79 protein-coding genes are annotated in these 84251 nt (G+C 66.6%); 38 read left to right on the top strand and 41 right to left on the bottom strand.

Translation table 11 applies throughout. From position 1 onward, the window contains the following. Positions 1 to 445 precede the first annotated feature (445 nt). Both WG921_RS11155 and WG921_RS11150 read right to left on the bottom strand, forming a co-directional pair. Entirely contained in the window at positions 446 to 1396 is a 951-nt protein-coding gene (locus WG921_RS11155; protein WP_340109308.1) for an acetamidase/formamidase family protein, read from the bottom strand. Between the two features lie 10 nt (positions 1397 to 1406). Then, positions 1407 to 2342: a ketopantoate reductase family protein gene (locus WG921_RS11150; protein ID WP_340109307.1), complete on the bottom strand. Its 936-nt coding sequence runs from the start codon at positions 2340 to 2342 to the stop codon at positions 1407 to 1409. A gap of 151 nt (positions 2343 to 2493) precedes the next feature. Between WG921_RS11150 and WG921_RS11145 the strand changes: the two genes are divergently transcribed. The 7 genes from WG921_RS11145 to WG921_RS11115 all read left to right on the top strand — a co-directional run bounded on the left by WG921_RS11145 (position 2494) and on the right by WG921_RS11115 (position 10823). Then, positions 2494 to 3957, top strand: coding sequence for a xylulokinase (locus tag WG921_RS11145; protein ID WP_340109306.1), 1464 nt, complete (start codon positions 2494 to 2496; stop codon positions 3955 to 3957). Between the two features lie 72 nt (positions 3958 to 4029). Beyond that, the gene (locus tag WG921_RS11140) at positions 4030 to 4971 is read left to right on the top strand and encodes an ABC transporter permease (protein WP_340109305.1); all 942 of its coding nucleotides are present in this window, start codon (positions 4030 to 4032) and stop codon (positions 4969 to 4971) included. A 40-nt stretch (positions 4972 to 5011) separates the two neighbouring features. Beyond that, positions 5012 to 5956 (top strand): sugar ABC transporter substrate-binding protein, encoded by a 945-nt coding sequence (locus WG921_RS11135; protein WP_340109304.1) that lies wholly within the window; start codon positions 5012 to 5014, stop codon positions 5954 to 5956. A gap of 57 nt (positions 5957 to 6013) precedes the next feature. Next, positions 6014 to 6808 (top strand): ATP-binding cassette domain-containing protein, encoded by a 795-nt coding sequence (locus WG921_RS11130; protein ID WP_340109303.1) that lies wholly within the window; start codon positions 6014 to 6016, stop codon positions 6806 to 6808. Between the two features lie 4 nt (positions 6809 to 6812). Continuing rightward, positions 6813 to 7736, top strand: coding sequence for a nucleoside hydrolase (locus WG921_RS11125; protein ID WP_340109302.1), 924 nt, complete (start codon positions 6813 to 6815; stop codon positions 7734 to 7736). A 139-nt stretch (positions 7737 to 7875) separates the two neighbouring features. Next, the gene (gene alaS, locus WG921_RS11120) at positions 7876 to 10539 is read left to right on the top strand and encodes an alanine--tRNA ligase (protein WP_340109301.1); all 2664 of its coding nucleotides are present in this window, start codon (positions 7876 to 7878) and stop codon (positions 10537 to 10539) included. After that, entirely contained in the window at positions 10536 to 10823 is a 288-nt protein-coding gene (locus WG921_RS11115; protein WP_340109300.1) for a DUF1330 domain-containing protein, read from the top strand. Before alaS ends, WG921_RS11115 begins: the two co-directional genes overlap by 4 nt. A gap of 26 nt (positions 10824 to 10849) precedes the next feature. Here the strand turns inward: WG921_RS11115 and WG921_RS11110 are convergent, their stop codons facing one another. Then, positions 10850 to 11596: an MBL fold metallo-hydrolase gene (locus tag WG921_RS11110; protein WP_340109299.1), complete on the bottom strand. Its 747-nt coding sequence runs from the start codon at positions 11594 to 11596 to the stop codon at positions 10850 to 10852. Positions 11597 to 11790: 194 nt separating this feature from the next. Here WG921_RS11110 and WG921_RS11105 point away from each other — a divergent pair, with 194 nt between their 5' ends. After that, a complete protein-coding gene (locus WG921_RS11105; RefSeq protein WP_340109298.1) occupies positions 11791 to 12429 on the top strand; it encodes a hypothetical protein in 639 nt (212 codons plus the stop codon). A 93-nt stretch (positions 12430 to 12522) separates the two neighbouring features. Here WG921_RS11105 and WG921_RS11100 read toward each other — a convergent pair whose 3' ends face one another. Next, entirely contained in the window at positions 12523 to 12978 is a 456-nt protein-coding gene (locus tag WG921_RS11100; RefSeq protein ID WP_340109297.1) for an Lrp/AsnC family transcriptional regulator, read from the bottom strand. Positions 12979 to 13094: 116 nt separating this feature from the next. On the opposite strand from WG921_RS11100, the gene WG921_RS11095 reads away from it, so the two are divergent. Further along, positions 13095 to 13307 (top strand): DUF6356 family protein, encoded by a 213-nt coding sequence (locus tag WG921_RS11095; protein WP_340109296.1) that lies wholly within the window; start codon positions 13095 to 13097, stop codon positions 13305 to 13307. A 6-nt stretch (positions 13308 to 13313) separates the two neighbouring features. Here WG921_RS11095 and WG921_RS11090 read toward each other — a convergent pair whose 3' ends face one another. Continuing rightward, a complete protein-coding gene (locus WG921_RS11090; RefSeq protein WP_340109295.1) occupies positions 13314 to 13991 on the bottom strand; it encodes a 5-formyltetrahydrofolate cyclo-ligase in 678 nt (225 codons plus the stop codon). A gap of 168 nt (positions 13992 to 14159) precedes the next feature. On the opposite strand from WG921_RS11090, the gene WG921_RS11085 reads away from it, so the two are divergent. Further along, positions 14160 to 14858, top strand: coding sequence for an ATP12 family chaperone protein (locus WG921_RS11085; protein ID WP_340109294.1), 699 nt, complete (start codon positions 14160 to 14162; stop codon positions 14856 to 14858). An 18-nt stretch (positions 14859 to 14876) separates the two neighbouring features. Here the strand turns inward: WG921_RS11085 and WG921_RS11080 are convergent, their stop codons facing one another. Then, the gene (locus WG921_RS11080) at positions 14877 to 16115 is read right to left on the bottom strand and encodes a LysM peptidoglycan-binding domain-containing protein (protein WP_340109293.1); all 1239 of its coding nucleotides are present in this window, start codon (positions 16113 to 16115) and stop codon (positions 14877 to 14879) included. 156 nt (positions 16116 to 16271) lie between these two features. On the opposite strand from WG921_RS11080, the gene WG921_RS11075 reads away from it, so the two are divergent. The 5 genes from WG921_RS11075 (at position 16272) to WG921_RS11055 (ending at position 21596) form a co-directional block, all read left to right on the top strand. Further along, positions 16272 to 16751, top strand: a complete 480-nt coding sequence (locus WG921_RS11075; RefSeq protein ID WP_340109292.1) for a PaaI family thioesterase — start codon at positions 16272 to 16274, stop codon at positions 16749 to 16751. A gap of 329 nt (positions 16752 to 17080) precedes the next feature. Continuing rightward, on the top strand, positions 17081 to 18097 hold the full coding sequence (locus WG921_RS11070; RefSeq protein WP_340109291.1) for an amino acid ABC transporter substrate-binding protein: 1017 nt from the start codon (positions 17081 to 17083) through the stop codon (positions 18095 to 18097). 103 nt (positions 18098 to 18200) lie between these two features. Then, positions 18201 to 19436, top strand: coding sequence for an amino acid ABC transporter permease (locus tag WG921_RS11065; protein WP_340109290.1), 1236 nt, complete (start codon positions 18201 to 18203; stop codon positions 19434 to 19436). 1 nt (position 19437) lies between these two features. After that, entirely contained in the window at positions 19438 to 20781 is a 1344-nt protein-coding gene (locus tag WG921_RS11060) for an amino acid ABC transporter permease (protein ID WP_340109289.1), read from the top strand. An 11-nt stretch (positions 20782 to 20792) separates the two neighbouring features. Further along, positions 20793 to 21596, top strand: a complete 804-nt coding sequence (locus tag WG921_RS11055) for an amino acid ABC transporter ATP-binding protein (protein ID WP_340109288.1) — start codon at positions 20793 to 20795, stop codon at positions 21594 to 21596. A 30-nt stretch (positions 21597 to 21626) separates the two neighbouring features. On the opposite strand, the gene WG921_RS11050 is transcribed toward WG921_RS11055, so the two are convergent. Continuing rightward, positions 21627 to 22412 carry a sterol desaturase family protein gene (locus WG921_RS11050; protein WP_340109287.1) on the bottom strand — a complete coding sequence of 262 codons (786 nt, stop codon included), beginning with the start codon at positions 22410 to 22412 and terminating at the stop codon, positions 21627 to 21629. Positions 22413 to 22695: 283 nt separating this feature from the next. On the opposite strand from WG921_RS11050, the gene WG921_RS11045 reads away from it, so the two are divergent. Together WG921_RS11045 and WG921_RS11040 are read left to right on the top strand one after the other, a co-directional pair. Beyond that, positions 22696 to 23268: a TRAP transporter small permease subunit gene (locus WG921_RS11045; protein WP_340109286.1), complete on the top strand. Its 573-nt coding sequence runs from the start codon at positions 22696 to 22698 to the stop codon at positions 23266 to 23268. After that, a complete protein-coding gene (locus tag WG921_RS11040; protein WP_340109285.1) occupies positions 23268 to 24659 on the top strand; it encodes a TRAP transporter large permease in 1392 nt (463 codons plus the stop codon). The genes WG921_RS11045 and WG921_RS11040 overlap by 1 nt, the downstream gene beginning before the upstream one ends. Positions 24660 to 24771: 112 nt before the next feature. Here the strand turns inward: WG921_RS11040 and WG921_RS11035 are convergent, their stop codons facing one another. Then, complete coding sequence (locus WG921_RS11035) at positions 24772 to 26244, bottom strand: pyridoxal phosphate-dependent decarboxylase family protein (protein ID WP_340109284.1); 1473 nt, start codon at positions 26242 to 26244, stop codon at positions 24772 to 24774. A gap of 137 nt (positions 26245 to 26381) precedes the next feature. Between WG921_RS11035 and WG921_RS11030 the strand changes: the two genes are divergently transcribed. Next, positions 26382 to 27668 (top strand): NAD(P)/FAD-dependent oxidoreductase, encoded by a 1287-nt coding sequence (locus WG921_RS11030; protein ID WP_340109283.1) that lies wholly within the window; start codon positions 26382 to 26384, stop codon positions 27666 to 27668. A 65-nt stretch (positions 27669 to 27733) separates the two neighbouring features. On the opposite strand, the gene hflX is transcribed toward WG921_RS11030, so the two are convergent. The 9 genes from hflX to dusB form a co-directional block, all read right to left on the bottom strand. Next, positions 27734 to 29047 carry a GTPase HflX gene (gene hflX / locus WG921_RS11025; protein ID WP_340109282.1) on the bottom strand — a complete coding sequence of 438 codons (1314 nt, stop codon included), beginning with the start codon at positions 29045 to 29047 and terminating at the stop codon, positions 27734 to 27736. Further along, entirely contained in the window at positions 29025 to 29264 is a 240-nt protein-coding gene (hfq, locus tag WG921_RS11020; RefSeq protein ID WP_340109281.1) for an RNA chaperone Hfq, read from the bottom strand. The genes hflX and hfq overlap by 23 nt, the downstream gene beginning before the upstream one ends. 78 nt (positions 29265 to 29342) lie before the next feature. Continuing rightward, a complete protein-coding gene (locus tag WG921_RS11015; protein WP_340109280.1) occupies positions 29343 to 30872 on the bottom strand; it encodes a potassium transporter TrkG in 1530 nt (509 codons plus the stop codon). Further along, a complete protein-coding gene (trkA, locus tag WG921_RS11010; RefSeq protein ID WP_340109279.1) occupies positions 30873 to 32249 on the bottom strand; it encodes a Trk system potassium transporter TrkA in 1377 nt (458 codons plus the stop codon). Positions 32250 to 32312: 63 nt separating this feature from the next. After that, on the bottom strand, positions 32313 to 33716 hold the full coding sequence (gene ntrX / locus WG921_RS11005) for a nitrogen assimilation response regulator NtrX (protein ID WP_340109278.1): 1404 nt from the start codon (positions 33714 to 33716) through the stop codon (positions 32313 to 32315). Next, the gene (locus tag WG921_RS11000; protein ID WP_340109276.1) at positions 33709 to 35931 is read right to left on the bottom strand and encodes a sensor histidine kinase NtrY-like; all 2223 of its coding nucleotides are present in this window, start codon (positions 35929 to 35931) and stop codon (positions 33709 to 33711) included. The genes ntrX and WG921_RS11000 overlap by 8 nt, the downstream gene beginning before the upstream one ends. 33 nt (positions 35932 to 35964) lie before the next feature. After that, complete coding sequence (gene ntrC, locus WG921_RS10995) at positions 35965 to 37419, bottom strand: nitrogen regulation protein NR(I) (protein WP_340109275.1); 1455 nt, start codon at positions 37417 to 37419, stop codon at positions 35965 to 35967. 1 nt (position 37420) lies between these two features. Next, positions 37421 to 38491, bottom strand: coding sequence for a two-component system sensor histidine kinase NtrB (locus tag WG921_RS10990; RefSeq protein ID WP_340109274.1), 1071 nt, complete (start codon positions 38489 to 38491; stop codon positions 37421 to 37423). Further along, positions 38491 to 39486 carry a tRNA dihydrouridine synthase DusB gene (gene dusB, locus WG921_RS10985; protein WP_340109273.1) on the bottom strand — a complete coding sequence of 332 codons (996 nt, stop codon included), beginning with the start codon at positions 39484 to 39486 and terminating at the stop codon, positions 38491 to 38493. The genes WG921_RS10990 and dusB overlap by 1 nt, the downstream gene beginning before the upstream one ends. Before the next feature lie 125 nt (positions 39487 to 39611). Here dusB and WG921_RS10980 point away from each other — a divergent pair, with 125 nt between their 5' ends. From WG921_RS10980 to WG921_RS10970, 3 genes are read left to right on the top strand one after another with little or no spacing between them, the layout of a single operon-like run. Further along, the gene (locus WG921_RS10980) at positions 39612 to 40757 is read left to right on the top strand and encodes a bifunctional 2-C-methyl-D-erythritol 4-phosphate cytidylyltransferase/2-C-methyl-D-erythritol 2,4-cyclodiphosphate synthase (RefSeq protein WP_340109272.1); all 1146 of its coding nucleotides are present in this window, start codon (positions 39612 to 39614) and stop codon (positions 40755 to 40757) included. Then, on the top strand, positions 40754 to 41212 hold the full coding sequence (locus tag WG921_RS10975; RefSeq protein ID WP_340109271.1) for a phosphatidylglycerophosphatase A: 459 nt from the start codon (positions 40754 to 40756) through the stop codon (positions 41210 to 41212). Before WG921_RS10980 ends, WG921_RS10975 begins: the two co-directional genes overlap by 4 nt. After that, positions 41212 to 41691, top strand: a complete 480-nt coding sequence (locus WG921_RS10970) for a CinA family protein (RefSeq protein WP_340109270.1) — start codon at positions 41212 to 41214, stop codon at positions 41689 to 41691. Before WG921_RS10975 ends, WG921_RS10970 begins: the two co-directional genes overlap by 1 nt. A gap of 51 nt (positions 41692 to 41742) precedes the next feature. On the opposite strand, the gene WG921_RS10965 is transcribed toward WG921_RS10970, so the two are convergent. After that, entirely contained in the window at positions 41743 to 42195 is a 453-nt protein-coding gene (locus tag WG921_RS10965; protein WP_340109269.1) for a type II toxin-antitoxin system RatA family toxin, read from the bottom strand. Positions 42196 to 42276: 81 nt separating this feature from the next. Here WG921_RS10965 and hpt point away from each other — a divergent pair, with 81 nt between their 5' ends. Next, a complete protein-coding gene (gene hpt / locus WG921_RS10960; protein ID WP_340109268.1) occupies positions 42277 to 42810 on the top strand; it encodes a hypoxanthine phosphoribosyltransferase in 534 nt (177 codons plus the stop codon). A 7-nt stretch (positions 42811 to 42817) separates the two neighbouring features. Here hpt and WG921_RS10955 read toward each other — a convergent pair whose 3' ends face one another. The 4 genes from WG921_RS10955 to WG921_RS10940 form a co-directional block, all read right to left on the bottom strand. Beyond that, positions 42818 to 45097: a GAF domain-containing protein gene (locus tag WG921_RS10955; protein ID WP_340109267.1), complete on the bottom strand. Its 2280-nt coding sequence runs from the start codon at positions 45095 to 45097 to the stop codon at positions 42818 to 42820. Further along, the gene (locus WG921_RS10950) at positions 45090 to 45641 is read right to left on the bottom strand and encodes a hypothetical protein (protein ID WP_340109266.1); all 552 of its coding nucleotides are present in this window, start codon (positions 45639 to 45641) and stop codon (positions 45090 to 45092) included. Before WG921_RS10950 ends, WG921_RS10955 begins: the two co-directional genes overlap by 8 nt. A gap of 135 nt (positions 45642 to 45776) precedes the next feature. Beyond that, positions 45777 to 46733, bottom strand: coding sequence for a lipoyl synthase (gene lipA / locus WG921_RS10945; RefSeq protein ID WP_340109265.1), 957 nt, complete (start codon positions 46731 to 46733; stop codon positions 45777 to 45779). A gap of 85 nt (positions 46734 to 46818) precedes the next feature. Then, positions 46819 to 47763, bottom strand: coding sequence for a LysR substrate-binding domain-containing protein (locus tag WG921_RS10940; protein ID WP_340109264.1), 945 nt, complete (start codon positions 47761 to 47763; stop codon positions 46819 to 46821). Positions 47764 to 48260: 497 nt separating this feature from the next. Here WG921_RS10940 and WG921_RS10935 point away from each other — a divergent pair, with 497 nt between their 5' ends. Further along, entirely contained in the window at positions 48261 to 49001 is a 741-nt protein-coding gene (locus WG921_RS10935; RefSeq protein ID WP_340109263.1) for a VIT1/CCC1 transporter family protein, read from the top strand. 42 nt (positions 49002 to 49043) lie between these two features. On the opposite strand, the gene lpdA is transcribed toward WG921_RS10935, so the two are convergent. The 8 genes from lpdA to uvrA all read right to left on the bottom strand — a co-directional run bounded on the left by lpdA (position 49044) and on the right by uvrA (position 58402). Beyond that, a complete protein-coding gene (lpdA, locus tag WG921_RS10930; protein ID WP_340109262.1) occupies positions 49044 to 50438 on the bottom strand; it encodes a dihydrolipoyl dehydrogenase in 1395 nt (464 codons plus the stop codon). Positions 50439 to 50515: 77 nt separating this feature from the next. Then, the gene (locus WG921_RS10925; RefSeq protein ID WP_340109322.1) at positions 50516 to 51067 is read right to left on the bottom strand and encodes a DUF924 family protein; all 552 of its coding nucleotides are present in this window, start codon (positions 51065 to 51067) and stop codon (positions 50516 to 50518) included. Between the two features lie 220 nt (positions 51068 to 51287). Beyond that, positions 51288 to 52583, bottom strand: a complete 1296-nt coding sequence (locus WG921_RS10920) for an MFS transporter (RefSeq protein WP_340109261.1) — start codon at positions 52581 to 52583, stop codon at positions 51288 to 51290. Positions 52584 to 52654: 71 nt separating this feature from the next. Continuing rightward, on the bottom strand, positions 52655 to 53704 hold the full coding sequence (queA, locus tag WG921_RS10915) for a tRNA preQ1(34) S-adenosylmethionine ribosyltransferase-isomerase QueA (RefSeq protein ID WP_340109260.1): 1050 nt from the start codon (positions 53702 to 53704) through the stop codon (positions 52655 to 52657). A gap of 69 nt (positions 53705 to 53773) precedes the next feature. Continuing rightward, positions 53774 to 54274, bottom strand: a complete 501-nt coding sequence (locus tag WG921_RS10910; RefSeq protein WP_340109259.1) for a peptidylprolyl isomerase — start codon at positions 54272 to 54274, stop codon at positions 53774 to 53776. Positions 54275 to 54392: 118 nt separating this feature from the next. After that, entirely contained in the window at positions 54393 to 54887 is a 495-nt protein-coding gene (gene coaD / locus WG921_RS10905; protein WP_340109258.1) for a pantetheine-phosphate adenylyltransferase, read from the bottom strand. Positions 54888 to 55045: 158 nt separating this feature from the next. Continuing rightward, positions 55046 to 55480: a CBS domain-containing protein gene (locus WG921_RS10900; RefSeq protein WP_340109257.1), complete on the bottom strand. Its 435-nt coding sequence runs from the start codon at positions 55478 to 55480 to the stop codon at positions 55046 to 55048. Positions 55481 to 55543: 63 nt separating this feature from the next. Continuing rightward, a complete protein-coding gene (gene uvrA / locus WG921_RS10895; protein ID WP_340109256.1) occupies positions 55544 to 58402 on the bottom strand; it encodes an excinuclease ABC subunit UvrA in 2859 nt (952 codons plus the stop codon). A 191-nt stretch (positions 58403 to 58593) separates the two neighbouring features. On the opposite strand from uvrA, the gene ssb reads away from it, so the two are divergent. The 7 genes from ssb (at position 58594) to WG921_RS10860 (ending at position 65734) form a co-directional block, all read left to right on the top strand. Beyond that, positions 58594 to 59076: a single-stranded DNA-binding protein gene (gene ssb, locus WG921_RS10890; protein ID WP_340109255.1), complete on the top strand. Its 483-nt coding sequence runs from the start codon at positions 58594 to 58596 to the stop codon at positions 59074 to 59076. 65 nt (positions 59077 to 59141) lie between these two features. Further along, on the top strand, positions 59142 to 59945 hold the full coding sequence (mazG, locus tag WG921_RS10885) for a nucleoside triphosphate pyrophosphohydrolase (RefSeq protein WP_340109321.1): 804 nt from the start codon (positions 59142 to 59144) through the stop codon (positions 59943 to 59945). Positions 59946 to 60092: 147 nt separating this feature from the next. Further along, positions 60093 to 61370 carry a phosphopyruvate hydratase gene (gene eno, locus WG921_RS10880; RefSeq protein ID WP_340109254.1) on the top strand — a complete coding sequence of 426 codons (1278 nt, stop codon included), beginning with the start codon at positions 60093 to 60095 and terminating at the stop codon, positions 61368 to 61370. A 162-nt stretch (positions 61371 to 61532) separates the two neighbouring features. Continuing rightward, positions 61533 to 61835 (top strand): FtsB family cell division protein, encoded by a 303-nt coding sequence (locus tag WG921_RS10875; RefSeq protein WP_340109253.1) that lies wholly within the window; start codon positions 61533 to 61535, stop codon positions 61833 to 61835. A 179-nt stretch (positions 61836 to 62014) separates the two neighbouring features. Continuing rightward, entirely contained in the window at positions 62015 to 63004 is a 990-nt protein-coding gene (pdhA, locus tag WG921_RS10870; protein ID WP_340109252.1) for a pyruvate dehydrogenase (acetyl-transferring) E1 component subunit alpha, read from the top strand. A gap of 12 nt (positions 63005 to 63016) precedes the next feature. Continuing rightward, positions 63017 to 64393: a pyruvate dehydrogenase complex E1 component subunit beta gene (locus WG921_RS10865; protein WP_340109251.1), complete on the top strand. Its 1377-nt coding sequence runs from the start codon at positions 63017 to 63019 to the stop codon at positions 64391 to 64393. Between the two features lie 12 nt (positions 64394 to 64405). Further along, positions 64406 to 65734: a pyruvate dehydrogenase complex dihydrolipoamide acetyltransferase gene (locus WG921_RS10860; protein ID WP_340109250.1), complete on the top strand. Its 1329-nt coding sequence runs from the start codon at positions 64406 to 64408 to the stop codon at positions 65732 to 65734. A gap of 31 nt (positions 65735 to 65765) precedes the next feature. Here the strand turns inward: WG921_RS10860 and cysE are convergent, their stop codons facing one another. Together cysE and WG921_RS10850 are read right to left on the bottom strand one after the other, a co-directional pair. Next, positions 65766 to 66605 (bottom strand): serine O-acetyltransferase, encoded by an 840-nt coding sequence (gene cysE, locus WG921_RS10855; RefSeq protein WP_340109249.1) that lies wholly within the window; start codon positions 66603 to 66605, stop codon positions 65766 to 65768. Between the two features lie 140 nt (positions 66606 to 66745). Further along, positions 66746 to 67504 (bottom strand): sulfite exporter TauE/SafE family protein, encoded by a 759-nt coding sequence (locus WG921_RS10850; RefSeq protein WP_340109248.1) that lies wholly within the window; start codon positions 67502 to 67504, stop codon positions 66746 to 66748. Between the two features lie 456 nt (positions 67505 to 67960). On the opposite strand from WG921_RS10850, the gene dctP reads away from it, so the two are divergent. The 7 genes from dctP to WG921_RS10815 all read left to right on the top strand — a co-directional run bounded on the left by dctP (position 67961) and on the right by WG921_RS10815 (position 75329). Further along, entirely contained in the window at positions 67961 to 69058 is a 1098-nt protein-coding gene (dctP, locus tag WG921_RS10845; RefSeq protein ID WP_340109247.1) for a TRAP transporter substrate-binding protein DctP, read from the top strand. Between the two features lie 86 nt (positions 69059 to 69144). Further along, entirely contained in the window at positions 69145 to 70452 is a 1308-nt protein-coding gene (locus WG921_RS10840) for a TRAP transporter small permease subunit (RefSeq protein WP_340109246.1), read from the top strand. Between the two features lie 5 nt (positions 70453 to 70457). Beyond that, entirely contained in the window at positions 70458 to 71813 is a 1356-nt protein-coding gene (locus WG921_RS10835) for a TRAP transporter large permease (protein WP_340109245.1), read from the top strand. Positions 71814 to 72154: 341 nt separating this feature from the next. Further along, positions 72155 to 72289 carry an aa3-type cytochrome c oxidase subunit IV gene (locus tag WG921_RS10830; protein ID WP_340109244.1) on the top strand — a complete coding sequence of 45 codons (135 nt, stop codon included), beginning with the start codon at positions 72155 to 72157 and terminating at the stop codon, positions 72287 to 72289. 58 nt (positions 72290 to 72347) lie between these two features. Next, positions 72348 to 73484 (top strand): Re/Si-specific NAD(P)(+) transhydrogenase subunit alpha, encoded by a 1137-nt coding sequence (locus tag WG921_RS10825; protein ID WP_340109243.1) that lies wholly within the window; start codon positions 72348 to 72350, stop codon positions 73482 to 73484. A 4-nt stretch (positions 73485 to 73488) separates the two neighbouring features. After that, positions 73489 to 73917: a proton-translocating transhydrogenase family protein gene (locus WG921_RS10820; RefSeq protein ID WP_413788582.1), complete on the top strand. Its 429-nt coding sequence runs from the start codon at positions 73489 to 73491 to the stop codon at positions 73915 to 73917. A gap of 11 nt (positions 73918 to 73928) precedes the next feature. Beyond that, a complete protein-coding gene (locus WG921_RS10815; protein ID WP_340109242.1) occupies positions 73929 to 75329 on the top strand; it encodes an NAD(P)(+) transhydrogenase (Re/Si-specific) subunit beta in 1401 nt (466 codons plus the stop codon). Positions 75330 to 75595: 266 nt separating this feature from the next. Here WG921_RS10815 and WG921_RS10810 read toward each other — a convergent pair whose 3' ends face one another. Both WG921_RS10810 and rpsU read right to left on the bottom strand, forming a co-directional pair. Beyond that, positions 75596 to 76513 carry a LytTR family DNA-binding domain-containing protein gene (locus WG921_RS10810; protein ID WP_340109241.1) on the bottom strand — a complete coding sequence of 306 codons (918 nt, stop codon included), beginning with the start codon at positions 76511 to 76513 and terminating at the stop codon, positions 75596 to 75598. A 172-nt stretch (positions 76514 to 76685) separates the two neighbouring features. Beyond that, the gene (gene rpsU, locus WG921_RS10805; RefSeq protein ID WP_165102485.1) at positions 76686 to 76892 is read right to left on the bottom strand and encodes a 30S ribosomal protein S21; all 207 of its coding nucleotides are present in this window, start codon (positions 76890 to 76892) and stop codon (positions 76686 to 76688) included. A 95-nt stretch (positions 76893 to 76987) separates the two neighbouring features. Here rpsU and WG921_RS10800 point away from each other — a divergent pair, with 95 nt between their 5' ends. Then, complete coding sequence (locus WG921_RS10800) at positions 76988 to 77716, top strand: COQ9 family protein (protein WP_340109240.1); 729 nt, start codon at positions 76988 to 76990, stop codon at positions 77714 to 77716. 143 nt (positions 77717 to 77859) lie between these two features. Here WG921_RS10800 and WG921_RS10795 read toward each other — a convergent pair whose 3' ends face one another. The 7 genes from WG921_RS10795 to WG921_RS10765 form a co-directional block, all read right to left on the bottom strand. Continuing rightward, positions 77860 to 78549, bottom strand: a complete 690-nt coding sequence (locus WG921_RS10795) for an ABC transporter ATP-binding protein (protein ID WP_340109239.1) — start codon at positions 78547 to 78549, stop codon at positions 77860 to 77862. Continuing rightward, complete coding sequence (locus tag WG921_RS10790; RefSeq protein ID WP_340109238.1) at positions 78549 to 79298, bottom strand: ABC transporter ATP-binding protein; 750 nt, start codon at positions 79296 to 79298, stop codon at positions 78549 to 78551. The genes WG921_RS10795 and WG921_RS10790 overlap by 1 nt, the downstream gene beginning before the upstream one ends. Beyond that, entirely contained in the window at positions 79291 to 80271 is a 981-nt protein-coding gene (locus tag WG921_RS10785; protein WP_340109237.1) for a branched-chain amino acid ABC transporter permease, read from the bottom strand. The genes WG921_RS10790 and WG921_RS10785 overlap by 8 nt, the downstream gene beginning before the upstream one ends. Beyond that, positions 80268 to 81188: a branched-chain amino acid ABC transporter permease gene (locus tag WG921_RS10780; protein ID WP_340109236.1), complete on the bottom strand. Its 921-nt coding sequence runs from the start codon at positions 81186 to 81188 to the stop codon at positions 80268 to 80270. Before WG921_RS10780 ends, WG921_RS10785 begins: the two co-directional genes overlap by 4 nt. Positions 81189 to 81253: 65 nt before the next feature. Then, positions 81254 to 82393 carry an ABC transporter substrate-binding protein gene (locus WG921_RS10775; RefSeq protein WP_340109235.1) on the bottom strand — a complete coding sequence of 380 codons (1140 nt, stop codon included), beginning with the start codon at positions 82391 to 82393 and terminating at the stop codon, positions 81254 to 81256. 33 nt (positions 82394 to 82426) lie between these two features. Then, complete coding sequence (locus WG921_RS10770; RefSeq protein ID WP_340109234.1) at positions 82427 to 82663, bottom strand: Lrp/AsnC ligand binding domain-containing protein; 237 nt, start codon at positions 82661 to 82663, stop codon at positions 82427 to 82429. Between the two features lie 256 nt (positions 82664 to 82919). Further along, on the bottom strand, positions 82920 to 84143 hold the full coding sequence (locus WG921_RS10765) for an MFS transporter (protein WP_340109233.1): 1224 nt from the start codon (positions 84141 to 84143) through the stop codon (positions 82920 to 82922). Positions 84144 to 84251: the final 108 nt, after the last annotated feature.

The raw sequence follows: 84251 nt of genomic DNA, 5'->3' as shown, positions 1-84251 counted from the left end.
TCAAATACGCGCCATGGTTGAGCATCGGCCCCTCTTCCACCCCTCTCGAGCCAGCCCACAAACGAGCCGGACAGCCATCGCGCTATGCAAAAGAAACCTCCCGCAGTCAACCGGGAGAGCGGGGAGGGGCCCCGCCGGGCGCCGCCGGCGGCGGCGCTGGCGGGGGCCGCGCCGCGGCGGGCCGCCGGAGGGCGCGCGCGGCGCCTGATATGCGGCAAGTTTTTGATTAAATGGAGTTATCAGCGCGGCGCGGCGCGCGCGGGGGAGCGGGCGGGCGACGGCGCCGGCCCGGTTTAGGCGCGGGGCGGATCGGCGGCCGGGATGAGGAGGGCGGGCCGGCGTCTCCGGCGGGCGAGGGCGCGCCCGGCCCGCGCCCAGCCGTCAGCCCCGCCACCCCAAACGGTTGTCCGGCGGGGTCGATCCGGGCCCCGGCGGGGGCGGGCGCTCACGAATCGCGGCCTCCGCCGGCGAGCGTCTTCTCCAGCATGCAGTGGACGCCTTTCGCGCCGTTCACGGTCTGGGTGATGCGAAGATCCGCCGCGAGCGAGCAGAGCGTGTAGGCGTCCTCCGGCCCGAGCCCGGCGGTCTCCCCCAGCAGCGCGATCATGTCCCGGAGCGCCATCACCGCGCACTGGTCGAGATCGGGGTCCATGCCCATGGTGATGAGATGGGTCTCGGTCTCCGCGCGCGGATAGGCGAAGCCGAGATCCTTGCGGAGCACGAACTCGAAATCGCCTTCGAGCGCGGTCTCGATCGCGGTGACGTTGACCTCGCCGTCGCCCTGCGCGCCGTGGCCGTCCCCGCAGGAGAACAGCGCCCCCTCGACCATGACCGGGAGATAGAGCGTGGCGCCGGGGCCGAGCTCCTTGTTGTCGAGGTTGCCGCCATGCGCGCGCGGGATCAGCGTGGTGATCCGCCCCCATTCCGGCGGCGGCGCGACGCCCATCACCCCGAAAAACGGCCGCAGCGGCAGATCGAGCCCCCAGGGCAGCCGGGCGGTCTTCGCCTCGAGATCGAGCGGGATGGTGAGATGGCGCGGCTTGGGAAAATCGTCCTGCAGCGTCCCCATCAGCGGCTTGATGAAATTATAGCCCCAGTCCTGCCGGAACCGGATATCGCCGATCCTGACCTCGAGCACGTCGCCGGGCCGCGCCCCCTCGACCCGGATCGGGCCGGTGAGGATATGGCCGGGGGTCATCCGCTCGGAGCGGGCGTGAACCTCGAGAAGCTCGGGCGGGACGTGAAAGCCGTCCGGCGGCAACACGTCCGGGCCGCCGGAGATCGACGCGATCGTCACCCGGTCGCCGCTCCGGATCGTGAGGGCGGGGGGGATCGTCGCCTCGAAAAACCCCCAATGGCAGGTCTCGACGCTCGGTTTCAGGTGATGATGGGTCATCGGCGGCTCCTCATGCGCCGGCCCAGTCCTGCGCGCGGCGGATTTCATAGGCGACGAGGTGGCTGTGCGCGAGCGCGAGATAGGGGGTCCTGACCTCGTTCTCCTTGGCGAGGCCGATCAGATGGCCGATGATATGCTCGCTCTCCGTCGGCGCCCGGCGCTCCACGTCGCGCATCATCGACGCGGTCGATTTCGAGTCCTCGTCGAACAGCATCCCCCGGCAAGAGGCGACGGCCTCCATTCCGGGTTTGCGCCCTTCCGACGCCGCGATCGCGGTGGTCTCGGCGAGGAGCCCCTCGATCAGCGCGCGGCCCTCTGGCGTCTTGAGAATGACGCCGACGCTGGCGCGCATCAGGCAGGTCGCCGCGGCGATGCTGGCGAGGAACACGTATTTGTCCCACATCGCCTGCACCACGGCGGGGGTGTGGATCGCGTTCACCGTGGTCCCGGAGAAGGCCGCCTTCAGCGCGTCGCAGGCCGGGGACTGGCCGCCGTCGAGCCGGCCGAAGCGGATGTCGTTCAGCCGGTTCATGTGGATGATCGCGCCGTCGTCCCGGAGAGTCCCGCCGATGTGAACCGCGCCGCCGAGGATCTTCTCCTCGCCGAATTTCACTTGCAGGTAATCGAGATGCGAGATTCCGTTGAGAAGCGGAACGATGAGCGTGTCGGGGCCGACATAGGGCGCGATATCCGCCGCCGCCGCCTCCAGGTCATAGGCCTTGCAGGTGAGGATGACGATGTCGAAAGGCGCCGCCTTCTCTCCGGCGGTGATCAGGTTCGGCTCGATCTTCAGGTCGCCGAGCGGGCTGACGACCTGAAGCCCGTTCTTCTTCAAGAGGTCGCGCCGCTTCGGGCGGACCAGAAAGGTGACGTCCGCGCCGGCCGCCGCCATTCGCGCCCCGTAATATCCGCCGACCGCGCCGACCCCCAGAACCAGATACCGCATCGCATTCTCCTTCGCTTGCGGCGGGAGAGTTTCGCCGCGCCGCGCGCATGTCAATGACGCCCGGTTGTTTTCAAGCGCCGGGTTTTGAGATATCCGCCATCTCCGCGACGGCGGCGTGAAAAGCGCGGCGCCGGGCCGCCGGGGGGCTGCGATGAAGCAAACGGTTCTCGCCTGCGATCTGGGCGGCGCGACCTTTCGCGCCGGGCTGGTGGACGCCGCCGGCGCCGTCACGGCCTTCGCCGCCGAGCCGAGCGGGAGCGCCGCCCATGAGCGCGCCCCCGAGGACTGGTGGCGCGGGCTGGAGCGCCTCGTCGCCGCGCTGGCGGAGCGGGACGCGGAGGGGCTGAGCGCCGTCGCCGCCGTGGCGATCACCGGCTTCACCCGGACCCAGGTCCTGCTCGACGCGGCGCTGCGGCCGGTGCGCCCGGCGATCATGTTTTCCGACAGCCGCGCCGAGGCGCTGATGGAGGAGATCCGCGCGCGCGCGCCCGCCGCGCATCCGGAGACGGCGGGGCTGAACGCGTTCCACCCGCTCGCCCGGCTCTTCTGGCTCGGCCGGCGTGAGCCGGACCGTCTGGCGGCGGCCGTCGCGGTGGTGGACCCGAAAGATTATCTCAACGCGATGCTGACCGGGCGCGTCGTCAGCGACCCGATCTCCGCGGCGCGGCTCTCCGCCTCGGCAGGCCTGTTCGGCGCGCTCGGGCTTCGCGGCGATCTCGCGCCGGAGATTCTGGCGCCGGGCCGGATCATCGGGCCGGTCCGCGCCGACGCGCCGGGCGCGCTCGGGCGGCTGGCGGGGGCGCCGGTGGTTTCCCTCGCGCATGACACATGGGCGGCCGCGCTCGGCCTCGGGGCGATGCGGGCGGGGCGCGCCTATGACCTCTCGGGGACCACCGAGGTCTTCGGCGTCTTCTCGCGCGAGCCCGCCGCCGCGGACGGGTTGATGAGCGTCGCCTGGGGGCGGGGGGCGCATCAGCTCGGCGGGCCGAGCCAGTGCGGCGGCGACACGCTGCTCTGGGCGCTCGGCCTCCTCACCGGTGGCGCGGTCGCGCCGGGCGAGGCGGGCGCGGCGGCGGCGCGGATTCTGGCGGGGCCCCGCAGCGAGGCGCCGCTTCTTTTTCTGCCCTATCTCAACGGCGAGCGGACGCCCTGGTGGGACCCGGCGCTCCGCGGCGGCTTCATCGGCCTCGACCGCGCGCACGGGCCGGCCGATTGCCTTTACGCGGTGATGGAGGGCGTCGCCTTCCTGAACCAGATCGTGCTGGAGCGAGCCGAGGCCGCGATCGGGCGGCCCGTCTCCGAGATCCGCTTCGGCGGCGGCGGCGCGGCGAGCCCGGTCTGGGCGCAGATCAAGGCCGATATCTGCGCGCGCCCGGTGCTGACCACCCGCGCGGCGGAGCCGGGGCTGATCGGTTGCGCCGCGGCGGCGCTGACCGCGCTCGGCCGCTTCGCGTCGCTGGACGCGGCGCAGGACGCCATGGTCGCGATCCGCCGCCGCCACGCGCCGGACGCCGGAGCCCGCGCGCGCTATGAGCGGCTCCGCCCGCTCTTTCTCGCGGCCCATCATGCGCTGGCGCCGATCTCGGCGGCGCTCGGGCGGAGCGGGGCGCCCTGAAATCGGGCTTGCGGCGCGGCGCCGCTTCGTGGATGCAAGGCCGCTGAGTGCGGCGAAGATGGCGGACCCGGAATGCGACGCGTGATCGAGACCTATGGAACCGCAATCGCCGGCGCGGCGATGATCCTGTTTTTCGTGATCTTCGCGCCGAAATTCGCGACGCCGTCCAATCTGGCGAACGTGCTGAAGGACACCAGCTTTCTCGCCATACTGGGGCTCGGCTTCACGCTGGCGCTGGTGGTCTCCGAGCTGGATCTCTCCATCGCCGACGTCGCCAGCCTCGCCGCCGTCGCCTGCGGCGCGCTGGTTCATGGCGGCTGGCCGCCCGTCGTCGCGGTCGGCGCGGCGCTGGCGATCGGCTGGGCGGCGGGGGCGTTCAACGGCTTCGGCGTCACCCGGTTGCGCATTCCGTCATTGATCATGACGCTTGGAGTCGCGGCGGTGGCCAAGGGGCTCGGCTACATGCTGACCCAGGGCGTCGCCTTCGTCGGGCGCTGGCCGGCGGAGTTCACCGGCATCGCCCGCGGCGCGGTCTTCGGGGTGCCCTATCTCGTGCTCTGGATGCTCGGCTGCGGCGCGCTCGCCTATGTCCTGATCGGCTGGACCCGGACCGGCGCCCACATGAAGGCGACCGGCGAAGCGGTGGAGGCGGCGCGCCTCGCCGGAATCCGGACCGCGCGGATGAAGCGGCTCGGCCTCACCCTCTCCGGGGTGCTGGCGGCGGTGATGGCGGTGCTGCTCGCGGCCAGCCTCTCCTCGGCCGCGCCGAGCATGGCGGGGGATTATTTCCTCTACGCGATCGCGGCCGTGCTTCTCGGCATGACGATGTTCCGGCCGGGCCATCCCAACGTTCCCGGCACGCTCTTCGCCGCCTTCGCGCTCAAGGTGCTCGGCAACGGCCTCGTCCTCCTCGGCGTCGCCTATTACTGGCAGGACATCATCCTCGGCCTGATCATCATCGGCTCGGTCGCGTTTTCGGCCAGCGTGACGAAGAAGGTGGCGTTCACGGTGTGACGCCGCGTAAAACCAGACCCGACAACAGGAGGTTCAAGCGATGACGACATGGAGAACTCTCGCCGGCGGCGCGCTCGCGCTCCTTCTCGGCGCGACAGCGGCGGGCGCGTTCGAGATCGGAGTGATCGGCTTTCAGTTCTCGTCCGAGACCCACGCCCGCGTCGCCAACGCGGCCGCGGCGGCGGCGGAGGCGAAGGGCTGGGACGTGACGCTCCTCAACTCCGAAGGCGCGCTGCCGAAACACGCCGAGCAGTTCGACGCGCTGATCGCCAAGGGCGTCGACGCGATCATCGTCGCCATGGGCAAGCCGGTCGAGGCGGACGCCCAGTTCCTCGCGGCGAAGGAGGCCGGGGTGCCGGTCGTCACCGTGCAGTCCGGATCGAGCCCGCACGCGCTGCTCGAGGTGCAGAGCAACGAATATCAGGTCGGCGCCGAGGCGGCGCTCTATCTCCTCGGGCGGATGGGCTATCAGGGGAACCTGCTGGAGTGCCGCTTCGAGATGAACGTCGCGACCCGGATCCGCGGCAAGATCCTCGATCAGGTTCTCTCCGAGAACACCGGCGTCGCCGTCGCCGGCGCCTTCTCGATGGCGCGCACCAAGAGCTGGCGCGACGAGGTCCGCAGCGGCATGCGGGCGCTCCTGCTGCAGAATCAGGGCGAGATCGACGGCGTCTGGGCCTCGTTCGACGGGCAGGCCTACATCATCGACGATCTGCTGGTGGCGGAAGGCGTGAAGAAGGGCGAGATCCCGCTCGTCTCCGTCGATGGCGGCGAGGAGACCTACCGCCGGATCGCCGACCCCGAGAGCACGCTGCTCGCCAGCGTCTCGATCCCCTACGAGACGATGGGCGAGCGGGCGGTCGATGTGATCGACCGGGTCGTGGTCAAGGGCGAGCCGGTCGAGGAGATCGCCGCCGGCCCCTATCTCTTTGTCGATTCGGTGCTGGTCGATCAGAGCAACGTGGCGGATTTTCTGCCGAAATGACCTCTCTCGCCGGGCGCGGCCGGTTCCGCGCCCGGCCCATCCCCGGAGCCGAGCGCCATGTTCGATGAATCGCCCGCCCGCCGCCCGCTGCTCGAACTGACCGGAATCGGCAAGAGATACGGCGCCGTCACCGCGCTCGAATCGATCGATCTCGCGGTGATGCCGGGCGACGTGCTGGCGATCTGCGGCGACAACGGCGCCGGCAAGTCGAGCCTGATCAAGATCATCTCCGGGGCGGAGCCGCCGACCGCCGGCGCCATGACCCTGAACGGGGAGGCGGTCTCGTTCCGCTCGCCGCATGACGCGCTGACCAAGGGCGTCGCCACCATCTATCAGGATCTCGCGCTGGCGCCGCGGCTCTCGATCCATGAGAACGTCTTCATGGGGGCGGAGCTCCGGCGAAGCGTCGGGCTTCCCTTCATCCGGATCCTGGACAAGCCGCGGATGGCCCGCGAGGCGCGCGGCTATCTGGAGCGCCTCGCGGTGAACATCGACGACATGCGCCGCCCGGTCGAGGGGCTCTCCGGCGGCCAGAGGCAGGCGGTGGCGATCTCGCGCGCGCTGCTCTGGGACGCCGGGATCATCATCATGGACGAGCCGACCGCCGCGCTCGGCGTGAAGGAGACCGCGCAGGTGCTCGGCCTGATCGCCCGGCTGCAGGCCGAGGGGCGCACGATCATCCTCGTCAGCCACAACATGGTCGACGTGGCGAAGGTGGCGACGCGGGTGGCGATCCTCAAGGCGGGCCGCAAGGTGGCCGACCGGCGCGTCGCGGGGCTGACGCCGGCGGATCTCAGCGAGATGATCATGACCGGCGAGCGCGGAAAGGCCGACGAAAGTGGAAAGGGCTGAGCGCATGCGCCTTCCCGTCATCATCGACACCGATCCGGGGCAGGACGACGCGGTGGCGATCCTGCTGGCGCTGGCGTCGCCGGAGCTGGATGTCCGGGCGATCGTCACCGTCGCCGGCAATGTCGATCTGGCGCGGACCACCGCCAACGCGCTCCGCGTCGTCGAGCTGGCGGGGCGGGAGCGGGTTCCGGTCCACGCCGGCGCCGACCGGCCGCTTCTCTTCCCGCTCGAAACCGCGAGCGCGGTCTGCGGGCCGGACGGGCTGGCGGGGGCGGGGCTGCCGCCGCCCGCCGGCGCCCCGGCCAGCGGGCGCGGCGTCGAGGCGCTGATCGCGGCTCTCCGCGACAGCCCGGAGAAGCTGACGATCTGCGCGCTCGGCCCGCTCACCAACATCGCGCTGGCGCTCCGGCTCGCGCCCGACGTCGCCGGGCGGATCGAACGGATCGCGCTGATGGGCGGCGCGCGGGATCTCGGCAACGTGACGCCGGCCGCGGAGTTCAATTTCCATGTCGATCCGCACGCCGCCGCCATCGTCTTCGGCGCCGGGGTTCCCATCGTCATGTTCGGCCTTCAGGTCACGCAGGCCGCCGTCCCGACCGGGGCCGAGCTCGAACGCCTCGCGGCGCTCGGGACCGCGTCGGGGCGCGCGGTTCACGGCATGATGGCCCGGCCCCGCGCCGGGCGCCCCGGCCCGGGCGCCTATCCGATGCACGACCCCTGCACGGTCGCGTGGCTGCTCGCGCCGGAGCTTTTCTCGGGGCGCGATTGCTTCGTCGAGATCGAAACCGGCCCTGGCCCGCTCCGCGGCCGCAGCACGATCGACTGGAACGGCGCGCTGAAGCGGGATGCGAACGCCCATGTCGTCGGCTCCCTCGACGCGCGCGGGGTCTTCGCCCTCCTGACCGACAGGATCGCCCGGCTTCGCTGACCCGAAGCGGGGGCCGGGCCCGCGCCCGCCATCCGGCGCGCGGCGTCCTGTGGACAGCGCACCCTCCGCTCGCTAGAACGCCGATCCGGTTCAGAGAAGTGGCGCGGCCCGCGTGCGCCGCCGAGGGAGCAAGCGGCAGATGGTCAGTCTCAACGAAATTCGGTCCACCTTCTTCGACTATTTCGAGAAGAACGGCCACACCCACGTCCCGAGTTCGCCCCTCGTGCCGCGGAACGATCCGACGCTGATGTTCACCAACGCCGGCATGGTGCAGTTCAAGAACGTCTTCACCGGGCTTGAGCATCGCGACTACAGCCGCGCCGTGACCAGCCAGAAATGCGTGCGCGCCGGCGGCAAGCACAACGACCTCGACAATGTCGGCTACACCGCCCGCCATCACACGTTTTTCGAGATGCTGGGGAATTTCAGCTTCGGCGACTACTTCAAGGAGCAGGCGATCCCGCTCGCCTGGGATCTCCTCACCAAGGAGTTCGGCCTGCCGAAGGAGAAGCTCCTCGTCACCATCTATCACGACGACGAGGAGGCCGCGCGGATCTGGAAAAAATACGCCGGCCTCTCCGACGACCGGATCATCCGGATCGCGACCTCGGACAATTTCTGGTCGATGGGTGCGACCGGCCCCTGCGGGCCCTGCTCGGAGATCTTCTACGATCACGGGCCGGAGGTCGCCGGCGGCCCTCCGGGCAGCCCGGAGGAGGACGGCGACCGGTTCATCGAGATCTGGAACCTCGTCTTCATGCAGTATGAGAGCCACGAGGACGGCTCGCGCACCGATCTGCCCAAACCCTCGATCGACACCGGAATGGGGCTGGAGCGGATCGGCGCGGTCCTGCAGGGCAAGCATGACAATTACGACACCGACCTCCTGCGGAGCCTGATCGAGGCCTCCGCCGCCGCGTCGGGCGTCGCGCCGGACGGGCCGGGCAACATCCATCACCGGGTGATCGCGGACCATCTCCGGTCCACCAGCTTCCTGATCGCCGACGGCGTGCTCCCTTCGAACGAGGGCAGGGGCTATGTGCTGCGCCGGATCATGCGCCGGGCGATGCGCCACGCGCATCTTCTCGGCGTCGAGGCGCCGCTGATGCACCGGCTGGTGCCGGCGCTGGTGCGGGGAATGGGGCAGGCGTTCCCCGAGCTCGGCCGCGCGCAGTCCATGATCGAGGAGACCCTCGCGCTGGAGGAGACCCGGTTCCGCAAGACGCTGGACCGCGGGCTCGGCCTGCTGGAGGAGGCGGTGGAGACGCTGCCGGAGGGCGCGGCGCTGCCGGGCGAGACCGCGTTCCGGCTCTATGACACCTACGGCTTTCCGCTGGACCTGACCGAGGACGCGCTCCGCGAGAAGGGCCGCGCCGTGGACACCGCCGGCTTCGACGCCGCGATGGCTGAGCAGAAGGCGAAGGCCCGCGCGGCCTGGGCCGGCTCCGGCGAGGCCGCCGACGCCGCGATCTGGTTCGACCTCGCGGAGGCGCACGGCGCCACCGAATTCCTCGGCTACGAGACCGGGACCGCCGAAGGCCAGATCCTCGCATTGGTGCGCGAAGGCGCCGAGGCGACGTCCCTCGCCGCCGGCGAGACCGGCGCGCTGGTGCTGAACCAGACCCCGTTCTACGCCGAGAGCGGCGGCCAGGTCGGCGACAGCGGCGAGATCCGCACCGATTCCGGCGCCGCGCGCGTCACCGACGTGAAGAAGATGCAGGGCGTCTTCGCGCATATGATCGAGGTGACCGAGGGCGAGATCCGCGTCGGCGCCGGCGCGGAGCTGGCCATCGACGGCGCGCGCCGCGCCGCGATCCAGGCCAACCACTCCGCGACCCATCTCCTGAACGAGGCGCTTCGCGGCCATCTCGGCGCGCATGTGGCGCAGCGCGGCTCCCTCAACGCGGAGGACCATCTCCGCTTCGATTTCAGCCACGCCAGCGCGATGACCCTTGAGGAGATCCGCGCCGTCGAGCGCGAGGTGAACGCCTATATCCGCCAGAACGCGCCGGTGACCACGCGCCTGATGACGCCGGACGAGGCCCGCGCGCTCGGCGCGCAGGCGCTGTTCGGCGAGCGCTACGGCGACGAGGTGCGCGTCGTCTCCATGGGCGAGCGCCCCGAGGGCGAGACCGGGCCGACCGGGCGGATCTATTCGATGGAGCTTTGCGGCGGCACTCATGTCGGCGCGACCGGGGAGATCGGGCTTTTCGTCATCACCGGCGAGGCCGCGTCCGCCGCCGGCGTCCGGCGGATCGAGGCGCTGACCGGGGAGGCCGCGCTCGACTATCTCTCGGCGCGCGACCACGCTCTGTCGGAGGCGGCGCTGACGTTGAAGACCCGCCCCGAAGAGGTGGCGGCGCGGGCGCGCGCGCTCCTCGATGAGCGCAAGGCGCTTCAGGCCGAGATCGCGGAGCTGCGCAAGACCATCGCGCTCGGCGGCGGCGGCGGCGCGGCGCCCGAGACGCGCGAGATCGGCGGCGTGACCCTGCTGGCGCAGACGCTGAGCGGCGTCTCGCCGAAGGATCTGCGCGGGCTGGTCGACGAGATGAAGGCCCGCATCGGCTCCGGCGTCGTGCTGCTGGTCGCGGATTCCGGCGGCAAGGCCGCGGCCGCGGTCGGCGTGACCGAGGATCTGACCGGGCGCGTCTCCGCCGTCGATCTGGTCCGCGCGGCGTCGGCGGCGCTCGGCGGCGCCGGCGGCGGCGGGCGGGCGGATCTCGCCCAGGCCGGCGGCGCCGATCCCTCGAAGGCGCCCGAGGCGATCGCCGCGGTCGAGCGGCTGCTGGAGGCGGTGAAATGAAGGCCTACTGGATCGCCCATGTCGAGGTGACCAACCCCGACCTCTACGCGAAATACGCCGGGATCGCGACCGAGGCGATCGCCGCGCATGGCGGCGAGTTCCTCGCGCGCTCGGGCCGCCACCGGCAGCTCGAGGGCGCCGAGCGCGCGCGCAACGTCGTCGCCGTCTTCCCCAGCTTCGAGGCGGCCTGCGCCTGCTATGACAGCCCTCGCTATCAGGAGGCGCTGGTCTTCGCCAGACAATCGTCGAAGCGCGACCTCGTCGTCGTCGAAGGGGTGAGATAGGCGCCGGTCAGGGCGCCCGGCCCGCGTCAGTCGTACCAGCCGCCCATCTCCACCTCGATTCCCGGGCCGACCAGGCGCGCGAACGCCGCCGGGTCCTGCGTGCCGCCGTCCCGGCCTCGGTAGTGATAGGGATAGACATGGCGCGGCGCGAACGCCGTCACCGCGGAGGCGGCGGCGGCGGCGTCCATCGTGAACGGCAGGTTCATGCAGACGAAGGCGATGTCGATCCGCTCCAGCGCGCGCATCTCCGGGATATCCTCGGTGTCGCCGGAGATGTAGACCCGCCGCCCCGCGAGATCGAGCACATAGCCGTTGTCCCGCCCCTGGGGGTGAAACTTCATCCGCTCCGGCGTGGTGTTGTAGGCGGGAACGGCGCCGATGCGGAACCCGTCATGTTCGGCGGTCTCGCCATTGGCCATGGCGGCGGCGCGGGCCTGGAGCGGGGCCGGCAACATGCCGTGAACCGCCGGATTGGTGATCAGCCGCGTCTTCTCGCCGAGGAGCGCGGTCAGCGTGTCCGGGTTGAAATGGTCGCCATGCTCATGGGTGACGAGGATGAAATCGGGCGCCGGAAAGGCCGCGTAGGCGCCCGGCTCGCCGACCGGATCGACGTGAAAGACCCCGGCCGGAGTCTCCATCACGAAGGACGCGTGCGCGACCGGACGCACGGCGATCTCGCCGCCCTCGGCGGCGAACGCCCCGTTCGCGGCGCGCGCGGCGCAGGGAATGGCGGCGGCGGCGGCGGCGATGAAATGGCGTCGGGACAGGGTCATCGGGCTTCCTTTCGGCAAGGCGGTGAGCGGCGGATTCTCTGGATCGACGGATGGATCAACTGTGAGTTGTAATTTGCGTTTACCCGATAATTAAATCGACATTGAATGAATTTTATCCTATTTCACCGAAATGTGTAAGCGGGACGTGTGGCGCTCCGCGGAATGAAGTCGACTTTGCTTTTGGGGAATCCAGCATGAACGTCTCTCTCAAGACCGCCGCGCTTGCGGCCGGCCTCCTCGCGCTTCCTTTCACGGCGAGCGCCTTCACCATCACCCAGGCCAACGTCACCGCGACCGGCGATGTCGCCGACGGCGTCGCGGCGCCGGCCTCGCGCTTCGACGTCGACAACATCTATGACGGCGACACCGCGAGCTTCTATTCGCTCGGCGACGGCGGCAGCCTGACGATCGACGTCAGCCCGCTCACCCTTCTCAGCCCGGCGACCGTGCTCGAGGTCACCTTCGGCACGCCGAACTCGGCGTTCCCGGAATCGGCGCAGGTGTTCTTCGGCGCTGATCTGGCCGGCGAGCTGTTCAACGACGGCAGCTTCTCCTCGGAGAGCGGCTTCACGATCAGCAACCCGTCGAGCGGCGCGAACGGCGCGGCGTTCGAGATCGCTTTCTCGGGCGGCCCGTTCTCCTCGCTGACCTTTCTCGACACCACGATGACCAACTTCGCCGGCAGCTACAACGCCAACAAGGTGACGGACGGCTTCGACATCGCCGAGATCAGCGTGAACGCGGTTCCGCTTCCGCCGGCGCTGGCGCTGTTCTTCGCGCCGCTCGCGCTGCTCGGCCTGATCGGCGCCCGCCGCCGCCGCGCCGCCGCCTGAGCGGTCGCGCGGGCCCAGGCTCGCGCTCAAGACAGACCAGCCCCCCGCGCGGCGCGCCCGCGCGGGGGGTTTTTGCGTCTGGCCGCGCGCGGGTCAGAGCGGGAGCGCCGTGGTCTCCTTGATCTCCTCCATGACGAAGCTGGCGGAGACGTCGGCCATCGGCACGCGCCGGATCAGGCGCTGATAGAGCGCGTCGTAATCGGAGATGTCGGCGACGCGGGCCCGAATCAGGTAATCCAGATCGCCGGTCATCCGATAGGCGCCGATGATCTCATCCATGTCCCGGACCGCCTTCGCGAACCGCTCCAGCCAGTCCGGCTCATGCGCGCTGGTGCGCACCGCGATGAAGACCTGAAGCCCGCGCCCCACCGTCTCCGGCGCCAGCAGGGCGACGCGGCGCCGGATGATCCCGGCCTCGTCCAGCCGCTTCACCCGCCGCCAGACCGCGTTCCGCGACAGGCCGATCCGGGCGCCGAGCTCCTCGAGCGGAAGCGCGCAATCGCGTTGCAGCTGGCGCAGGATTCGCCGGTCTATTTCATCAATATCCATCAGACGCGCAGTATCATGGGAAATATTCTCGATCTCAAGCCCGATCGCCCTGAGAATGGGAGGAACGCCTGCGCCGAACCGGGCATGATCGCCTCCGCACCCGGATGGAGACCTGAATGAGCCGCATCGTCACCCTTTTCACCGCGCACCCCGCGTCCGTAGATGAAACCTTCGGCGAGCATTTCATGTTCGCGCTGAAATTCTCGGGGATGCTGTTCGCGGCGGCGGGCGCCGCGCTGGTCCATTCGATCCTGCCGTTCCTGTTCCAGAAGACGGCGAGCCGGATCGTGGCGCGGCTCTACGAGAAGACCCATAACCGCGGCGCCTGAGCGCCGCTAGCCGACCGGCCCGTCCTCGGTCAGGATCTCGTCCATCGGGATGTCGTAGCTCTGCGGATAGATCGTGGCGATCGCCTGCGCCGCATAGCCGACGCCGATCAGCCGGGTCCCCTCCGGGGCCGCGGCCATGGTCCGGTCGTAATAACCGCCGCCATAGCCGAGCCGATAGCGCTCCCGGTCGAAGCCGACCACCGGCGAGATGACGATGTCGGGCGCGATCTCCGGCCCCTCAGACGGGATCGGAATGTTCCAGACCCCGCGCTCCATCGCCGCGCCGGGCCGCCAGGGCCGGAAGATCAGCGGCGCCGCCTTCTTCACCACCACCGGCAGCGCGCAGGCGCCGCCCCGCGCGATCACCCGCTCCATCCAGCCGCGCAGATCGGGCTCGCCCCGGAACGGCCAATAGGTGGCGACGGTCTTGCCGCGCACATCGCCGAGCGCCGCGTCGAGCGCCGCGCCGATCCGCGCGTCGAAGCCGCGCCGCGTCTCGACCGAAAACGCGAGGCGAAGCGCGATCAGGCGCTCCCGCTCCGCCTTCCGCCAGCGCGCCACGTCGCGGCGCGCCTGCTCGTCGGTCACGGTGAGGCCGGCGTAGCCGGGGTCGATCTCATGCATGAAACAGGGCGGCGAGGCGTAGCCGACGGGAGAGTCGAGATCATCCGGTTCATCCGCCATCATGCGGTCCTCCTGCGCGCGCGAGTCGCGGGACGGTGAATCTTTTGCGCCCTCTTGTCCAGCGGGGCGGGTCAGAACGTGATGGCCCGCGCGCCGGCGCGGGTTTCGCCGCCCGCCGGCGGCCTGTATGTGTCCGGGCGCGCGTATGATGGAGCGAAGAGGACTGGCGTGAAACGATTCTACAAGATTGCGGAGGCGGCCCCGGCCGAGGCCGGATGGACGGTGACGCTGGACGGCAGGCCGATCCGCACCCCGGCGAAGGCGGGCTTTTTCGCCCCGACCCGCGCGCTCGCCATCGCCGCCGCCGAGGAGTGGATGGCGCAGGAAGAGCGCGTGAACCCGGCCGAGATGCCGATCACCCGCGCCGTCAACACCGCCATCGACCGGACCGGGCCCGAACATGGCGCGGTGGTCGAGATCGTCGCCGCCTATGGCGGGACCGACCTCGTCTCCTACCGGGCGGAGGCGCCGGAGGCGCTCCGCGCGCGCCAGGCGGCGGCCTGGGACCCGCTGGTGGACTGGGCCGCGTCGACGCTGGACGCGCGGCTGGTGGTCACCACCGGGGTGATGCCGACGCTCCAGCCCGAGGACGGGCGGCGCAACCTCGCGGCGGCGGTGGCGGCGCATGACGCCTTCCGCCTCACCGCGCTTTACGACCTCACCGCGCTCTCGGGCTCGCTCGTCATCGCGCTGGCGGTGGCGGCGGGGCGGCTCCCGGCGGCGGAGGGCTGGCGCGCGAGCCGGATCGACGAGACCTGGCAGGAGGAGCAATGGGGCAGGGACGCCGCCGCCGCCGAGATCGCGGCGCGAAAGGAGCGGGACTTTCTCGCCGCCGTGCGGCTCCTCGCGCTGCTGGACGACGCCTGATCCCGCGCCGGGCCCGACCTAGCGCCGGGCGCTCCGGCGCGCATGCGCGGTGAGGCCGCGCCGGACGATCTCCAGCCAGGTTCCGTCCTCCCGGATCCGGCGAAGCCCCTCGTCGATCCGCGCGAGCGCCGCGTCGGCGCGCGGATTGTCGGCGGCGCTCACGGCGTGAAGCGTCGCGGCGGCGGCGAGCTGCGGCTGCTCCGCCACCTCGTCATGGGCGGAAAGCCGGCTCAGCGCCTGATCCGCGACCGGGGTGGCGACCACGACCACATCGACCTCGTTGTCCAGCAGCATCGCGAAACAGGCCTCCGCCGTCGCCGGCGTCTTCAGCGCGATCGCGGGCGGGGTGAGCCCGGCCTCGTCCATCATGAAGGTGGAGAAGCCGGCCGGCCGGCAGAACCGGCGGCCCCTGAGCGCCGCGTGCGTCGCCGGCGCGGCCTCCGCGGCGCGGGTGTAATAGCCGACCACCTGCTCGAAGAGCGGCGCCGACCAGGCCAGCTGGGCGCAGCGCGCGGCCTCCGCCGCCGCCAGCGTCGCCGCGCGCCCGCAATCGGGGCGAAGCCACGCGATCGAGAGATCATAGGCGTGATCGGCGAGGAGCGGGCGGAGATGCGCGGCGCGGTCGTTGATGAAATCGATGCGAAACCCGTCCTCGCCGATCTCGCGCGAGAGCGCCGCGCTCAGAATCTCCGCGATCATGCCGCCGCCGGGAAGGGCGCTGTCGAGGAACGGCGCCCAGCCCGTGGCGGCGAGGATCAGGAGCGGGCGCGCCGGCGCCGGCGGGGCCGGGGCGGCGGCGCTCTCGGGCGCAGGCGCCTCGGCGCCCTCCGGCGCGTCGGATCCGGCGCTGGCGGCGCCGTCCAGGGGGGCGTCGTCCAGGGCGGCGCCGGGCATGGGCGCGGGCGCGGGCCCGCCCATCGGCGGCTCCTCCCGCGCGTCCGGCTCGGTTGGCGTCGGCTCGGGAGCGGAGGGGAGCGCGGATGGCGCCTCGGCGCCGTCAGCCTCCGGGTCGGGGCAGGGGATCCGCAGCACCATCCCGACTTCGATCAGCGAGGAATCGCGGCCGATCACGGCGCGGTTGACCTTGTAGAGCGGATAATAGGACGCCTCCGGCCCATAGACCTCGGCGGCGATCTTTTGCAGCGTGTCGCCCCGCGCGACGGTGTAGGGCTGACCGCAGACCGGCGTGTCGGCCGCGGCGAACGGCGCGGAGGCCGCCAGCAGACCGGCGGCGAAGATCGGCGCGCTGAGACGCATCGGTGGCTCCTCGATCCTGTGAACGGCGCGGAGAATGGGCGAGCGGGCCCCCGGTTTCAAGCGCGCGCCGCGCCCATGGCCGAAAGCCGCCCCAAGGCTTGCCACGCCGGGCGGATTGGTGGGAGATACCGGCCCGGCAATCGTTCAGGAGCCGTCATGAGGCAGTCACCGCAAGCGCCCGCCGCCCGTTTCGATTCGGACGTTCTGCGCCGCATGAGCGGTCTCGAGTTCATCCGCGGGATCATGGAGGGCGCCGTCCCCCCCGCGCCGATCGCGGCGACGCTGAATTTCAATCTGGTCGAAGCGGAGGCGGGGCGCGTCGTCTTCGCCGGCGCGCCGACCTTCGAGACGTACAACCCGATCGGCTCGGTCCATGGCGGCTGGTTCGGCACGCTTCTCGACAGCTGCATGGGCTGCGCCGTGCAGACGATGCTGCCGGCCGGGCGCGGCTATACGACCCTCGAATACAAGATCAACATCCTCCGCGCCGCCACGATCTCCACCGGGATGATCCGCGCGGAGGGGACCGCGATCCATGTCGGCCGGCGCACCGCGACCGCCGAAGGGCGGATGATCGGCGAGGACGGCAAGCTCTACGCGACCGGGACGACCACCTGCCTCGTCTTCGAGATCTAGCGCCGCCGCAGGGCGCGGGCGCCCGGCGCCGCCCGGCCCTCATCACAATCTTGAGAGCCGCGAATCCGGCCCGGCCCCGCGCGCCCATGCGCGCGCCGCGCCGCGCCGCGCGCAACCTCAGGGCCAGACGCGCTCCGGCGCTTCCTTCCGTGATTGCGCGGAGCGCCGAAAGTAGCGGTCTTCTCCGGCGCCGGGGCGCGAACGCCTTGACGAGGCCGTCTCAGGATGCATGACTCGTGTGGATCGACCAGATCAGTGTTATGCTACATTGGCTGGACGGCCTTTGCCGCCCATTACAGCGGCCATGTGACAACAGGGAAGGTTTGACCATGAAAACTACTTACGTATTAGGCGCGCTGGCGGTCGGAGCGCTCGCGGCGGGCGCGGCCTCCGCGGCCACGCTCGACGACGTCAAGGCCGCAGGCGTTCTGAGCTGCGGCGTCACGCCGGGGCTCGCGGGCTTTTCCGCGCCGGCCGCGGACGGCAAATGGGGCGGCTTCGACGTCGCGTTCTGCCGCGCCGTCGCCGCCGCCGTTCTCGGCGACGCGGAAAAGGTCAAATTCGTCCCGACGACCGGCAAGACCCGCTTCACCTCGCTCGCCTCGGGGGAGGTGGAGCTTCTGGCGCGGAACACCACCTGGACCTTCAGCCGCGACACCGATCTCGGCTTCGAGTTCATCGGCGTGAACTACTATGACGGTCAGGGCTTCATCGTGCCGAAGGCGCTCGGCGTCACCTCCGCGACGGAGCTGGACGGCGCGACCGTCTGCATCCAGACCGGCACCACGACCGAGCTGAACCTCGCGGATTTCTTCCGCGCCAACAACATGAGCTATGAGCCGGTCCCGATCGAGACCAACGCCGAGGCGCAGCAGAAATACCTCGCCGACGCCTGCGACGCCTACACCACCGACGCCTCCGGCCTCGCGGCGACCCGCGCCACCTTCGAGAACCCGAAGGACCATATCATTCTCCCGGAGATCATCTCCAAGGAGCCGCTCGGCCCGCTGGTGCGGCACGGCGACAATGAATGGGGCGATATCGTCCGCTGGACCCTGAACGCGCTGATCTCCGCCGAGGAGTACGGCGTGACGCAGGCCAATATCGACGACATGAAGGCGAACTCCCAGAACCCGGAAGTCCGCCGGATGCTCGGCGTCGAGGGCAATCTCGGCGAAATGATCAGGATGGACTCCGACTGGGCCTATCGCGCGATCAAGGCGGGCGGCAATTACGGCGAGATCTTCGCTCACAATCTCGGCCCCGACACCGCGATCGGGCTGGAGCGGGGGCTCAACGCGCAATGGACCGATGGCGGCATTCTTTATTCGCCGCCGTTCCGTTGATCGCCGCGTGACGATGATGTGATCGGGGGGCGCGCTTTTCAAACAAAGGCGCGCCCCTTGTGCTATATAGAAAAAAAGAAGCTTGGCCTGATAGGGAGGCCTTATGTCATTATCCGCCTCGGAACCGCAGAAAGCCGGTTTCCGTTTAAGTCAGCTCATCTATGACACCCGCTACCGGTCGGCGACGATTCAGGTGGTGGCGATGTTCGCCTTCATGCTGGCTGTGGGCTGGGTCGTCAGCAACGCGATCCAGAATCTCGCGGCCCTCGGCAAGACCTTCAGCTTCGGCTTTCTGTTCGAGACCTCCGGCTACGACGTCAATCAGCGGCTTCTGGAGTACAGCTCCCAGTCGACCCATGGGCGCGCGGCCGTTCTCGGCATCCTGAACACGCTGGTCCTGGCCGCGGCGGGCTGCGTCACCGCGACGATGCTCGGCGTTCTCGCCGGGGTCGGGCGGCTCTCGAAGAACTGGATCGTCGCGCGGCTGATGACCTTCTATGTCGAAGGTTTCCGCAACGTGCCGGTGCTGCTCTGGATCATCATGATCACCGCGGTCGTGAACGAAAGCCTGCCCTCGCCCCGCGCCTATCGCGGCGAGGAGACCGGCGCCTTCGTCCTGACCAATCGCGGGTTCTATGTTCCGGAGCCGATCTTCTCGCGCGGCCTCGGCGACCTCGATCTGGGGCTGTTCAAGATCTCTCTCGACCTGATGGCGATCATCGCGGTGCTGCTGGCCGGGCTCTATCTCGCGCGGCGGATCGGCCGGGCGGCCGACGCCAAGCAGGCCGCGACCGGGGTGCGCCCGCACGTCTTCTGGTACCGGGCCGCCGCGATCTTCCTGCCGCTGATCGCCTATCTGGTCGCGGTCGGGTTCGAGCTGAAATACCCGGAGCTGAAAGGATTCAACTTCCAGGGCGGAACCTTCTTCCGCGACAGTTTCATCGGTCTCTGGCTGGCGCTCTCGCTCTACACCGGCGCCTTCATCGCCGAGAATGTGCGCGCCGGCATCCAGGCGGTGCCGCACGGGCAGAGCGAAGCCGCGTTCGCGCTCGGTCTGCGGCCGGGGCGGACGATGAAGCTGGTGATCCTGCCGCAGGCGACGCGGGTGATCGTCCCGCCGATGATCTCGCAATATCTGAACCTGACGAAGAACACCTCGCTCGCCATCGCGGTCGGCTACATGGACGCGACCGGCACGCTCGGCGGCATCACGCTGAACCAGACCGGGAAAGAGATGGAGACGTTGCTCCTGCTGATGGGGTTCTATCTCGTGATCTCGCTTTCGATCAGCTTCGTGATGAACGTCTACAACGAACGCATGAAGCTGAAGGAGCGGTGACATGAGCGATCTGCACGCCGAAACCGCCGCCGCGCGAGCCGCGTCGGTCGCCTTCGTCGCCGAAGCGGAGATCCCGGAATCGCCCGCGCCGACGAGCGCGATCGGGCCGGTCAGATGGGTGCGGGACAATCTCTTCCCCGGCCCGGTGAATTCGGTTCTCACCCTGCTGTCGCTCGCGCTCATCGCGATGCTCGCCTACGAGATCCTGCCCTGGCTGATCGACAGCTCCTGGGCGCCGGCGGAGATGTCGTTGCATGGCTGCCGGGCCGAGGCGTCGGGCGCCTGTTTCGCGGTCATCAACGAGCGGTTCCCGCAGTTCATCTTCGGGTTCTATCCGGCCGAGGCGTATTGGCGCCCGTCGCTGGCCTTCGGCCTCCTGCTGCTGGCGCTCTGGCCGGTGCTGTTCGACAACGCGCCGCGCCCGCTGCTGGCCTTCTCGGCGGTCTATCCGCTGGTCGGGTACTGGCTGATCTGGGGCGGCGCGATCTGGGGGCCGCTGGCGGCGCTCGCGGCGCCGCTCCTCGGGATCCTGATCGCGACCCGCGCCGGCGGCCTGTTCGAAAGGCTGGTCGGGGAGGCGTTCGGGCCGCTGACGACGATCCTGGCCGCGCTCATCGCGACCCTGTTCTGGCTCATGTTCATCTTCGATCCGCTCGTGACCGAGCTGAGCCGCGTCGCGCCGATCGGCCTCTCCGAGGTGCCGAGCAACAAGATCGGCGGCTTTCTCCTCTCGCTGATCATCGGCGTCGTCGGCATCGCCGCCTCGCTTCCGCTCGGCATCGCGCTGGCGCTCGGGCGGCAGTCGCATCTGGTGATCGTGAAGGCGATCTCGGTCGGCTTCATCGAGGCGATGCGCGGCGTGCCGCTGATCACGCTGCTCTTCGTCGCCTCCACGCTCCTGAACTACTTCCTGCCGCCGGGCTCCAATTTCGACCTGATCCTCCGGGTCTGCATCATGGTGACGTTCTTCGCCTCCGCCTACATGGCCGAGGTCGTGCGCGGCGGCATCGCCGCCCTGCCGAAGGGCCAGTACGAGGCGGCGGACGCGATGGGCCTGACCTATGCGCAGTCCATGCGTCTGATCATCCTGCCGCAGGCGCTGAAGATCTCGATCCCGAACATCGTCTCCACCTTCATCGGCCTCTTCAAGGACACGACGCTGGTGATCGTGATCGGGCTTCTGGATCCGCTCGGCCTCTCCTCGGCGATCCGGGCCAATTCGGCCTGGAACGGCATCGTCTGGGAGCTCTACGGCTTCATCGCGCTCTTCTTCTTCATCTTTTGCTTCAGCATGTCCCGCTACGCTCGCTATCTCGAGCGGAAGCTGGCGACCGATAACCGCTAAGGAACCCGACCATGGCCGAACCCACGCACGCGACGACCATCGACCGGAAAATCGACCGCAGCCGGATGAAGATCTCCGACGAGATCGCCATCGAGGTCAGGGGAATGAACAAGTGGTTCGGAGACTTCCACGTTCTCCGCGACATCAACCTGACCGTGAACCGCGGCGAGCGGATCGTGGTCTGCGGCCCGTCCGGCTCCGGCAAGTCGACGCTGATCCGCTGCATCAACCGGCTGGAGGAGCATCAGAAGGGCGACATCATCGTCAACGGCACCGAGCTGAACTCGGACCTGAAGAACCTCGACAAGGTGCGCGCCGAGGTCGGCATGTGCTTCCAGCATTTCAACCTCTTCCCGCATCTCACGATCCTCGAGAATTGCACGCTGGCGCCGATCTGGGTCCGCAAGGTCCCGAAACGCGAGGCCGAGGAGACGGCGATGCATTTCCTGACCAAGGTCAAGATCCCGGAGCAGGCCGACAAGTATCCCGGTCAGCTCTCCGGCGGCCAGCAGCAGCGCGTCGCCATCGCGCGCTCGCTCTGCATGAAGCCGCAGATCATGCTGTTCGACGAGCCGACCTCCGCGCTCGACCCGGAGATGATCAAGGAGGTGCTCGACACCATGATCGAGCTGGCCGAGGAGGGGATGACGATGATCTGCGTCACCCACGAGATGGGCTTCGCCCGGCAGGTGGCCAACCGCGTCATCTTCATGGACGCCGGCCAGATCGTGGAGCAGAACGAGCCCGAGGAGTTCTTCGACAATCCGAAAAGCCCGCGCACGCAGCTCTTCCTCAGCCAGATTCTCGGGCATTGAGGCGCGGGGCGCCGGCCGCGGCCCGCCGCGTCACTTCCGTTTGCGGAACGGCAGGACGAGCGACCAGATGAACCCGGCCGTGCGCCCATCCCGCCATTCGGGGAGGCCGATCCGCATCTTCTCGTGCCCTTCGGCGGGGTCCTTGGTGTAGACCCTGAACATGCGGTCCCAGATCGACAGGAGAAACCCGAAATTCGTGTCATGCTCCCGGCGGTGGATCGAATGATGGCTTCGGTGCATGTCGGGGGTGACGATCACGCGGCGCAACGCGCGCTCCACGCGCGGGCCGAGGCGCAGGTTGGAATGCGAAAACATCGCTGCGGCGTTGAGCGCGATCTCGAACGCGACGACCGCGAGCGCGGCCGCGCCGAGCAGATAAACCAGCCCGATCTTCACCGCCATCGAGATGGCGATCTCCCCCGGATGAAAGCGGAATCCCGTGGTCACGTCCATCGCCTCGTCGGCGTGATGGACCTGGTGCAGCCGCCAGAGCGCGGGCACATGATGAAACACGACATGCTGCGCCCAGATCGCGAAATCGAGGGCCAGAAACACGATCGCGCCCTCCAGCCAGACCGGCCAGTCGAGCGCGTTGAACAGCCCCCATCCCTTCGCCGACGCGTCGAGCGCGGCGCCGACCGCCGCCGCCGGAAACAGCAGCCGGACGACCACCGTGTTCAGCGCGGTGAGCCCGAGATTGCCGACCCAGCGCCGGCCGCGCGCGGTCGGCCGCAGCGGCGCGCGCCATTCCCAGAGCGCCATCGCCGCGAAGACCGCGATGAAGAAAATCAGCCGGAGCGCCGCTTCGCCGATCATGGCGCGGCGCTCCGGCCACGCGCCGGCGCGCCCGCGTCCGGGCGGAGCCGACGGGGGCGGGAGGCATGATTCGACTGACCGACGCGCGCCATGGGAGAGATGTAGCAAGTTTCGCCGCCGGGCGCCGCACCGTCCCGGCCCGCTCACGCGAATGCGCAGGGCTGGCGCCCTCCGTGATCGAACACGCCTTGCATTTTCGTCAGGGGCCACTATGCGTGCGAACCGGGAAGGCGAAAAACAGACCGCAAATCCTGAGAGAAGCGGGCAGGGGGGCAGGGGGCTCATGACACTGATCGCGGCCGTGATCCGGCTGATCTGCGCGCTGAACGTTTTCGTCGGCCGCGCGTGCGCATGGCTTTCCCTCGGCGTGGTTCTGGTCTGCTTCACCGTCGTCGTGCAGCGCTACGTCTTCGCCATCAGCTATGTCTGGATGCAGGATCTCTACATCTGGCTGAGCGGCGCGATGTTCACCGCGGTCGCGGGCTTCGCGCTCCAGCGGGACGATCACGTCCGGGTCGATATTTTCTACCGGCCCGCGCCTCTGCGCAGGAAGGCGCTGATCGATCTTTTCGGGGTGGCGTTCTTTCTGCTGCCCTTCACCTGGGTCGTCTACGAATACTCGACGCCTTTCGTCGTCAGGGCGTGGTCCTATCACGAGGCGTCGGCGAATGTGGGCGGGATGCCCGGGCTCTTCATCCTCAAATCCTTCATCATCCTCTTCGCGGCGCTGATCGCGCTGCAGGGGGTGGCGATGGCGTTGCGCTCCGTTCTGGTTCTGGCCGGGCGGGAGGCGCTGCTGCCTGAGAAATTGCGCTATCGGGACGATGCGGCCGGCGAGCCGACGGGCGCGGCCTGATGGATCCGGTCGCGATCGGGGAGTTGCTCGCCGGGCTGATGTTCTTCGGGATCATCGGCTTCCTGCTGCTCGGCTTCCCCGTGGCCTTCACCCTCGCCGGCGCGTCGCTGATGTTCGGCGCCGTGGGGATGTGGTTCGGGGTCTTCGATCCGTCGAATTTCGGCAGTCTGCCGAACCGCTATATCGGCTTCATGACCAACGAGGTGCTGGTCGCGGTGCCGCTCTTCATCTTCATGGGCGTGATGCTGGAGCGATCGCAGATCGCCGAGCAGTTGCTGATGACGATGAGCAAGCTCTTCGGCAATCTGCGCGGCGGCCTCGGGATCTCGGTGGTCCTGGTCGGGGCGATGCTCGCGGCCTCCACCGGCATCGTCGGCGCGACCGTGATCACCATGGGGCTGATCTCGCTGCCGGCGATGCTGCGGGCGGGGTACGACCCGAAGCTCGCCAGCGGCGTCATCTGCGCGTCGGGCACGCTGGGCCAGATCATCCCGCCGTCGACGGTGCTGATCTTCATGGGCGACATGCTCTCGGGCATCAACAGCCAGGTCCAGATGGCGAAGGGCAATTTCGCGCCGCTGCCGGTCTCGGTCGGCGATCTCTTCGCCGGCGCGCTCCTCCCCGGCTTCATCCTGGTGGGGCTCTATCTCGGCTGGATCATCCTGAAGGCGATCTTCGACCCGGACTCCTGCCCGGCGACGCCGGCGCCGCCGGAAGAGCGCGGGACCCTGCTCCGGGAGGTCGCGGTGGCGCTGGCGCCGCCGCTGCTGCTGATCGCGGCGGTTCTGGGCTCGATCCTCGGCGGTGTCGCGACCCCGACCGAGGCCGCGTCGGTCGGCGCGGTCGGCGCGATGATCCTGGCCGCGCTCCGCTGGCGCCTGTCGTTCCACATCCTGTTCGAGACCGTGGTCACCACCGCCACCATCTCCAGCATGGTGTTCGTGATCCTGTTCGGCGCGTCGGTGTTCTCGGTCGTGTTCCGGCTCATGGGCGGCGACAATCTGGTTCATGAATTCCTGAGCCAGCTTCCCGGCGGGCCGCTGGCGGCGGTCGCCGTGGTGATGCTGATCATGTTCTTTCTCGGCTTCATCCTCGACACGTTCGAGATCATCTTCATCGTGATCCCGATCACCGCGCCGGTGCTTCTGGCGTTGGACGTCAACCCGGTGTGGCTCGGGGTTCTGGTCGGGGTGAACCTCCAGACCAGCTTCCTGACCCCGCCCTTCGGCTTCGCGCTGTTCTATCTTCGCGGCGTCGCGCCGCCCGAATTGCCGACCTCGGCGATCTACCGCGGTATCCTGCCGTTCGTGGCGCTGCAGATCATCGGAATCGCGATCCTCTTCGCCTTCCCCGAAGTGGTGACCTGGCTGCCGAGCGTGATCCTGAGCTGAGCGCCGCGCGCCGCCCGAAATCCGCGGGGCCGCGCCCATTCTCCGCGATATCGCGGCGCCTTATCGCACACGAGTTTTTGGGTTATTCAATTATTACAATGAGTTAGGTACCTTATCGCGTGCGATAACGCGCCCCGGCCTCCAGAACCGCGTTCACCAGCACGTCCATATCCGCCATCCGGGTCCGGTGATTGGTGATGTTGACCCGGATCGCCGCCCGCCCCCGGATCAGGGTCGTGGACGGCGCCGCGACGCCGCCTTCATGGAGGTCCATCACGATCTCCCGCTGCACGGCGTCGATATCCCCCGCCAGCCCCTCCGGCGCATAGCGGAAGCAGACGATGTTCAGCGCCGCCGGCGCCAGCCGCTCCAGATCCGGGTGGGCGTCCACCAGCCCGGCCAGATAGCGGGCCTGCGCGACATTGTCCTCCACCTTCTCCCCGATCCGCTTCAGCCCGTGCTCCTTCAGCGCGAACCAGACCTTGAGCGCCCGAAACCCCTGCGAGAGCTCGATCCCGTAATCCGAAAACCAGGGCTTTCCGCCGCCCAGCCCGCGCGGGGAGCCGGTCAGATAATCCGCGCCATGCGCGAACGCCGAAAGCTGCGCCTCCCCATCCCGGATCAGCACGCAGCCGGCGGAATAATTCACATGCATCCATTTATGGAAATCGAAGGCGATGCTGTCGGCCCGCTCGATCCCCTTCAGCCGGGGCCGGAGCGCCGGAGAGAGCGCCGCGACCGCCCCGAACGCGCCATCGACATGAAACCAGAGCCCTTCCTCCGCCGCGAGATCGGCCAGCGCCTCCAGATCGTCCGTCGCTCCGGTGTTCACCGTCGCCGCCGCGCCGACGATGATGAAGGGCAGGGCGCCCGCCGCCCGGTCCTCGGCGATCATTCGGCGAAGCGCGCCGATATCCATGGTGAAATCCTCGCCCACCGGCGCCTTGCGGAGCGCGTCGATCCCGAGCCCGGCCTGGTCGAACGCCTTGGCGATGCAGCTATGCCCCTCCGTCGAGGTGTAGCCGACCATCGGCGCGCCGCCCTGGCTCAGCCCCTCGCGGCGCACGTCATGACCGGCCTTCGCCGCACGCGCCGTGATCAGCGCGATCAGCGTCGCCATCGACGTCCCGCTGACCACCAGCCCGCTCGCCTCCTCGGGGAAGTCGAAGATCTCCTTGCACCAGTCGACCACCTGTTTCGCGACCAGAACCGGCGCATGGTCGCGCCCGCCGAGATTGGCGTTCATCGCCCCGGCCATCATCTCCGCGATCAGCCCGCCGGCGGTGCCGGTCCCGTGCACCCAGCCGAAGAAGCGCGGATGCGTGTTTCCGGTGGGGTAGGGGAGGATATGCTCGAGAATCTCCGCCGCCGCCGCCTCCGCCCCTTCGGCCTCCATCGGCGCGCCGGCCCGAAGCGCGGCCCGCGCGGCCTCCGGCGTCGGCCGCCAGACCGGGCGCTCACGGGCGCCTTCGAGATGATCCAGCGCCTGATCGAGCATCCGATGCGCGAGCGCGCGGTAGCTCGGCCAATCCTCCGGGTCGAGCGAGGTCTCCAGGCGCGCATCGTCAGGCTGCATCTTTTTCATCATGTCCTCATCACCGCCGCGCGGCGAGTTTCCACGGGCCGGCGGCAAAACGCAATCCGGCGCCGCCGCGCTCTGATTGACAAGCCATCCGCGCGCCCGGACTGTGGCGCGATCGTGCCGGAGGGAGATCAGCGACCATGACCGACGAGCGCGCCGCGCTTCATGCCGTCCCCGCGCCTCACGTCGTCATCGTCGGCGCGGGCGTCGTTGGCGCCGCGACCGCGATCTGGCTGCAGCGCTCGGGCGCGCGGGTCACGCTCATCGACCGTGAAGGCCCGGCCGCGGGCGCGTCCTGGGGCAACGCCGGGGTTCTGGCGGCGGCGTCGGTCGCGCCGGTGACGGTTCCGGGCCTGCTCGCGAAGGCGCCCGCCATGCTGCTCGACCCGATGAAGCCGCTCTTCCTGCGCTGGTCCTATCTGCCGCGGCTGTTGCCGTTTCTTCGCGCCTATCTGTCACACGCCGATGACGAGAAGGTCGAGCGGATCTCGATCGCGCTGACTGAGCTTCTGGGCGACGCGGCCGAGCAGCATCTCGCCCTAGCGGCCGAAACCGGGGCGGAGCGCTTCGTGAAGCCGGGCGACTACCTCTTTGGATATGCGTCCCGCGCCGCCTTCAAGGCGGACGCCTACGCCTGGCGGCTCCGGGCCCGGCGTGGATTCGCCTTCGAGGAGCTCGACGCCGAAGCGCTCGCGGCGTTCGACCCGGCGCTGGACGGGCGGCTCGGCTACGCCGTCCGCTGCCCGGGCCATGGGATGATCTCGGACCCGGGCGCCTATGTTCAGGCGCTTCACGCGCATGTCGTCGCGTCGGGCGGCGCGGCGCTGACCGCGACGGTGACCGATATTCGCGTCGAGAACGGACGCGCGACCGGCGTGGTCGCCGACGGCGCCCTTGTCGAGGCGGATGACGTCGTCCTCACGTCAGGCGCCTGGTCTGGTTCGTTCGCGAAGACGCTCGGCGTGCGGATGCCGCTGGAGACCGAGCGCGGCTATCACATCGAATTCCACAACCCGTCGATCCGGCTGCGCGCGCCGGTCATGGTGGCGGCGGGCAAATTCGTCGCGACGCCGATGGAAGGCCGGTTACGCTGCGCCGGCGTCGTCGAATTCGGCGGGCTGGCCGCGCCGCCGCGCGACGCCCCGTTCAGAATGATCGAAAAACACGCCCGCGCGCTTTTCCCGGACCTGAAATTCGATGAGATGACGCGCTGGATGGGGCACCGCCCGGCGACGGCGGACAGCCTGCCGGTGATCGGGCGCGCGCCGGCGGCCGCGAATGTCTGGCTCGGATACGGGCATCAACATGTCGGCATGACGGCTGGCCCCAAGACCGGCCGATGGCTCGCGCGGATGATCCTCGGCGACCGGCCGAATATCGACATGAGGCCCTTCGCGCCCGACCGGCCCGCGCGGATGAAGCCGTGAACAGGCGGTCTCGGGTGAATTCCAATTCACCATGACCTTATTCCAATAATCAATATTATGTTAAATCAGAGGATGTCGTAATCTTGGCCGAACCGCTGCGCGAGGCGCTCGAACACGGCGTTCGACGCCGCCGCCTCGATATCGATCCCGTCCTTGTGATCGCGCCGCTCACGCACATCGCAGTTCCGGTAAATCCAGGCCAGCGCTTCGCCGGCTTCCGAATGCAGCCTGAACCGTCGGACCTTGTCGGCGGCGCCAAGGCGCGCTGAGATCGTCCTCAGCGCCAGATCGACGCCATCGCCGTTCATCGCCGAAATCGCGGCCTCGTTCTCGCGCCGCTGGCATTGCTCACGCAGCGCCGCGCGCGCGTCGGCGGGCATCAGGTCGATCTTGTTGTGCAGCGTGATCATCGACTCGAGGCGCTCTTCACTCAGCCCGAGCGCGGCGAGCGTCTCCATGACGTCCCGATCCTGCGCGGCGCCGTCCGGATGCGCCGCATCGCGGACATGGACGATCAGATCCGCCTCCAGGACCTCCTCAAGCGTCGCGCGAAACGCCGCGATCAGCTGCGTCGGCAAATTGGCGATGAAGCCGACAGTGTCGGAAAGAATGGCGCGGCGCGCGCCCGGAAGCTCCATGATGCGCATCGTCGGGTCGAGCGTCGCGAACAGCATGTCCTGCGCCATCACCGTCGAGCCCGTCAGCCGATTGAAAAGCGTCGATTTCCCGGCGTTCGTGTACCCAACCAGCGCGATGACCGGATGCGGCATCCGCCGCCGCGCCCGCCGTTGCAGGCCCCGGGTGCGCACGACCTTGTCGAGCTGCCGGCGAATGCGCACCATCCGCTCATCGAGCGCGCGCCGGTCCGCCTCGATCTGCGTCTCGCCGGGCCCGCCGATGAAGCTCAGGCCGCCGCGCTGCCGTTCGAGATGGGTCCAGCTCCGGACGAGCCGGCCGCGCTGATACGCGAGATGCGCCAGCTCGACCTGAAGCACGCCTTCACGAGTCTGAGCCCGCTCGCCGAAGATCTCGAGGATCAACCCGGTCCGGTCCAGGATCTTGACCTTCCAGGCTTTTTCCAGATTTTGCTGCTGTTTGGGCGTGACGCCGCTGTTGATGACGACGATCTCGGCCTCGGCGGCCGTGATCTCCGCACCGAGTTCGGCGATTTTTCCCGAGCCGAAAAGCCAGCCGGCGCGCGGCTCGGAAAGGTTAACCGCGACGGCGCCGACGATTTCGAAATCGAGCGCCGCCGTCAGGTTCAACGCTTCTTCGAGTTGCGCTCCCGCCGATCGCGCAGCCGGCCCGCCCGATGCGATCTCGGGGTGGATGACGAAAGCGCGCGTCCGGGAGAGATCAGTCAGCTTCCTCGCCCTCATAAAGCGAAATCGGCTGCGACGGCATCACAGTCGAAATCGCATGTTTGTAGACGAGCTGAGACTGGCCGTCCCGGCGCAGAAGAACGCAGAAATTATCAAACCAGGTGATCACTCCCTGCAATTTCACGCCGTTTACAAGAAAAGTCGTCACCGGAATTTTATTCTTTCGAACGTGATTCAGGAACGCATCCTGCAGGCTTTGTCTATCTGAGGCCATTTCTTGGGTCCTTCTTTTTTACTATTTCGTCCCGCGTTCGCGCAGAGTCCACAACTCGACGGTGCGATGAGCGGTGTCTCACCGACGCCAGTTATCCGTGTTCAGCATCGCGATCAACGCCAGAATCTCAACCCTGCCGAGCACCATGACGACGACAAGCACCCCCCTGCCCTCCGCGGAAACGGATGTCAGCCAGCTTCGGCCCGTCGTCGCCGGGAAAAGCGGGCCGGTGTTCGACAGCGCGGCGACGGCGGCGGAGAGCCCGACCTCGAAGCTCATGCCTGTGAGACTGAGCGCCAGCATGGCGAGCGCGAGCGTCACCAGAAAGAGCATGACGAACACCCAGGCGATCTCGGCGCCCTCGCGGCGCAGGCCCCGCTTGCCCGCGCGCGAGCTGCTGACCGACGACGGGCGCACCAGCCGCTCCATCTCCCGGGCGCTGTGCTTGAATAGCGCATAGGCGCGCAGAAGCTTCACGCCGCCGGTGGTGGTGGCGATTCCTCCGCCCATGATCGCCAGGCCGATGAAGATCAACGACGGGTTGTCCAGCCCGCTCCACGCGCGCGCGGATTCCCAGTCGGCCGAGAGGTAGCCCGTGGTCGTCGCGAAAGAGAGCGTCGTGAAAAGGCCGCCCCAGAGCGCGCGAAGCGAGCCCGCGCCCGCGCCGTCCTCCAATTCCAGAACCCCAAGCCAATGTCGAACGTAGATCCAGCCGCCGGTGCCGATAACGACGATGAAAAGGATCCGCATCTCCGGATCTTCGGACAGTCCCGTCAATCTCAGCGGCCGCTGTCCGGTGCCGCCATAGGTATGGCGCGTGGCCGCGAGAACCAGGAAAACCGCGATCGTCAATTCGCCGGCGAAGCCCGACGAGATGAACGACGCGTTCGCGCCGGTGCTCACGCCGCTTGTCGAGAGGGTGCCGGCGGCGAGCACCGCCGCATTGAGCGGCGCATGGCCGAGCATCATGAGAAGAAGCATCAGACAGAAGGACAATCCCGAATAGACCGGCAGAACCGAACGGATCGCCGCCGTCAGACGGTCTCCAGCCGCCTCGACCGGCGCGCCGCCGGCCCATACCGGCGACCCGACGAGCCGGCCGAGCGCCGCGCTTCGGCCGCGATCGCCGCGCACCTCGAAGCCGCCGAGCCCGCGCGGAGCGAGCAGCGCGTAAGCCATGACCAGCGCCACCAGACCGCCGAGCCATGCGATGATCCCCCGCCAGAGGAGGATCGCGGGGTGCACCTCATCCAGCCGCTCGAACACCGTCGCGCCCGTCGTGGTGATCATCGAGACCATCTCGAAATACGCCGCCTCGAAACTCAGGAGCGGCGCCGCGGCCGCGACCGGGATCGCCGCCGCGACCGGAGTGAAGGCCAGCGTGGCGATGAGAACCGTGAACTCCCCGACCGCGCTGGCGTGATCCAGCCGACGAAACAGCGCCGCGATCAGGAGGCAACCGACGATGGCGGTGACGCCGGCGCTGTAACCGAAGGCCGCGGCGACGCTCCAGTCGCCCCGCAAGGCGGCGAAAAGCGCTGGCCCCAACATGAGCACCGCGAGGGTGACCAGCACCCCGCCGAAAACTGGAACGCCGCGCCAGCTCATCTAGAAAAAGTCGACGGAAACGCGGAAAAGCTGTTCGATCTCACGGACCTGTTTTGACAACACGAAGACGACGACCCGGTCGTCGGGGTTGATCACAAGATCGCCGCTCGGCAGCTTCACCTTGCCGTCGCTCAGAACCGCGCCGACGACCGCGCCTTCCGGGAATCCGGCGTCCCGGATCCGTTTGCCGGCGATCGGCGACGTGGAGAGGATCTGCGCTTCGACCACCTCGCCCTCCCCCTCGCCGATGACGTGCACGGCGCGGACGCGCCCCCGCCGGACATGACGCAGGATCGTCGAGACGGTCGTGGCGCGCGGGTTGAGCGTGACGTCGACGCCGATCTTCTCGGCGAGGTTGGCGAGGACGGTGTCCTTGGTGAGGGCGATGGTCAGGCCGCACCCCGCCTGCCGACAAAGAGCGGCGGACAGAAGATTGACGCGATCATCGTCGGTCAACGTGATCACCGCTCCGGCGGAGCCGACGCGCGCCTCCTCGAGAAGATCGGCGTCCAGACCGTCGCCATAAAGGACGACGGTGTCGTTCAATTGATCGGCGACATATTCCGCCCGCCGCCGGTTCTGTTCAATCATCCTGAGCCGAATGTCCGGCGCGGTCGTCTCCAGCAGGCGCGCCACCTCGAGCCCGACATTTCCCGCGCCGATGAGGACGACGTCGCGCACCGGTTTACGTTCTCCGACGAAGATCGCGATGGTGCGGTCGAGATCGGCCGCGGTTGAGAGCACATGGATCTGATCGCCAGCCTCGAGCTGGTCGCCGGGATCGGCGATCCGCAACCGGCCGTCCCGACGAATTGCGAGCACCTGGGCCGACAGCGTGCTGAAGAGCTCCGTGAGTTGGCGAAGCGGCGTGTTCAGCACCGCGCAGTCCGCGCGCAACGCGATCGCGACGATGGAGACCGCGCCATCGAAGAAGGACGACAAATCGAACGCCGCCGGCTTTTTCAGGCGGCTGACGGCGACTTTGGCCACCTCGTTCTCCGGCGAGATGATCACATCCACCGGCATGTGATCCCGGCGGAAGAGGTCAGACCACCGGGTCTCCAGATACGCCTTGGCGCGGACGCGCGCGATTTTCTGCGGCACGTTGAATTCGGAATGCGCGACCTGACAGGCGATCATGTTGACTTCGTCGATCTGGGTCGCAGCGATCAGCATGTCGGCGTCCATCGCGCCGGCGCGGTCCTGCACATCCGGATGCGCCGCATGGCCGACCACCCCGGAGACGTCCAGCCGGTCAGTCATGCGCCGCACGAGATCGGGATTGAGATCGATCACGGTGACGGAATGTCCCTCCTGAGAGAGACGCAACGCAATCTGCCCGCCAACCTGACCCGCGCCGCAGACGATAATCTTCATTGGTCGCTCCCCATCGGCCGCGGACTATGGGCTGGGCGCGAATTCCGGTCAATCCGGGCGCTGTCAGCCCTCCTCTCCCTCCACCTTCGCGATCCGCGCGCCGTCGAGCGATGTCGTGATGATGTTGAGCGACTTGAGTTTCCTGTGCAGCGCGGAGCGCTCCATGCCGATGAAGCTTGCGGTTTGGGAGATGTTTCCGCCGAATCGATTGATCTGGGCGATCAGATAATCGCGCTCGAACAATTCGCGCGCCTCGCGAAGCGGCAGGCTGACCTGGATCGCGCTCAGCCCGCCCTCCATCGCGGCGCTGCCCCTGCCCCGGTCCGAGGAAAGCTCATCGGCGGATATGTCTTCCCCCTCGCCGCCCAGAATCATCAACCGTTCGATCAGATTCCGGAGCTGACGCACATTCCCCGGCCATTTGAGGGTCTGAAGCGCGGCGATGGCGGGGGCGGTGAGTTTCCTGCGGATCAGGCCCTGCTGCTCCGAGATCGTCTCGATGAAATGCTCGGCGAGCAACGGGATGTCGTCGCGCCGGGCGTCCAGCGGCGGGACGCTGATCGGCACCACGTTGATGCGATGATAGAGGTCCTCGCGGAAGCGGCCCTCCGCGATCTCGACCTTCAGATCCCGCGTCGTTCCGGAAATCAGGCGGACATCGACCCGGACGACCTCCCCGCCGCCCGGGCGGGAAAACGACTGGTCGACCAGGATCCGGAGAATCTTGGCCTGCGTGCCCAACGGCATCTCCGCCACTTCGTCGAAAAACAGCGTGCCGCCGTGAGCGCGGTCGAAGAGCCCCTTCTCGCTTCGGCCATCGTCGTGACGCCGGCCGAAGAGCACCTCCTCCATCAGGTGCGGCTCCATCGTCGCCGCGTTCGAGACGATGAACGGTTGCTGCGCGCGGACGGAGTTGGCGTGGATATAGCGCGCCGCGACCTCCTTGCCCGCCCCCGGCGGCCCGGTGAGCACGACACGGCTCGCAGAGCGCGCGACCCGGTCCAACTGGCCGCGCAAAGTCGCCATCGCGCTGCTGGCGCCGATCATTCTGTGCTCGCGCGCCTCGGCCGCTTTCAGGGCCGCATTTTCGCGGCGAAGACGATTGGCTTCAAGCGCGCGGTGAACAACCACCAGCAACTGATCTATATTAAACGGTTTTTCTATAAAGTCGTATGCGCCTTGCTTGATCGCCGCGACCGCAATCTCGATATTGCCGTGACCGGAAATGATGACGACGGGAACATCCGGGTTATCCCGCTTCACGGCTTTCAGAACCTCGATTCCGTCCATACGGCTGCCCTGCAGCCAGATGTCGAGAATGATCAGATCCGGCGGCGCGTCGCTCACCGCCGCCAGCGCGCCGTCCGCATCCATCGCGTCCCGCGTGTCATGCCCTTCATCACGGAGAATATCGCCGATCAGGTCGCAGATATCCGCCTCATCATCAACGATCAGAATGTCACTCATGCCGCCCCGTTCTTTCATCCACGTCGATTATTCGCCCTTGCAACGGGAGCGTGATGATCACGCGCGCGCCGCCCATGTCAGGATCCTCCCATTCCGCGCTCTCAAGACGTAACGCGCCCCCATGTTGTTCCGCTATCTTCTTGACGATTGCGAGGCCGAGGCCAGTACCTTTGTCACGCGTCGTCACATAGGGCTCCGTCAGGCGCATGCGGTTCGTCTTCGGCAGGCCGAGGCCATTGTCGTCGACAATGATCGAAAGCACTGACTCATCCACCGCGATCGTTGCGCGAATGCGCCCTGGCGCCGCCGGCCCCGTGGATTTTTCCAGCCTTGAATCAATCGACTCGAGCGCGTTTTTGAGAACATTGGTCAAGGCTTGAGTGATCATGCCCGCGTCGCACCGCAGAATCTGGGGCGCATCCGCGTCAACCACCTCATAGGAGATATCGGCCCGCGCCGCGCTCTGCAGGAGCACCGCATCGCGCGTCAACGCCGCAATATCCTCCGGCTTGGCCTCCGGGCTCGGCATCCGCGCAAACCGGGAAAATTCATCGACCATTCGCCGGATCTCGCCAGCCTGGCGAATGATCACGTCGGTGTATTGCTCGAAATTCGGGCGCTCGTCGCCGGCCAGCGGCCCGAACTTGCGCCTGAGCCGTTCGGCCGAAAGCTGGATCGGGGTGAGCGGATTCTTGATCTCATGCGCGATCCGGCGGGCCACGTCCCCCCACGCCGCCTCTCGCTGGGCGGAGACCAATGCGGTCAGATCGTCCAGCGTCATCACGAAGCCGCGCTCCAGATCGTCGGGGGAGCGCGCGGCGACCCGGACGAGATATTCCCGAAGCGCGTCGCCGGCGGTCAGCGTCACCTGCCCCTGCGCTTCGCCGCTGAGGGCGCCGCGGGCGATGGTGAAGATCTTCTCCATTTCCGGCGGCACCCGCTCCGGGTCTTCCGAGCCGGTGTCGAGCATCCTCCGCGCCGCGGCGTTCATCATCTCGACCCGCCCGGCCGAGTCGAGGCCGATCACGCCGGCGGAGACCCCGGAGAGAACCGTCTCGGTGAAGTTTCTTCGCTCCTCGCTTTCGCGGTTGGCCGCGACCAGCGCGTCGCGCTGGCCTTTCACCTGAGCCGTCATCCTGTTGAATACGCGCGAAAGAAGCGCGACCTCATCGCCGGATTTCTCTTCGGGCACCCGGATATCCAGGTCGCCTTCTCCGACCCGTTCCGCCGCGGCCGCCAGAACGCCGATCGGCCGGGAGAGCCGCTCCGCCAACCAGAGACCGAGCCACGCCGCCGTGGTGATGACCAGAAGCGCGAAGCCGAGATAGATCAGCGCGAATACGGACAGCAGCCGCCCGCGCGCCGCCTCCGTCTTGTTGTAAAGCGCGACCGTTTCCGCCGTATCATCAAGAAGGAGAAGGACATTTCCGTCCACCTGACGGGTGACGTAAAGGAACGTGTCTATGTAGTTGTTAAGGTAGACCAGAGCGCGCAGCTCATTGTTGATCTGATCCTCCAACACCACGACGCGGCCGAGGCGCGCATCCGCGATATCGACCTCGCTCGGCGGATTATAGGTGAAGGTGTAGCTGAAATCGCCGCGGTGCAGGATGTTCCGCGCGCCGTCGATCAGATACGCCTCCGGGAACCGGCGGAGCGCCTGCTGCCGGCGAAGAAGCTCCACAAGCGCCGGCTCGGATATGCCGAGCGCGCCGGCGCGGTTCATGTCGTTCGCCATGTTCAGCACCTCCCGCTCGATGGAGCGGCGATGTTCGTCGGCGTAGGCTTGCGCGGTGATCAACGAATTGCGCACGACCGTCCCGACCTGCCCGGAGAACCAGGTCTCGATCCCGACATTGATCGACAATGTCGCGAAAGCGGCGATGATCACCGTCGGGGCCAGGGCGACGACGGCGAAAATTCCGGTAAGCCGCAGATGCAGCCGCGCGCCGGCCGCGCGGAGGCGGCGCGCCCTGAGCAGCGACCAGACCCGCCATGCGATCATGGCGAGCAGCGTCGCGATGTAGACGAGATCGACGATCAGGATCGCGTTCACGGAATCGGGCGTCACGCCGTTCCGGTTTATGAGGACCGTCGTCGTCCCCGCCAGGGCGAGCCCGAACATCGTCATCACGACGATGGCGCCGCCGCTGCCGCGGCCGCCGGGAACCATGGCGGCGAGACGCGAACGTAAGGGGACTGCAAGGCCAGTCATATCTACGCTCGCCGGTCTTACACTGTTGCGCGGTTACATCAGTTTCTTGCCGCGCGTCACCGGAATGTCAAGCTCGTGGATCTTCTTGCGAAGGGTGTTGCGGTTGATCCCCAGCACATCCGCCGCCTTCATCTGGTTGCCCTGGGTCGCCGCGAGCGTGAGCGCGATCAACGGCAGTTCGACCTCCCGCATGATCCGGCCATAAAGACCCGGCGGCGGCGGCGTGTCGCCATGGAGAGAGAAATACCTGTCGAGGTGATGCTCGATCGCCGCGCCGAGGCTCTCGCCCATCACCGGGCGCGGCCCTTCCGCCGAGGAGGGCCGCGCCGCCAGTTCGCGCCCGATCGCGTCGGCGTCGATCAGGTCGTCGGCCGACAGCGCCGCGAGACGTTTGACCAGATTCTCCAGCTCACGAACGTTCCCCGGCCATCTTTGAGCGGCGAGAACCCCCAGCCCTTCCCGGCTGATGGCCTTGCGCGGCAGGCCCTCGCTCTCCGCTCGCAGCAGGAAAGCATGGACGAGATCGGGGATATCCTCCACCCGCTCACGCAGCGGCGGCAGCCGCAGCGGCACCACATTGAGCCTGTAGAACAGGTCCTCGCGGAACCGGCCTTCATGGATCAGATGCCGAAGATCGCGCTGCGTGGCGGCGATGATCCGCACGTCGCTTCGCACCGGGGTCTCGCCGTCGCCAGCGATGAACTGGCCTTCCTGCAGGACGCGAAGGAGCCGCGTCTGCGCGTCATGCGGCATGTCGCCTATCTCGTCCAGGAAAAGCGTCCCGCCCTGCGCCTGTTCGAGCTTTCCGACGGGGCGCTCCGTCGGCCCGGCGAACGCGCCGCGTTGCTGGCTGAAGAGCGTGGATTCGATCAGATCGTGCGGGGTGGTCGCCATGTTGACGGTGACGAAAGGGCGCCTCTTTCGTTGGCCGAAATCGTGAAGGGCGCGCGCGACCAAACCTTTCCCGACGCCGCTTTCACCGGTGATCATGACCGAAAGATTCGTGTTCATCAGCCGCGCCATGATCCGATAGACGTCCTGCATCACCGGCGAGCGGCCGATCAACGGCAGGCCCTCGTCCCGCACCCGCGCCTGGCCCGCCTCCGATCCGCGGTCGGCGTCGCGGCCGTCGAGCGCCTTTCTCACATGATCGAGCACCTCCCGAAGATCGAAAGGCTTTGGCAGGTACTCATATGCGCCGGCCTCGGCGGCGCGGATCGCGGTCAGGATCGTGTTTTGCGCGCTCATCACGATGACAGGCAATTCAGGCCGCTTGCGCCGGATCGCAGGCAGAAGATCGAGCGCGTCCCCATCCGGCATCATCACGTCCGTGACGACGACATCCCCCTCTCCATCCTCCACCCATCGCCACAGGGTGGAGACGGAGCCGGTGGTCCGCACGTGGCAGCCGATCCGCGTCAACGCCTGATTCAGCACCATCCGGATCGACCGATCGTCATCCGCCAGCAAGACCGTTCCGGTCGTCATATCAGCCCCCCTCAGACCCTATCTCCCGCCAGACCGGCAGACGCAGGCGAAACGTCGTCCGCCCCGGCCGCGACACGCAGTCCACCATGCCGCCATGGTCCGCGATGATCCTCGAGACGACCGACAGGCCAAGCCCGCCGCCTCGGGTCTTCGTCGTGACGAACGGCTCGAAGATCTCTTGCTGCATCTCTGCGGGGATGCCGGCGCCGTTATCCGTGATCTGAACCAGAAGCGGCAGACCGGTCCGGTGACCTGACGGGCCGGCCATCGCGAAACCCGGGCGAAACGCCGTCCGCAGGGTGATCGCGCCTCCGACAGGCGGCGCCGCTTCCGCCGCATTTTTCAGGAGGTTCAGCATCACCTGCACAAGCTGATCATGATCTCCGGGAACTTCGGGGAGCGACGGGTCGTACTCCTCCCGAAACTGGATTCCCCGCGCGAACCCGGCTTCCGCGGATCGCTTCGCGCGGTCGAGCACGTCATGAATGTTGACCGGTTCGCGGCGAAGCGACGTGACGGCGCCGAACGTCTCCATCCGGTCGATCAGATCCGCGACCCGCCGGGTTTCGTCGCGGATCAGCCGGGTCAGCTGGAGTTCCTCATCCGACGCGCTCAACTCCAGGAGCTGCGCCGCGCCCGAGATTCCGGCCAGCGGATTCTTGATCTCATGCGCCAGCATGGCGGCCATTCCGCTCATCGAGCGGGCCGCGTGGCGATGATTGAGGCTGCGGTCGAAATCTTCGGCGAATGAGCGGATCTGAAACAGCAGCAGAACCTCGCCCGCGTCTTCGGTCGCGACAGAGAGCAGGTCTATCTTCTCGGGGGCGCGGCCAAGCCGGGTGAACGCCACATCGCGATCCGAGGTGACATTGCCGAGCTCTCTGGTTCGCCGGACCAGCGCGACGATGCGGTCCGTCTCGCCGAAGATCGCCTCGATCGACCGGCCGACGATCTGCGCCCCGCCCGCGCCGAGGAAGCTCTCGGCGGCGATGTTCACGGACTGGATCCGATCTTCGGCGTCGATCACGAATGCGGGAAGCGGCAGAAGATTCCAGAGATGGTCCGGCGTCATCAGGCGGCGCGCCGCGCGAGGGGCGCCTCGCCCGGCGACTCCCAATCCCGGAGAGCCGCGATGACGGAGGCGGGCGCCGTCATGCGCATCAGATCGGCGCGAAGCGGCTCCGCGCCCGGAATCCGGGCGAGCCACCAGCCAAGATGCTTGCGCGCGACGCGCAGACCCAGCGCGACGCCGTAAAAGTCCAGCATCGCCTCATAATGCTCGATGATGAGTTCGGTGAGCGCGCCGCCGGACGGGATCTGCGGCGGGGCGTCGCCAGCCAGCGCGGCGCCGATGACGCCGGGCGTCCACGGCGCGCCTTCGGCGCCTCTGCCGATCATCACGGCGTCGGCCCCGGACAACTCCAGCGCGCGGCGGGCGCTGGCGAGATCGATGATGTCGCCATTGACCACAAGCGGAATGTCGATCGCCTCGCGGACCGCCGCCACCGCGGCCCAATCCGCCCTGCCCTTGTAAAACTGCGCGCGCGTTCGGCCATGGATCGTGACCATCGCGACCCCGGCCGCCGCCGCCCGCCGCGCGAGGTCGGGCGCGGTTATGGCGCTTTCATCCCAGCCCAACCGCATCTTCAGCGTGACGGGGACCCCCACCGCGCCGATCACGGCCTCGATCAACCTGATCGCATGGGCGGGCTCGCGCATGAGCGCGGCGCCGGACCAGCCGGACGTGACCTTTTTCGCGGGGCACCCCATGTTGATGTCGATCAGCCGCGCGCCGGCGTCCTCGGCGATGCGCGCCGCTTCCGCCATCGGCGCGGCGTCGCGCCCCGCGATCTGGACGGCGGAGACATCTGCGGCGAGGTCGATCTCGGCCTTGGCTTTCGCAGCGGCGCCGCGGGAGAGAAGCTCTCCGCTCGCCACCATTTCCGAAATCGTCAGGCCTGCGCCGAATCTCGCGGCGAGGCGGCGAAACGGCAGATCGGTGATCCCGGCCATTGGAGACAGGATCGCCCTGTTTTTAAGCACGACATCGCCGATCGCAAGAGTCATGGCGCCCACATTTGATGCAAGAGAGTGCGGATGCTAGCGTCGCGCACACCAGCGCACAAGCGACAGGCTTGTCGCGCCGGCGGGGCGGCCCTAGGGTCCGCGAAACACGCCGGAGGAACATGAGAATGCAGGTCGCCGCTCTGATCGTCGCCGCCGGGCGCGGGCTGCGCGCGGGCGGCGGAACGCCGAAACAATATCGGGAGATCCGGGGCGAATCGCTGTTGGCGCGCACCATTCGCGCCGTGCTCCACTCCGACCTGATCGATCGCGCGATCGTCTGCATCCGCCCGGAGGACGCCGAACGATACGCGGCTGCGGCGCCGGCCGACCCGCGCCTTCTGCCGCCCGTCCACGGCGGAGCGGAGCGCGCGCTTTCGGTGCGCGCGGGGTTGGAGGCGCTCGCGGCGGACCCGCCCGATCTGGTGTTGATCCATGACGCGGCCCGCCCGTTCCTCTCCCGGCGCGTCATCGCCGAGATGCGCGACGCGCTGACCGCGCATGACGGCGCGATCGCGGCGATCCCTGTCGTCGACGCGTTGAAGCGCGCGGACCATGGGCTTTGCGGCGAGCCGGTTTCGAGGGAAGGCCTCTGGCGCGCGCAGACGCCGCAAGGCTTCAGGTTCGCGGCGATCCTCGCGGCGCATCGGGCCAACACGGAGCCGCGCGCGGCGGATGACGCCGAGGTCGCCAGAGCGGCGGGACTCTCCGTCACTATGGTTGAAGGCGATGACGATAACTTCAAGATCACCACGGAGCAGGATTTCGAGCGGGCGGAGAGGCGCTTGGACATGAATGAGACGCGGATCGGACAGGGCTATGACGTTCATGCGTTCACCGAGGGCGCGGAGGTCATCCTTTGCGGCGTGAGGATCCCGCACGACAAGGCGCTCTCGGGGCATTCCGACGCCGACGTGGCGATGCACGCCCTCACGGATGCGCTTTTCGGCGCGATCGGCGAAGGCGACATCGGGCGCTGGTTTCCGCCCTCCGACCCGCAATGGAAGGGCGCCGATTCCTCCATCTTTCTTGAAAAGGCGCTGGAGCGCCTGCGCGCGCGGCGCGGACGATTGATCAACGCCGACCTGACGATCGTCTGCGAGCGGCCGAAGATCGGCCCGCATGCGGAGGCGATGACGCTGTCTCTCGCCCGGATCATGAAGGTCGACCCCGGCCGCGTCAGCGTCAAGGCGACCACATCGGAGCGTCTCGGGTTCACCGGGCGTGAAGAAGGGATCGCGGCGCTGGCGGCGGTGATGGTGGCGCTCCCATGAACATGGCGAGCCTCGTGGCGGGAATGTGCGGCCTCCATCGGCTGCATCCGGACGCCGGGATCTTCGCGGCGCTGCTCGCGCTGCCTGCGGCCTGGGGGCTGCATTGGCTTGGAGGGTTTCCACTCCTCGCCGCGATGACGGCGGCGGGCGCGGCGCTGACGCTCTGGGCCGCGCCCCGGACCGACACGCCGATGATGCTGGACCGGGTGGTCGGCCAGTGGCTCGCGCTCTGGCCGCTGTCGGGCGGGCTCTGGGCGGCGGGCGCGGCGCCTTTCCTGTTTCCGTGGCCGGGCTGGATCGGCGGTTTTCTCGTCTGTCAGGCGCTGACTCTTTTCTGCGGACCGATCCGCCGCCTCTCGACACGCGGGCCCCTCTGGGATGATCTGGCGGCGGGCGCGGGCGCGGGCGTTCTGATATTGATCGGGGCGGCGATCGCACATGGGTGGCTGATGTGATGGAATTCGAGACCGAAGCGCGCGCGACCCTCGCCGCGCTCGCCGCGACCGGGCGGATGGCGGCGACGGTGGAAAGCTGCACCGGCGGCATGGTCGCCGCCGCGCTGACCTCGATCCCCGGATCTTCGGCGGTCGTCGAGCGGGGGTTCGTCACCTATTCGAATGAGGCCAAGACCGAACTGGTCGGCGTGCCGCCGGCGTTGATCGAGAAATTCGGCGCCGTCTCTCCCGAGGTCGCGCAGGCGATGGCGGAGGGAGGGCTCGCGCAGTCCCGCGCCGATATCGTCGTGGCGATCACCGGCGTCGCGGGGCCCGGCGGATCGGAGCAGAAGCCGGAGGGGCTTGTCTGCTTTCACGCGCTGCGCCGGGGCGGGCCGGCGGAGGCGCGCCGTCTGGAGTATGGGCCGATCGGCCGGAGCGCGGTGCGCGCCGCCGCGGTGCGCGAGGCGCTCACCATGATTCGGGCGGTGAACCAGTGATTTGAGGGAGCCGCGCTCCCGGATGGCGGAGTTCGACCGTCCGGCCGCGGCTCACCGAGCGCCGTAAAGCGCCGCCGCCCGCGCCTCGAACGCCCGCACGATCCGGACCATCGCTTCGTGAAAGACCAGCCCGATCAGGGCCTGAAGCGCGCGGGAGCGAAACTCGAAATCGACGAAGAAATCCACTTCGCATGAAGTTTCCGTCAGCGGAGAGAATTTCCAGTGGTTGTTCAGGTATCTGAAAGGTCCGTCGAGATAGGCGACGTCGATCTCCCTCGGTTCCGGCCTCAGCGTTACGCGGCTTCCAAAGCGTTCGCGGAACAATTTGAAGGAAATGACCAGATCGGCGTCGATGATTTCCGCCTCGGGGGTCTCCTGACGGGAGCGAATACGCGCGGCGGAGCACCACGGCAGAAATTCGGGATATGACGGCACGTCGGCGATCAGCGCGTACATCTCATCGGCGCTATATGGCATTTTGCGTTTTTCGCGATGTGTCGGCATCCTGCCTCGCCTGCTCCCTGTTGCGGTGCGGCGCACCCTGTCGGATTGTCGTCCCGAGGACAAGATGAACGGAGATCCAGCATGAGCGGGTACGATATCGAGATCATGATCTCCGAAGCGGAGATTTCGGCCCGGGTCGCGGCGTTGGCGGAGGAGATCTCCGCGCATTTCGCCGGAACGAAAAAACTCGTCCTGATCGGGCTGCTCCGCGGCTCCTTCGTCTTTATCGCCGATCTCGCCCGGCAACTGGAGCTTCCGGTGGAGGTGGATTTCATCGAAGCGTCGTCCTATGGCGACGCCGCCACATCGAGCCGCGAGGTCCGGATCCTGAAGGATCTTCGCGCGCCGATCGAGGGGGTCGATGTTCTGGTGGTGGAGGATATCGTCGACACCGGACACACCCTCGCCCACGTGACGGCGTTGTTGGCGTCGCGGAATCCCGCGCGGCTGGAGATCTGCGCGCTGCTGGACAAGCCGGCGCGGCGGGAGAAGCAGGTCTCGGCCCGGTTCATCGGGTTCGAGATTCCGGACAGGTTCGTCGTCGGCTACGGCATCGACTTCGCGCAGGCGAACAGGAACCTTCCCTATATCGGCCGCGTGATTCCAGAGACGTAACGGCGGGCTATTTTGACTTCATGACCCAGACGCCGTCCCAGTCGTCGCCCGGCGGCGCCGTTTTCATGATCCGGCACCGCTCGATGTAATCGGTGGCGATGCGGTCGTCGGGATTCGCCTTCAGCGCCTCCTTGAAGGAGCCGATCGCCCGCGTCCATTCCTGCTTCCGGTAGCGATGGATTCCCTCCCGGAAATGCCCTAGCGCATCCATCATGTTCGGGAACGTCGTCTCGGAGTGATAATCGAGACATTCGAAGATATCGACGGGCTCGGTCTTGCCTTTCACCTGAACGCGGTCGATCTCCCGCAGCCGATAGATGCCTTTGAGGCGTTTCACGGTGCGGTCCGACAGAAGAATGCGGGCGTGGTACTGCTTGCACGCGCCTTCGAGCCGGGCGGCCAGATTCACGCCGTCGCCGATCATCGTGTAATCCATCCGCTTCTGGCTGCCGATATTGCCGGCGACGACGCTGTCGGTGTTCAGCCCCACGCCCATGTCGAGCGGCGCCTCCCCGCGCTTCACGCGCGCCTCGTTCCATTCCCAGAGCCGCGAAATCATGTCGATGGCGGCCCGGACGCCGCGATCCTCATCGTCGCCATGCGCGATCGGAATGCCGAAGGCCGCCATGGTCGCATCGCCGATGAACTTGTCCAGCATGCCGCCATGCTCGATGATGCAATCGACCATCATCTCGAAATACTCGTTCAGCAACCTCACGGTGCCCTGCGCGCCGAGGGTCTCGGTGATGGTCGTAAAGCCCCTGATATCGGAAAAGAGCACGGTCGCGATCGTGTCCTTGCCGCCCATGATGTCTTCGGTTCGGCCTTCGGCCAGCATCTGATCGGCGAGCTTCGGATCCATGTAGCGGGCGAGCGTCGATTTGACCCGCTTCTCAGCGGTGATGTCCTCGATCATCACCATCGCGCCCAGAAAGTCGCCCGCGCCCGATTTCAGCGGCAGCATGGTGAGGTTGGTGGTGATCGCGTTGCCGAAGAAGCTGAGCTCGACCTCCATCAGAATGTCGCCCTCCCCTTCGAGCAGCACCCGGCGCAGACGCTCAACCAGCCAGATGTTCTCCGCGCCGATGGATTCGCCCGGCTCCCCGATCACGAGATCGGGCGTGCGGCCGAGAAGACGCGCAGCGGCCGCGTTGCAGGTGCGCACGGTCATGTCGTTGTCGACGGTGATGACGCCGTTCGTCATGCTTTGCAGCATCGAGTCGGTGTAGTTCTGCATCGCCTGCACGTCGTTGAAGAGCTTGGCGTTCTCCAACCCGATGGCGATCTGAGCGGTGAACGCCTTCAGGCGGCTTTCATCTTCGCTGTCGAACGGGCCGCCGGCCTTGTTCAGGACCTGCGTCACCCCGATCACCTTGCCTCGCTTGTTCACCACCGGAACGCACAGGATCGAGCGGGTGAAAAAGCCGGTCTGCTTGTCGAAGTCCGGATTGAAGCGCAGATCGGCGTAGGCGTGCGGGATATTGATCGTCTTGCCCGAGGTGAAGACCGTGCCGGCGATGCCGACATCGTTCGGCAGCCGGATCTCGAAACTGTCCAGCCCTGCGCCCACATGGGAAAACAGCTCGCCCGTCTTCTCGTCGTTGAGAAAGAGGGTCGAGCGTTCAGCGTCCAACATGCGCGTCGCTTCGGTCATGACCTTGTTCAGAAGCTTGCCGAGCTCCAGCTCCGAGGTCATTTCGGAAATGATGTTCAGAAACTCGACTTCGCGTTCGCGGCTCCGCTCCACCCGTTCGACCAGTTGCATCGACTGGAGCGTGATCGCGCATTGCGTGGTCATGCCCTGAAGAATGTCGAGATCGGTTTGCGTGAACCGCCCGGTCTTCTTGTTGAGCATCTGGGCGACGCCGATGATTTCGTTCCGGGCGGTGCGGATCGGCGCGCAGAGCAGCGATTCCGTGCGAAACCCGGTTTCGCGATCCACCGTCACGTTGAATCTCGGGTCGTCATAGGCGTTCTCGACGATCTCGCCCCGGCCGGTCTGGAAGACGGATCCGGCGATCCCTTCGTCGTTCATCAACCGGATCTCCCGGCTGCGCATCCCCAGCGCGACCCGGCTGAACAATTCTCCCGTCGCCGGATCATTGAGAAAGAGCGTGCCGCGAACCGCCCCGGTTTCCTGACAGGCGAGGTCGATCAAGGTCTCCAGAACGGTGTCGAGCGTATCCTGAGCCGCCACCTTGCGAGACACGTCGAGCAACATGCGCAGATGCGTAAGCTGCTCCTCATGGGTTTCACCCACCTGGATCGATAGCGCGTCCTCAGGCACGGGATCGCTCCCGGCCGGCCCTGTCGACCCTGTCGCGAAGTTCGGTGATCGTGGCGATCAGCTCCTGAACCTCGGCCCGGTGATTGTGCGCGGTCTCCCGCATCATCTCGGCGTGCCGAAACGTCTGGCGGTCCATCTCGTCGCGGATCGCATGAGCCGCATCGCGCATTTCCGCCAGCTCCCGGTTCGACGTGGAGCGCGCCTCCCGCATGCGATCCTGCGCGCGGGCGCGCTCCTCTTCCATGCGTGTGCGGAGCGCCTGGATCGCATTCCGGAACTGCTGGGTCTGTTCGGCGAATTCGCGGCGCATCTCCTGGATCCTGGCTTCGTTCGCCGCGCGCTCCGTCTCGAGCGCGGCGCGCATCTCCTGCGCCGTCGCCTTCAGTTGCTCGATCTCGCCCGCCGCGGCGGCGGCGGCGGCGCGAACCTCGCGCAGGCGCCTGTCCTCCGCTTGCTCGAGCGCGGAGCGAAGCGCCGTGATCGTCTCACGCAAGGCGCGCGGGTCCATGTATGCGGGATCGGGACTCTCGAATGCTCCGGTCACGACTCCTCCCCCCTGGTGCGCGCCGTCATCATAACAGTATCGAAGAAAAATGCAGCGCCGAAACGCGCCCGCCTCCATCTTCGCCTGCGGATGCGGGGCCCCGGCGCGCGCCGGACGACGAGGCGGCCGCCGCGCCTACCCCTCGGCCAGCCGCGCCCGCCGCGCCTCGCGGAGGCGGGTGAAGTCGTCGCCCGCGTGATAGCTTGACCGGGTCAGCGGCGACGCCGAGACCATCAGAAAGCCCTTCGCGTAGGCGATCCGCTTGTAGCCCGCGAATTCATCGGGCGTCACGTAGCGGGCGACGACGTGATGCTTCAGGGTCGGCTGCAGATACTGGCCGATCGTCAGAAAGTCGACATCGGCGGCGCGCATGTCGTCCATCACCTGAAGAACCGCCTGACGGTCTTCGCCAAGGCCGACCATCATGCCCGATTTGGTGAACATCGACGGATCGAGCTCCTTCACCCGCTGCAGGAGCCGAAGCGAATGGAAATAACGCGCGCCCGGCCGCACCGTCGGATAAAGGCCTGGAACGGTCTCGACATTGTGGTTGAACACATCGGGCCGCGCCGCGACGACGATCTCCAGCGCCTCCGGCCCGCATTTGAGGAAATCCGGGGTGAGGATCTCGATCGTCGTCTCCGGAGACCGGCGGCGTATCGCGCGGATCGTCTGCGCGAAATGCTCGGCGCCGCCATCCTCCAGGTCATCGCGGTCGACGGAGGTGATCACGATATGGCTGAGGCCCAACGTCTCCACCGCGTGCGCCACCCTGCCCGGCTCGAATACGTCGAGCGCGTTCGGGCGGCCGGTGGCGATATTGCAGAATGTGCAGCCGCGGGTGCAGATCTCACCCATTATCATCATGGTCGCGTGGCCTCGCGACCAGCATTCGCCGACATTGGGGCAGCCGGCCTCCTCGCAGACGGTGACGAGCCGGTTGCTCCGTATCGTGTCGCGCGTCTCGCGATAGCCGGCGGAGGTCGGCGCCTTCACCCTGATCCAGTCCGGTTTCTTGGGTGAAATATTGTCGGCGCGATGCGCCTTCTCGGGGTGCCGCTGCGCGCGGTCTGTGAGGTCGCGTGTGGTCATGCCGGGAACTATAGTCCCCGCCGCGCCCATTGTCCCGTCCGATAAGACCTCCCGGCTGCGATAAAATGCACCGCTCCAGCTCCTCTTATCGCGTCAGGGCCCGGGCCGCGGCGCGCCGCGCGTTCAAAAGCCGGTCCGCGCCGGCTTCCGCCAGAATGTTGGAGAGCGCGGCGTAAGGCGGCGCCATGTCGCGGCTGCGATGCGAGAGGAACCATATCTCGCGCTCCGGCTGCGGGTCCGTCAGCCGGATGAGCTGCAATTGGTCCAGTGAGCGGCTCTCGTCATATGCGGTTTCCGGCGCGAGCGTCGCTCCGTAACCACCGGCGACAAGCCGCAGAATCGTCGCCATGGACGAGGCGCCCATCTGCTCCGTCGCGTCACGCGCAGTCAGATTGCAGACCGATAGCGCCTGGTCGCGGAGGCAATGCCCCTCATCGAGGAGCAAGAGCCGCATCTTCGCCACCTCCTCGATTCTGACCGCGCCATCCATCAGCCCCTTCTCCGCCGCTTCGCGGCGATTGACCGCGAGGAGAAAGCGGTCCCGGAACAACAAGCGGCCGGAAAGATCCCGCCCCTGCGGCGGGGAGGCGACCACCACCGCGTCCAGCCGCCCGTCCTTCAGTTCGGCGATCAGCTCATCTGTCTTGGCCTCGCGCACGCGAAGCTCCAAGAGCGGCAGACGCCGGGCGATCAGGTCGAGCGCCAACGGCAGAAGATAAGGCGCGATCGTCGGGATCAGCCCGAGCGAGAACGGCCCCTCGACGCCGCGTTCCGCCCGCGCGATCCTGACGAGCGCCTCCGCCTCCTGAACCACACGCCGCGCCTGAGCCGCGATTTCATGGCCGAGCGCCGTCGGCGCGACGCCCTTCGCGGCGCGGTCGATCAACGCGCCCCCTAACGCCGCCTCGAGCGCCTTCACCTGAACCGAAAGCGCGGGCTGGCTGACGGCGGAGGCGTGGGCGGCCTTGCCGAAATGCCGATGCTCATAGAGCGCGAGAAAGTATCTGAGCTGCCGCAACGTGATCGCCATAAGGATCACCTATCAAATAATGAACAAGATTCAATCGACAATTATCCCTGACCTGAGGTAGTTTAGAATGACTCTAGATACTGAAGCAGGATGCCCATGATGACCGCTCCACCACGCCTTGCGACAACCGCAGGCGCCCCCATCTTCGCCCCCCCGGAGCCGCCCGACCGCCGGGCCGCGCGGCTCCATCTCGATGCAGGACCGGCATGGGATCGGCAGGCCCGCGCGCCAGAACCCGGACCGCACCCCCGAACGCGCTCTCCGCAGGAACGGCCGGGGCGCGCATGGACCGCGGCTCACACGCAGCACAAGGACGGATCGATGACGGTCCTCGGCCAGAGGTCCGGCGCCGAGCAGCGGGCCGGGCGGCGGAGAAAATTGAACGCATGGCCGTTGGGAGAAGCGGCGGAGGGCGCCCTTCCCTGTTCACGCAAAAAGTGCGATGCCGGCGGCCCGCCTCAACCGGTCCCTGGCGATAGACAGACACGGAGAGCCGAATGACGACCGCACGCCCCGCCGCGCTGAAACTCCATGTGGAACAGGAACACCGCATCGGCAAGACGCAGGAATTCCTGAAAGAAATCGTATATGGCGGCAATGACGGGATCGTCACCACGTTCGCGATCGTCGCCGGGTTCGCCGGCGCCCACGCGGACGGCGTGGCGGTGATCGGCGGCGTCGCGGTTCTTCTCTTCGGGCTGGCCAACCTCTTCGCGGACGCCACAGCGATGGGGCTCGGCGCGTTCCTTTCCGTCCGCTCGGAGCAGGACGTCTACCGTGCGACGCGGGCGACCGAGCTGCATGAAATCAAGCATCATCCCGAGATGGAGCGCCTGGAGACCATCGAGATCCTGCTGGCGAATGGCCTGAGCGAGCAGGAAGCCGAAACATTCGCCGATATCCTCGCGCGCCATCCGGAGTTCATGGCCGATTTCATGATGAATTATGAGATCGAAATGGCCGACCCGACCGGCGACAGTCCGGCGATGAAGGGGGCGGCGACATTCATCGCTTTCGTCGTGTTCGGCTCCGCGCCGCTGCTGCCCTATTTTTTCACGGCGCCGAGCCCGGGCGTCTTTCAGGCGTCGCTCGCTCTTTCGATCCTCGCGCTGGTGGCGCTCGGCATGCTGCGCTGGAAGGCCACGAACGAGACCATCGCCCGCTGCGTGGGCGAGAGCCTGCTGGTCGGCGGCATCTGCGGCGCCGTCGCGTTCGCGGTCGGGCTCGCATTCGCCTGACCGCGGAGCGGCGCCCGCCCGCTCATATGGCCGCGTCGCGGATCAGAAGTGGATTGCGCGCCCATAGGCGTCGAGCACCGATTCATGCATCATTTCGCTCAATGTCGGATGCGGGAAGACGGCGCTTATCAGGTCCTCTTCGGTCGTCTCCAACTGTCGGCCGATCACATAGCCCTGGATCAGTTCGGTGACTTCCGCGCCGACCATGTGAGCGCCGAGCAATTCACCCGTTTCGGCGTCGAAAACCGTTTTGACCATTCCCTCCGCCTCGCCGAGAGCGATGGCCTTGCCGTTGCCGATGAACGGAAAACGGCCGACCTTGACCTTGTGGCCCTTTTCCTTCGCCCGCGCCTCGGTCAGGCCGACGGACGCGACCTGAGGCTGGCAATAGGTGCAACCGGCGATGCTTTCCGGCCTCACCGGATGAACGCCGGATCGGCCGGCGATGAGTTCGGCGACCATCACCCCTTCATGGCTGGCCTTGTGCGCGAGCCACGGCGCGCCGGCGATATCGCCGATCGCATAGATCCCGTCCACGCCGGTGCGGCAGAATTCATCGGTCTGGACATGCGTGCGGTCGATCTTGACGCCGAGCGCCTCCAGCCCCAGCCCCTCGACATTGCCGACGATGCCGACAGCCGAGATGACGGTGTCGAACTCGATCTTCTGAACCGCGCCGCCGGTTTCGATATGCGCCGTCACCTTGTCCTTGGCGCGCTCCAGCTTCTTGACCATGGCTTTCTCCATGATCTTCATGCCCTGCTTTTCAAACTGCTTTTTCGCATGGGCGCTGATCTCCGCATCCTCGACGGGCAGAATCCGGTCCAGGACTTCGACGACCACGGTCTCGGCGCCGAGCGTGTTGTAAAAGCTGGCGAATTCGATGCCGATGGCGCCGGAGCCGATCACCAGAAGCTTTTTCGGCATATGCGGCGGTTGAAGCGCGTGCTTGTAGGTCCAGACGCGGACGCCGTCCGCCTCCAGGCCCGGCAACTCGCGCGCGCGCGCGCCGGTCGCGACGATGATGTTCTCGCCGGCGAGAGTCGTCTCGCCCTTCTCGGTCCTGACCGCGACCCGGCCCTTGCCGGAGATCGTGGCTTCGCCCATCAGGACGTCGACCTTGTTCTTCTTGAGCAGATGCCCGACGCCGGAATTGAGTTGTTTGGCGACCCCGCGCGAGCGCTTCACGACCGCGTCGAGATCGTACCCTACGCCGTCGGCTTTCAGGCCGAATTCCTTCGCCCGGTTCATCAGGTGAAAGATCTCGGATGAGCGGAGCAGCGCCTTCGTGGGGATGCAGCCCCAATTGAGGCAGATGCCGCCGAGATGCTCCCGCTCGACGACGGCGGCCTTGAGGCCGAGCTGCGCGGCCCGGATCGCCGCGACATAGCCGCCGGGCCCTGCGCCGATCACGATCACATCATACGTCGTGGGCATGCTCAATTCTCCTCAAGGCTCATCGCGGAGAAGACTAAAGGAAGAAAAGCGGCGGCGCCACAGTCCTCGCCGTCGTCTCAGACCGCATAACCGCCGTCCGCCAGATAAGTTTTCTCTTCCATGGTCGACGCCCGCCCCAGCGCGTCGTTTCGGTAGGGAAAGCGGCTGAACCTGCGGATCACGTTCCGATGCTCGCGGGCGTGCGCCAGCGTCTGCGCGCCGGTCTTCGGCATCCGCGTCAGCACCAGCCGGACGCAGCGGTCCTGATCGACAAGACTCTCGGAATGCATGAGCGGCAAGTAGAAGAACTGCCGCTCGGGCTCCGGGACGCGGAGATCGTGACCGAGGTCGATGGCCGTCTTCGCGAGGGAGAGCGCCTTGCAGTCGCTGCTGAACGCGCGGCGGCCGCCGCGGAACATGTTGCGAGGAAACTGATCCAGCGTGATCACGAGCGCCAGAGCGCTGTTCGGCCGCGCCAGCCACGAATCCAGCTGGCCTGCGCGGGCCGCCCGCCATGTCGGCGCGAATCTGGCGCGAATCTTCCCATCCACCGCGGCGCTCACCTGGTACCAGCCCTTCGGTCCGACTTCTTCGAGCCAGAAGCTCGTAACCTCTTCAGCCGTCGCCACGGACATTTCTCTCTCCATTCAGTTGCGCGCCCGCCTCCGGCGCCGTGCTCGACAGGATTCGACAACCGGATGCGCGTCGGACGGCCGGCTCGCCGCGGCGCGACTCCGGCTCCTATTTGCGTCTGATGTTCATTTCGCGCCCCTGTATCGGATTCAGCTCCGGATCCGGAGAGACTCAACGGTCCGCCCCGTCTCTAGGCTGAGGGTATCCAACAAGGTGTCAAGCGTTTGGCGCCGCTTCGGCCAATTCCTCGGAGCTATCCGCGTCGGTGGGCTCTTCAGGCATCTGCTCGATCGCGTGTTCCTGCGCGATCTCGGCCGCGACGGTCCCCACGGCCGGGCTGATGACGGCGAAGGGCCCGGTCTCCTCGACCGAAGGCGCCGCGCGGCGGGTCATCCGGTAGACGCCATAGACGACGATCGCGCCCATACAGGCCAGGATATAGGCGAAATACGCCCAGCCGCCGAAGAATTGCATCAACTGACCGACGATCAACGGCCCGCCGATCGCTCCCACGCCGCCGATGAACACGAGCCCGCTGGAGGCGGAGGGCATGTCCTTGCGCTCAAGAAAATCGTTCGTGTGCGCGATCAGAAGCGCATAGAGAGGATTCGCCATGCCGCCTATCATGAACGCCACGATATAAAGCGTGACGGTCGAGTGCGCGGCGCTCATTCCGACGACGCAGGCGACGCAGGCCACGGCGGACACGATGATGATCAGGCGGCGCCGGTCCACCCGGTCCGAAATCCAGCCGATCGGCCCCTGAAAGAACAGGCCGCCGACATAGATCGCGGCGACGAACGCCGCGATCTGCGCGACGGTGAGGTGGTGGACCGTCCCAAAAACCGCCGACATGCCGAAAAGCGCGGAGTAGACCGCGCCGATCAGCAGGGAGCCGACGAATCCCAGCGGCGACGATTGAAACAGGCGGCGAAGCGTCATCGGGGCGGTATGCTCGACGATCGGAGCCGGGCTCGCCGAAAGCAGGATCGGCGTGAAGGATATCGAAACCAGAACCGAGATGGCGACGAACAGCTCATAGCCCGCCGGATCACCGAAATTCAGCAGGCCCTGCGCGGTGACGATCCCGAACATCTGCACCACCATGTAGACGGATAGCGACTTGCCGCGCGTCGTGTTGTCGGATGCGTCGTTGAGCCAGCTTTCCGCCACGACATAGACCGACGAGTAGCAGAATCCGACAAGCAGCCTCAGGAGCCCCCAGACCAGGAGGTTCGGAACCGCGGCGTATAGAATGAAGGCGGCCGAAATCAGCGACGCCATGGCGGCGAACACGCGGACATGGCCGACATTGCGGATGAGCGCCGGCGCCAGCCATGAGCCGCCGAGAAAGCCGGCGAAATAGGCCGATATCACATATGAGAGAACGGCCGGATCGAACCCCTCGATATCGCCGCGCACGCCGATCAGCGATCCTTGCAGACCGTTGCCGATCATCAAGAGAAACATCCCGAGGAGAAGAGCCCATGAGTGCCGTAGAACGTTGATCATCAGGCGCTCCTTTGTCACCAGCCGGTGAAACAGCCGCGTCGATCAGGGAACTTGGGATGTAACACAATGGGTCATGGCGCGCCCGCGCGCCAGAGCAGCGACGAGTCGCCGTAAGAATAAAACCGCATCCGCGCCTCGATCGCCTTCGCGTAGAGCGCGCGCATCCGGTCGACGCCCATGAAGGCGGAGACGAGCATGAACAGCGTCGAGCGCGGCAGATGGAAATTCGTGATCAGGCCGTCGACGACCCGAAACCGGTGGCCGGGCATGATGAAAATATCCGTCTCCCCCCGCCATGGCGCGACGACGCCGTCCGGCGACGCCGCGCTTTCGAGGAGGCGGAGCGCGGTCGTGCCGCTGGCGATGACCCGCCCTCCGGCGGCGCGCGCCGCGTTGATCGCGGCGGCGGCGGCCGGCGTGATCTCGCCCCATTCGGCGTGCATTCGATGCTCCGCCGGGTCCTCGACCTTCACCGGAAGAAACGTTCCCGCCCCGACATGAAGCGTGAGACGCGCCCCGCCGACGCCGGCGGCGTCGAGCGCGGTCATGACGTCCGGCTCGAAATGCAAGGACGCGGTGGGCGCGGCGACGGCGCCCGGCGCTTTGGCGAAGATGGTCTGATAATCCGCGACATCCGCCGCGTCCGCCGCGCGCCGCGCCGCGATATAGGGCGGCAGCGGCGGCGCGCCGACCCTGGCGATGGCCGCATCCAGCGCGGGGCCGGTCTCCTCGAATTCGATCTCGACCAGACCGCCCTCTCCCTTGGCCGCCAGCACCGCCGCCAGCCCGTCAAAGTCCAACGCGTCTCCGGGGTGAAGGCGCTTGCCCGGTCTCGCCAGCGCGCTCCACCGGGAGGGGCTCAGCCGCTTCAGCAGAGTCGCCTCCACCGCCACGTCGCTGTCGGCGCGGACGCGCCGGCCGCTCATCCGCGCCGGAATAACCTTCGTGTCGTTGAAAACGATGATGTCGCCCCGGCGAAGATGGCGCGGGAGGGTCTCGAACACGCCGATCTCGTCCTCCGTCGCCGTCGCGACCAGGAGCCGCGCGGATCTCCGGGGCCGCGCGGGGCGAAGAGCGATCAGCGCTTCCGGCAAGTCGAAATCGAAATCCTTCATCCGCATTTCGACCACCCCCTCCAAAAACGCAAAGCGCGGCCCTTGGGCCGCGCCGGATTCACTCCCGCCCTGTCGTCAGCCGCCGACGCGAACCGAGATCATCCTGTCCGGGTCCTCGACGGAGCCGTTGGCCGCGCGCGATCCCTTCTTGATGTTGTCCACATGGCCCATGCCGCTGACCACCCTGCCGACCACGGTGTACTGGCCGTTGAGGAACGCGCCCTCGTCGAACATGATGAAAAACTGCGAGTTGGCCGAGTTCGGGCTCTGCGAGCGCGCCATGCCCACCGTTCCGCGCTCGAACGGCAGCTTCGAGAACTCCGCCGGCAGATCGGGAAGGTTGGAGCCCCCCGTGCCGGCGCGGGACATGTCCGCGCCCTTGCCGTATTTCACGTCGCCCGTCTGCGCCATGAAGCCTTCGATGACCCGGTGAAAGGCGACGCCGTCATAAGCGCCATCTTTCGCCAGCGTCTTGATCCGCTCGACATGCTCCGGCGCGACATCGGGCAGAAGCTCGATCGTCACGTCACCGGTCTTCAGTTCAATGATCAGAGTGTTTGCGTCGTCCACGGCCATAGCCTCCGTTGATGCGAGAGACAGGACAGCTGCGAACAGAACCGTAAGAAACCGAAACGGCATCCTGATATCTCCTTAACATGATTCAGCCCGCACCTAAGCAGCCGGGCGCGTCGGGTCAACGGCGATACTTCTCGAGAAGAGCCGATTTCACCCGCGGCGTGACGAACCGCGAGACGTCGCCGCCGAGATGGGCGATCTCCTTGACCAGCCGCGAGGCGATCGCCTGATGCTGCGCCTCCGCCATGAGGAACACCGTCTCGATCTCGTCGTTCAAGGCCCGGTTCATGCCGACCATCTGATATTCGTATTCGAAATCGGCCACGGCCCGCAGACCGCGGATGATGATCGAGGCGCCCACCCGCTCCGCGCGGTGCATCAGCAGATCCTCGAACGGCTCCACATCGACGCGCGCCGCGTCCTCGCCGCAGATCGCGCCGATATCGGCGCGAAGCAGCTCCACGCGCTCCTCCAGGCTGAAGAGCGGCCCCTTGTCGCGATTGACGGCCACGCCGATGACCAGGCGGTCAACCAACCGGAGCGCGCGGCGAACGATGTCGCCGTGCCCGCGGGTGACGGGGTCGAACGTCCCCGGGTAAAATCCGATCCGCATGCGCGCTTTCTCCCATTGCTGACGCCGCGGAAGGCAAACAGCATTGTTGCGGGTCGGGTCAAGGGCGGATTGGCCGAAACGCTCTTCTCACGCGTTTCCGCCGGCGCGATCGGGCGAAAATCGGCTCCGGGAGCGCTCGGGATCGGAGGACGCGACGGTCAGATCCCTCTGATCATGTCTTCCATCGCCCGATTCTCCATCTCGATCTGATCCATCCTCGCCTTCAGGACGTCGCCGATCGAGATCACGCCGACGAGCCGCCCGCCATCCATCACCGGCATGTGGCGGAACCGGCCCTCGGTCATCTGCTGGGTCACGGAGGCGACGGTGTCCGTCGGCGCGCAGATCTTCACCGCCTTGGTCATCGCCGACGCGACCGGACTCGTCAGGCAGGTCGCGCCCTCGGCGGCGACCCGCCACACGATGTCGCGCTCGGAAATGATGCCGGCGACCCCGCCGCGGCGGTCCAGGACGATCAACGCGCCGATCTTCTTCGACGCAAGACTTGCGGCCGCGGCCGCAAGCGTCTCCTGAGCCGATATGATCTCGACCGACTGTATCTTCTTGCCGGAAATGACCTTCTGCACATTCATGGCGTGGCCTCCTCGGGAATACCACTAGGAAGCGTAACACAGAACCACTTGCGCGCGGAGCGTTTATTCGGCGGCGACGCGCGCGCGCTTCAGGAGCGGGCGCAAATAGCGGCCGGTATGGCTGTCTTTCACCGCCGCAACCGTCTCGGGCGTTCCGATTGCGATGACCTCGCCGCCGCCGTCCCCGCCCTCGGGGCCGATATCGATGATCCAGTCCGCGGTCTTGATCACGTCGAGATTGTGCTCGATCACGAGTACGGTGTTGCCGGCGTCCACCAGTTCATGCAGCACTTCAAGAAGCTTGCGCACATCCTCGAAGTGAAGACCCGTCGTCGGCTCGTCTAGAATATAAAGCGTCCTCCCCGTGGCGCGCTTCGCCAGCTCCTTCGAGAGCTTCACGCGCTGCGCCTCGCCGCCGGAGAGGGTCGTGGCTTGCTGCCCGATCTTGATATAGCCGAGGCCGACCCGCTCCAGGGTCTCCATCTTGTCGCGGATCGTCGGGATGGCGGAGAAAAATTCGACCCCATCCTCTACTGTCATATCAAGCACTTCGGCGATGGATTTGCCCTTGTACTTCACCTGAAGGGTCTCGCGGTTGTAGCGCGCGCCCTTGCAGGTTTCGCATTCGACATAGACGTCCGGCAGGAAGTGCATCTCGATCTTGATGACGCCGTCGCCCTGGCACGCCTCGCAGCGCCCGCCCTTCACGTTGAAGGAAAAGCGCCCCGGCTTGTACCCGCGGGCCTTCGATTCAGGCAGGCCGGCGAACCAGTCCCGGATCGGCGTGAAGGCGCCGGTATATGTCGCCGGGTTCGAGCGCGGGGTGCGGCCGATCGGCGACTGATCGATGTCGATCACCTTGTCGAGATGCTCGAACCCCTTGATCGAGCGCGATGGCGCCGGAATGGCGCGGGCCCCGTTCAGCCGTTGCGCGGCGGTCTTGTAGATCGTCTCGATCGTCAGGGTCGACTTGCCGCCGCCGGAAACGCCCGTGACGCAGGTGAAGGTTCCGAGCGGAATCTCCACGGTGACATCTTTCAGGTTGTTGCCGCTGGCGCCTTCGACGATCAGTTTTCCGCCATTGCCGACCCGGCGCTCGCCCGGCGTGGGGATCGCGCGGCGCCCGGTCAGATACGCCCCGGTCAGCGATGTCTCGCACGCCATAACGTCCTGCGGCGTACCGGCGACGATGACATGGCCGCCATGCACGCCCGCGCCGGGGCCGATGTCCACGACGTGATCCGCCGCGCGGATCGCCTCTTCGTCATGCTCGACCACGATCACGGTGTTTCCCTGATCGCGGAGATTCTTCAGGGTGGTCAGCAGGCGGTCGTTGTCGCGCTGATGAAGGCCGATGGACGGCTCGTCCAGCACGTAGAGAACGCCGGTGAGGCCGGAGCCGATCTGGCTGGCGAGGCGGATGCGCTGGCTCTCGCCGCCGGAAAGGGTGCCGGCGGCGCGGGCGAGCGTCAGGTAGTCGAGCCCGACATTGACCAGAAACCCCAGCCGCTCCCGGATCTCCTTCAGGATCGCGCCGGCGATGGCCTGTTTCTGAGGCGAGAGCGTCTCGAACACCGCGCCGGCCCAGGCCGCCGCCTCGCGAATAGACATGCGCGTGACCTGACCGATATGGAGGCCGGCGATCTTCACCGCGAGCGCCTGCTCGCGAAGGCGATAGCCGCCGCAGGCGCCGCAGGGGCGCTCATTCCGGTAGGATTCGAACGACTCCCGCACCATCTGCGATTCAGTCTCGCGGTAACGCCGCTCGAGATTCGGAATGACGCCTTCGAACGGGCGCTCCACGTCATAGACGCGGCCGCCATCGTCGTATCGGAACTTGATCTTCCGCTCTCCGGAACCATGCAGCAGCGTCTCGCGCGCAAGCTCCGGCAGGTCGCGCCAGGGATCCGAGACATCGAAGCCGTAGGCCTTGGCGATCGCTTCGATGGTCTGGCGGTAATAGGGGCTGTTGGTTTTGGCCCAGGGGGCGAGCGCGCCCTTGTTCAGCGGCAGGGCCTGATCCGGAACGATGAGATTCTCATCGAAAAACGACTCGTGTCCGAGCCCGTCGCAGGTCGGGCAGGCGCCGAACGGCGCGTTGAATGAAAACAGGCGCGGCTCGATCTCGGAAATCGTGAATCCGGAGACGGGACAGGCGAATTTCTCCGAGAACACCGTCTGCGCCGGGTCGCCCTCCGCCGGCGCCGTCTCCACCACGGCGATCCCGTCGGCGAGCCCGAGAGCGGTGGCGAAGCTGTCGGCGAGGCGGGTCTCGATCCCTTCGCGGATGACGATCCGATCGACGACGACATCGATGTTGTGGCGGAATTTCTTGTCGAGAACCGGCGGCTCCTCAAGCTCGAAGAAATCGCCATCCACCTTCACGCGCTGGAAACCCTGCTTGCGAAGCTCCGCGAACTCCTTGGCGTAACTGCCTTTCCGGTCCCGGATGATCGGGGCGAGAAGATAGGCGCGCACGCCCTCCTCCATCGCCATGACGCGATCCACCATCTCCGAGATCTGCTGCGCCTCGATCGGAAGGCCGGTCGCCGGCGAATAGGGCGTGCCGACCCGCGCGAAGAGGAGGCGCAGATAATCGTAGATCTCCGTCACCGTTCCGACCGTGGAGCGGGGGTTTTTGCTCGTGGTCTTCTGTTCGATCGAGATTGCGGGCGAGAGCCCTTCGATGTGATCGACATCGGGCTTTTGCATCAGTTGCAGGAACTGGCGCGCATACGCGCTGAGGCTTTCGACGTACCGCCGCTGCCCTTCCGCGTAGATCGTATCGAACGCGAGCGACGACTTGCCGGAGCCGGAGAGGCCGGTGATCACGCAGAGCGCATTTCGCGGGAGATCGACGTCGATCCCCTTCAGATTATGCTCCCGCGCGCCGCGGATCGACAGGAATTTCCGTTCGGCCATGGCCCGCCTGTATCGTGAACGCCGGCGAGGCCGAAGGCGCCGCCGATCGCCTTCACATATGCCGTCGCGGAGCGGAATCAAAGCGGCGCCTCGCCCAAAACGCCGCCCCCCAAAAAGCCGCGTCGATGAATGGCGCGGCGCGCCGGTAAGGGTTAGGGTCGCCCGGAACACGGAATCGACAAGGAGCGGACATGGCGGGCAGCGTCAACAAGGTGATCCTGATCGGCAATTTGGGCCGAGATCCGGAAGTGCGGAGCTTCGCCAACGGCGGCAAGGTCTGCAATCTCAGCGTCGCCACGTCCGAGACATGGAAGGACAAGGCGAGCGGCGAGCGGCGCGAGCGCACCGAGTGGCATCGGGTGGCGATCTTCTCGGAGCCGCTGGTGCGAATCGCCGAGCAATATCTGCGCAAGGGCTCGAAGGTCTATCTGGAGGGTCAGCTTGAGACCCGCAAATGGCAGGACCAGAGCGGGCAGGACAAGTACTCCACGGAGGTTGTCCTCCGCCCGTTCAATTCGACGCTCACGATGCTGGACGGGCGCGGCGAAGGCGGCGGCGGCGGGGGCGGCTACGACGATCGGAGCGGCGGCGGCGGAGGCTATGACGACCGGAGCGGCGGAGGCCAGTCTTCGGGCGGCTTCTCTTCCGGCATCGACGACGAGATCCCGTTCTGAATCCCGTTCGGACCGGGGGCGCCAAGGCCCGCACGCATCCCCTGCCCCGCGCCGAATCGGACGATCTGATCGCCGATCCGGCCGCCGGGCTGGAGCGGCTGCTGGAGATCATGCGCCGCCTCCGCGAGCCCGAACGGGGCTGCCCGTGGGATCTGGACCAGGATTTCCGCTCCATCGCGCCCTTCACCATCGAGGAGGCCTATGAGGTCGCCGATGCGATCGAGCGCGGCGCGATGGACGATCTGGCCGACGAGCTCGGCGATCTGCTGCTGCAGGTCGTCTATCACGCGCAGATGGCGGCCGAGACCGGCGCCTTCGGCTGGCCGGATGTCGTCGAGGCCATCACGGAGAAGATGATCCGCCGGCATCCGCATGTATTCGGCGACTGGGCGCGGGAGGATTTCAAGCCCGGCTCCTGGGAGCGCCTGAAAGCCGAGGAGCGCCGCGCGAAAGGCGAGCGGCGCGAAAGCGCGCTCGACGGGACGCCGACCGCCCTGCCCGGCCTCACCCGCGCGGTGAAACTGCAGGACCGCGCGGCGCGGGTCGGGTTCGACTGGCCCGACGCCGAGGGCGTGCTGGACAAGATCCGGGAAGAGGCGGCGGAGCTCGTCGAGGCGGCGCGGAGCGACGGACCGGACCGGACGGAAGAGGAATATGGCGACCTTCTGTTCGTCCTCGCCAATCTCGGCCGCCATCTGAAGATAGACCCCGAAGCCGCGCTCCGGCGCGCCAACGCCAAGTTCGAGCGCCGGTTTCGCGGCGTCGAGGCGAGGCTGGCGGCGGATGGCCGAAGCCCCGCGGAGGCGTCGCTCGAGGAAATGGATGCGATCTGGACCGCGATCAAGCTGACGGAAAAGACAGACGGCTGAAGAGGCCGGCCTCCGGACGGGAGCGCGGAGCGCGGGCGTTCCCATGCGCGCCGGCCCGCCTTGAGCGGAAAGTCGCACGGCGCCCTTTCTTGTCCGCCGGACCGGCTCACCCTATAGACGCGTGACAAACAGCAAGCGGAGCCCGCCATGAGCGCCATCATCGAAATCACCGGACGTGAAATCCTGGACAGCCGCGGCAACCCGACTGTCGAAGTCGATGTGTTGCTTGAAGATGGCGCGCGCGGGCGCGCGGCGGTCCCGTCGGGGGCGTCGACCGGCGCGCATGAAGCGGTCGAGCTTCGCGATGGAGATATGGAGCGCTACCGCGGCAAGGGCGTCCTGAACGCCGTCGATGCGGTGAACGGCGAGATTTTCGAAGCGATTTCGGGCGCCGACGCGACGCGCCAGACCATGATCGACGCCGCGATGATCGACCTGGACGGGACCGAAAACAAATCCCGCCTCGGCGCGAACGCGATCCTCGGCGTGTCGCTGGCGGTCGCGAAAGCCGCGGCGGAGAGCGCGGGCCTCCCGCTCTACCGATATGTCGGCGGCCCGGCGGCGCGCACCATGCCCGCGCCGATGATGAACATCATCAATGGCGGCGCCCACGCCGACAACCCGATCGACATTCAGGAATTCATGGTCATTCCGGTCTCCGCGCCGACCATGCGGGACGCGGTGCGCATGGGGGCGGAGATATTCCACACGCTGAAGGGTGAGCTGGCCGCCGCCGGCTTCGCCACCAATGTCGGCGACGAGGGCGGCTTCGCGCCCAACATCGCATCGACGCGCGACGCGCTCGACTTCATCATCAAGTCCATCGAGCGCGCCGGCTACCGGCCCGGCGAGGATGTGTTTCTCGCGCTGGATTCCGCCGCGACCGAGTTTTTCTCCGAGGGGCGCTATCACCTGAAGGGCGAATCCCGCGTGTTGGACGCCGGCGAAATGACCGATTACTACGCCGATCTGATTTCGGCCTATCCGATCATCTCCATCGAGGATGGCCTTTCGGAGGACGACTGGGACGGCTGGGCGCATCTGACCGCGACGCTCGGCGGGCGCTGCCAGCTGGTCGGGGACGATCTCTTCGTCACCAACCCGGCGCGCCTGTCGGACGGGATCGCGCGCGGGGTCGGCAATTCGATCCTGGTGAAGGTGAACCAGATCGGGACTCTCTCCGAGACGCTGGAGACGGTCGATATCGCGCATCGCGCGGCCTATACTGCGGTGATGTCGCATCGCTCGGGAGAAACCGAGGATACGACGATCGCCGATCTCGCCGTGGCGACGAATTGCGGACAGATCAAGACCGGCTCCCTCGCCCGGTCGGATCGCCTCGCAAAATACAATCAGCTGATCCGGATCGAGGAGGATCTTGGCGACGCGGCCGTCTATGCGGGGGCCCGCCTGCTCAACCGCTGACGCCGCGCATCCCCGCGCGGCGGCGGGCGACATCTCGATTTCGCTCTATTTTCTCGCGCGCCGCGCGGCCCATCGGCGCTGCGGCGCTTTTCTTTCGGCGTCAAGTGCGGCATCATCCGACGAAACGTGCGCGACAGAACGTGAAACAGAGGCGCCGGGCAGATGATCGCCACCAGGTTGAAGATCCGTATCGTCGATATTTGCGCCTGCCTGTTCGTCGTCGCCGCAGTCCTGCATTTTGGGCACCGCGGCGTTCAGGGCGGCCTCGGGCTCCGTGTCGGGCTCGCGGCCGAGCAGGAGGAGAGCCGTCTCGCCGCCGAGCTTGACGCGCTGGTCGTCGAGCGACAGAGGCTGGAGAACCTCACCCGCCGGCTGGACACGTCTTACCTCGACCTCGATCTGCTGGACGAACGGGCGCGCGACGTCCTCGGCTTCATCAGACCCGAAGAGATAGTTATCCGTTAAACCAGTTATACGCTCGGGCGACGGATTCTTCTGATCAAATCGTCATCAACCATTTGAATCGCCGGTTTCCTCTTAACGAAGGCGCGGGAATCGTGCAGAGATGGAACATGGCCGACGCGGCGCTGGCGATGCGAGCGCGTGGCGCCCGGGCCGCCGCGCCGTATGGGAGGAAGATATTCATGGCCGCAACACGCAAGCGGAAGAACCCCAACGCCTCTAAGGACGAGCTTCTTCACTTTTACCGGGAGATGCTTCTCATCCGGAGGTTCGAGGAGAAGGCGGGGCAACTTTACGGCATGGGCGCCATTGGCGGCTTTTGCCATCTCTATATCGGCCAGGAAGCCGTCGTCGTCGGGGTTGAAGCCTGCGCCAAGAAAGGCGACCAGCGCGTCACCACATATCGCGATCACGGCCACATGCTGGCCAGCGGCATGGATCCCAAGGGGGTGATGGCGGAGCTGACCGGCCGCAAGGACGGCTATTCCGGCGGCAAGGGCGGCTCGATGCACATGTTCTCCAAGGAAAAGGAGTTCTATGGCGGCCATGGCATCGTCGGAGCGAATGTGCCGATCGGCGCCGGGCTCGCGTTCGCCAACTGGTATCGGGAAAACGACAATGTGGCCTTCACCTATTTTGGCGACGGCGCCGCCAATCAGGGGCAGGTCTACGAGACGTTCAACATGGCGTCGCTCTGGAAGCTTCCCTGCATCTTCGTGATCGAGAACAACCAATACGCCATGGGAACGTCGCTGAAGCGCGGGTCGTCGACGCCTGCGCTCTACACGCGCGGCGAGGCGTTCGGCATCCCCGGAGAGGCGGTGGACGGCATGGACGTTCTGGCGGTGAAGGCGGCGGCGACCAAGGCCGCCGAACACTGCCGCGCCGGCAAGGGACCGTATATTCTGGAAATGAACACATACAGATACCGCGGCCATTCCATGTCGGACCCGGCGAAATACCGCACGCGCGAAGAGGTTCAGAAAATGCGCGAAGAGCGCGACCCAATCGACCATGTGCGCGATCTGCTGACCATGGGCGGCGGGACGTCGGAAGACGAATTGAAGGCGATCGACAAGGAGATCAAGTCGACCGTGAACGCCGCCGCGAAATTCGCACAGGAAAGCCCGGAGCCGGACGCGGAAGAGCTCTGGACCGATGTCTACGCTTGAGGGAGCGCGCTCATGACCATTGAAATCACGATGCCCGCCCTCTCGCCGACGATGGAAGAGGGCAATCTCGCCAAATGGCTGATCAAGGAGGGCGACAAGGTCTCCTCCGGGGACGTCATCGCCGAAATCGAGACCGACAAGGCGACGATGGAGGTCGAGGCGGTCGATGAAGGAACCGTCGGAAAGCTGGTCGTGCCCGAGGGCGCGGAAGGCGTGAAGGTCAACGCGGTGATCGCCGTTCTTCTCGAAGAAGGCGAAGACGAGAGCGCGCTTTCCGGGGACAAGAAACCTGAAAAGCCCAAACCCGAGGCGAAAGCGGACTCCGGCGACGGAGACGAGGCGCCGCCGCCCGCCGCGCAGCCGAAAAGCGCCACGCCGGAAGAATCCGACCTGCCGGCCGGAACCAGCTTCAAATCGCAGACCGTGCGCGAAGCCATCCGGGATGCGATGGTGGAGGAGATGCGCGCGAACGGCGACGTGTTCCTGATGGGCGAGGAGGTCGCGGAATATCAGGGCGCCTACAAGGTCAGTCAGGGGCTTCTGGATGAATTCGGCCCGAAACGGGTGATCGACACGCCGATCACCGAACACGGGTTCGCCGGCCTTGCGGTAGGCGCGGCCTTCGCCGGGCTGAACCCGATCGTCGAGTTCATGACCTTCAACTTCGCCATGCAGGCCATTGATCAGATCGTCAATTCCGCCGCCAAGACGCTTTATATGTCCGGCGGGAAAATGGGGTGCCCCATCGTTTTCCGGGGCCCGAACGGCGCGGCGGCGCGCGTCGCCGCGCAGCACAGCCAGGATTACGCGGCCTGGTATGCGCAAATTCCCGGGCTGAAGGTGATCCAGCCCTATTCGGCCGCAGACGCCAAGGGGTTGCTGAAATCAGCGATCCGGGATCCGAATCCGGTGATTTTCCTTGAGAATGAAATCCTCTACGGGCGCAGCTTCGACGTTCCCGAGATCGACGACTACACCGTTCCCATCGGCAAGGCGCGCATCGCGCGTGCTGGCGAGGACGTGACCATCGTCAGCTTCGGCATCGGCATGCAATACGCGCTCGGCGCGGCGGAGGCGCTGGAAAAGGAGGGCGTGTCCGCGGAGGTGATCGATCTTCGCTCGCTCCGCCCGATGGATACGGATGCGATCGTGCGTTCGGTGAAGAAGACCAACCGATGCGTGACGGTGGAGGAAGGCTGGCCGGTCTGCTCGATCGGCAGCCATATCTCGGCGGTCCTGATGCAGCAGGCGTTCGATTATCTCGACGCCCCGGTGATCAACTGCACCGGCAAGGATGTGCCGATGCCCTACGCCGCCAATCTGGAAAAACTGGCGTTGGTGACGACGGATGACGTTGTCGCCGCCTGCAAAACCGTCACCTACCGCTGAGGAGCGCGCGCGATGCCGATAAATATCACGATGCCCGCCCTCTCGCCGACGATGGAGGAGGGCAATCTCGCCAAATGGCTGATCAAGGAAGGCGACAAGGTCTCCTCCGGGGACGTCATCGCCGAAATCGAGACCGACAAGGCGACGATGGAGGTCGAGGCGGTCGATGAGGGAACCGTCGGAGAGCTGGTCGTGCCCGAGGGCGCGGAAGGCGTGAAAGTCAACGCGGTGATCGCCGTTCTTCTCGAAGAAGGCGAAGACGAGAGCGCGCTCGCCGACGCCGCGAAACCTGAAGCGCCCAAGCCGGTTCCGGCGGAGAGCGACAAGGCGGCGGCGGCGAAGGCGCCTCAAAAGGAGCCCGAGGCGCGGCAAGAGGCGGCGCCGGAGCGCCCTCAGGAGGCGTCGTCGAAGGAGAAGGACGGCGGCGCGCGGATTTTCGCATCTCCCCTCGCGCGCAGGATCGCCGCCGAAAAGGGCCTCGATCTCGCCGCGATCACCGGTTCCGGGCCGCACGGGCGGATCATAAAGGTCGATGTGGAGAACGCGAAGCCGGCCGGCGAGACGAAAGCCGGCGCCGAACCCGCCCAGAAGGCGGCGCCGACGCTGGCGTCCGGGGCGAGCGCCGATCAGGTCAGGAAGCTCTACGCCGACCGCGAATTCGAGGAGGTCAAACTCGACGGGATGCGCCGCACCATCGCCGCGCGTCTGACCGAAGCGAAACAGACGATCCCGCATTTCTACCTTCGGCGCGACATCGAGCTGGACGCGCTGCTCGAATTCCGGAAAAACCTGAATGCGGGGCTCGCGAAGAAAGACGTCAAGCTTTCGCTCAACGACTTCGTGATCAAGGCCTGCGCCCTCGCGTTGAAGGATGTGCCCGATTGCAACGCCGCATGGGCCGGCGACCGCATGCTCAGGTTCAAGGCCGTCGACATCGCGGTGGCCGTGGCCATCGAAGGCGGCTTGATCACGCCGGTCATTCGCGACGCCGAGAAGAAAACGATGAGCGCGCTCTCGGCCGAGATGAAGGATCTCGCCGCCCGCGCCAAGGACCGGAAGCTGACGCCTGACGAGTATCAGGGCGGCGGGTTCTCCATCTCCAATCTCGGGATGATGGGAATCGAGAACTTCGACGCGGTCATCAACCCGCCTCAGGGCGCGATCCTCGCGGTCGGCGCCGGCGTCCGGAAACCCGTGGTGAAAGGCGATGAGATCGCCATCGCGACGATCATGTCGGTGACGCTGTCGGTCGACCATCGCGTCATCGACGGCGCCCTCGGCGCAAGGCTGCTGGCCGCGATCAAGGAGTATCTGGAAGACCCGATGTCCATGCTGGTCTGAGCCGGCCCCCGCGCCTGCCCCGCCCGCCGGCTCAACTCGTCGGAACGATATCCTTGGCGTCGTCGTCCGCCAGGACCTGATTCATCGACCGCGCCGGATGTTCGCATCCGGCCTCCCCGACGATCTTGGCCGGCACGCCCGCGACGGTCTTGTGAGGCGGAACGTCGTGCAGCACGACCGACCCTGCGGCGACGCGGCTGCAATCCCCGATGACGACATTGCCGAGGATCGACGCGCCAGCGCCGATAAGCACGCCATTGCCGATCTTCGGGTGCCGGTCCTCCTCCTCCTTCCCGGTGCCGCCGAGCGTGACCGAGTGGAGCATGGAGACATCGTCGCCGACGACGGCGGTCTCGCCGATCACGATCGAATGGGCGTGATCGATCATGATCCCCTTGCCGACGCGCGCCGCGGGATGAATGTCGACGCCGAAAACCTCGGATGTGCGCAGCTGGAAAAGATAGGCGAGATCCTGGCGCCCCTGCCGCCACAGCCAATGCGCCACGCGATAGGCTTGAATTGCAAGAAACCCCTTAAAATACAGAATCGGATGGATATAGCGGTGGCACGCCGGATCCCGCTCCTCGATCGCGACGATGTCGGCCCGGATCGCGATCCCGATTTCCGGGTCGGAGGATTCAGCCTCGTCGCAGATCTGCCGTATCAGCATTTGCGGCATGTCGTCCGTGTAAAGCTTTTGCGCCAGCCTGTAGCTGATCGCCTCCTCCAGCCCATGCGCCTGCAGAATCACGGCGTGAACCAGGCTGGCCATCAGGGGCTCGGCCGCGGCGACCGCTTTCGCCTCCCTGCGGATTCTGGCCCAGACGGGATCTAATGAAATCGCCTCATTCGCCTGACCATGCGCGATCATTCGCGTATCCTCTCGAGTAACGTGCGCGCCGCTTCGTCAAGAGATATCGACGCCGGAGAGATGAAATTCAACCTTCCGGGGCGCAAATCCCGCCGAATCGCGCCCGCGGACGCGCGTGTCACACCCCGCGGCCGCGCGTGTCACGCAACGAGATACCAGGCGCTCAGGGCGAGGCCGGTGGCGATAACGAGGGCGCGAATTATCGCCTGAGGAATCAGCCGGCCGACCGTGACGCTGGCCCACCCCCCCGCGATGCTCGCGCACGCGACGATGACGACGGAGGGCCAGTCCACGGTCCCGGAAACGACGAACACCACGACGGCCAGCCCCTGCATGATGCAGGCCAGAATGTTCTTGGCGGCGTTGAGCCGGTGAAAATCGCGCCCCTCTGTCAATGACAGCGTCGCCAGCATCATGATGCCCATGCCCGCGCCGAAATAGCCGCCGTAAACCGCGACGAGCCCCTGGAGCCCCACCGCCGCCGCGCCGGGTCCGGACGACGAGCGGCGCTCCGCCAGACGTTCCCCGAGCGAGGCGATTCTCGGGGCCGCGATGAACAGGACCGTCGCGAACAGGATAAGAAAGGGAACAAGCCACCGGAACAGCGAGGGATCCGTCTTGAGCAGAAGCAGGCCGCCCGCGACTCCGCCGATCGCGGATATGATGGCGTAAGGCCGAAGATGGCGCAGCGCCGCCGCGATCTCCCGGCGATAGGCGGCCGCCGCCGCGATCTGGCCCGGAAGGACCGAAACCGCGCTGGTCGCGTTCGCGACGACCGGCGGCAACCCGACCGCCATCAGGGCGGAAAAGGTGAATATGGTCCCGCCCCCCGCAAGGGCGTTGATCGTTCCGGCGGTGAAGCCGGCCGAAACCAGAAGCACGAAATCGTAGATCGTCATGACGCCAACCCCGGTGGCCCGAGCCGCCGAGTGGCTCGCTTGAAAGTCAGGCCGTTAGGGGCCTCGCTTCGATAGAGGGGAAATGACCGGATCGACGCGGGAATGACAAGGGGGGCGCGCGCGTAATAAGTTGAAATCTTTACACCCGCCCGTTCCGGTAGATAGCGCGGATTTGATGGCGGACATCCGCGACACCGCCCCATGGCTACATCGTTTGACTCCGGAGGCAAGTTGACGATCGTCCGAATACAGTCTTGCAAAGGAGACGATTTCTATCTCTAATGACGACAGGAGGTAGGGTGTATCTTGTCAGCTCTAAACGGGCGATGCGTTCGCCAATGGGCGGGCGTTTAGTCACGCTTGTATGAAGATGATCTTCAGGGCGGGTTCGCGGGATGCGATCCCGCGGAAAGCTGTCGGACGGCCTACGCTCCCACCACGATCAGGGAGGAATGCATGAAACAGATCGCAAACCGCAGGGCCGTTCTTCGATCGCTCGCCGGCGTCGGCGCCGTCGGGCTGGCCGCGCCGCATATCGCGTCGGCGGCCGCCAAGGGAACCACCTGGAAGATCCAGACGTCCTGGCCTGGGGGAATCGGGCTCCAGACCTTCAAGGACTGGTGCGGCACGATTGAAGAGAAAACCGGCGGTGAGCTGGCGTTCACGCCTTTCGGCGCAAACGACGTCGTCGGCGACTTTCAGCTTTTCGACGCCGTGAAGAACGGCGTTCTCGACGCGGTGAACCCGTTCACGATCTACGCACAGGGAATCATCCCCGCCGCGACGTTCCTGACCAGCTATCCGCTCGGCATGCGCAACCCGCATGAGTGGGACGTGTTCTTCTACAGCCTTGGCGGCCTCGAGATCGCGCGGGAGCTTTACGCCAGCCAGGGCATGTATTTCGTCGGCCCGGTGCAGCACGGCGCGAACATCATCCACTCCAAGGTGCCGATCCGCTCGATCGATGATTTCGTCGGGCGCAAGATGCGCCTGCCCGGCGGCATGGTGGCCGAGGTGTTCGACTCGATCGGCGCGAAAACCACGGTTCTGCCCGGCTCCGAGATCTTCCCCGCGCTGGAGAAAGGCACCATCGACGTGGCCGATTACACCGGCCCCGCGGTGAATTACGCCCTCGGCTTCAGCCAGGTCACCAAATACATCTCCATGGGCCCTCCGGGCTTCATGTCGCTCTACCAGCCGGTCGACCTCATGGACATCACCGTGGGCATGGCCGCATGGGAGGCGCTTTCGCCCCAGATGCGGCAGTTCGTCGAGATGGAGACGCATGTCTATTCGGACATGCACCATGCGGCGATCCAGAAAGCCGACCTGGAGGCATGGGCCAAGTTCGAGGCCGACGGCACCGAGGTCACGCGGCTTTCGCAGGAAGACGTGGAATTGATGACCGACGTGGCGGTCCCGATCTGGTTCAAATACGCCAACCGCGACAAGGTGGCCGCGCGCATCTTCAAGATCCAGCTCGACTACATGATGTCCGGCTCGCTCGGGTATGTGAGGCCGGACCAGATTGAAGGTCTGACTCTCGACCTTTAAGCGACTTTTCGTCTCGTTCTGGTCAGGGGCGGCCCACACCGGCCGCCCCTGACCGCGCATATATCTCAAACAGACAGGATCGCCGCATGCCTGGCCTCAGCTTCTCGCTGCCCCACTGGCTCTACCTGATCGGGCTGGTCGTCTTTCCCGCCATCGCCATGTATCTCGCCCGCAGACCCAGGCCGGCGGAGCGACGATATTCTTCATGGCTCGGGTATATGATCCTGTTCACCGGCGGCATCATCGGGCTTCATCGATTCTATCTGAAGAGCCTGCTGGGAATCGTTTTCATCCCGGTTTTCATCTTCATCCTGTACACGAACAGCGCGGCGACTCACGCGCGCTCCGCCTACTCGAACGCCACCAACCTGGCCGACATGGCTCAACGCGTCGTTGATCGCGAGGCCCCTCGCGTCGAGAGCGCGCGCGCCAGCTTGCCGGAGCTGGAGGCGGCCGTGGCCGCCAGCGAAGAAGGGACGTTCAAGCGCCTCAGCGCCGAGAAGAAGCTGAAGCGCGCCCAGGACACGTTGCTCACCGGCCCGAAAAAGCTGGAGGAGGCCAGCGCCACGCTGGCCGAGGCGAGGCCGCTGGCCGACGCCGCCGCGTCGGAGCGCGCATTCTGGAAGCGCGCCGCCGGCTACGCCTTTTACGTCCTTCTCGCGCTGATCGCGATCGACGCCGTCCTCATGCCGATGCTGGTCCGGCGGGCGAACGCCGGCATCGTCGATGACGAGGAAGAGATCCCCAACCCCGATCTCGAACACGCGGTGGGGGCCGAGTCGTCGGAGACCGACGCCGAGCGCGCGGAGAATTTCATCGACCGGCTATCGCTCTTCACCGGGGAGTTCGTGGCCTATTGGTGCGTGATCGCCGTGTTTGTCTACTACTATGAGGTGATCGCAAGATATGTGTTCAACAGTCCGACGAACTGGGCCCATGAGGGCATGTACCTGATGTTCGGCATGCAATACCTGATCTCGGGCGCCTATGCGATGCTGACCGAGAGCCATGTGCGCGTCGACATCTTTTACGCTCCGCTGTCGCCGCGCAGGAAAGCCGTGGTCGACCTGCTGACGTCGATCTTTTTCTTTATCTTCGCAGGAACCCTGCTGATGACATCGTGGATTTTCGCCATGGACGCTCTCGCGGTCCCGAACGGTAACGGCCTTCTATCCGAGTGGGCGCGAGGTCAGATCTCGACGGCCGACATGATCTCCCGCTTCGATCTCGGCCAGTTCACCGACCCCGCCATCCGCTGGGGCGAGACCAGCTTCAACGAGTGGGAGGTCCCGCTCTGGCCGATGAAGTGGGCGATGGTGGTCGGCGGCCTGCTGCTGCTGCTTCAGGGCGTCTCGAAGGTCGGAAAAGACATTCGCACGCTGGTTCGGGGGTAGCGGAAATGGGTATCGAGATTCCAATCGGAATTCTGACGCTGCTGATGTTCGGCAGCCTCCTGGTGCTGTTGATGGCGGGGATGCCGCTGGCGTTCGTCACCGGCGGGCTGGCTTGCGTGTTCCTGTTCATCCTGGGCGACGCCAACACTCTGAACATCGTGCCGAGCCGCATCTTCCCGATGATGACCAACTATCAGCTCTCGGCGATTCCGCTCTTCATATTCATGGCGGCGATGCTCGAACGCGCGGGGCTCATCGGCGAGATGTTCGATGTGATCTACAAGCTGCTCGGCGGGCTCAAGGGAGGGTTGGCGTCGGCGACGATCATCGCGTCGACGATCCTCGCCGCCATGGTCGGCGTGATCGGCGCGGCGGTGGTGACCATGGGCATCATCGCGCTGCCGGCCATGCTTGCGCGCAAATACGATTCGAAGATCGCCATGGGCTCGATCATGGCCGGCGGCACGCTCGGCATCCTGATCCCGCCCTCGATCCTGGCGATCATCTACGCCGTCGTGGCCGAACAATCCGTTGGTGAGCTTTTCATCGGCGCGGTGATTCCGGGGCTCATGCTTTCGGGCCTCTACATCCTCTATGTGACGCTGCGCTCTTACATCAATCCCAAGCTCGGACCGCCGATCCCGGTCGAGGACCGGGTCAGCAGCGCCGAAAAGATGCGGCTCATCGGCAGGATGGCGGCGCCGATCATCCTGATCATCGTGGTCCTCGGCCTGATCTTCAGCGGCGTCGCCACCCCGGTCGAGGCTGCGGGCATCGGCACGTTCGGCGCGTTCATCGTCGCCGCGATTCATCGCCGGCTGGACTGGCCGACCGTGCGCGAGGCCTGCATCACGACGCTCAAGGCCACGTCCATGGTGCTCTGGATCATGTTCGGCGCGACGATTTTCGTCGGCCTCTATGTGCTCGAAGGCGGTCAGGAGTTCGTTCAGGCGAGCCTCGCCGCCACCGGGCTCGGGCCCTGGGGCATCCTGATCGTCATGCAGATCCTGCTGATCATCCTCGGCATGTTCCTCGACTGGGTCGGGATCCTGCTTCTCGCCGTGCCGATTTTCGTGCCGGTCATCAAGGCGCTCGGCGCGGAGGCGTTCGGGCTGGATAACCCGAGCGACCTCGTGCTCTGGTTCGGCGTGCTCTATCTCGTCAACATGCAGATGAGCTTCCTCTCGCCGCCATTCGGTTACGCCCTGTTTTATCTCCGCGGGGTCGCGCCGGCCTCCATTCCGATGAGCGATATCTTCCGTTCGGCTTTGCCGTTCCTCGCCATCCAGTTTCTCGGGCTGGCGCTTTGCATGATCTTCCCGGAAATCATCACCTGGTTGCCACGAACGGTCTATGGATGACTCGCGCGCTTTCGAGCCGCGGCGCGGCGCGCGCGATCCGGCCCGCGGCGGAGCGGCGGACCGGGCCGCGTCCGGGCGAACGCGTCGCCGCGCCGCGCGGCGAAAGGCGCTGATTCCGCGGACGAATCGCCATTGCGAAGGAGATGGCGCCGGTTTCGGGATTCGCCGCGAGGCTGAACGCCCCCCGGCGCCCGTCAGCGCAATTCCGGCGGAATCCCGCGCATTCATCACTTTCTTCGCGCGTTTTGAGCACGTTGATCGGATCGATTGTGCAGAAAGCCGATGCAGCGCGAAATCGCCTATGCTATCCGCATGGGGGAACACATCGAAGGAGGGCGTCAATGTCGGATTATGTTCCGGGCGAAATGGACATCACTGAACAGAAGCGGACCTACGCCATGGTCATAAAGGGCGGGATCTGGTTTGTGGCGATCACCGTCGCGACCCTGATCTTCCTGGCGATCATCGGCACCTGAACCAAAACGCGCTCATCCGACCGGCCACGGGCGCCATGATGACGACAGAGGGACATCAATGAAAATCGCCATCCCCAAGGAATCCCGGGAGAATGAAACCCGCGTCGCCGCCGTCCCCGAAACGGTGAAGAAATTCATCGGGCTCGGGGCGGAGGTCGTGGTGCAGTCCGGCGCCGGCGACGGCGCTTCGTTCCCCGACGCGGCCTACGAGGCGGCGGGCGCGAGCATCGCGAAGACCTTCCCGTCGACGTTGAAAGGCGCCGATATCGTCCTGAAGATCCTGCGCCCGACCGAGGCGGAGACGAAGAGCTTCGTGAAGGGGCAGAAGCTGCTCTGCATCATGGCGCCGCACGCGGACCGGGAATTGACCGACGCGCTCGCCGAAAAGGGCGTCGACGCGTTCGCCATGGAGTTCATGCCGCGCATCAGCCGCGCGCAGTCGATGGACGTTCTCTCGTCGCAATCCAACCTCTCCGGCTACAAGGCGGTGATCGAAGCGGCGAACGCTTATGGCCGCGCCATGCCGCAGATGATGACGGCGGCGGGCACCATCGCCCCCGCCAAGGTGTTCGTCATGGGCGTCGGCGTCGCCGGCCTTCAGGCGATCGCGACCGCGCGCCGACTCGGCTCCATCGTCACCGCCACGGATGTGCGCCCGGCGACGGAGGAGCAGGTGGCCTCGCTCGGCGGCAAGTTCATCGCCGTGAAGAACGAGGAATTCGCCGCCGCGCAGACGGCGGGCGGCTACGCCAAGGAAATGTCGGACGATTACAAGAAGCAGCAGGCCGAGCTGGTGGCCGGCCATATCGCCAAGCAGGATATCGTCATCACCACCGCCCTCATTCCGGGCCGAAAGGCGCCGATCCTCGTCACCAAGGCGATGGTCGCCTCGATGAAACCCGGCTCGATCATCGTCGACCTGGCGGTCGAGCAGGGCGGCAATGTCGAGGGCGCGGTCTTCGGCGAAACCGTGATAACGGATAACGGCGTCGCCATTCTCGGCTTCGCCAATCTCCCCGGCCGCCTGACCGCGGACGCGTCCGCGCTGTTCTCGCGCAACCATTTCAATTTCCTCGCCCAGTTCTTCGGCGAAGGCGGCTTCGCGCTCGACGATGAAGACGAGCTGGTGAAGGGCATCCGTCTGACCAAGGACGGCGCCGTCATCCACCCGCAACTGACCGGCACGAAGGAATGAACGCATGTCAGAGCTTCTGAACTCCCTGCAAAACGCGGCCGAGGCTGCGGCCGCGGCCAGCCAGAAGGTCGCCGATCTGGCGGCGACCGCGGCGGCGGCGGCCCCTGAGGGCCTCGTCGAGACGGCCACGCATGAAGGCGGGATCTCTCCCTTCGTTTTCTATTTCTCGGCGTTCATCCTCGCCTGTTTCGTCGGCTATTATGTGGTCTGGTCGGTGACGCCGGCGCTCCACACGCCGTTGATGTCGGTCACCAACGCGATCTCTTCGGTCATCGCGGTCGGCGCGCTGGTCGCCGTCGGGGTCGACACGCATCTCGCCAGCGGCTGGACGCCGATCTTCGGCGTGATCGCGCTGACGCTGGCCTCGGTGAACATCTTTGGCGGCTTCCTCGTCACCGAACGCATGCTCGCCATGTACAAGAAGAAAAGCTGAGGGGCGGATAGATGGCAAATTTCGCAGCATTCGCCTATCTCGTCGCGGGCGTTCTTTTCATCCTCGCGCTTCGCGGCCTGAGTCACCCGACGACATCCCGGCAAGGCAACCGCTTCGGCATGATCGGCATGGCGCTCGCGGTCGTCACCACCCTGATCGTGTTTCCGCCGGCCGGGTTCAGCGGCTGGGCCCTGATCCTGCTCGCCCTCGTCATCGGCGGCGGCGTGGGCGCGACCATCGCCAAGCGGATCGAAATGACGAAGATGCCGCAGCTCATCGCGGCGTTTCACAGCCTCGTCGGCCTCGCGGCGGTCTTTGTCGCCGCCGGGGCGTTTTACAGCCCAGAAGCCTATGGCATCGGCACTGTCGGCGCGATCCACACCGGCTCGATCATCGAGATGAGCCTCGGCGTCGCGATCGGCGCGATCACGTTCTCCGGATCGGTCATCGCCTTCGCGAAGCTTGACGGGCGGATGTCGGGCGCGCCGATCACGATCGGCGGCAGGCACCTGATCAATCTCGCGCTGGCGTTCGCGCTCATCGTCATGGTGATTCTTCTCATCACCACGCAGAACGTCGCCTGGTTCTGGATCATCGCGGTCGCCGCGGCCATTCTCGGGTTTCTTCTCATCATCCCGATCGGCGGCGCGGACATGCCCGTCGTGATCTCGATGCTGAACTCCTATTCCGGCTGGGCGGCGGCCGGCATCGGCTTCACCCTCGGAAATATGGCGCTGATCATCACCGGCGCGCTCGTCGGGTCCTCGGGCGCCATCCTCAGCTACATCATGTGCAAGGGCATGAACCGGAGCTTCGTCTCCGTCATCCTCGGCGGCTTCGGCGCCGAAGACGCGGCGAGCGGGGGCGACGGGGGCGCAGAGCAGAGGCCGGTCAAACGCGGCTCCGCCGACGATGCGGCCTTCATCATGCAGAACGCCGGGTCCGTCATCATCGTGCCGGGCTACGGCATGGCGGTGGCGCAGGCGCAGCACGCGCTGCGCGAGATGGCCGACAAGCTGAAGGAAAATGGCGTCGACGTGAAATACGCGATCCACCCGGTCGCGGGCCGGATGCCTGGTCATATGAACGTGCTCCTTGCGGAGGCCAACGTTCCCTATGACGAGGTCTTCGAGTTGGACGACATCAACTCGGCCTTCAGTCAGGCCGACGTCGCCTTCGTCATCGGCGCGAACGACGTGACCAACCCGTCCGCCAAGTCGGATCCGAAATCGCCGATCGCCGGCATGCCGGTTCTCGACGTCGAGAAGGCCAAGACCGTGCTCTTCGTGAAGCGCTCGCTCGCCTCCGGCTACGCCGGCATCGACAATCCGCTCTTCTACATGGACCAGACCATGATGTTGCTGGGCGACGCCAAGAAGATGTGCGAGGACGTGGTCAAAGCGATGGAGTGACGCTCGCCACACAGGTCGTGCGGCAGGCTGAAACGCAAGGCCCGGAGCGACATGCTCCGGGCCTTGTTCCGTTTGCGCCCCCGGCCCTTGCGCGGACGGTTGCTGGCGCGATCAAAACGGCACAGGAAGTGCTGCGCCTGCGGAGCGGCGCCGCTCCATGTCCGGGCGCCGGATGTTCGGGCGCAGGCTTGATGGCGCGGCGACCATGAACGCGCCGCCGCCGGGCGCCGCTCACGCCCCCCGCGCCCCCTCGCCCGGCTGCGCGCTCAGTCCGACCGCCGCTCCCGGTCGCCATACCGCGCCTCGACCTCCAGTTCGTAGCGGCGGGAAACCGGCGCGATCTCCCCGGTGACCAACTCCAGCTTCAACGCCCCCCGTTTGCCGATCAGGGCGACGACGGCGCTGTCCGCAACCCAATGGGACCGATGAATCTGCATGCCCTGATAGCGGCCAAGCTCACGCACCGCGTCGCCGAACCGATAAAGCGCCATGCCCCCCTGCTCGGTGGCTTTCAACTTGACGTAATGTTCCTGCGCCTCGGCGGCGAGAAGTTCGCCCCTGACCCGCGGCTGAGCCGCCAGAAGAAGACCCGGCGCCTCAGGCTCCGGCTCGGTCTCTGGCTCCGGCGTCGCCTGAGGCTGTGGCGTGGGCGTGGGCTCTTCGGCCGCTTCCTCCGCCGGGTCGGCGGCTGCGGGCGCGCGGGCGGCGACAGGAGCGTCGTCCGACGGCGATGCCGCATGCGCCGGCGGCTGCGTCTTTTTCAACACCGCGCTCCGCAAATAGGGCGCGAGCAGAAACGCCGAGGTCGTCAGGTGATTGTCGATCAGCGACGCCGCCTCGATCGCCAACCGCCCGATCAGCATGTCCGGCCCCGCATCCAGCAAGGCGACGCCGCCGATGGCCACGTCAAGCATCGTCACAGCCATCACGAATGGAGGGAATGAAAGGCAAACGGCCAACCCCAGCCGAACGAAGGGGGAGGAGCGCTCGGTCATCGCCTGTGTGAGCGCGGCGTAGATTCCGACAATGAGCAGATAGGTCATCCCCATCCGGCAAAACCAGTAGATATAGACGGCGAAAAGCGACCAGCCCGGCTGCCGATTGACCCCATGCGCCGCGAGGATCAGCGCCAGCGCCAGCGCCAGCATGGCCCCGCTCACCAACGGCCCCCGATCACCGTTCATTTTCACTCCTCATTCCACTCGTGCATCATGAATGGTACCAGAAAGATAGTCCATTCCGCCACCTGCGCAGAAAAAGCCCCCGAGAAACAGATCCCCGGGGGCGTGACGCGTCAGCGTCCTGTCTTTTGGCCGGCCGCCTGAGCGGGCCGACCCGAGCGGTCACGTCAAGCGATCAGAGACCGCCTTCGCGTTGCGCCTTCTTGCGCGCGAGCTTGCGCGCCCGGCGAATCGCCTCAGCCTTCTCGCGCGCCCGTTTTACGGACGGCTTTTCATAATGCTGCCGAAGCTTCATCTCGCGAAAGATACCCTCGCGCTGCATCTTCTTCTTCAACGCGCGAAGCGCCTGATCGACATTGTTATCGCGAACCAGAACCTGCACTTACGTCACCACCTTTCCAGTGTTCGAGTTTCGGTTTTTGCAGGAGCGCGCTATATAGGCAATGAAGCCGCACCTGTCCACCGCCGGAGACGTCGATGACCGAAGAGACCCGAACTGAACCGGACTATCTCGCCGAGACCCGCGCGAAACTGATGGAGGCCGCGCTGTTCCATGCGCCGTTCGACGGCTGGTCCGACGTGACCTGGCGCGCGGCGCTCAAGGATAGCGGCGTGGACGAGGCGAGCGCCCGCGCCGCCGCGCCGCGCCGGGGGCTCGACCTCGCCGTCGCCTTCCACCGGGCGGGCGACGCGGAGCTGATCCGCATCGCGAACGAGACGGATCTCACCGCGCTCCGCTACAGCGAGCGGGTGGCGAAGCTGGTCCGGACCCGGATCGAGATCGCCGGGCGCCATCGAGAGGCCGTGCGCCGCGCCGCGACGCTCTTTTCGCTTCCTCTGAACGCGGCTGAGGGCGCGCGGCTGATCTGGGGCACCGCGGATACGATCTGGCGCGCGCTCGGCGACACTTCGGAAGACTTCAACTGGTATTCGAAGCGCGCGATCCTCTCCGGCGTCTACTCTTCGACGCTGCTCTACTGGCTTGGCGACCATAGCGACGGCGCCGAAAGAACATGGGCGTTTCTGGATCGGAGAATCAGCGGCGTGATGCGGTTTGAAAAGGCCAAGGCGCGGGCGAGAGAGAACCCGTTGGCGCGGATCGTTCTGGCCTGCCCGGCGGCGGCGCTCTCCCGGATCCGGGCTCCCGGCGCGCGTCGGCGCCCCTATACCGGCCTGCCCGTCGGGTTGCCGGGGCGGCGGCGCTGACCCTTCAGGCCGGGGCGTGAACGCCGCCGCCTCGATCTCGGTCCGCGGCTCGCCTCGGGGCGACCGGAGGATGTTCTCCGCCCCGCCGCCCGCCGAGGGGCAATGCGGGCGCCGACTCCTGACGGGATGACTGAACGCCGGTCTCAGACTCCGAGATAGCGATCGGCGAGAGCGTCGGTCAGTTCGCCCGGGGCGCCGGTCCAGACCGTCGCGCCCTTTTCGAGAATACTGAACCGATCGGCGATGGCCTTCAGCTCCTTCAGCGATTTGTCGACGACGAGAATGGTCAGGCCGGTTTCCGCCTTCAGCCGCCGGATCGCCGCCCATATCTCCCGCCGGACGACGGGCGCGAGGCCCTCCGTCGCTTCATCGAGCATCAGAAGCCGCGGATTGGTCATCAGCGCGCGCGCGATGCTCAGCATCTGCTGCTCGCCGCCCGAGAGCGAGGCCGCAAGCTGGCGGCGGCGCTCCTTCAACCGGGGAAAGAGAGCGCCGATCGCGGCCCGATCCCAGGGGCCGGGGCGCGCGGCGGCGATCAGGTTCTCGTCCACCGTCAGATTCGGGAAACAGCGCCGCCCCTCCGGCGTCAGCCCGATGCCGAGCCGCGCGGCGCGGTGGCTGGGCAGAGAGCCGAGATCATGGCCGGCGAAGGCGATCCGCCCGCTTCGATGCGGCAAAAGCCGCGCGATCGTGTGGATGGTCGTGGTCTTGCCCATGCCGTTCCGGCCCAGAAGCGCAAGGCAGCTCCCCTCCTCGACCGAAAGATCGACGCCAAAAAGCGCCTGACTGGCGCCATAGGACGCCGTGACGGCCTCAAGCTCCAGAAGCGCCATCAGTCTTCATCCCCGAGATACGCGCGCCGGACATCCGGGTTGGCGCGGATCTCGGCCACCGTCCCGGTGGCGAGCGCCGCGCCGTAAACCAGCACGGTGATCCGGTCCGCGAGCGCGAAGACCGCGTCCATGTCGTGTTCGACCAGAAGGATCGGCGCTTCGGCCCGCAACCCCGCGAGCAGCGTCGTGAGCCGGGCGGAGCCTTCCGGCCCCATTCCCGCCATCGGCTCGTCCAGCAGGAACGCCTTCGGATCCAGCGCCAGCGCCATCGCGATCTCGAGGCTGCGCCGCTCTCCATGAGACAGGTCGGCGGCGCGCGCGCGCGCGCGCCCCTCAAGCCCGGCGCGCGCGATGTGGCGGCGGGCGGGCCCGATCAGCGCGTCGTCGCGAAGCGCATCGCGGAAGAACCCGAGCCGGCGGCCGGAGGCGCCCGCCACCGCCAGCATGACGTTCTGCAGAACGCTGAACTCCGGCGCCAGCGACGAGACCTGAAAGCTCCGCGCGAGACCGCGCCGCGCCCGCGCCTGGGTCGAAAGCGCCGAGATCTCTTCGCCCTCCAGCCGGATCTCGCCGCCGTCCTGCCGGATCTCGCCGGCGATCTGTTTTATGAGCGTGGATTTTCCGGCGCCGTTCGGCCCGATCAGCGCGTGGATCTCCCCCGGCCGCAACTCCAGCGTCACCCCATCCGTGGCCTTGAGCGCGCCAAAGCTTTTCCGGAGATTGTGGACGGACAGAACCGGCTCAGCCACGCCGCGCGCCCCCCGCCAACAGCCCGATCAGCCCGCCGCGCGCGAAGAGCACGACCGCGAGAAGCAAAAGCCCGAACGGAAATTGCCAGAACTCCGTCAACCCGCCGAGATTGTGTTCAAGCAGAATATAGAGCCCCGCCCCCGCGACCGGCGCCATGAGCCGGCCGACGCCGCCAAGAATGACGAAAACCAGGATCTGGCCGGATGTGTGCCAATCCAGCATCGCGGGGCTGACAAACCGATTGAGGTCGGCGAACAGCGCGCCGGCGAGCCCGGTGATCATCCCGGAGATGACGAAGGCGGTCAGGCGGACGCCGTAAGGCCCGATCCCGGCGGCGCGAAGCCGCCCCTCGTTCTGCCGCGCCCCCGCGAGCGCGAGGCCGAACCGCGAGCGCGCCAGCATCGCCGAAAACGCCAGCGCAAGGCAGAGAAGCGCGAAAGCGAGGGCGAAGAACTGGATCGGATCGAGCGTGTTCAAGCCCGGAAACTCCGACCTGACATAGATCGAAAGCCCGTCCTCCCCCCCGTAGGCGGGCCAGGAGATGGCGAAATAATAGATCATCTGCGCGAAGGCGAGCGTGATCATGATGAAGAAAATACCGCTGGTCCTGAGTGAGAGCGCGCCGATCACCAGCGCGGCGAGGCCGGACAGCGCCAGCGCCACCGGCCAGATGATCAGCATCTGCGTCGTCCCCTCGATCAGGAACGGCGTCTCCATCAGCGGCTCGTAATTCAACGCGTGGCTGGCCAGAACGCCGGTGGCGTAGCCTCCAAGGCCGAAAAACGCCGCGTGCCCGAAAGAGACCAGCCCGCCAAGGCCGAGCGCGATATTGAGCCCGACGCCGGCCAGCGCGAGAATGGCGACCTTGGTCGCAAGCGTGACGATGAACGGCTCGTCCATCGCCAGCGCCGCCAGAGGAACGGCCGCGAGCGCGATGAGCAGCGCCGCGTCAAGCGCCCGCTCCCGGTTCATGTCCGCGCCCCGAATAGGCCGGACGGCCGGAAAATCAGCACCAGCGCCATCAGGACGTAAATCAGCATCGACGCGAGCGACGCTCCGACCGCCGTCGCGTCAGAGGGATCCATCACCGCGCCGAACGCCGCCGGCAGCAGGAACCGGCCGAGCGTGTCGGTCATCCCGACCAGAAGCGCGCCGATCAACGCCCCCTTGATCGAGCCGACGCCGCCGATAACGATCGTGACGAAGGCGAGGATCAGCACCGGCTCGCCCATCCCGACCTGAACCGATTGAATCGCGCCGACCATCGCCCCGGCGAACCCGGCGAGCGCCGCGCCGAGCGCGAAGACCAGCGTGTAAAGCCGGTCGATATCGACGCCGAGCGCCGCGATCATCTCCCGGTCGCTCTCGCCGGCGCGGATCCGCACCCCGAGGCGGGTCTTGCCGATCAGGAGGAAGAGCCCGCCCGCGACCAGAATTCCCGCCACGATGATGGCGAGCCGGTAGGCCGGGTATTCGATCCCGCCCGGCAACGTCACCGGCCCCGACAGCGCCGCCGGCGGGTCGAGATAGAGCGGGAAGGAGCCGAAGAGCCAGCGCGTCGCCTCCGAAAACACGAGGATCAGCGCGAAGGTCGCCAGCACCTGATCGAGATGGCCGCGCGAATAGAGCCGGCGGATCACCACGATTTCCATCAGCGCGCCCGTTCCCGCCGCCGCCGCGAGGCTGGCGGCGAGCCCGATCCAGAACGACCCGGTGGCGGCGGCGACCGCGGCGCAGACGAAGGCGCCCACCATGTAGAGCGAGCCATGCGCCAGATTGATGAGCCCCATCACCCCGAAAATCAGCGTCAGCCCCGCCGCCATCAGAAACAGCATGACGCCGAACTGAAGTCCGTTCAGAACCTGCTCGATCAGGAGAATGGGGGACATGCGCGATTTTCCATTCGCCGCCTCCGCAAATCGGCGGAGGCGGCGTCAAGCCGGGATCGGCCGGCTTACATCTTGCAATCGGCGGCGTAGGCGTCGCCGTGGTTCTCGAGCGCGACGCCGATCACCCTGTTGGTGTAGACATCGCCCTCCTTGATCACCTCGCGGACGTAAATATCCTGAATGGGATGATGGTTCGGGCCGAACTTGAAGTCGCCGCGGGTCGAGGCGAAATCCGCCTTCTCAAGCGCCGCGCGGAAGGCGTCGGCGTCCGAGGGATGCGCCACTTTCAATGCGGAAAGCATCAGGTTGGCCGTATCGAACCCCTGGCTGGCGTAGAGCGACGGCAGGCGCCCGTACTCGGCCTGAAAGCTCTCGACGAAGGCGTCGTTGGTCGGATTCCCGAGGTCCTTGGACCATTGCGACGTGTTCTTCACACCGAGCGCCGCCTCGCCGACCGCCTGAAGAATGCCCTGATCGAAGCTGAAGGCCGGCCCGATCAACGGAATGTCGACGCCGGATTGCGCATATTGCTTCATGAAGGCGATGCCCATGCCGCCGGGAAGGAAGAAATAGGCTGAATCGGCGCCGGAGGCGCGAAGCTGCGCGATCTCGGCGGCGTAGTCGGTCTGGCCGAGCTGCGTATAGACCTCGCCGGCGTAGTCGCCGGTGAAGAAGCGCTTGTAGCCGGTCAGCGCGTCCTTCCCCGCCGGATAGTTCGGCGCGAAGATGAAGCTGTTCTTGTACCCCGCCGTGCTGGCGTAGGCGCCCGCGGCCTCATGCAGATTGTCATTCTGCCATGCGACGTTGAAATAATTCTCGTGGCATCCCTTCCCCGCCAGCGCCGAAGGCCCGGCGTTCGGCGACAGATAGAACTTCCCCTGCCGCACCGCGCCCGGCGCCACCGCCATCGCGAGATTGGACCAGATGATCCCGGTCATGATGTCGACATTGTCGGACTGGATCATCTGATCCGAAAGCTGGACCGCGACGTCGGGTTTCCGCTGATCGTCGGCGATGACGACCTCCACATCCGAGCCCGCCTGCTTCAGCGCCAGCATGAAGCCGTCGCGGACGTCGATTCCGAGCCCGGCGCCCCCGCCGGAGAGCGTCGTGATCATGCCGACTTTCACCGGCTCCGCCAGCGCGCCGAACGCGGTCGCCGCAAGCGCCGCAGCCGCGAGCGAGAGTGTCTTTCCGAGTTTCATGATTGTTTCACCTTCCTGTCAGTCTTCTTTGTTTCAGAACGCCTTGAACGTCAGCGTGGTCAGCGAACGCGAAATGCCGGGTATGGTCAGAAGCTTCTCATTGATGTACCGGCCGATATCCTCGCCTTCGGGAATGTAAAGCTTCATCAGAAGGTCGTAATCTCCTGATGTTGAATAAAGTTCCGAGACGATCTCTCGATCGTAGATATCGTCGGCGACCGCATAGGTCTTGCCCGGTTCACAGCGGAGCTGGATGAAAACACAGGTCATTGTCTCTCCTTCCGTCACCCTTCGCGAAGCCGGAATCGCCGGATCTCACCGGTTTCGGTCCTGGGCATGGCGCCAATGAAAAGCACGCGGCGCGAATATTTGTAAGAGGCGATGGCCGCTTTTACGTGCTCCTGCAAGGTTTTCGCCATCTCCCCGCCCGGCTCCACGCCCGAATCCGGCAAGGTCGGCGCGGCGCGGACGCGCTAGGGAAAGACCGCGAGGCCGCCCGGCCCGCCCCTGGCCGCGCGCGGGCGGCCTAATCGTCTCCCGCCGGAATCCGCGGCAACAGCACGGTCAGAAGACCGAGCAACGGCACGAACGAACAGACCCAGTAGACGTATTCGATATCCCTGATGTCGGCCAGCGCGCCGAGGAGGGTCGCGCCGAGGCCGCCAAAACCGAAGGAGAAGCCGAAGAACAGGCCGCCGACCATGCCGACGCGGCCCGGCATCAGCTGTTGCCCGAAGACGATGATCGCCGGGAAGGCCGAGGCGAGGATCAACCCGATCACCGCGGTCAGGACGCCGGTCCAGAAGAGGTTGGCGTATGGCAGCATCAGAGCGAACGGGATCGCCGCGAGGATCGAGAACCAGATCACGAAGCGCGCGCCCCACCGATCTCCGATCGGGCCGCCGACGATGGTGCCGGCCGCGGTCGCGCCGAGGAAGATAAAGAGGAGGATCTGCGAATGCCGCACGCTGACGCCGAACACTTCTATCACATAGAATGTGTAATAACTTGAGAGGCTTGCGGTGTATATGTTCTTGGTCGCCGTCAGCGCCACCAGAACCAGCAGCGCCTGCGCCACCAGCGGCTTCGGCAGCGGCAGCGCCCGGCTTTCGCGCGGCTTGCCGCGGTTCAGCCGCGCCTGCTGCGCATACCACGCGCCAACCTTGGTCAGGATGAAGACCCCGAGCATGGCGATGACCGAGAGCCAGGCGACGCTGCCCTGCCCCAGCGGCAGGACGATGAAGGCCGCGATCAGCGGCCCGAGCGCGGAGCCGAGATTGCCGCCGACCTGAAACACCGACTGCGCCAGCCCATGCCGCCCGCCGGAGGCGAGCCGCGCGACGCGGGTGGCTTCGGGATGAAACACCGCCGATCCGAGCCCGATCATCCCCGCGCCGGTCAGCAGCATCGGAAAATGGGCGGCGTTGCCGAGCAGGATCAACCCGAAGAAGGTGCAGCTCATGCCGACCGGCAGCGAATAAGGCATCGGCCAGCGATCGGTGGCCATGCCGACCACCGGCTGCAACATCGACGCGGTGACCCGGAACGTCAGCGTGAGCAGCCCGATCTGGACGAAATCCAGATCGTAATTGCTCTTCAGAAGCGGATAGATCGCCGTGAGGAGCGACTGCATGATGTCGTTGAGAAGATGGCTCGCGCTGACGGCCAGCAGAATCGCCATCGTGGTCTTGCCGTAACGCCCGGCGCGCGGACGGCTTTCGGCCGACGGGCCGGCGCTGGTGATCGACATGTGCAACTCCGAAAGGCCCCGCGCGGAGCCGCATCAGACGATACCAAAGCCCGGGCGGCGGCCCCTTCTTCTTGAAACGCCAGTCTGCGGCGGATTTCAAGCTCGGAC

It is taken from the genome of Paludibacillus litoralis (assembly GCF_037646705.1).
Taxonomy (GTDB): domain Bacteria; phylum Pseudomonadota; class Alphaproteobacteria; order Rhodobacterales; family Rhodobacteraceae; genus Pikeienuella; species Pikeienuella litoralis.
The sequence above is the reverse complement of the archived record's forward strand: the minus strand, read 5'-3'. Positions and strand labels throughout refer to the sequence as shown.

What these genes read in the sequence shown, in the direction of transcription:
- WG921_RS11155 (WP_340109308.1), bottom strand. Translation starts at nt 1,396, where the DNA reads ATGACCCATCATCACCTGAAACCGAGCGTCGAGACCTGCCATTGGGGG.
- WG921_RS11150 (WP_340109307.1), bottom strand. Translation starts at nt 2,342, where the DNA reads ATGCGGTATCTGGTTCTGGGGGTCGGCGCGGTCGGCGGATATTACGGG.
- WG921_RS11145 (WP_340109306.1), top strand. Translation starts at nt 2,494, where the DNA reads ATGAAGCAAACGGTTCTCGCCTGCGATCTGGGCGGCGCGACCTTTCGC.
- WG921_RS11140 (WP_340109305.1), top strand. Translation starts at nt 4,030, where the DNA reads ATGCGACGCGTGATCGAGACCTATGGAACCGCAATCGCCGGCGCGGCG.
- WG921_RS11135 (WP_340109304.1), top strand. Translation starts at nt 5,012, where the DNA reads ATGACGACATGGAGAACTCTCGCCGGCGGCGCGCTCGCGCTCCTTCTC.
- WG921_RS11130 (WP_340109303.1), top strand. Translation starts at nt 6,014, where the DNA reads ATGTTCGATGAATCGCCCGCCCGCCGCCCGCTGCTCGAACTGACCGGA.
- WG921_RS11125 (WP_340109302.1), top strand. Translation starts at nt 6,813, where the DNA reads ATGCGCCTTCCCGTCATCATCGACACCGATCCGGGGCAGGACGACGCG.
- alaS (WP_340109301.1), top strand. Translation starts at nt 7,876, where the DNA reads ATGGTCAGTCTCAACGAAATTCGGTCCACCTTCTTCGACTATTTCGAG.
- WG921_RS11115 (WP_340109300.1), top strand. Translation starts at nt 10,536, where the DNA reads ATGAAGGCCTACTGGATCGCCCATGTCGAGGTGACCAACCCCGACCTC.
- WG921_RS11110 (WP_340109299.1), bottom strand. Translation starts at nt 11,596, where the DNA reads ATGACCCTGTCCCGACGCCATTTCATCGCCGCCGCCGCCGCCGCCATT.
- WG921_RS11105 (WP_340109298.1), top strand. Translation starts at nt 11,791, where the DNA reads ATGAACGTCTCTCTCAAGACCGCCGCGCTTGCGGCCGGCCTCCTCGCG.
- WG921_RS11100 (WP_340109297.1), bottom strand. Translation starts at nt 12,978, where the DNA reads ATGGATATTGATGAAATAGACCGGCGAATCCTGCGCCAGCTGCAACGC.
- WG921_RS11095 (WP_340109296.1), top strand. Translation starts at nt 13,095, where the DNA reads ATGAGCCGCATCGTCACCCTTTTCACCGCGCACCCCGCGTCCGTAGAT.
- WG921_RS11090 (WP_340109295.1), bottom strand. Translation starts at nt 13,991, where the DNA reads ATGGCGGATGAACCGGATGATCTCGACTCTCCCGTCGGCTACGCCTCG.
- WG921_RS11080 (WP_340109293.1), bottom strand. Translation starts at nt 16,115, where the DNA reads ATGCGTCTCAGCGCGCCGATCTTCGCCGCCGGTCTGCTGGCGGCCTCC.
- WG921_RS11075 (WP_340109292.1), top strand. Translation starts at nt 16,272, where the DNA reads ATGAGGCAGTCACCGCAAGCGCCCGCCGCCCGTTTCGATTCGGACGTT.
- WG921_RS11070 (WP_340109291.1), top strand. Translation starts at nt 17,081, where the DNA reads ATGAAAACTACTTACGTATTAGGCGCGCTGGCGGTCGGAGCGCTCGCG.
- WG921_RS11065 (WP_340109290.1), top strand. Translation starts at nt 18,201, where the DNA reads ATGTCATTATCCGCCTCGGAACCGCAGAAAGCCGGTTTCCGTTTAAGT.
- WG921_RS11060 (WP_340109289.1), top strand. Translation starts at nt 19,438, where the DNA reads ATGAGCGATCTGCACGCCGAAACCGCCGCCGCGCGAGCCGCGTCGGTC.
- WG921_RS11055 (WP_340109288.1), top strand. Translation starts at nt 20,793, where the DNA reads ATGGCCGAACCCACGCACGCGACGACCATCGACCGGAAAATCGACCGC.
- WG921_RS11050 (WP_340109287.1), bottom strand. Translation starts at nt 22,412, where the DNA reads ATGATCGGCGAAGCGGCGCTCCGGCTGATTTTCTTCATCGCGGTCTTC.
- WG921_RS11045 (WP_340109286.1), top strand. Translation starts at nt 22,696, where the DNA reads ATGACACTGATCGCGGCCGTGATCCGGCTGATCTGCGCGCTGAACGTT.
- WG921_RS11040 (WP_340109285.1), top strand. Translation starts at nt 23,268, where the DNA reads ATGGATCCGGTCGCGATCGGGGAGTTGCTCGCCGGGCTGATGTTCTTC.
- WG921_RS11035 (WP_340109284.1), bottom strand. Translation starts at nt 26,244, where the DNA reads ATGAAAAAGATGCAGCCTGACGATGCGCGCCTGGAGACCTCGCTCGAC.
- WG921_RS11030 (WP_340109283.1), top strand. Translation starts at nt 26,382, where the DNA reads ATGACCGACGAGCGCGCCGCGCTTCATGCCGTCCCCGCGCCTCACGTC.
- hflX (WP_340109282.1), bottom strand. Translation starts at nt 29,047, where the DNA reads ATGAGGGCGAGGAAGCTGACTGATCTCTCCCGGACGCGCGCTTTCGTC.
- hfq (WP_340109281.1), bottom strand. Translation starts at nt 29,264, where the DNA reads ATGGCCTCAGATAGACAAAGCCTGCAGGATGCGTTCCTGAATCACGTT.
- WG921_RS11015 (WP_340109280.1), bottom strand. Translation starts at nt 30,872, where the DNA reads ATGAGCTGGCGCGGCGTTCCAGTTTTCGGCGGGGTGCTGGTCACCCTC.
- trkA (WP_340109279.1), bottom strand. Translation starts at nt 32,249, where the DNA reads ATGAAGATTATCGTCTGCGGCGCGGGTCAGGTTGGCGGGCAGATTGCG.
- ntrX (WP_340109278.1), bottom strand. Translation starts at nt 33,716, where the DNA reads ATGAGTGACATTCTGATCGTTGATGATGAGGCGGATATCTGCGACCTG.
- WG921_RS11000 (WP_340109276.1), bottom strand. Translation starts at nt 35,931, where the DNA reads ATGACTGGCCTTGCAGTCCCCTTACGTTCGCGTCTCGCCGCCATGGTT.
- ntrC (WP_340109275.1), bottom strand. Translation starts at nt 37,419, where the DNA reads ATGACGACCGGAACGGTCTTGCTGGCGGATGACGATCGGTCGATCCGG.
- WG921_RS10990 (WP_340109274.1), bottom strand. Translation starts at nt 38,491, where the DNA reads ATGACGCCGGACCATCTCTGGAATCTTCTGCCGCTTCCCGCATTCGTG.
- dusB (WP_340109273.1), bottom strand. Translation starts at nt 39,486, where the DNA reads ATGACTCTTGCGATCGGCGATGTCGTGCTTAAAAACAGGGCGATCCTG.
- WG921_RS10980 (WP_340109272.1), top strand. Translation starts at nt 39,612, where the DNA reads ATGCAGGTCGCCGCTCTGATCGTCGCCGCCGGGCGCGGGCTGCGCGCG.
- WG921_RS10975 (WP_340109271.1), top strand. Translation starts at nt 40,754, where the DNA reads ATGAACATGGCGAGCCTCGTGGCGGGAATGTGCGGCCTCCATCGGCTG.
- WG921_RS10970 (WP_340109270.1), top strand. Translation starts at nt 41,212, where the DNA reads ATGGAATTCGAGACCGAAGCGCGCGCGACCCTCGCCGCGCTCGCCGCG.
- WG921_RS10965 (WP_340109269.1), bottom strand. Translation starts at nt 42,195, where the DNA reads ATGCCGACACATCGCGAAAAACGCAAAATGCCATATAGCGCCGATGAG.
- hpt (WP_340109268.1), top strand. Translation starts at nt 42,277, where the DNA reads ATGAGCGGGTACGATATCGAGATCATGATCTCCGAAGCGGAGATTTCG.
- lipA (WP_340109265.1), bottom strand. Translation starts at nt 46,733, where the DNA reads ATGACCACACGCGACCTCACAGACCGCGCGCAGCGGCACCCCGAGAAG.
- WG921_RS10940 (WP_340109264.1), bottom strand. Translation starts at nt 47,763, where the DNA reads ATGGCGATCACGTTGCGGCAGCTCAGATACTTTCTCGCGCTCTATGAG.
- WG921_RS10935 (WP_340109263.1), top strand. Translation starts at nt 48,261, where the DNA reads ATGACGACCGCACGCCCCGCCGCGCTGAAACTCCATGTGGAACAGGAA.
- lpdA (WP_340109262.1), bottom strand. Translation starts at nt 50,438, where the DNA reads ATGCCCACGACGTATGATGTGATCGTGATCGGCGCAGGGCCCGGCGGC.
- WG921_RS10920 (WP_340109261.1), bottom strand. Translation starts at nt 52,583, where the DNA reads ATGATCAACGTTCTACGGCACTCATGGGCTCTTCTCCTCGGGATGTTT.
- queA (WP_340109260.1), bottom strand. Translation starts at nt 53,704, where the DNA reads ATGCGGATGAAGGATTTCGATTTCGACTTGCCGGAAGCGCTGATCGCT.
- WG921_RS10910 (WP_340109259.1), bottom strand. Translation starts at nt 54,274, where the DNA reads ATGGCCGTGGACGACGCAAACACTCTGATCATTGAACTGAAGACCGGT.
- coaD (WP_340109258.1), bottom strand. Translation starts at nt 54,887, where the DNA reads ATGCGGATCGGATTTTACCCGGGGACGTTCGACCCCGTCACCCGCGGG.
- WG921_RS10900 (WP_340109257.1), bottom strand. Translation starts at nt 55,480, where the DNA reads ATGAATGTGCAGAAGGTCATTTCCGGCAAGAAGATACAGTCGGTCGAG.
- uvrA (WP_340109256.1), bottom strand. Translation starts at nt 58,402, where the DNA reads ATGGCCGAACGGAAATTCCTGTCGATCCGCGGCGCGCGGGAGCATAAT.
- ssb (WP_340109255.1), top strand. Translation starts at nt 58,594, where the DNA reads ATGGCGGGCAGCGTCAACAAGGTGATCCTGATCGGCAATTTGGGCCGA.
- eno (WP_340109254.1), top strand. Translation starts at nt 60,093, where the DNA reads ATGAGCGCCATCATCGAAATCACCGGACGTGAAATCCTGGACAGCCGC.
- WG921_RS10875 (WP_340109253.1), top strand. Translation starts at nt 61,533, where the DNA reads ATGATCGCCACCAGGTTGAAGATCCGTATCGTCGATATTTGCGCCTGC.
- pdhA (WP_340109252.1), top strand. Translation starts at nt 62,015, where the DNA reads ATGGCCGCAACACGCAAGCGGAAGAACCCCAACGCCTCTAAGGACGAG.
- WG921_RS10865 (WP_340109251.1), top strand. Translation starts at nt 63,017, where the DNA reads ATGACCATTGAAATCACGATGCCCGCCCTCTCGCCGACGATGGAAGAG.
- WG921_RS10860 (WP_340109250.1), top strand. Translation starts at nt 64,406, where the DNA reads ATGCCGATAAATATCACGATGCCCGCCCTCTCGCCGACGATGGAGGAG.
- cysE (WP_340109249.1), bottom strand. Translation starts at nt 66,605, where the DNA reads ATGATCGCGCATGGTCAGGCGAATGAGGCGATTTCATTAGATCCCGTC.
- WG921_RS10850 (WP_340109248.1), bottom strand. Translation starts at nt 67,504, where the DNA reads ATGACGATCTACGATTTCGTGCTTCTGGTTTCGGCCGGCTTCACCGCC.
- dctP (WP_340109247.1), top strand. Translation starts at nt 67,961, where the DNA reads ATGAAACAGATCGCAAACCGCAGGGCCGTTCTTCGATCGCTCGCCGGC.
- WG921_RS10840 (WP_340109246.1), top strand. Translation starts at nt 69,145, where the DNA reads ATGCCTGGCCTCAGCTTCTCGCTGCCCCACTGGCTCTACCTGATCGGG.
- WG921_RS10835 (WP_340109245.1), top strand. Translation starts at nt 70,458, where the DNA reads ATGGGTATCGAGATTCCAATCGGAATTCTGACGCTGCTGATGTTCGGC.
- WG921_RS10830 (WP_340109244.1), top strand. Translation starts at nt 72,155, where the DNA reads ATGTCGGATTATGTTCCGGGCGAAATGGACATCACTGAACAGAAGCGG.
- WG921_RS10825 (WP_340109243.1), top strand. Translation starts at nt 72,348, where the DNA reads ATGAAAATCGCCATCCCCAAGGAATCCCGGGAGAATGAAACCCGCGTC.
- WG921_RS10820 (WP_413788582.1), top strand. Translation starts at nt 73,489, where the DNA reads ATGTCAGAGCTTCTGAACTCCCTGCAAAACGCGGCCGAGGCTGCGGCC.
- WG921_RS10815 (WP_340109242.1), top strand. Translation starts at nt 73,929, where the DNA reads ATGGCAAATTTCGCAGCATTCGCCTATCTCGTCGCGGGCGTTCTTTTC.
- WG921_RS10810 (WP_340109241.1), bottom strand. Translation starts at nt 76,513, where the DNA reads ATGAACGGTGATCGGGGGCCGTTGGTGAGCGGGGCCATGCTGGCGCTG.
- WG921_RS10800 (WP_340109240.1), top strand. Translation starts at nt 76,988, where the DNA reads ATGACCGAAGAGACCCGAACTGAACCGGACTATCTCGCCGAGACCCGC.
- WG921_RS10795 (WP_340109239.1), bottom strand. Translation starts at nt 78,549, where the DNA reads ATGGCGCTTCTGGAGCTTGAGGCCGTCACGGCGTCCTATGGCGCCAGT.
- WG921_RS10785 (WP_340109237.1), bottom strand. Translation starts at nt 80,271, where the DNA reads ATGAACCGGGAGCGGGCGCTTGACGCGGCGCTGCTCATCGCGCTCGCG.
- WG921_RS10780 (WP_340109236.1), bottom strand. Translation starts at nt 81,188, where the DNA reads ATGTCCCCCATTCTCCTGATCGAGCAGGTTCTGAACGGACTTCAGTTC.
- WG921_RS10775 (WP_340109235.1), bottom strand. Translation starts at nt 82,393, where the DNA reads ATGAAACTCGGAAAGACACTCTCGCTCGCGGCTGCGGCGCTTGCGGCG.
- WG921_RS10770 (WP_340109234.1), bottom strand. Translation starts at nt 82,663, where the DNA reads ATGACCTGTGTTTTCATCCAGCTCCGCTGTGAACCGGGCAAGACCTAT.
- WG921_RS10765 (WP_340109233.1), bottom strand. Translation starts at nt 84,143, where the DNA reads ATGTCGATCACCAGCGCCGGCCCGTCGGCCGAAAGCCGTCCGCGCGCC.